This window comes from Actinoplanes xinjiangensis, assembly GCF_003148685.1.
Taxonomy (GTDB): Bacteria; Actinomycetota; Actinomycetes; order Mycobacteriales; family Micromonosporaceae; genus Actinoplanes; species Actinoplanes xinjiangensis.
Genome location: NZ_QGGR01000012.1, coordinates 114,460 through 226,998 on the forward strand (window position 1 = coordinate 114,460; position 112,539 = coordinate 226,998).

Here is a 112,539-nt window from a genome sequence, read left to right on the forward strand (position 1 = left end):
GCGATGATCGAGGGCGCCGGTCACTACCCGCACGCCCAGACGCCGGACGAGGTCGTCGCGCTGTCGCTGCCCTTCCTCACCAGGACGCTGACACGTGCCTAGAGCCGGACTCGACCGGACCGCGGTCACCGTCGCGGCCGCCGACCTGGCCGACGAGGTCGGTTTCACCGGGCTCAGCATGGGCCTGCTCGCGGAACGGCTCGGCGTCAAGACGCCCTCGCTCTACAAGCACGTCACCAGCCAGGCCGACCTCGCCCACCGGATCGCGGTCCTGGCGATGAACGAGTTCGCGGATGCCATCCGCGACGCCATCCAGGGACGGGCCGGCCGCGAGGCGCTCGTCGCCGGTGCCCATGCGATGCGTGCCTGGGTGCTGAGACACCCCGGCCGGTATGCGGCGGCCAACCTCGCCGGCGTGACCGGGCCCGACGACCCGTTCATCCCGGCCGTCCAGCGGGTACTGGACTCCTGGGCGGCGATGCTGCACGGGTACGGCCTGGACCCGGGCCAGGAGATCCACGCTCTGCGGATGTTGCGCAGCATCCTGCACGGCTTCGCGACCCTCGAGGCCGTGGGCAGCTTCCAGATCGCCGCCGACGTCGACGACAGCTTCTCCTGGATGATCGACTTCATCGACCACGGACTCAGATCGCACCGGTCCGACCCGCTGAGCGCCCGCTGACGGCCCGGTCGCGGGGGATCGCGGCGCGGAAGATCCGGGTGGCGGGGTACGCCGGCAGCGGTGTTGCGGATTGCCGGGAGAGGACTAGATTGCGGCTAAGGTGATCGATCGACCTGGATGGCTGTCATGTTCGAACAGTTCACCATCGTTACCGACCCCGTCGGCGGATCCGTGGCGCTGTCCGCGATCTTCGCTTCGTTGTCACTGCTCACGCTGTTCCTGTTGCTCGGCGTCCTGCGGATGCGGGCCTGGCTGGCCGGCCTGATCTCGCTGGGTGTGGCGCTCGTCGTGGCGGTGGCCGTCTACTCGATGCCGATCGGGCAGGCGCTGCTGTCGGCGAGCGAAGGGGCGGCGTTCGGCTTCTTCCCCATCCTGTGGATCGTCGTCAATGCGATCTGGGTCTACAACCTGACCGTCGTCAGTGGGCACTTCGACGTGCTGCGGCGCTCGATGGAACGGGTCAGCCCGGACATGCGGATCCAGGCGATCATCGTGGCGTTCTGTTTCGGGGCGCTGCTGGAGGCGCTGGCCGGCTTCGGAACCCCGGTCGCGGTGACCGTGGTGATGCTGATGGCGCTCGGGTTCCGGCCGTTGCAGGCCGCGGCGGTGGCACTGATCGCCAACACCGCGCCGGTCGCCTACGGGGCCCTGGCCACACCGATCGTCACGCTGGGGACGGTCACCTCCGGTGCGGTCGCCGACCCGCGGCTCACCACCGAGACACTGGGCGCGATGGTCGGCCGGCAGACTCCGATTCTGGCGGTGGTCGTACCCCTGGTGCTCGTGGCCGTGGTGGACGGCCGCCGTGGTGTCCGGCAGACCTGGCCGGTCGCTCTCGTCGCGGGTCTGACCTTCGGTGCCGGGCAGTTCGTCGCGTCGAACTACGTCTCGGTGCCGCTCACCGACATCGTCGCCGCTCTGGTCTCGGCGGCCGCCGTGGTCCTGCTGCTGCGCGTCTGGCGCCCCGCCGAGTCGCCCGACCTGCACACGCCGGCCACCGAGGACGGGCCGACGACCGGCCCACCGGCCGCGGGCGGCGAGCGTGTGACCGCCGGTGACGCAGACCCGAGGACGGACGGTGGGGCCCGGGTGATGTCGGGGGTGCCGCGGCGCGATCCGCCCGGAGAGGTGCTGCGCGCCTACGCGCCGTACCTGATCATCATCGCGATCTTCTCGGTGGCGAACCTGGCGCCGGTCAAGAAGGCGCTGGCCGGGGAGCCGTGGACGGTGGTGTTCGCCTGGCCGGGACTGGACGTGCTGGGCACGAACGGCAAGCCGCTGTCGTCGGTGAACTTCACGTTCGGGTGGCTGCCGGCGGCGGGCACGCTGATGATCCTGGCGGGGATCCTGACGGCGGTGGTGCTGCGGATCCGGCCGGATCCGGCGGTCCGCGCGTACGGGCGCACCTATGTGGAGTTGCGCCACGCGATCGTGACGGTGATGGCCGTGCTGGCGCTGGCGTACGTCCTGAATCAGTCGGGTCAGACGGCGACGTTGGGTGCGTTCTTCGCGGCGGCCGGTGGCCTGTTCGTGTTCCTGTCGTCGATCCTCGGGTGGATCGGGGTGGCGGTGACCGGCTCGGACACGTCGTCGAACGCGCTGTTCGGGGCGTTGCAGGTGCAGACGGCGGTGAACACCGGCCTGGATCCGGTGCTGCTGGCGGCGGCCAATTCGTCCGGTGGTGTGCTGGGCAAGATGATCAGCCCGCAGAACCTGGCGATCGCCGCGTCGGCGGTCGGCATGGCGGGCCGTGAGGGCGACATCTTCCGGCGGGTGGTGGGCTGGAGTCTGGTGCTGCTGCTGTTCATGTGCGTGCTCGTCACGTTGCAGGCGACGCCGGTGCTCGACTGGATGGTGCCGCGGTAGCGGCGTAGCGCCCGGGGCTGATGCCGAGGATCCGTTTGAAGTGCCGGTGGAGATGCGGCTGGTCGTGGAATCCGCTGCCGGTGGCGACGGCGCCGAGGGGCCGGCCGGTGAGGATGAGGCGGCGGGCGACGTCGACGCGGCGCGAGATCAGGTACTGGTGCGGGGCCATGCCGAATTCACGGCGGAACGAGCGGACCAGATGCGCCGGGTCGAAGTGCAGGGTGGCGGCCGCGGTGGACAGCGGCATCCCGTCGACGATGTGTGCTTCCAGCAGGTCGCGGAGGGCGTGGGCGGTGGCCCGGCCGGGCGGCCGGGCGCCGGGAGGTTCCCCGAGATGGGTGCGGAGCCGGGCCAGGGCGAGGGCGAGCAGGTCCTCGGCGGCAGGAACATCCTCGGGGGTACGCACCAGCCGGTGTACCCGGGAGATGGCCTGGTGCAGAGCCCGGTCGGTGATGGCGGGGGTGTCGACGCTGGCCCCGATCAGGTGCGCCGGCAGCTGGTCCCGGTCCAGGTAGAGGACGCGTTTGCGGAAGCCGCCGGGCCGGGCGGACGTGCCGTTGTGGGGGACGTGCGGGGGCAGCACGGTGATCAGGTCGCCGTAGGCCCCGCGTTCGTGGCGGTCGAGGTCGTAGCGGACGGCGCCGTCGTCGACGAGGAGCACGGCCCAGGTGTCGTGGGCGTGCATGGGGTAGGCGTGGTCGTCGAAGTGGGCGTGCAGCACTTCGGTCACGCCGTGCAGTGGTGGCCGCCAGGCTTCGAGCCGGTGCACGTCAAAATCGTACAAGACCTGGTGGCCGGCCTGTGGCGACGATGTGACCCATGAGGTTCAACACCAAGATCGCGGTGATTCTGCGGGACGACCTGCTGACGTGGCAGCGGCTGAACGTGACGGCTTTTCTCGTGTCCGGACTGGGTTCGGTGGCTCCGGAGGTGGTCGGGGAGCCGTACCGGGACGCCGGTGACGTGGAGTACCTGCCGATGTTCCGGCAGCCGGTGATGGTGTTCGAGGCCGGGAAGGAGGTGCTGTCCGCGGCGCACGGGCGGGCGCTGGGCCGGGCGCAGGTGGCGGTGTTCACGTCGGATCTGTTCACCACCGGGCACGATGCGGCGAACCGGGAGGCGGTGCGGGCGGTGGCGACGGCCGACCTGGACCTGGCCGGGATCGCGGTGCACGGTCCGCGCAACGTCGTCGACAAGATCGTCAAGGGTGCGTCGATGCACCCATGAGGTAGGTCGTGGTCTCCGCCTCCGGTCGCCGTGGTGTGGCCGGGGGCGGTTCGTCGTCGACCGGGTATCCGCAGCGGACGACGAGGTAGGGGTGGCAGGGTTCGCCGACGAGGGTGGCGAGCAGACCGCGTGGCCAGGGTGCCTCGACGGGTTCGCTCATCGGCGAGCAGGCGATGCCGCGCAGCGTGGCGGTGAGCAGTACGGCGGAGAGGGCCTCGCCGGCCCGGAACCAGTCGGCCGGGGTGTCGCCGGGGCCGTGCAGGATCAGATACCGGGCGCCGATGTCACCGTCGCCGGTGGCCGGGCCGTGCAGAGCACGCATCGGTACGGGACGCAGTCCGCCGCCGGACGGGGTGCCGGTGGCCCAGCGCGCGACCTCGGCGGTGTGGCCCGGCCGGTGCGCGGCGTCCGAGGCGGCGCGGGCGGTGGTGGCCGCGAGCAGGGGGATCTCGTCGCGGCGTACCGGATGGGTGTGCATCCCGTGAGCGGCGGCGGCCCGGCGCAGCTCGGCGATGATCTCGTCGCCGGGGGGCTGGGCGCGGAAGGGCCGCCGGTCGGTGTGCCGGTGCGTGATGGCGGCGGCGAGGCCGGTGTCGCACTGGTCGGCGGGGCTGCCGAGCACGAGCCGGGCCAGCGGGTCGTGGCCGCGCTCGACGAGGACGTCCCAGCCGAGGGCGTGGATCGCGACGGTCGCGTGGTGCAGCGCGGCGCCGCAGCTGAGCAGAACGAGGTGCTGCCGGGGGTCGACGTGCGGCAGCAGGCGGGTGGGGTCGGGGCGCAGCTCGGCGGTGTGCCGGCCGATCCGCCAGTGCCAGGGCTGGGTGTTGAGGATCGAGGGGGCGTGCCGGGCGAGGCGGGCCGCGTGTGCGAGAACTGCCGTCCGGGTGGTCATGGTCCCAGCCTGGACCGCGGTGCGGGGGGTCGGCAGGGCCGGAGGTCCTCTACCTGGTGTTTCGATGTCGTGGCGGTCCGTGAAGGTCGACCCTGGCGGAGTTAGTCGCTGTGACCAACAAATACGATGGCCCCCGTTCGGTTACGGAACGTGGAACCTGAACGCCTCTTCAGACGGTTTGGCGACCTCCTCGGTCACGGGGAGTGTTACGCAGCCGTTACGAACGGCCGCGTGAAACTCTCTCGCAAGAGTCGTATGTTGTCCGCAGCAACAAATCGAAACTTTGGCGGCCCGGTAGCGGGCCCGATAGAAAGGAGACGCTGAGGTGTCCAAGAACTTCCGGGTCCTCGCGTCCGTCGCCCTGGCCGCATCCCTGGCCGCGACCTCCGCCTGCAGCAGCACCCGTGACGAGCCCTCCTCGTCGACCGGCGGGTCCGCCTCGAACCTGATCGGCATCGCGATGCCGACCCGGAGCCTCGAGCGCTGGAACAATGACGGTGCCCACCTGGACGACCTGCTGAAGAAGGCCGGTTACACGACCTCGCTGCAGTACGCGGACAACAAGGTCGACCAGCAGATCACCCAGCTCGAGAACATGATCAACCAGAACCCGAAGGTTCTGGTCGTCGCCTCGATCGACGGTACCGCGCTCGGCCCGGTGCTGGAGAAGGCCGCCAAGGCGAACGTCAAGGTCATCGCCTACGACCGCCTGATCAACGGCAGCCCGAACGTGGACTACTACGCCACCTTCGACAACTACCTGGTCGGCAAGCTCCAGGGTCAGTTCATCGAGGAGAAGCTGGGCCTCAAGGACGGCAAGGGCCCGTTCAACCTCGAGCCCTTCGCCGGCTCGTCGGACGACAACAACGCCAAGTTCTTCTTCAACGGCGCGTGGGACGTCCTCAAGCCGTACGTCGAGAGCGGCAAGCTGGTCATCCCCTCGGGCAAGAAGATCGCCGGCGAGGAGGACTGGAAGACCGTCTCCATCACCGGCTGGAAGTCCGAGACCGCGCAGGCCGAGATGGACAACCGGATCAACTCGTTCTACACCGGTGGCAAGAAGGTCAACGTCGTCCTGTCCCCGAACGACTCGCTGGCCCTGGGCATCGCGCAGTCGCTGGAGTCCAAGGGCTACAAGCCGGGCGCTGACTGGCCGCTGATCACCGGTCAGGACGCCGACCTGGCGAACACCAAGAACATCCTGGCCGACAAGCAGTCGATGACGGTCTGGAAGGACACCCGTACCCTGGGTGACCAGGTTGCCAAGATGGTCGACGCCATCGTCAAGGGCGGCACCGTCGAGACCAACGACACCAAGACCTACAACAACGGTGTCAAGGTCGTCCCGGCGTACCTGCTCCCGCCGGTCGTCGTCGTCAAGGAAGACGTCAAGACCAAGCTCGTCGACTCGGGCTTCTACACCGCCGACAAGCTCGGCCTGTAAGTAGCACTCCGGCCGGGCCCACCTTCTGCGGGCCCGGCCGGGTCCCGGTCTCGTCTCACCTAGAGCAAGCGAGTTGTTCGATGGCCAACGACACGACCCCGATCCTGGAGATGCGGGGGATCACCAAGACCTTCCCGGGCGTCAAGGCGCTCTCGGACGTCACGCTGAGCGTGGCCCGCGGGGAGGTCCACGCCATTTGTGGCGAGAACGGCGCGGGCAAGTCGACCCTGATGAAGGTGCTCAGCGGTGTCTACCCGCACGGCACCTACGAGGGCGACATCGTCTTCGAGGGCGAGACGTGCCGGTTCCGCACCACCCGCGACTCCGAGGAGCGCGGCATCGTCATCATCCACCAGGAGCTGGCGCTCAGCCCGTACCTGTCCATCGCGGAGAACATCTTCCTGGGCAACGAGCGGGCCAAGGGTGGCGTCATCAACTGGGCGCAGACCAACCGGCAGGCCGCCGACCTGCTGAAGCGGATCGGCCTGGACGAGCAGCCGGACACCAAGGTCATGGACATCGGTGTCGGCAAGCAGCAGCTCGTCGAGATCGCCAAGGCACTGTCCAAGCGGGTCAAGCTGCTCATCCTCGACGAGCCGACCGCGGCCCTGAACGACGAGGACAGCGCTCACCTTCTGGAGCTGCTGCGCAGCCTCAAGGCCGAGGGCATCACCTCCATCATCATCTCGCACAAGCTCAACGAGATCGCCGCGATCGCCGACAGCACGACGATCATCCGCGACGGCCAGAGCATCGAGACCCTTGCGATGCACGGCGCCGAGCCGGTGTCCGAGGACCGCATCATCCGTTCGATGGTCGGCCGGGATCTGGAACACCGCTACCCCGACCACGTGTCGACGGTGGGCGAGGAGATCCTGCGGATCGAGAACTGGACCGTGCACCACCCGAACGACCCGAACCGGATCGTGGTCGACGACGCGTCGCTGAACGTGCGCGCCGGTGAGATCGTCGGTATCGCCGGCCTGATGGGCGCCGGGCGTACCGAGCTGGCGATGAGCGTGTTCGGGCACAGCTACGGCTCCGGGATCACCGGCAAGCTGTTCCTGCACGGCAAGCCGGTCTCGATCAAGAACGTGTCGGCGGCCATCGAGCACGGCATCGCGTACGCGACCGAGGACCGCAAGCACTACGGCCTCAACCTCATCGAGGACATCAAGCGCAACACCACCGCCGCGCGGCTGACGAAGATCGCCCGTGCCGGTGTCGTGAACTCCGCCAAGGAGATCACCATCGCCGACCGGTTCCGCAAGGACATGCGCACCAAGACGCCCAGCGTGGACGTGCAGGTGGGCAAGCTGTCCGGCGGCAACCAGCAGAAGGTCGTGCTGAGCCGGTGGCTGTTCGCCGAGCCCGAGGTGCTGATCCTCGACGAGCCGACGCGTGGCATCGACGTCGGCGCCAAGTACGAGATCTACGAGATCATCAACAAGCTTGCCGACTCCGGCAAGGCCGTCATCGTGATCTCTTCCGAGCTGCCGGAGCTGCTCGGCATCTGTGACCGGATCTACGCGATGAGCCAGGGGCGCATCACCGGTCAGCTACCCCGTGCGGAGGCCTCTCAGGAGGGCCTCATGCGTTACATGACAATGGAGAAGAGCGGAGCAACACGGTGAGCGCGTCCACCACCCTTCCGGCGCCGGCGTCCTCGCCCGGTTCCGGGAAGAAGACGACCGAGGGCGGCTCGCTCGCCGCCTACCTCGGCGGCAACCTGAAGCAGTACGCCATGATCGCGGCGCTCGTCGTGATCACACTGTGGTTCCAGTTCGACACCGACGGCCTGATGCTGCTGCCGAACAACGTGGTGTCGCTGATCCAGCAGAACGCGTACGTGTTCATCCTGACCATCGGCATGGTCATGATCATCGTGGCGGGTCACATCGACCTGTCGGTCGGTTCCGTCGTGGCCTTCGTCGGCGGCATCTGCGGCCTGATGATCATGCAGTGGGACATCTCCTGGCCGCTCGCGGTGGTCCTGTCGGTCATCCTCGGCGGCGTCGTCGGCGCCTGGCAGGGTTTCTGGGTCGCCTACGTCGGCATCCCGGCGTTCATCGTCACCCTGGGTGGCATGCTGCTCTTCCGTGGTCTGGCGATCAACTACGTCGGCACCACCGTCGGTGGCCTGCCCAGCGACTTCAACGCCCTGGCCAACGGTGCGCTGCCGAACTCGCTCGGCTTCATCGGCAACCTCGACACGGTGACCGTCGTGATCGGCGCGCTAGCCGCGCTCGGCCTGCTGGTCAGCCAGTTCCGCACCCGTCGTGAGCTGATCCGCAACGACCTGCGTACCGAGCCGTTCGCGGCGTTCGTCGGCAAGCTCGTCGTCGGTGTCGCGGCCATCGGTTACCTGACCTGGCTGCTGGCCAACAGCGCCGGCGGCATGCCGATCGTGCTGATCATCGTGGGTGTTCTGGTCCTGCTCTACTCGTTCATCATGAACAACACGATCTTCGGCCGGCACATCTACGCGATGGGTGGCAACCTGCCCGCCGCGATGCTGTCCGGTGTGAAGACCAAGCGGGTCAACTTCCTGCTGTTCGTCAACATGGGCCTGCTCGCCGGTGTCGCCGCGGTCATCACCACCGCCCGCGCCGGTTCGGCGGTCGCCGCCGCCGGCCAGAACTACGAGCTCGACGCCATCGCCGCCGCCTTCATCGGTGGCACCGCGGTCAACGGCGGCGTCGGCAAGATCACCGGCGCCATCATCGGCGCGCTGATCATGGGCGTGCTCAACATGGGCCTCTCGATCACCAACGTCCGCCCCGAGTGGCAGATGGTCATCAAGGGTCTCGTCCTGATCGCCGCCGTCGCGTTCGACATCCTGAACAAGCGTCGCGGCAAGTAAGACCTTCCGGGGGGAAGGAGTCGGCGCCGTCCGGGGGAGCATCCCCGGGCGGCGCTGACGTCTGTCCGGGGATCATCGCGGCGTTCGGCGAACCCGTCATACCGGGCGGGTAGCGTGAACACGTGCCGCCGCGACGGGCGGCCGGAGCCGATGAGGAGAAACGATGACGATCATTCCCGACGACCTTCGCGACCTGCTGGAAAGGCCGCTCTTCGCGGACCTCGCGACGATCCGGGAAGACGGCACGCCGCAGGTCAATCCGATGTGGTATGCGTGGGACGGCGAGTTCCTGAAGTTCACCCACACGAACTTCCGCAAGAAGTTCAAGAACATCAGCGCCAACCCGGCGGTCGCCATCTCGATCATCGATCAGGACAACCCGTACCGGTATGTCGAGATCCGCGGGGTCGTCGACCACATCGACCCCGACCCGACCGGCGACTTCTACGTCGAGCTGGCCAAGCGCTACGACGCGCCGTTCGGTACCGCCGCCCCCAAGGACGCCGCCGACCGGGTCATCATCTACGTGCGGCCGACGTTCGCGGGCGGTCACTGACCACCGGATCCAGCCCGGCGGCCGCGGTGCGGCCTGCCGTTTCGCCGGCGTCGCGGGGACCCCACGGCAGGCGGTGGTTGCGGTCGGGGACGGCTCCGGGCGTACGAGACAACGGTGTTGATCTTATGATGACGCGATGTCATCGCCCGGAATCGTGCTGGACCAGGGATTACTGACCGCCGCCGTCGAGGCGGCCGGCTTCATGCCGGCCGACGAGGGACGTGCGCTCGCCGAGGCCGCGCTCGCCGCACCGGCCGGGCCGATCCTGGAGGTCGGTAGCTACCTGGGTAAATCGACGCTCTACCTGGCCGCCGCGGCCCGCGCCCGCGGCGGCAAGGTGGTGACCGTCGACCACCACCGCGGGTCCGAGGAACACCAGGTGGGCTGGGAGTACCACGATCCGGGCCTGGTCGACCCGCACGTCGGCCGGATCGACACGCTGCCGGGGTTCCGTCGGGCGATCGCCACGGCCGGCGCCGAGGACGTGGTCGTGGCCGTCGTGGCCCGCGCCGAGGACTTCGCGGCCCTGTGGTCGGCGCCGCTGGCGCTGCTGTTCCTCGACGGCAGCCACACCGACGAGTCCGCGCAGCGTGACCTGGCGAGCTGGGCGCCGCACCTGGCGGCCGGCGGGGTCCTCGCCATCCACGACGTGTTCCCCGACCCGGCCGACGGCGGGCAGGCGCCCTACCGCATCTACCGTAGAGCCCTCGACACCGGCGACTACACCGAACTCACCGGCCGCGGTTCACTGCGACTGCTGCGCCGGGACCGCTGACCGCGGCGTCCTCGCCCGGCGACCCGGAGGTGCCGTGCGCGGCGGCCGGGTGCACGGTGCCGGGCGGGCCGGTTCCGGCGTTCCGGAAGATCGCCGACCGGGGGTGGGCCGCGTGCAGGGCGTCGACGGCCAGCACCACCGCCGCCGCCGTCCACGTCGTCCGCTCCACCGGCCAGCGGACCTCGTCGGTGAGCACCAGCCCGGTCCAGTACGAGCCGTCCGGCTCCCGCAGATGCTGCATCGCCGCGACCAGTTCGGCCGCGGCGTCGCGGTCCCCGAGCGTGTCCAGCGCCAGGGCCAGCTCGCACGTCTCCGCACCGGTCACCCACGGCCGGTCGGAGACGCAGCGGGCGCCCCGGCCCGGCACCACGAACTCGTCCCAGCGTTCCCGTAACCGCCGCTGTGCGGGTTCGCCGCGCAGCGCACCGCCGAGCACCGGGTAGTACCAGTCCATCGAGAACCGGCCCTTGTCGGCGAACGCCACCGGATGCCGGCGGATCGCGTGCGCCAGCAGATCGGCGGCCAGATCCCAGTCGGGCTGCGGCTCACCCACCCGGTCGGCGATCGCGACACCACAGCGCAGTGCCTGATGGATGCTCGACGACCCGGTCAGCAGCGCCACCTCGTCACCGGCCGCCCACCAGATCTCCCCGCCCGGCGCCTGACAGCCGGTCACGAAATCCAGCGCGGTCCGCACCGCCGGCCACATCCGGGCCAGGAAGTCGTCGTCACCGGTGCACAGGAAGTGATGCCAGCAGCCGACCGCCAGGTAGGCGGCGTGGTTGGTCTCCGCCGTCGGGTCGGCGACCACCCCGCCCTCCTCGTACCGCGACGCCCAGCTGCCGTCCGGGCGCTGGGTGCGGCGCAGCCAGTCGTAGGCGGCCTCCGCCCGCCCCGTCTCACCGCCGACGTCCAGCGCCATCGCCGCCTCGACGTGATCCCACGGATCCAGTTGCCCGCCGGCGTACCAGGGGATCGCCCCGGACTCCTCCTGCTCGGCGGCGATGCCGGCGACCGTGGCACGGATGTCGTCGGCGCTCAGCACGCCCGGTAGGTCAGGCACCGACACCCACGGTCACCTCCTCCTTTTCCAGATAGATCGCCACACTCTTACCGATCAGCGGGTTGAGGGCCTGCTCGAGCACCCGGGTCAGCGCCGGCTTCTCGGTGATGTCCCAGACCAGCATCCTGTGATAGGCCTTGGTCAGGCCGGCGTCACCGATCGCGCACTTCAGCCACCAGTACGGGCTGTGCAGCGCGTGGGCGAAGCCGTTGCCGGTGACCGTCAGCCCCGCGTCGCGCAGCCGGCCGGACAGCTCGTCCTCCTTGTAGATGCGCACGTGCCCGCCCTCGTTGGCGTGGTACTCGTCCGACAGCGCCCAGCACACCCGCTCCGGCAGCCAGCGCGGCACCGTCACCGCCGCCCGCCCGCCCGGCTTCAGCACCCGGGTCAGCTCCCGGATCGCCGTCACGTCGTCCGGAATGTGCTCCAGCACCTCCGACGCGATGATCCGGTCGAAACTCGCGTCCGGGAACGGCAGAGCCAGCAGGTCACCTTGGATCGTCGTGGCGCTCGCCGTCGCCGGGACCTCCCCGGCCAGCTCCATCGCCGCACACCAGGACGCGGTCGTGGCCAGATCCTTGACGCTCAGGTCCAGGGCGACGACGTCCGCGCCCCGCCGCAACGCCTCGAAGGTGTGCCGGCCCTCGCCGCAACCGAGATCGAGGACCCGCATCCCCGGCCGTACGTCCAGCCGTTCGTAGTCGACGGTCAACAATGTGTCCCTACCTGCCCTTTCATCGTGGTTGTGGGGTCTTGTCTCGCACTTGTGCCCGGCCCGGTCGGGTCCGCTGTCCGCGGCCCGCCCGGCCGGTGTCGTGGTGGTCGTCGCCTGACCGCCCGGCCTACCGGGCGCCGGCCCCCGTCGTCCCGGTCCCCACCGGCCGGGCCGCGGGCTCGCGGGACCCGCGGCCGTCCCGGTGCGCGGCGATGGCGTCGGCATACCACTCGGCGGTGCGGATCGCGGTCCGCCGCCACGTGAAGTGCTCGACCGCCCGTTCGCGGCCGCGGGCACCGAGACGCCGGCGCAGCGCCTCATCGTCGAGCAGCCGGCCGATCGCCGCCGACAGCGCACCCGGATCGCCGGGCGGCACGTGCAGCGAGGCCAGCCCGTCCGGGCCGGTCACCTCCGGCAGTGCGCCCGCCGTCGTCACGACCAGCGGGATCCCGCACGCCATCGCCTCCACCGCCGGCAGGGAGAAGCCCTCGTACCGGGACGGCACCGCCGCCACCGTCGCCGACCGGAACAGATCAGCCAGTTCATCGTCGGAGATCCCGGACACGAACCGCACCGCATCGTCGAGGCCCAGCCGGGTGATCGCCCGGGCCGCCGGGCCGTCCGGCCGTGCCGAACCCACCACGACCAGCTCGACGTCGTGGTCGGCGCGCAGCTTCGCCACCGCCTCGATCAGCTCCGGCAGTCCCTTGAGCGGCACGTCGGCGCTGGCCACCGAGACCACCCGCGCCCGTCCCGTCGCGTCGCCGGCCGGGCTCGCCGTGCCGGGGGCGGGGCAGAACGTGTCGACGTCCACGCCGACCCCGATGACCCGCAGCCGTTCGGCGGGCACCCGGAACGCCTCGACGATCTCGTCCCGAGCGGCCTGCGACACCGTCGTCAGCCACGGCAGCCGCCGGGCCACCCGGCCCTGCATGCGCGTGAACGCATACCACCGGCGCAACGACAGCCGCCGCTTCCAGTCCGGTGCCGCCGCCAGCTCCAGGTCCCGGTCCACGGTGATCGGATGGTGGATCGTCGCCACCAGGGGGGTGCCGGTCCGGCTCAGAGGCAACATCCCATACCCGAGGCCCTGGTTGTCGTGCACCACGTCGAACTCGGCCAGCCGCTCCCGCAGATGCCGCCACGCCCGCAACGAGAACGTCAACGGCTCCGGAAACGCCCCCGTGCACATCGCCAGCCATTCGAGGACATCGATCCCACTCTGGAATTCGGACCTCTTCGGCGTACGGAACGGGTCGGGCTCGCGATAGAGGTCCAGGCTCGGCAGAACCGTCAGGCCCACCCCGTCGTCCAGCTCCGGAAGCGGCGGCCCCGAGAACACCTCGACCTGATGCCCGAGCCGGACCAGTTCCCGCGACAGATGCCGGACATAGATTCCCTGCCCCCCACTGTGCGGTTTGCTCCGATACGACAGGAGGGCGATGCGAAGAGGCGCGGAGATCACCAGATGACCCTAAGAGGCAGGAACCAGATGATCACTAGTGTTTCGGCCTGAGGATTCGATCACTTTACGAAAATCAGAAACATTTTGCCCCGGTACGCCCGTCGCGTTCCGCACCGTGCCCGCCCTCGCACCGTCAGTGATCGCCGGCCGGCCGTACCCCTGCCGGCTCACGACCGCCGCCGGGCACCGCTGTCCAACGCTGTCCAACCCCGGCCGGCATCACGGGAGACCGTCGATCCCGTCGCGTTAACGTCCGCCCGCTGGAAGGACAGGCGAGGGGGGAATGGCCGTGCAAGGTAACAGGATCCGCCGGGTCGCCGCCGTGCTCACCGGATCAGCGGTGCTGCTGGCGCTGGGGGCGGTGCCGGGACAGGCGTACACCGGGGAACACAACGACGTCGAGAGCCGGAAGCGGCAGGCCACGGCGACCGGCCCGGGGACGGCCCGGCCGGCACCGTCCGGCACCGCACCGGGCGCCGGCGACACGGTCCGGCTCGTCGTCGGTTTCGACGAGGCAACGAGCGTGTCCGCGGCGGCACGCAGCCTCGGCGCGGCCGGGGTACGTGCCGCCGACAGCGCACCGCTGGCGAAGCTGGGCGCGCACACGGTGAGCGTGGCCCGGTCACGCAGCGCGGAGGTGACGGCCGCGCTGCGTTCGGCGCCGGGCGTCGCCTACGTGGAGGTGGACACCGGGGTGCGGGCCGACGCGGTCGTCCCGAACGACCCGAAGTGGTCGGACCAGGGCGAGTTGCGGCAGATCACGGTGCCGGACGCGTGGAGCCTCACCACCGGTGCGGCAGTGACCGTCGCGGTGATCGACGGCGGCGTCGACGCGTTCGGCGATCTGAGCGGGGCCGTCCTCGACGGCCGCGACTTCGTCGGCAACGACCCGATCGCCAACGACGAGAACGGCCACGACACTGCGGTGGCCTCGCTCATCGCGGCCCGGGGCGACAACGGGGCGGGCATCGCCGGCACCCGCTGGGCCTGCAGGATCCTGCCGGTCAAGGTCCTCGGTCCGGAGGGTGACGGCAGCATCGCCACCACCGCGGCGGGCATCGTGTACGCCGCCGACCGCGGGGCGAAGATCATCAACGCTTCGCTCGGCACCTCACAGAACCTCATGGTGCTCCGCGACGCGGTGGCGTACGCCCAGAGCAGGGGCTCCCTGGTGGTCGCGTCCGCGGGCAACGACGCGGTCCGCACGTCGCACTACCCGGCGGCCTACCCGGGCGTCATCGCGGTCGGTGGCACCGACGAGACGAGCGACGTCTTCCTGACGTACGACCCGGGGACCTTCGAGATCTACGGATCGAACTACGGGCCGGAGTGGGTGGACGTCGCCGCGCCGTGGTGCACCGTCGCTGCCGACTGGGAGAGCAGGGGCTACGCGGACTTCTGCGGCACGTCGGCGTCGGCCCCGCTGGTGGCCGGGACGATCGCGCTGATGAAGTCCCGGCACCCCCGCGCCACCAACACGGCGCTGGTGCAGAGCCTGACGCGGACCGCCCGGGCCACCCCGACGACGGGCTTCACCCGGTTCGGGGAGATCCGCGCGGGACAGGCGGTGTCCGGCGTGGACACGACCGCGCCGCGGATCACCGGCGCCACTCCGCGACAGTCGGCCCGGTTCCGGGGCGCCGTCACCGTCGGCGCTACCGGCGTCTCCGACACCGGCAGCGGTGTTTCCCACGTCGCTCTGTACGCCGACGGCCGGTGCGTCGGCCGGGACACCACCGCCCCGTACGCGGTGCGGTTCGACGGCGGCCGGCTCAACCGTACGGTCGCCCTGCAGTGGCGGGTGTACGACCGGGCCGGCAACCAGTCCCGTTACGACCGCAAGGTGATCGCCGACAACCGCGGCCCGTCGGTGACCATCGGCACGGCCCCGCGCAACGGGGCGAAGGTGCGCGGCACGGTCACCGTCAAGGTCGGCGCCAACGATCCGGCCGGAGTCGCCCGGGTCGAGATCCTGATCAACGGCAAGGTCGTGGCGAGGGATACGAAGGCCCCGTGGACCTTCAAGATCAAAGTCGGGGGGTGCGGCAAGAAGATGACGGTACGGGTCCGCGCGGTGGACCGGCTCGGCAACGTCACCACCGGCGGCGCACGCACCTGGAAGCGCTGACCGCAAGCTCCACGAAGGAGCGGGCCGGGGCCCGACGGTAACGTCACGGCTCCGGTTTGGTCTCCCGGCCCGGTCTCCCGGTTTGGTCTCCCGGCCCGGCCTCCCCCGGAAGCCCAGCAACGGCTGTACCGCACGATGTTCAGCGGCCGGCCCCGGTGGGGCGGCCGTCGGGCAGGCGCGCGGCTTGCTTCAGCGAAACAGCCAGCGCTGGTTGGTGCCGCCGGTGCAGGCGGCCACGATCACCGCATTGCCCGGGCGAGCGCCCCAGAAGGGGTCGGTGAGGCATCGGCTGTTCGCCGCATTCGTCAGGGTGCCGTCGCTGAGCAGCCGCCATTGTCCGGTGGTGCGCCCGTCGCACCCGGTCAGCTCGACGGTGCCGTCGCCCACCAGGTAGGCGCACATGCCGAGCACTTCGAGCGTACGGTCGGCGTTCAGTTTCCAGCGCTGGGGGCTGGTGCCGTTGCAGTCGTCGATGTGGACGTCACCGCCTTCGGATGCTTCACCGCCACGCAGATCCAGGCACAGGCCGTTGCCGGTGACGAGAAGCCCGCTACCGGTCGCTATCGGACTCGGTACCAGATCGATCGGGGCCGCCGGCGCCACCGGGGTGGTGCTGCCGGATCCGCCGGTCGGCGACCCGGCTGACGGATTCGCCGAACTCGCCGGCGGCGCGGACGTCGTCGCCGACCGGGTAGGCCGTGTCGACTCGGTCGCCTCGCCGACGATGCCCGGCCCGCTGCCGTTGCTGTCGCCGTCGGCCACGCTCGGAGACTGACTCGGCGTGACACCCGCCGATGTGGCCGGCCCGACTACGGCCGGCAGTGACTGCCCCGGCGAGGACGTCCAGCTCTCTGACGAGGCATCGGGTCGCACCAGCAGGTACCCGGCAACCGTGGCCACCGCGACCGCCCCGGCGCCGATCAGCAGCATGCGCCGCCGCCGATGTGTCTCCGGCCTGCCGTGTCCCGGCGCGCCGCGTCCCGGCTCGCCGGCCGGAACCTCGGGAACCGTCGGCAGCAACTGGGTCGGCGTCTCTCCGGCCCGCTGCTCCACCGGCCAGGTCGACGCGGACGAAGGTGGTTCCTGCCGGGCACCGTCCGGTAGAACGAACGGACGCACCAGCAACGGATCACGTTCGTCGCCCACTTCGCGTTGCCACCCCCGGGTCTCGGCACCGGTGCCCCAACTTACCGTCATTCAGCGACCGGTGTGGGTCCTGTCCGGTCGATGGTGGTCGTTCTCCGCCCTCCCAGGACCGACTCCGCCCCCTCTACCCAGCCCGCGATTCCCGTCGATGGTCAACCCGCCATCGGAGCATCGCGCCCATCCCAGCCTCACCCCCTGCGGCGGTGGAGAAAGCGCCCAGCCGCACCCACCGCGGCGGCAGGGCCAGCGCGCCGCCCCACTCACTGCCGCGGTGCGGAGAGCGCCCAGCCGCACCCACCGCGGCGGCGAGACGAGCGCCCAGCCGCACCCACCCCGGCGGCGAGACGAGCGCGCAGGCGCACTCACTGCGGGGATGGGGGAGTGCCCAGCCGCGCTGACTGCGGGGGTGAGGAAGGGGCCAGGCGCTCCCACCGCGGCGCCGGGCGAGCGCCCAGCCGCACCCACCCCGGCGGCGGAGCGAGCGCCCAAGCGCCCGAGCAGCCCGACTCCGCGCTGCGGAAGGTAGCGCAGGGGGTGTGCAGATCTGTCGGTCGTGAAAGACGAGAGCGTGACTCCCGATGGCCGTTCGAACGGAGCGCAGTTCCCGGCGGCCCGGAAAGGCGGGAGCGCGGACCGTGCCGGTCGTGCAGGCGCAGTGTTGCTGCGGTGGCCTTGCAGGCGGCAAGGCGGGTCTTGGCGGCGGTGCACCGGAGATGCGGCTGTGACGGCCGTGCAGGCGGGAACGCGGGTGGGCTTCGGCAAGCCGTCCCAAGCCGAGTGCGGCCCCGCGGCCGTGCGGAACAGAACGTGTCTGCTTCGCACGGCCGGGGAAGCGGCCGGCTGTCAGGACTTCCAGAAGGCGCGTTTCGGCGTGGCCTTGCCGGCGGCGAACTCCTCCAGCACCCGGATTGCGGCCGCCCACCTCTCCTCGAGTGGGGCGTCGCCTCGAAGCAGCGCGACCAGCTCACGAACCGGGTCGAGTGCGGTGTCGGTGAACGGCTCCAGCAGGACGGCGAGGCGGCTGACCAGGTCGTCGAGCAGGTCTCGGCGGTCGAGTGACGGCTGACCGGCGGCCTCGTGCAGCCGGGAGACCTCGACTGCGGCCAGCTCTCGCAGTTCGTCGATCGACAGCCCGTCCGCCGGGACGGAACGGCGTGCCTTCCCCTGGGCGGGGGAACCGGCCGCACGGGAGCGTCCCAGCATGCCGGAGAATCCGCGGGTCACCGGGCCGGCGGGAACCGCCCCGTCGGCAGCGCGGCCCGGCTGGGCGGGAGGCTGTGGCCCACCACCACCACCGTGGACTGGCGGAGATGACATGTCGGCACGATCGGCTTCGCCGAACGACGGGGGTGACCACCCGGCGCTTTCCGGTGCCGCAGAGTCCTCGGCGACCGCGTCGGGGGCGGCCCCACGCTTGGCATGGGGCGGGGCGAAGCCGGGCCGGCTCGGCGCCGGCGTGCCCGGGACCGGCGCGCCCGGCGGGGGCATCGGCGGCATGGCGACCGGCCTGGCTGCACCGACCGCACCGGGGAACGGCGACGACGCGGCCAGGAAGTAGGGCGCCGGCGCCGCGGGAGCGGGCGTCTCCCATCCGGATGGCATCTCGACCGGTTGGGTGACCTTGCGGGTCTGACCGCCCTCGTTGACGACGCGGGCGTCGACCGCCACGAAGGCGGTGAACCGGCAGAGCACACCGAAGCGCAGCGACGTGCCGATGATCTCGGTCTCCAGCGAGTCGTCGCCGGCCGCGTACGCATCTTCCAGATCACGCAGGCGGGCTCGCGCCCACAGGGAGGTGACCGCGGGCTCGGAGCGCCGCCGCAGCGCGACAGTGGTCCGGAACTCCTGGTCGTCGCGGGTGCGCCCGGTGACGGTGAGCGTGCCGTCGGGGGTACCGGTGTACCGGCCGGTGATCACGAGTGGCACCCCCGGGTAGAGGCCCGGCAGGCGGGCGGGGCTGCGCGTGCCGTCGAGCGGCGTGAACCCGTCACCGGTGACGGCGAGACCGGTCACCACCGGCGCCCCGATCCGCCGGTGGATCTGCTCCATCGCCTCGTCGAGGCGGTCCTCGCTCTCCACCAGCTCGGCGCGGCCGGCGCCGATCGCGGCGAGACGGCCGAGGAATCCGGCGTTGACCGCCCGGTCGATACCGACGGTGTGCACGCGGATCGCGCCGATCAGGGGCGTCACCTGCTTGACGATCTGGTCCTCGTTGCCGACCTGACCGTCGGTGACCAGGACCAGCACGCGGTCGCGGCCGGGGCTGTCGGCCAGCAGCGCGAGACCCGCGGTGAGAGGGCTGAGCATGTCGGTGCCGCCGCGTGCGTCGGCACGGGCCAGGTGCTCGACGGCCCGGTAACGATGCCGGTCGGTGGCCTCGACCAGGCCGGAGTCGAGGCCGGACGGCCGGTCGACCTCGTGGTCGAAGGTCAGCACGGCGAAGCGGTCGTCGGCGGTCAGGGTGTCGATGACGCGTGCCGCGGCCCGGCGGGCGGCCACCATTTTCCAGCCGCCCATGCTGCCGGAGCGGTCCAGCAGGAGGACCACGTCTTTCGGGCGCGGGGTGGCGGCGGGCGCCGGCGGCAGCACCACGAGCTGGTAGGTGCCCTGCTCCCCGTCCTCGTCGGGCACCGCCACGGCCGACTCGGCGCCCGGCGCATACGTCAGGCGGAGCACGAAGTCGCGGTCGGCCCGCTCGCCGGGTGCGATACGCAGTGTCCCGTCCTGCTCGGTGACGGTGTGCAGGCTGGACCGGACCTCGCCGAGCTCGAGCCCGGCCGGGTCGATGTCGACCCCGATCGACAGTCGTAGCGGGTTGGGGAAGCCCGGCAGCAGGACCGGGGGGGAGATGCGCGAGGCGTCCGGCACGGCGTCGGTGTCCTGCTGCTGACCGTCACCTGCGGACGGGCCGGACAGCGGGACGCCGGGCACGTAACGCGGTGCCACCACCAGCGGGAAACGGAAGGTGGCGGCGCCGTCCTCATACGCCAGGGGGCCGACCAGCCGCAGGGCAACGGTGACCCGCTCGCCGGGCAGGATGTTGCCGACCCGCATGGTGAAGACGTCCGGGCGTTCCTCCTCGGCGATCGAGGCCCGCTGACCGGCGGCGACGGCCTGGTCGTAGCGCTCCCGGGCGGCACCGCGCTCGTGCAGCTCGGCGGTGACCACCCGGTCGGCGGCGGACATCGTCATGCCGGTGACCGCGGCCCGGTCGGGCAGCGGGAAGACGTAGGTGGCCTCCAGCGCGGTGTCGTGGGTGTTGACGAACTCGGTGGTGAGCTCGGTGCGGACCAGGAGGCCGCTGATGGAGGCGCGCACGTCGAGACGGTCCAGCGGCAGGTTGCCGCGGTCGGTGAGCAGCGTGCCGAAGCCCGCGCCGGACACCTGGCGGTGACGCTCCAGCTCTGCCGATCCCATCGGGTTCACGGAAATGATCATGCGGTTCTCCCATCGGTGAGCCCGCGGGACGCGAGCAGGTCGAGCAGAGGACGGGCTGCCGCGGCGATGTCGTCGCGGTCGAGGTAGGTGGTGTGGCGGGGCAGCAGCAGGATCACGCCACCGCCGAGGGGGACACCGGTGATCAGCGGCAGCGTCGGCTGCGGCGGTGGGCCGATCGCCTCGAGGGCGGCGGCCAGCTCACGGCGGGCTCTACCACTGCGCGGCTCGGGTTCGCCGGCGTCTGCCGGGGAGACCTCAGCCGAAGCGGCAAGGTCGGCGGTGGGGGAGTCGAAGGCGTCGATGTCGAAGGAGAGTGCGTCCGGGGCGGCGGGGGTGGCCTTCCAGAACGGGGGCCGGGGCCGCTGCGGAGCCGGGGACGGCTCACCGGTGCCGAGCACCGGACCGGGCACCCGCGCGACCGCGGCGAGCGTCTCCTCGGAGGCCCCGGCCAGCTCCTCCTGGATCTCGGCCAGCGTGCGCCCGGCTGCCTGCCGCCGCTTGATCGCGACGAGTTGCAGGAGATGACGCGGCCCGTAGAGAACCGTGCGCCCACGCGTGCCGAGTGGCCGGTCGACCAGGCCGATCGTCGTATACCACCGGATCGACCTGCGGTCGGGAACCTCCCGGACGCGGCCGTTGGGGGCGCCCGGGTACTCCGCGGCGAGTGCCGCGCTCACCCGCTCGACCAACTGCTCCATCGTCCACATGCCCCGACAATGACACTGTCATCGTGACACTGTCAATGGCAGAATGGAATCTGCCCGCCACGCGGGGTGCGGTGGCGGGCAGATCGGCGGGACGCGGGTCTATGCGGCGGGTTCGTAAGGCTTGCCGTCGACCATCAGGGTGTAGGGGGCGTATTGGGTGACCGTGCCGGTGGGTTCGTCGTAGGTGACGATCGCGACCACCTTCGAATAGTGGCGCAGCTTGGCGTGGCGGGCGAGCGGCATCACCTTGGCCTTGCCTTCGGCCAGCCCGACCAGGGTCACCTGCCAGTGGTGCACCGGGGTCGGGTGGATCTCGGTCGGCGACTTCCACCCCTCGACGCTGTTGTCGCCGACGGCGGTGGCGCCCACCTTGACGTCCTTGACGTGCCACCCGCCGACGCTCACGGCGCTGTCGCTGACGTAGCGGAAACCCACGAGCAGGGACTTCCCGGCGTGCGGCTGGAGGTCGTAGGAGAGGGTGACGTCCGCGGCCTTGCCGGTGATCGCCTGGCCCAGCGGCCCCTCGACCGTGCGGTCGCCCTTGATCGCCCGGTATGTCTTGCCGCCGTCGTCCGACACCGTCACGTATCCGTAGTCGAAGTTCTCCTCCAGGCCGTAGGACGTGGTGAAACGCAGGACCGGATCGGTGTCCGGCACGTCCACCCGCCGGACCGCGGTGGCGTCGGTGTCCGGGGTGTTGCCGGAGAAGAGCATGCCGGCGTCGGTCGTCCAGGCCAGCGGCACCGGCGGCAGCGACGGCGCGCCCTCGAAACCGACCGTGTGCCAGTCGCGCGGCAGCCGGACGTAATCGGCGCCGTTGGGCGGCGCGCCCGCCCGGCCGTACGCCGAAGGGTTGTCCAGGTTCACCGTGGAGCGCAGGCTCCGGGCGGTCACCCGCTGCCGGGGCATGCCCTTGACGACACCGCCCGGCTCACCGGCGACCTTGTCGACGAGCGTCATCACCTGGAAGTCGTGCAGGATGTCGTACAGGTCCTCGCCCTCCGGCAGGGCCGCCGCGACCGCCTCGAGCCCGTGGTTTTCCTTGTCCAGGTGCAGCCGGGTGAGCAGCTCCCCGCCGAACCGGTCGTGGAGGTAGAGCATGAGCTGATAGGTGATGCCGTAATCGGCGAGGACCTCGTCCGGCTCACCCTCCGACCACAGGTTCAGTGAGTTGGCCGGTCCTCCGCAGTCGCGCGGGTTCGGGTTGTAGGCGGCCTTGACGATGCCGAATCCCTGGTAGCAGATGAGGTGGTTGTCGAAGCCACGGTGCGTCACGCCGAGGGCCGTCTCGGAGTAACCGGTGAGCCGCTGGGCGTAATCCGCCATACCCTCGCTGATCCACACCTCCTCATCCGGGTCGGTGTAGTACGTGAGCAGGTGCTGCCACTCGTGGGCGAAGGTCGACTCGTACATCCGGGGGCGGGCCGGTCGGCTGACGCACGGATCGTCGGACGGTTCGTGCTGCGGGTCGGTCCCGGTGCGATGCGCCCAGTCGTAGGCGTCGATCGTGATCACGTTCCGGTCGAAGAGTTCGTTGAACTGCTCGGAGAAGAAGCCGGAGATGTAGGTCTGCCGCTTCGGGAAGTCGAAGTAGTTCTCGTCGCGGATGTTGTCGACCAGTGTGACGGTGCGGTTGCCGGCCCCGGTGAAGTCGCCCGCCAGACCGGGGCTGGTGCCGCTGCGGTCCGGCGGGGTGCTGAAGGCCTTGGTCTCGCGCGGGAAGATGACCTCGTCGAACTCGTGGATCAGCGAGGTGACCTGCGCGTCGGTGACCTCGGTGGCGTTCTTGCGGCAGTCGTCCTCGGGGAAGGCCAGGTCATTGGCCACCCACACCTCGATGTGCTCACCTACGCCGCGCAGTGTGTAGTCCTTGCGGTACACATCGCCGTCGATCGAGTCGAGCCCGGCCCAACTGCGGACGGTTCCCACGTCGGGGGTCTGCACCGCGCGACGGCCGCTGGGCCGGGGCTCGTAACTGGGAACCGGGAGCGGCTCACCCTCGAAGGTGAGCCGGTCCAGGTCCGGTTCGAGGGTCTCACCCTCGAACGGTGGCGCCGGGGCGGTCGGCGCCGGGTGCGGGACGGTCGGTGGCGCGGCCGATGCCGGACCCGCAGATAATGGGATGCAAGCGGTGATTGCCGCGAAGGTGGCAAATAGGGTACGCGTCACGTCTCGGGACGCTACCGCCGATCGTCGGATCGTGACGCCAACACCGGCCGTTGTGGATCAGGAAACCTCCCGGCGGAGCACCCGCACCGCCCCCAGGACCAGTGGAAGGACCACCCAGACCCCGGCCGAGACCGCGAGCCGCGCCCACTCGCCGGAGGTCATGTCCGGCTCGGTCATCGCCTGCGAGGTCACGTTGAGGTCCAGCCACTGCGACGCATCGGCCAGCGCACGGATGCTGCCGCCCAGGATCGACCACACCATCGGCAGGGCGAAGAAGATGACGATCGCCAGCGGCGTGTTCAGCAGCAGGGCGCCGAACGCGTTGCCCATCAGGACGAACAGCACCTGCAGGAGCAGGCTCTGCCAGATCAGCGACGGGTCCAGGCTCCACGATCCGTCACCGCCCACCGCCGGCGCTATCAGGTTGGCCCCGGCGGCCAGGACCGCGGTGGCGGCCGTCGCGGCGACCGCGATCAGGGCACCCGCCGCGACCTTGGCCAGCAGCACCCGGGACCGCGCCGGCACCAGGGTGAAGGTGGACAGGGCGGTCCGTTGCGACCACTCGCTGGTCACCGACAGGATGCCGAGCACCGGCAGCAGGACCGCCGACGGCACCAGGCCGAACGTGTACAGCGCGGCGAACGTGATCTCGCTGTCGTCGGCCCAGCCCAGCAGGATCGCCGACGTCGCGAGCGTGGCCAGGCCGATCACGATCAGCAGCCACATCCCGGCCCGGGTGTCGGCGAGTTTACGCAGCTCGACCAGGGTCAGCCGGGCCATCGGCACCGGTGCGGCGGCGGCCGCCGGCACGGTTGCCGGTGTCACGTCGGTGGTCACGCTCATCGGTGTGCTCCTTCGGGTCCGGTACTCGCGGTCAGGCGCAGGAACATCTCCTCGAGACCCCCGGAACCGGCCGGGCGCAGCTCGAGCAGCACCACCCCGGCCGTGGCGGCGGCCTGGCCGATGGTCTCCGGATCCGTGGGCACCAGGACACTGCCGTCGGCCGACCGGGTGCCGGTCAGCCCCATCCGCTGCAACAGGGCGTCCAGCGCCGCGGGATCGGTGGTGCGCACCATCGTCCCGGCGGCGCCGAGCAGGGCCTCCTTGTCGCCCTGGGTGAGGATCCGGCCGTTGCCGATCACCACCAGCCGGTCGGCGACCACCTCCACCTCGCGCAACAGATGCGAGGACAGGAGGACCGTGCCGCCCCGGTCGGCGAAACCGCGCAGCAACCCGCGCATCCAATGGATGCCCTCCGGATCGAGGCCGTTGGCCGGTTCGTCCAGCACCAGCACCGCCGGGTCGCCGATCATCGCGTACGCCAACCCGAGCCGCTGCCGCATGCCGAGCGAATAGGCCCGCACCCGCCGTTTCGCCGCCGTGCCGTCCAGCCCCACCCGTGCCAGCCGCTCCGGCACCCGTGCCGTGTCCAGCCCCATCGTGATCGCCGCCAGTGCCAGCACCTCCCGCCCGGTACGGCCGGCGTGCTGGGCCGACGCGTCGAGCAGCACACCGATGTGCCGTCCAGGGTTGCCGAGCCGCCGATACGGCACGCCGGCCACCGTGGCCCGGCCGGCCGTGGGCGGGGTCAGACCACAGATCATCCGCAGCGTGGTGGACTTGCCGGCGCCGTTCGGCCCGAGGAAGCCGGTCACGGTGCCCGGCTCACAGGTGAACGACACGTCGTCGACGGCACGCTGTGGCCCGTACGTCTTGGTCAAATTCTCCACCGCAATCATGCGAACCAGCCTGCGCGGAGGGCGGCACCCGCCGCGTCGGCCGAGAGTCGATGCCGCAAAACCTTGGTATATGCGAAGCATCGACTTTGGTCGGTACCGGGCGGCGATCGCCCGCCCGTAGAGTCGACGGCGTGGGAGTGTCGTCGCCGGAATACCGCTGGCTGTGGCCGTCGGCGCTGGCCGCGGACCCGGCCGGGCCGCTGGCCGCGCGCCGGTCCACCCGTGACTGGGCGGTCGACAGCCTCTGCTTCCTGATCGGTCTCGGCTGCACCGTCTGGATCACCGCCGAGATGCTCGACCCCGGTTCCGCGACGATCAAGGACTGGGGGGCGACGCCGACCTGGCTCACCGTGACCGACGCGGTGGCCGGCACGATCGCCGCCATCGGCCTCTGGTGGCGGCGCCGCTTCCTGACCGTTCTGGCCGTCTACCTCCTGCTGCTCACGACGTTCTCGATAGCCAGCGGTTTCACCCTGCTGATCGTCGTGTTCACCGTCGGCGTGCACCGGCGGTTCGCGGTGCTCGCCGGCTACGTGGGGCTGGTCGTGACGGCCAACGCCGTCTTCGCCGCGGCCCGGCCGGAGGGTGGCTTCGGTTACTGGGAGGCTTTCGGCTGGGGCGTGGCGTCGACCGTGTTCGCGGCCCTGTGGGGCATGCTCGTCCGCGGCCGGCGGCAGCTGATCGTCACCTGGCGCGACCGGGCCGAGCGTGCCGAGTCCGAGCAGCGTCTGCGCGTCGCCCAGGCCCGCGTCCTCGAGCGGACCAGGATCGCCCGGGAGATGCACGACGTCCTCGCCCACCGGATCTCGCTGCTCAGCCTGCACGCGGGCGCGCTCGAGTTCCGGCCGGACGCACGGCCGGAGGAGATCGCCGGAGCGGCCGCCGTGGTGCGTTCCAGTGCCCGCCAGGCCCTTCAGGACCTGCGGGTGGTCATCGGGGTGCTGCGCACCGGCCAGCCGGAGGACGAGCCGAACCCCGAGCGACCACAACCCACCCTCAACGCGCTGCCCGCCCTGGCCGACGAGTCCCGGGCCGCCGGCAGCCGGGTCCGGCTGGAGATCGCGCCCACCACGGATTCCGTCCCCGCGGCGACCGGCCGTGCCGCGTACCGGATCGTCCAGGAGGGCCTCACCAACGCCCGCAAGCACGCGCCCGGAGCCGCCGTGCGCGTCGCCGTCGGCGGCGCGGCAGGCGAGGGTCTGACCATCGAGGTGCGCAACCCGATGCCGATCACGGTTCCGGCTCTGCCCATCCCCGGTACCGGGATGGGCCTGATCGGTCTCGCCGAACGCGCCCTGCTCGCCGGCGGGCACCTCGACCACGGCCGCGTCGACGACGATTTCGTGCTCACCGCCTGGCTGCCATGGCCGGCCTGACAGCCACCGGGCGGGTGCGCGGCGGCGACGAGAAGGAAGAACGGGGTGGCGGCGGAGATGGGCGGACCGGGATGAGTGTGGTGCGGGTGCTGATCGTGGACGACGATCCGCTGGTGCGGGCCGGGCTGTCGATGATCCTCTCCGGCGACGATGTGGTGAACGTGGTCGGCCAGGCCGCCGACGGGGCCGAGGTGCCCGACGCGATCGCCCGGCATCAGCCCGACGTCGTGTTGATGGACATCCGCATGCCCGGTGTCGACGGCCTGGCCGCCACCGAGGCGCTGCGCCGCCGGCCCGGCGCTCCCGAGGTGCTGGTGCTCACCACGTTCGACGCCGACGAGTTCGTGCTGCGTGCGCTCCGTGCCGGTGCCGCCGGGTTCCTGCTCAAGGACACACCGCCCGGCCAGATCCGTGACGCGGTGGTGCGTGTGGCCCAGGGCGAGGCCGCCCTGTCGCCGAGCGTGACCCGGCAGCTGATCGCGCATGTCGCCGCCGCGACGCCGGCCGCGCCCGGCCCCGATCCGGGCCGCGGCCGTGCCGAGACCCTGCTGGCCAGGCTCAGCACCCGGGAACGTGAGGTGGCGCTCGCCGTCGCGCAGGGCCGTTCCAACGCCGAGATCTCCACCGAGCTGCACATGTCGGTGGCGACGGTGAAAGCCCACGTCTCCCGAGTGCTCACCAAGCTGGACCTGAACAACCGGGTGCAGGTGGCGCTCCTGGTCCACGACGCGGGCCTGGCTTGAGAGGGGCGTCCCGGAAGCGATCCTCGATACGGCCCGGCGGGGAGATCAGTCCAGGGTCTGGGTGATCTCCGCGCGGCCGGCGGTGAGGACGAGCCGGCCCCGGGCTCCGTTGACCAGGGGAAGGTAGGGCGCGACATGACCGCATTCGACATCGGCGACGATCGGCACACCCAGCCCGCCGAGCGCGTCGAGGACCGCCTCGGTCTGCGTCAGGTTGCCGGTCGACGGAGCGGCGGTACGCCCGACGATCACCGCACGGGCGTCGTCGAAGAAGCCGTTGAGCCGCATCCCGTGCAGGTTCCGGCAGATCGTCGCCGCATCGTCGCCGGCCGCCTCGACGTAGACGAGCAGCCCGTCCGGGGCGAAACCCGACGTGTCGGCATAGCGGGTGCCGGCCAGATTGCACAGCGTCTCGATGCACCCGCCGATGAGCCGCCCCTCGACGTCCACGTCACCGGGCCCGTCCAGCCTGGTCCAGCGGCCCTCCGCGTCCAGGTCGAACTCGTCGACCCCGGGGTTCGTCCGGTAATCCACCCAGCCCTTGTCCCGGAAACGGCCGGGCGACGTCTGGGTGAAGGTGTCCCCGGGTGCCATCGCCACGATGTCCAGCCAGGACGACAGACCGGCCGGCGGACGGTACGGAGTGTCCATCAGATTGTTGCCGTGCACCGTGGCCACCCCGGTGAGCAGCGTCAACGGCGTGATGATCGTGGCCATGTCGGAGTAACCGACGAGCCATGTCGGCTCGGCCGCACCGATGGCGTCCCAGTCGAGCAGCGGCAGCAGATCGATCGCGGTCTCCCCGCCCCACGGCGGCACCACCGCTCTGATCGCCGGGTCGGTCAGCATCCGGGTGAGTTCTGCGGCGCGCTGGGGGGCCGGGGCGCTCACATGCCGGGTGCCGTCCATGCATTCCCCGACGACGACCTCGTACCCACGGCTCCGCACCGTCTCGACGGCGACCTGCAGCCGCTGCCGCATGCTCTCGTCGACCCCGCTGGACGGCGAGGTGACGCCGACCAGGTCGCCCGGACGCAACGGTGATGGATACCTGATGGTCATTTCAGTGATCATGGCACAGTCGGGCCGGCGCTCATTCGAAGAGGGAGTGCTTGCGGCCGCCCTCGGCACGGGCGCGGGCACGACGGCGCAACTGGATCACCACGGCGTCCACGGCGGCGGCCACCGACCACGCCGCGAGCAGCCAGCCGGGGACCGTCCAGCCGGCGTTGAACAGCAGCGCCGCCAGGATCGCGCACACGACCATGCCGAACAGGGCGAGGACCAGCCGCAGGTTGAGTGGGCTGTAGGGCTCCTCGACGGTGCCGCGACGGCCACGGGGTTGCGCTCCGATCGGCATCCCGGCAACCTACCCCACCTGGCGGCGCCGAAACGACGGCCGCGGAGATCCCATTCACCCGAACCATTCATGATCGACATTTTTCTATATCGTTTGTCCGTCGTGAGGGCCATGATGGAGGCCGGTCATCGATGCAGAGTCGATTCGACACGGGAGGCGCCATGTCCCAACCGGAAAGGAAGCTCGGCACCTGGCCGATCTTCGTGATCGCGGTCTCCGCGATGACTCCGCTCACCGTAGTCGCCGGCGCCCTGCCGCTCGGCTACGGCGAGGTGAAAGAAAAGGGCATTCCGGTGGCGTACATGCTGGTCGCCGCCGTTCTCGGAGTGTTCGCGGTGGGACTGGCCGCGATGGCGAGGCACGTTCCCAACAGCGGCGCCTTCTACTCGTACGCGTCGATCGGCATCTCCCGCCCGGTCGGTGTGGGTACCGCGTTCGTGGCGCTGGTCGCCTACAACGCGATGCAGATCGGTCTCTACGGCGCTTTCGGGGTGGCCGCCCACAACGCATTGTCGATCTTCGGCATAGACGTCTCGTGGATCATCTGCGCATTGATCGGCTGGGCGGTGATCGCGTTTCTCGGCCGTCTCGACCTCGATCTCAACGCCCGCATTCTGACCGTACTGGTCTGCGCCGAGCTCCTCGTCGTTCTGATCTTCGACGCCGTGATGCTCGGCAATCCCTACGGCGGAACGATCACTTTCGACACCCTCAACCCCGGCCTGATCGCCACGGCGGGCGGCGTGTCGCTGCTGGTCGCCGCGATCGCCGGCATGGTCGGTTTCGAGGCACCCCTGGTCTATGCGGCCGAGGCCCGCGATCCGCGCCGCACGATCGCTCGTGCCATCGGCTTCACACTGTTGGTGGCCGCGTTCCTCTACGGCGGCACCGCATGGGCGATGTCGGTCGTCGCCGGCCCCGACAACATCGTCGCCATCGCCGGCCAGCACCTCGACGACCTGTTCTTCTTCCTGCCCGAGCCGTACCTCCCGGCCGTTCTCGTCGACCTCGGCCGCATCTTCTTCGCGACCAGCCTGTTCGCCGCGATGCTCGCCTTCCACCACACCGTCGCCCGCTACGCGCTGACGGTGGCCCGCGAGGGCGTCCTGCCCGCCGGTCTGGCCCGCACCCGCGGCGGCGTGCCGGTCGCCGCGTCGACCGCGCAGTCCGTGCTGGCGCTGGCCGTCCTGATCATCTTCGCGATCGCCACATGGAACCCGACGACCGACCTCTTCTTCTTCGGCACCGTCTCCGGCGGCCTCGGCGTCCTGGTCCTGATGACCATCGCCGCCGTCGCGGTGGTCCGCTTCTTCCGCCGCGACGGGCACGGCGAGACCCGCTGGCGCCGCGCGATCGCCCCGTGGATCGCGGTGGTCTTCCTCTCGCTGGTTCTGCTGCTCACGATCGCCTTCTTCAGCGTCCTGCTGGACACCGACAACATCGCCAAGATCTGGTTGCCGATCCTGTCGTTCCTGGCAGCCCTGGTCGCCGGCATCATCTGGGGCCGCAAACTCCGCCGCGAACGCCCCGACATCTACGCCGTGATCGGCACCGGCCACCCACCCCTCGCCCCCGGCGAATCCCCGCCCCCGGTGATCACCGACGCTTCCACGGCCACCGACGCTTCCACGGCCGCCGACACCTCCACGACCGCCGACGATCCCACTACCACCACGAAGGCCGCCGCGCCGTCCGTGCCGACAGCCGATGGCATCGCCGATCAGCCAAATACCAGGGCGAATCCCGCCCCGGCCGCCGTGAAGGAGACCACCGGGGGCCGCACGTCCATGAGGCCCGAGGGGAACGCGGACACCTCGACGACGGCCGCGACCGACAGCGACGGCAACGCCGCCGACGTGGGCCCGGCAGGCACTGCCGATGCGGCCCTCACCGATCCCGTGCGGCCCGCCGCCGACCGGGACGACGCGACCACCGCGAGCGAGACGACCAGCGGCAGCCAGGACCCAGCCGAAACTTCCAACCCCGACGGGGGTACGCCCGAAGCGCCCCGCCCCGCGCCCACTCCCCGCAAACGCACCTCCGCCAGGACGGGTACCCGCCGTCCGGCCGCCACCACGGCCACGCGCGCCGACCAGACCTCGGACACGACCCCGTCGGGGAACCCCGTCACCGAGAGCGGATCCACCTCTGATCCCACCCCGGGCCCGGGCCGGCCCACCACCGAGAGCCCGGCTGCAACCCCTCGGCCCGCCCGGCGCCCGGCCCCACGCCCACGCCGCCCGCAGGCCTCCGACACCGCGGCCCCCGCCGAACCGGACACCCCCGAGTAGCGCCACCGCCTGGCCCCACCGGCACCGCTGCCCTGCGACATGGACGGCGGTGCCGGTCGGGCCGCGGCGTCCGGTGAGGTTTGCGATGGCGGCCGCGACTTCTGGTTGGGCAGCGTTGACGGCCGCGACATGGCATCTGGTGAAACGGTGGCGGCGCCCGGTCGCGCTCGCTGGTGGTTGGCGTTGCCGTCGGGCCACGGCATTCGGTGGAGGGTGGCGGCGACCGGCCGTGCTCTCTGTCGACGGTCTGGTGGGACGGTGGCCGTGGCCGGTCGCGCTGCCTGGGAGTTGGCGTTGTCGGTCGGACCGGGGCCTTCGGTCGGAGAGTGACGGCGACCGGGTGCGACCGCTGGTGGGTGGTGGTTGTGCCCGGCCGACGGCTTGTAGCTGACGACGGCCGCGGGCGCTCGATGCGCCCGCGGCCGGTCGAGACGCGGAGCGGGTTCATTCGGGTGACTGCGGATAGCGGCGCTACGGGTCGGAAGAGTGAACCGGGCGGAGCCGGGTGGCGGCGCCGCCGAGTTCGCCCGGAGCGGTGGGAAACGGGATCACTGCAGCATCCCGGCCCGGAACGCCTGGGCGACCGCATGGGCCCTGTCGTTGGCGTCCAGTTTGCGGAACACCTTCTTCAAGTGGCTGTGGATCGTTGCCGGGCTGAGGTAGAGGACGGCGCCGATCTGCTTGTTGGTCTTGCCGTGTGACACCAGGGTCAGCACCTGAACCTCACGGTCGGTGAGTTCGCTCGTTTGACGGGATCGGCGCGGTGCGGTCCGCAATGCATCATTCATGAAGATCGTTTTCCCGGTGCCCACGCGAGCGCGCAACCGATCATTGGTAACGGTTGTGGTTGGCACATTCGCCCCGACTGCACGGCATCACTGAGATCGCATCAGGGGTGAACCGACCGTGACGGCCAGTACGCCACTCACATAGATGATCACTGAACGTAGAAGCCCACGGATGCGTTCCCGTCGACGATGACCGACCGTAATGATCATATTCGTACTACGCGGCCGGGGGAGCGGCTCCGAAGCGGTGGTGGTACCAGATGCGCGCCGCAGGCCGGCCGCCCTACGCGAGAGGGAGCCTTGGCGGTGAAGGTGCTGCGTGCGGGGCGAGGGTCGCGCCACTTGACGCCGACGCGCTCCGGCGCCGTGAGCCTGGTGAGCCTCCTGAGGCAGATGAGGCAGATCCGGCTGCGTGCCGTATGTCTACGCCGCCTTGACCGACAAGGATCGGGCCGGGGACTGACGACCACGCTCGGGCAGTTCACCGTGCTCCCGAGCCGGTTCGCACAGGACTGCCGGGCACGCCGGTGCCGGGCGGCGTCGTTAGCCCATGTCTATCGGCCGCCCGCTCTCGGCCGGGATGGTGGACCTGCCGCGGGTCGCCGACGGCGGGACCGGTGACGGTGGTCAGCGCCCACGTTCGCTGAACGTGGGCTTTCGATACGTCCTGGCACGGATGGGCGCACACGACCGGCCGATCGTGTGCGCCCAATCGGGGTATGGCGGTGACAGCAGCCCGCATAAGCGTTGCGTGCGCTCTCGGCATCGCTCGCAGACCACCGGTCCCCGGGCGATGCAGCCTAGACCGGAGCCACCGGGCCAGCCCCTGGGTAGGTGGCAGCCGCATCTGTGCAGCTCATCACCAATCTCACAGCATGAATCGCGAACCTGACTACGAGAGCTCTCCAGAGCCCGTGGCCGAGGTGGAAGAACAACGACGGCGAGCGGGCCGGGGCGGCGAGACAAGGCTGTGATGCGGGGCCCGGTGAGCGGGGCACGGCTGTGATGCGGGGCCCGGCGAGCTGGGCGGCCGGCGGGGCAGCGAGCGGGGCGACGCGCGAGGCAGGCGGGGCGACGCGCGAGGCAGGCGGGGCGACGCGGCGGGGGAGCAGGGAGACACGGTGAGGCAAAGCGAGCGGGGCGGCGAGGCGAGGCCGGGCGACCGAAGCGGAGCGACCGAAGCGGAGCGACCGAAGCGGAGTCACCGAAGCGCGGCGATCGAGGCGGGGCCGGGCGTGCGAAGCCGGGCGAACGAGAGGGGCGGCCCGCGGCGGCAGCGCTTCGCGGCGTACCGCACGAGAGGGAGGTAAGAATGCGGGGGCCGCCTGCGGCGACCCCCGCATGGTGGTCAGTTCTCGGCGTGCTGCTGGTCGCTGGATTTGGCCCGGAGGCTGCCGGCGTGGGCCTTCAGCGACGGGTCGCGCCGGGATTTGATCAGGCTCGCGACCGTCGTGATGATCAGGATGCCGATGATGACGGCCAGGGACACCGGTGTCGACACCTCGGGGACGGCGTCGTTGATGTCCTTGTGGGCCCAGTGCAGCACCAGCTTGACGCCGATGAAGGCGAGGATCAGCGACAGGCCCGTGGAGAGGTACACGAGGCGGTCGAGTAGGCCCTTGACCAGGAAGAACAGGGCTCGCAGGCCGAGCAGGGCGAAGGCGTTGGCGACGAAGACGATGTACGCCGATTCGGTCACGCCGAAGACCGCGGGGATCGAGTCGAGGGCGAAGAGCAGGTCGGTGCCGCCGATGGCGAGGAGTACCAGGAACAGCGGCGTGAACATGCGCTTGCCGTCGATCCGGGTGACCATCTTGCCCTCGACGTAGTCCTCGGTCACCGGGAGGAACCGGCGGCCGGCTTTGACCAGGGCGTTCTCGCCGACGTCGGGATCCTCGTCGCGGTGCCGGAAGAGCTGGACGGCGGTGTAGAGCAGGATCAGGCCGAAGATCAGGAACATGAACGAGAACGCGGTGAGCAGGGCCGCGCCCAGCGCGATGAAGATGACCCGCAGCACCAGCGCGATGATGATGCCGAACGTGAGCACTTCCTGCTGGTAGCGCTCGGGCACGGCGAACGTGGTCATGATGATGACGAAGACGAAGAGGTTGTCGACCGACAGGCTCTTCTCGACGATGTACCCGGCGAAGTACTCGGTACCGGGACCCCAGCCGTAGACACTCCCGAAGACGATGCCGAAGACGATGGCGACGGCGATGTAGAAGATCGACCAACCGGCGGCCTCGCGGAAGCCGACGACGTGTGGACGTAGCACCCCGAGAGTCAAATCGAGGGCGAGCAGGGCGACGATGACACCGATGGTGACGATCCACCCGAGCGCGGAGACCTCAAGCATGCTTCACAGGATCTCCAAAGATTCTGCAAACATCCTGAGAAGCGGCCTTATCCGACGAGAAATGAGCGTTTCGCGAGGCCCATCCAGAAGCCGTCGATCGGCTGTGAGGGTGCCTGCGCCGGGTCCTGGGATGCACCGAGAGTGAGGAACATCGGCGCGAAATGCTCGATGGTGGGGTGCGCGTACGGCATGCCGGGCGCACGGTCGCGGAAGTCGGCCAGCTCGTCGACGGCACCACGGGCCAGCGCCTCGGCGGCCCAGGCGTCGAATTCGCGGGACCAGCCGGGCGCGGTCGCGTCGGGACGCCAGTCACGCAGGAACGGCAGACCGTGGGTGGTGAACCCGGAGCCGATGATCAGGATGCCCTCGTCGCGCAGCGGGGCCAACCGGCGGCCGAGGTCGAGCAGGTCGTCGGGTTCGAGGGTGGGCAGTGACATCTGGAGGACGGGGATGTCGGCGTCGGGGTACATGACGGTCAGCGGCACATACGCACCGTGATCAAGTCCGCGGTCGGTCTGGGCGACGGTCCGGTGGTCCGGCATGAGGGCGCGCACCGAGGCGGCCAGGGCGGGCGCGCCGGGCGCACGATACTGCACCTCGTAGTAGCGCTGGGCGAAGCCGCCGAAGTCGTAGACCAGCGGGACGCTCCCGGTGGCGCCGAGCATCAGCGGGGCGGACTCCCAGTGTGCCGAGGCGACGAGGATCGCTTTCGGTCGGGGGAGGTCGGCGGCGAGGGTCTGCAACTGCGCCACCCAGGTCGGGTCGTCGACGAGCGGCGGGGCACCGTGGCTGAGGAAGAGGGCGGGCATGCGCATCGGGACCTCCGTTGAAGCTTCAACTATTTTCGACGCCAGGCTACGCCGATTTAGTTGCGGACGCAAATAAACCCGGTATTGACGCGGAGGTGGCCACGTAATTACATCGAAACCAGGCCCGGACCCAGCGTCGCCGGTCCATTACCGCTGGGTGACCAAGGCGAAGGGACCGCGCATGACCCCTCGAGGCGGCGATGCGCTCCGTCAGCGTTGCCGGAGCGATCGCCGCCTCGCGGCAGAGACCGCACCATGACGCGGGTGAATCCGCTGGTCCCGCGGGGCAGCTCCGCGGAGCGGCCGTTCGACGTCAACGTGAGCCCGGAGAACGCCGGCTGGGACTACAGCGGCCTGCGCGTGGTGAATCTGCCGGTCGGCGGGCGGGTCCGGTTCGCCACCGGCTGCGACGAGATGCTGGTCCTGCCGCTGTCCGGCGGCTGTGACGTGGCCTGCGACGACGAGCGTCTCACCCTGACCGGCCGCCGGTCGGTCTTCTCCCGGGTCACCGACTTCGCCTACCTGCCCCGCCGGACACAGGTCACCCTGCGCGCCCCGAACGGGGGACGTTTCGCCCTGCCGGCCGCCCGCACGGACCGGACCCTGCCGTTCCGGTACGGGCCGGCCGAGGACGTCCCGGTTGAGCTGCGCGGTGCCGGGCAGGCCAGCCGTCAGGTGAACAACTTCTGCACCCCGGAGTCGTTCGAGACCGGCCGGCTGATCGCGTCCGAGGTGCTCACCCCGGGCGGGAACTGGTCGTCGTACCCGCCGCACAAGCACGACGAGCAGGGCGACGGCGAGAGCTGCCTGGAGGAGATCTACTACTTCGAGGTGGCCGCCTCCCCGGCGGGTGGGCACGGGTGCGGATACCAGCGGGTGTACGGCCATCCGGACCGCCCGATCGACGTGTGCGCCGAGGTGCGCAGCGGCGACGTCGTGCTGATCCCCTACGGCTGGCACGGACCGTCGATGGCCACCCCCGGCTACGACCTGTACCACCTCAACGTGATGGCCGGCCCCGGCGAACGGCGCCGGCTGGTTCGTGACGACCCGGCCCACGGCTGGGTGCGCGGGCGATGGGCCGCCGAGCGGGTCGACTCCCGGTTGCCACTCACCTCAGTCCGCGAAAAGAGGCGTTAGATGCGGGGGAAGAGGCGATCGTGAAGCAGCGGCTCACCGTCGGCCAGGCCGTGGTGCGTTTCCTGGCGAACCAGTGGACCGAGCGGGACGGTGTCGAGCAGCGGGCGGTGGCCGGGTTCCTCGGCATCCTCGGGCACGGCAACGTGGCCGGAATCGGTCAGGCACTGCTCCAGGCCCAGCGCACCGGCGCGCCCGACATGCCCTTCCGGCTGGCCCGGAACGAGCAGGCCATGGTGCACACGGCCGTCGGCTACACCCGGATGCGCAACCGTCTGTCGACGATGGCGTGCACCGCCTCGATCGGTCCCGGCTCGACCAACATGCTCACCGGCGCGGCCCTCGCGACGGTCAACCGGCTGCCGGTGCTGCTGCTGCCGTCGGACGTCTTCGCCTCCCGCGCGAGCAGCCCGGTCCTGCAGGAACTGGAGGACCCACGGAGCGGCGACGTCTCGGTCAACGACGCCTTCCGGCCGCTGTCCCGTTTCTTCGACCGGATCTGGCGCCCCGAGCAGCTGCCCCACGCGCTGCTCAGCGCGATGCGGGTGCTCACGGACCCGGTGGAGACCGGGGCGGTCACCCTCTGCCTACCCCAGGATCTTCAGACGGAGGCGTACGAGTACCCGGACGAGTTGTTCGCGAAGCGGGTGTGGCACGTGCCCCGGCAGGTACCGGACCCGCTGGCCGTGGAACGGGCGGCCGCCGTGATCCGTGGCGCCCAGCGGCCGCTGATCATCGCCGGCGGGGGAGTGATCTACTCCGAGGCGTCGGCCGCCCTCGACCGGTTCGCCCGCGAGACCGGCATCCCGGTGGCCGACACCCAGGCCGGCAAGGGCGCCCTGAACTGGGATCACCCGAACGCGGTCGGCGGGATCGGGGCGACCGGCACCCCGGTCGCGAACCGGCTGGCCCGCACCGCCGACGTGGTGATCGGTGTCGGCACCCGCTACAGCGACTTCACCACGGCGTCGCGGACCGCGTTCCAGCGGCCGGACGTACGGTTCGTCAACCTCAACGTGACCGGCTTCGACGCCGGGAAACTGTCCGCGCTGCCGCTGGTCGGTGACGCCCGCGCCGGGCTGAACGCGCTGCTGCCCGCCCTGCACGGCCGCCGCTTCACCGGCGACGTCCGCGACGAGATGGCGGCCTGGCGGGCGACGGTCGAGCACGCGTACCGCGGCCGGGGAACGCCGGGTGACCTGCCCACCCAGGCCGAGGTGATCGGCGTGGTGAACGAGGCGTGCGGCGCCCGCGACGTGGTCGTGCAGGCGGCCGGGAGCCTGCCCGGCGACCTCCAGCGGCTGTGGCGGGCCCGCGACCCGAAGCAGTACCACGTCGAGTACGGCTACTCGTGCATGGGCTTCGAGATCGCCGGCGCCCTCGGGATCAAGCTCGCCGAACCCGGCCGTGAGGTGTTCGCGCTGGTCGGGGACGGCTCCTACCTGATGATGGCGCAGGAGATCGTCACCGCGGTCGCCGAGGGTGTCAAACTCATCGTGATCATCGTGGAGAACCACGGGTACGCGTCCATCGGCGGGCTCTCCGAGCAGGTCGGGTCACAGCGGTTCGGCACCGAGTACCGGTACCGCAACCAGCGCAGCGGCGACTACGACGGGCCGCGCCTGCCGGTCGACCTGGCCGCCAACGCGGAGAGCCTGGGCGCCTCGGTGATCCGCTGCCGGGGCATCGCCGACCTGGTCGAGGGCATCAAGGCGGCCCGCGAGGCGGACCGGCTGACCGTGCTGCATATCGAGACCGACCCGGCTCCGTCGGCGCCGGAGTCGGAGTCCTGGTGGGAGGTGCCGGTCGCCGAGGTGGCCACGCTGCACAGCACCCGTGACGCCCGCGCCGAGTACCTGGCCGGTAAACGCGACCAGCGCCATCATCTGCGGCCCGGGGGAGTCTGACACCACCGGGAGCGCGCCGACGCCTCTTGCGACGATGGGTGAGGCGCCGGGCGTACCGGAGAAGGGTTTGAGCTGTTGCCCCTGCTCTGACTAGGTGGGCAGGACCAGGACCTGGCCCGGGAAGATCCGGTCGGGGTCGGTGATGACGTCGCGGTTGAGGGTGAGGATGTCGCGCCACCGGTTCTCGTCGCCGAGTTGCCGGTGGGCGATCTTCGACAGCGAGTCACCGGCCTTGACCGTGTAGAGCCTCGGGATCGGGCCGGTCGGCCGGGCCGGCGGCAGGAACAGGATCTGACCGGGGAAGATCCGGCTCGGGTTCGGGACGGTGGCCCGGTTCAGCACGAAGATCTCCGGCCAGCGGGCCTCGTCGCCCAGCTGCTCCCGGGCGATTCCGGCGAGGCTGTCGCCGCGCTGCACGGTGTAGGTGCGCGGCTTCTGCCCGCCCGGCAGCACCCCGGCCAGGCGCAGCAGGTCGGCCAGTTCGAAGACGCCCGGCTTCTCCGACGGCAGGGTCGGCTTCCAGCCCGGCTGCTTGAGGATCGAGTCCTCGCTGCGGCGGACCAGGCCGACCAGCACCTCGGCGACGATCGTGCTGCCGACCGGGCCCAGGTGGGCGCCGTCGTGCAGGGCCTTCGCCTCGGCCAGCACGTAATACCAGAGCGGGGTCCGGGTCAGGAACTCGCTCTCGTCCAGGGCGGCACGCTGGGCGTCGCTGCCCGCCGCCCGCCGGATCTGGTCCTTGCTGAGCACCCGCACCCCGAGCAGGTCGGCGACCGCCTGGCCGGTGGGCAGCCGCAGCCGGTAGCCGCGCAGCAGGTTGCGCACCGCCAGCCGGCCGGCGTCGGCGGGCGCCTCCGGCTCACCGGTCGTCTTCTTCAGCCGGAACAGCGCACCGCCGTTCAGCGAGGCCAGCCGAGTGTCGATCTTGCGGGCCTTCATCACGCCGTCACCGGAACCGACGAGGTTCTCCCACTCGATGATCCAGTTCTCCGGGAGGTTGTCGGCCGGCTCCAGGCCGATGTCCTCACCCAGCTGGCCGCTCAGGGCGGTGAACACGAACAGCAGGTCCAGGCTGCCCGGAGGTCGGGTATTCGTCCGGAAATTCGAGTTGAAGTCGTAGAGACTCCGGACCATCGAATGCCCGAAACGGTACGCGGCGACAGCGAACTCGATGGGCATGAAGAACGGTTCGGCGTGCGGATTGAACCATTTGTTCCCGTGTACGACGACGTCGTCGACGATCTTCTTGTCGGCGATCCTCTTGAGGAAATCCTGCACCACGACGTGCTGATAATGCTGGCGCAGAACCCGGCGGGCGTCCCGGAACGACAGGCCCTGATCGATCAGTTTGTTGTGCGCTTTCAGAAATGCCACGTGCAGCTGCGAGATGATCGTGTTCTCGTCGTTGCGCGGGTCACCGATCAGGGCCGCCCGGTCGAACCTCGGATCGGCGTTGCGCGGCTCGCGGGGCAGGTCGTTGTCGTCGCTCTTGCCCTTCGGGCGGGCCAGTGGCGGCGGGTTCGGGTTCGGCGGGTCCTGGAGCGTGATCTCGTGGACCCGGCCGATCAGCATCCGGTCGGCGTCGTCCGGATCGCGGGGCGCCGGCGGCCCGTAGAGGCTGTCCAGGTCCAGCCGGGCGGTCCGCTGGTTGCGCAGCACCCGGCGGATCACCTCCGGCGGCAGCGGTGTCATCGCCGGGTCCAGCAGCACCGCCATGCCACCGGAGCCGAGGCCCGCCGCCCGGTCGTCGACCTCGAGGGTGATGTCGTGGTCGATGAACTGGCCCAGATAGGTGTAGGCGGCCGGGATCGGGCTGTCGTCCGGCCGGTCGTCGTCGGTCATCGCCTGGCCGAGCCGCTTCAGTTTGGCCGGTGTGTCCGGTAACCGTGGCAGCAGGTTCGCCTCGTCCTCCTGCAGGCTCGGGAAGAGCAGGTCGAAGGGATGGGTGGCCACCGGTGGGGCGAGCGCGAACGCCAGTGGTGAACGGGCGGCGAACTCGGCGAGTTCCCGTTTCGCCCTGTCGATGTCTTCGTCGGAGATCGATCGGCCGTGTCCGAGACGAGGCATGGTGATTACCTACGCTTTCGTTAGCCTGATTTCGGCGCATTCTGCGCATGCGATCCGCGAAATGGCCGCGCGTCGGAGTCTCTCAGCGGCCACCCTAGGCAGTGGGCGCACACAGCGGAGACAAGTGTTTGACACAGGGCGGCGCTGTTGTTGGCAGATGGTGCCAACAAAACAGCCGACAGGCGATCCCCCGGGCGGGGGTCAGTGCGTGCGTAATCCGTCGAATGCCAGGTCGGAAACAGTGTCGGCAATGGATTCCGGTGCGCCGCGATCCGGCCGGTACCACTCGATCAGTGAGTTCACCATGCCGAAGATCAGGCGGGCCGCGGTCGCGGCGTCCACATCGGCGCGCACGCCACCCTCGGCCTGCGCCTGCTTGACCAGGTCGGTGACGATCCGGTCGAAGGCCCGTCGGCGGGACACGGCATGCTGCTCGGCCACCGTGTTGCCGTGCACCCGCAGCAGCAGGGTGACGAACTCCAGGCGCTCGGCCAGGACCAGGACACTGCTGCGGATCAGGCGCCGCAATCGTACGGTCGCCGGGTCGGTGCTGGTGAGCGCCTCCGCCGCGGCCTCCTCCAGCGCGCCGAGCGCCCGGTCCACGGCCATCGTCAGCATCTGCTCCTTGCTGCTGACGTGGTGGTACAGCGTCGACTTGGTGATCCCGAGCGACTCGGCGATGTCGAACATGCTCGTCGCGTCGTACCCGTGGGTGTTGAACAACCGGACGGCGGCGGTCAGCACCGCGTTCTGATCATGGCCCGGACGGCCCCGGCGACGGCTGTTCTCCATCGGCAGAATCTAGCCCTTGATTTACCGACCGATCGGGCGGTTAATGGAGGGCATGACGAGTCCCGCTGAGCTCTACCAGACCCATCGCGAGTTGCTGGATCGCGCGATCTCGGCGGCCGCGGCACGTGACTACTGGTCGGCGTTCCCCGAGTCGCCGAGCAAGAAGGTCTACGGCGAGGAGGCCGCACCGGCCGGTGACCGGGCCTTCACCGCCCTGCTGGGCAAGCCGTTCCCGGTCGACGTGCCCGGCGCCGTCGGCGCGGTCGCCACCGAGCGCTCGCCCTACGGCATCGAGCTGGGCGTCAGCTATCCCAAGGCCGACCCGCTCGCCCTCGTCGCGGCCGCCCGCGCCGCCACGCCCGGCTGGCGCGACGCCGGGCCCACCGGCCGCGCCGGGATCGCCGCGGAGATCCTGACCCGCCTGCACGCCCGCGTCTTCGAGCTGGCCCACGCCGTGCAGCACACCACCGGCCAGGCCTTCGTGATGGCCTTCCAGGCGGGCGGCACCCACGCCCTCGACCGCGGCCTGGAGGCCGTCGCCTGCGCGCTGTCCGGCACCACCCGCCTGCCGGCCCGGACGTCCTGGACCAAGGGCGACCTCGCGATGGAGAAGACCGCGACCGTCGTCGGCCGGGGTGTCGGCCTGGTCATCGGCTGCACGACCTTCCCCACGTGGAACGGCTTCCCCGGCCTGTTCGCCAGCCTCGTCACCGGCAACCCGGTCATCGTCAAACCGCACCCGGGCGCGGTGCTGCCGCTCGCCATCACCGTGCAGGTCTGCCGGGAGGTCCTGGCCGAGGCGGGGCTCAACCCCGACGTGGTGACCCTGGCCGCCGAGGAGCCCGGCGACGGGATCGCGGCCACCCTGGCCACCCACCCCGACGTGCGGATCGTCGACTTCACCGGGTCCAGCGAGTTCGGCGACTGGCTGGAGGCCAACGCCCGCCAGGCCGTCGTCTACACCGAGAAGTCGGGCCTCAACACGGTCGTCGTCGACTCCACCGGCGACTATCGGGGACTGCTGCGCAACCTGGCCTTCTCGCTCTCGCTGTACAGCGGCCAGATGTGCACCACCCCGCAGAACATCCTGGTCCCGCGCGACGGCATCGAGACCGACGCCGGCCACCGTGACGTCGCCGAGTTCGGGGCCGACCTGTCCGCGGCGCTGGACAAGCTGCTCGGTGACCCGCGCCGGGCCGCGGGGACGCTCGGCGCGATCGTCAACGACGGCGTGCTCGGGCGGCTGGACGAGGCCGCCTCGGGGTCCGGCGTCCTGCACCCGTCGACCGCCGTCAGCGACGAGCAGTTCCCCGGGGCGACCATCCGGACCCCGGTGGTGGTGCGCCTCGACGCCGCCGACGAGAAGACCTACACGCAGGAGTGCTTCGGCCCGGTGTCGTATCTGATCACCACCGACTCCACCGCCCACAGCCTCGCCGTCTTCGTCGAGACCGTGCGGGCGCACGGCGCTCTCAGCGCGCTGGTGCACTCGACCGACCCGGCCGTTCTGGAGGCCGCGCGGTCGGCCGCGCTGGACGCCGGTGTGCACCTGTCGGAAAACCTGACGGGCGGGGTGTTCGTCAACCAGACGGCCGCGTTCAGCGACCTGCACGGCACCGGCGCCAACCCGGCGGCGACCGCGTCCCTGACCGACGACTGGTTCGTGGCCGGGCGCTTCTTCACCCTCCAGTCCCGTCGTCACGTGGCGTCCTCATGACCGTCACCTTCGACGAGGCGATCGCGCGTGACCAGCGGATCGAGCCGGCCGACGAGATGCCGGAGGGCTACCGCAAGACGATGATCCGGCAGATCGCGCAGCACGCGCACTCCGAGATCATCGGCATGCAGCCGGAGGGGGACTGGATCACCCGGGCGCCCACGCTGCACCGCAAGGCGATCCTGCTCGCCAAGGTGCAGGACGAGGCGGGCCACGGGCTGTACCTCTACTCGGCGGCCGAGACCCTCGGCGCCGACCGGGGCGACCTGACCCGCCGGCTCATCGAGGGCCGGCAGAAGTACTCGTCGATCTTCAACTATCCGACCCTGTCGTTCGCCGACGTCGGCGTGATCGGCTGGCTCGTCGACGGCGCCGCCATCTGCAACCAGGTCCCACTCTGCCGCAGCTCCTACGGGCCGTATGCGCGGGCGATGATCCGGATCTGCAAGGAGGAGTCGTTCCATCAGCGCCAGGGCTACGAGCTGCTGATGACCATGATGCGGGGGACACCCGAGCAGCGCGCCATGGTGCAGGACGCCGTCGACCGCTGGTGGTGGCCGTCGCTGATGATGTTCGGGCCGCCGGACGCCGAGTCACCCAACACGGCACAGTCGATGGCCTGGAAGATCAAGCGCCACACCAACGACGAGCTGCGGCAACGGTTCGTCGACATGTCGGTGCCGCAGGCCGCCGCCCTGGGCGTCACCCTGCCCGACCCGGAGCTGCGGTGGAACGAGGCACGCGGCCACCACGACTTCGGGCAGCCCGACTGGGCCGAGCTGAAACGGGTGATCACCGGCGGCGGGCCGATGAACGAGGAGCGCATCCGGCGCCGGCGCGAGGCCGACTCCGACGGCGCGTGGGTGCGCGAGGCGGCCGCGGCGCACGCGGCGAAAGGGATGTCATGACCAGTCACGAGTGGCCGCTGTTCGAGGTGTTCGTGCGGGCCAAGCGCGGGCTCAACCACGTGCACGTCGGATCGCTGCGGGCGGCCGACCACGAGATGGCGCTGCACCACGCGCGTGACCTCTACACCCGGCGCAACGAGGGCGTGAGCATCTGGGTGGTCCGGTCCGACGCGGTCGTGGCCAGTGACCCCGCCGCCAAGGAGTCGTTCTTCGAGCCCAGCGGCGACAAGGTGTACAGGCATCCCACGCACTACACGATCCCCGACTCCGTCCCGCACATCTGAGGCCCGGACATGGCATTCGACGACGCGTACGACGCGCTCACCGATCATGAGGACGACGCCCGCTGGGCCTACGGCACCGGGTTCAGCGACCCGCTCGCCGGCGTGCCCGGCGACCTGCCCGACGGGGTGGACCGGGCCGACCTCGCCGCGTACTGCCTGATGCTCGGGGACGACGCCCTGATCCTGTCCCACCGCCTTCAGCAGTGGGTCACCCGGGCACCCGAACTGGAGGACGAGCTGGCGCTCGCCAACATCGGCCTCGACCTGCTCGGGCAGGCACGGCTGCTGCTCACCCGGGCCGGCGCCGCCGAGGGCCGGGGCCGTGACGAGGACGAGCTGGCCATGCACCGGCCGCCCGCCGAGTTCCGCAACGTGCGGCTCGCCGAGCGGGCCGACGACGACTTCGCGCACCTGGTGGCCCGGCTCTGCGCGTTCTCGGTGTGGCGGCTGGAGCTGCTGCAACGCCTCACCGGGTCGGCCGATCCGATGCTCGCGGCGATCGCCGCCAAGGGCGTCAAGGAGGTCACCTACCACCGCGACTACGCGGCCCAGTGGGTGGTCCGCCTCGGCGACGGCACCGAACTCTCCCACCGGCGGATGGCCGCGGCCGTCGACGCACTCACCCCGCTGCTCGGCGAGTTGTTCCAGCCGCATCCGGTCGAGACGCGCCTGGCCGCGGCGGGGATCGCGGTCGACCCGGCCGGGCTGCGGGCGGCATTCGACGACGTCTGGGCGTATGTCCTGGCCACAGCGACCCTCACGGCGCCGGGCGTCGCCCCCGCCGTTTCACCGGCCGCCGTTCTGCCGGCCTCCAGTTCGCCGGCCGGGGCGCCTTCTGCCGCCTCGGGTGGGCGGGACGGGGCGCATACGCCGGGGCTGGTGGAGATCCTGGACGAGATGCAGGCTCTGGCCCGGTCGGTTCCCGGAGGTGCCTGGTGACGGCGACGGCGGCAGACGTGGTCGCGTCGGTCGTCGACCCGGAACTACCCATGCTCACGCTCGCCGAGCTGGGGATCGTCCGCGAGGTGCGGCAGGACGACGAGGGCGTGCTGGTGACCATCACGCCGACCTACTCCGGCTGCCCGGCCATGGAGACGATCCGCGCCGACATCCGCGTGGCGTTGCGCCGGGCCGGGTTCGGGCAGGCCGAAGTGCGTACCGTGCTGGCGCCGGCCTGGACCACGGACTGGATCAGCGAGACCGGCAGGCGCAAGCTCGCCGAAGCCGGCATCGCCCCGCCCGGAGCGGCACCTGCCCGCCCGGCCGGGCCGATCCCGCTCACCCTAGGCGTGCGGACCGCGGTCGCCTGCCCCCGATGTGGGCAGCCGTCGACCGAGGTGCTCGCGGCGTTCGGTGCCACCGCCTGCCGCGAGCTGCGCCGATGCCCCGCGTGCCGGGAACCTTTCGAACACGTGCGGGAGATCTGAGATGCCCTTCCATCCGCTGCGGGTCGCCGCGGTCGACCGGCTGTGCGCGGACGCGGTGGCCGTCACGTTCGACGTGCCCCCCGAGTTGGCGCCGGTGTTCCGGTTCGGGCCGGGGCAGTCGCTGACCGTCCACCGTGACGGCGAGCGGCGCACCTACTCGATCTGCGCTCCGGCCGGGGCCGCACCACGGATCGGTGTGCGCGAGGTGCCGGGCGGCCGGATCTCCCGGTGGATCGTGCACGACCTCCGGCCCGGTGACCTGGTCGACGTGGCGCCGCCGTCCGGCACGTTCACACCGGACCTGACCGCCGGTGGCCGGCACGTGCTGATCGCCGCCGGATCGGGCATCACCCCGGTCCTGTCGATCGCCGCCTCCCTCCTGGAGGCCTCCTCTCACGGGCCGGGGGTTCACCCAGCCCCGCTGGGGGGTTCCTCTTCCCGGCCAGGGATCTCCTCCGGTTCGTTGGAGGCCTCGTCTTCCCGGTCGGGGGCTTCCGCCGCCCCGATGGAGGTTTCCTCCTCGCCGCCGGCGGTCTTCTCCCCATCCTCCTCATCGCCGGGGGTTTCGTCGTCGCGGCGGGGCGGGTGGCTCGGCCGGGCCGCGCCGCACCCACGAGCCTCGTCGTCCTCGTCGTCGGCGGGTGCTGAGGTCACGCTCTTCTACGGCAACCGGCGGGCGGACACGGTCATGTTCGCGGAGGAACTGGCCGACCTCAAGGACCGGTATCCGGACCGGCTCGAACTCGTGCATGTGCTGTCCCGGGAGGCACGGGAATCCGAGCTGTTCAGCGGCCGGCTCGACGGCGAGCGGCTGCGGGAACTGGTGCCGTTGCTGGTGGACGTGCCGGCGGTCGACCACTGGTGGCTGTGCGGACCGTTCGGGATGGTCACCGACGCCACCACGGTTCTCGGTGAACTCGGGGTGCCGGCCGGCCGGGTGCATCGCGAGCTGTTCTGGGTGGACGAGGCGCCACCGCCGCCGGTCCGGCCGGAGAGCCTGGCGGACGGGCCGACCAGCGAGGTCACCGTGGTGCTGGACGGGCGTAAGACGACCGTACCGGTGCCGGACGGGGTCACCCTGCTCGACGGAGCGCAGAAGTCGCGGCCGGACCTGCCGTTCGCCTGCAAGGGCGGGGTCTGCGGCACGTGCCGGGCCCGTGTCACCGACGGCGAGGTGACGATGCGCCGCAACTTCGCCCTGGAGGATGCCGAGGTCGCGGCCGGGTTCGTGCTGACCTGTCAGTCGCTCGCCGCCACACCCAAGGTGGTGATCGACTTCGACCAGTGAGGCTCCGGAAATCGCGTATGGGCCAGGATCGGCGCGGGGCACAATCGCCGGATGCGGATCAGGAATGCACGATTCGGCGACCTGCCGGCGCTGCGGGAGATCGAGCATGCCGCGGGGGCGCTCTTCCGCGAGATCGGCATGCCGGAGATCGCCGAAGACGAGCCGCTCCCGATCGAGATCCTGTCCGGGTATGTGACCGCGGGCCGCGCCTGGGTCGCGGTCGATCCGGAGCCCTCCCCGGCCGGGCCGACCGCTGCCCCGCCCCGGGTCGAGCCGTCTGCTGCTGAGCCCCTGGTCGGGTCGACCGCCGCCCTGCCCTGGGTCGAGTCAACCGCTGCTGTGCCCCGCGTCGGGCTGACCGCCTCCTTGCCTCCTGTCGGGCCGACTGTTGCCCCGCCCCGGGTTGAGCCGACCGCTGCTGTGACCCGGGTCGGGTCGACCGCCGCCTTGCCTCCTGTCGGGTCGGGTACTGCTCTGCCCGGTGTCGGTGCCGATGAGTGGGGTGGTTCGTCGTCCGCCGGGGCGCCGGTCGGCTACCTCATCGCGGATCTGCTCGATGGGAACGTCCATGTCGAGCAGGTGTCGGTGCACCCGCGGTTCTCGCGGCGGGGTGTCGGCCGGCTGCTGATCGACCGGGTGGCGGCCTATGCGGCGGAGATCGGCGCTCCGGCGCTCACCCTCACCACGTTCGCCGATGTGGTGTGGAATGCGCCCTACTACCGGCGTTGCGGGTTCGCGGTGATGGACGATGCGGCGATCATGCCGGAGCTCCGGGCGGTGCGGGATCACGAGGCGGCGGCGGGCCTCGACCGCTGGCCGCGGGTCTGCATGCGACGGACCCTCAAGGCGAACTCTTCCGAATGAAATGTCGGAAAGTGACGGCGATTTGCGGATTTGTTAGGGCGGACAGTCGCCAGGATGGTGCCCAAACCCGCAGCCGGCACCGGGAGAAGCGATGAAGAAGTCCCTGACCTTTCGCGTCATCAGCGGCGTCATCGTCGCTTCGACCCTGCTCCTGCTGCCCGCCACCGCGACAGCGGCGGTCGACGAGCTGATCCACCCGACGACGGCCGTCCCCGCCGGCGGCGCCTCGTCCATCGCCGGGACAGGCGACGGGAAGCGAGTCGACGGCAAGCGAGTCGACGGGACCGCTCGCCAGGCCGCGGCGGCCGGCACCGGCAGGACGAAGCCGGTGGCCGCCGCGAATCTGCCGTTCCGGCTCTCCGTTCCGGGCGCCGTCGCCTCCGGCGCCTACGGGTCGGCCCAGGGCAGGCCCGGCACCCCGCAAGTGACCGTTTCCCTCAAGGTCACCGGCCGGGCACCGTGCGGTGTGCTTCAGCTGACCCGCAACGGCCCCGCCGACGGCATCGAGTGGTACACCGTCGGGGCTCTGTGTCACTCGGGAACGGCGACCTTCCGTACCCAGGTCAATCGTCTGTGGGGTAGCCGGGCCCTGCCGTCGGTCCGGCTGTGCAACGGCGACAGTCTCGGCCTGGCCGAGGGCGTCGACTGCGACGACTTCGTCCCGCGCCGCGGCGCCTGACGCGCCGGCGAATCCGCCGCCCGACTGTCCGACCTGGACGGCAGACGGTTTCGGTATGTGGCCCCTGGTCGGTATATCTCCTGATCAAGCCACGTACCGACTACCATCTATCCGGGAGGGTCGCCGTGAGCCGTTTCGAGATCCCGGTGGACGACAGGGTGCTGACGGCCGAGGTGACTGGCGCTCCTGACGGCACCCCCGTCTTTCTCCTGCATGGCACGCCCGGCTCCTGCGCGGGGCCGAAACCGCGCAGCAGTGTCCTCTACCGCCAGGGGGTACGGCTGATCTGCCACGATCGTCCCGGCTACGGGGGCTCGACGCGGATGCCGGGCCGTCGGGTCGCCGACGCGGCGCAGGACGTGCGGGCGGTGGCCGATCAGCTCGGCGTCGACCGGTTCTGTGTGGTGGGCCGTTCCGGTGGTGGCCCGCACGCGCTCGCCTGCGCGGCGCTGCTGCCGGACCGGGTGATGCGTGCCGCCGTGCTGGTCGGTCTGGCTCCGGCCGATGCGGTGGGCCTGGACTGGTATGCCGGCATGTCGGCCGACAACGCCCGCAACCATGCCAAGGCCGAGGTCGGCGACGCGGAACTGATGCGCGACATGATCGCGCTGGCGGTCCGGACCGCCGCCGACCCGGAGAGTCTCCTCGAGGAGTTGCGCACCCAGGCGGCCGAGCCGGATCTGCTGTTCATGCAGAGCGTGATGTACCGGCGGTTGCTCACCGCGAGTTATGCCGAGGCGCTGCGCGTGGGGCCGTACGGATGGATCGACGACATTCTCGCCTTCCGCGGCGACTGGGGTTTCCCGGTCGATCAGATCGTGCCGCCGGTGCGGCTGTGGCACGGCGCGGACGACACGTTCTCCCCGGTGAGTCACAGCCGCTGGCTGGCCGACCGGATTCCCCGCGCCGAGGTGCACGTGCAGTACGGTGCCGCCCACTTCGCCGCGGTCGAGGTGCTGCCGAAGATCCTGACCTGGCTCACCGCGTGAGAGCCGGCTGTTCACCGCCGGCCTGATCTTCCAGTTCGCGGCACAGTTCGGTCAGCCGGTCGATGGTGCGCACGTGTTCCACGGCCACGTCGCGCAGCCGGTCGGCCTTCGCGACGCTGCGGGGGTAGAGGGCCGGCTGCTGGCCGAACAGGTTCTGGCCGATGGTCATGATCTGGTGCTGGGCGGCCAGTGCCGACTCCAGATCGAGCCACAGCCGGGCGAACCGGGTGGTCTCCTCGGTCAGGTCACCGTCGCGGTCGCGTTCCAGGAGCAGTGTCTGCAGGTGACTGCCGAGGATCCGCAACGGCGTCATGATCCGTTCGTACATCAGCCACTGCCGGCCGTCCATCTGGGTGTGCAGGGTGTGTGCCGCCGCGTTGGCGGCGATCGGGTCGACCAGCTGCCCGTCGTCGATCTTGGCAGCCCGGACGAACTCGTTGGTGCTGGCCTCGACGTCGCGGGTCACTCCCTCGATCTGTTCCCGGGTGATCCGGGCGGCGGTCACCAGCTGCCGGCGGGTGCTGACGAACCGGGAGTGCAGCCGCTCCCGTTCCAGTGCCTTGACCTGGTACTCGGCGAGCTGGCCGATGATGACGAGCGCGATCGGCAGGGTGAGCATGCCGCTGAGGACCTCGGCGGCGATGTTCGGGATGAACTGGTAGCCGTCCCACCAGCCGCGGAGGTCGGCCACGATCAGCAGTGCGCCGACCGGGAACCCGATCGCCCACATCCAGATCGCCAGGCGGCGGAGCACGCGCGGCGCCGCCCGCCACGCCTCGATGACCAGCGACGGGATGGTCGCCTTCCGCTCCGCCATCGCGTTCTCCCTAGAACTGGTGCGGGTCGATGATCCGGTAGAGATAGTGGCGGCGATCGAGGCCGGTCACGATGGGATGGTTCTCGCCGACCCGGTTCACCATCCGTTCCCGGATGGTGACGAGCCGGTCCTCGGCGGTCCGCTCACCGGCGGAGAGGTCCATCAGGGCGAGGTTGCTGTCGAACCGCAGGGTGTTGGGGTGCTCCGGCCCGAAGACCTCGGAGACGACCTCGGCGATGCCGATCAGCCGGGCCCGCGCCGCGTCGAGGTCCGATCCGGCCCCACCGGCCGGATCGGTTTCGCAGATCCCGAGGTTCATCTGGGCGGAGAGGGTGTACGGGTGCCGCGGCCCCAGCACGGTCGTGAGGCTGCTGACGGTCGGCTGGAGCCACTCCCGGGCCGTCTTGAACCGCCCGGCCGCCCGCTCGGCGATGGCCAGGTCGTTGGCGCACACCAGGGTGTACGGATGCTGCGGCCCGAGCCGGTTCGCGTAGAACTGGCGGATCTCGGTCATCTCGTCGATCGCGCGGTCCGCGGAACCGGCGTTGAGCAGGCTCAGCGCGAGACTGAGCCGGCAGGTGACCGTCTCGGGGTAGTCGGGGCCGAACAGGTTGTCCAGCTTGGAGTAGGTGGTCTGGTGCAGTGGCACGGATTCGTCGATCCGCCCGAGGCTGCGCAGCGAGACGGCGTAGTTGGCCTGCGTGGTGAGGGTGATACGCGAGTCCGGCCCACGGGTCTCGAGCAGGTCGTCGACGGTCTGTTCGAGCAGGGCGGCCGAGCGGGCGAACTCGCCGGCGTCGCGCCAGTCACGGGCCAGGCAGCCGGCCGAGGCGAGGGTCAGGAAGTGGGTCTCGCCGAGCACCTCGCGGCGGCGCAGCAGGGTCTCCTCGTCGTGCAGGGTGGCCAGCCGGAAGTCGCCCATCAGCCGGTACGACACCGCGACGTTGTTCCGGGCGGCGAGGGTACGCGCGTTCTCCTCGCCGTAGTACTCCTGCCAGGTGGTGTAGGTGTCGAGGTCGAGTTCCAGCGCCTCGGGATAGCGGCCCAGCCCGCGCAGGTCCGCCGCGAGTCCACCACGGGTCATCAGCACGTGCGGGTGGTTGGCGGGCAGCAGGTCCTGCTGGGCGGCGAGCACCTCGTTGTCCACCTCGTACGACAGCTGGAACTCACCCACCTCACGCAGCAGGTTGGCGAGGTTGAACCGCAGGAACAGCAGCTGCCGCCGGAGGATGTCGGCGGCCTCCGGATCGGTGGTCGCGGCCAGCTGCTCGGCCCAGATCTGGCTGGTCCGCTCGGCCCGTGGCCGCCCGGCAGCCGAGTCGCCCTGGAGGTAGTAGAGCCGCATCCGGTCGACGACCAGTTGCCGGACCTCCTCCTCGGTGCTGTGCACGGCCTCCGACGCGTCCAGGTGTGGCCAGAGCATCCGGAACCGGGGCCAGTTGCGCTGCTCGTCGACGTCGCCCTCGGGTCGCGCCTCGGCGAGCACCTGGTGGACCTGCCGCCGGGCCTCGTTGAGTTCCTCCTCGGTCATCCGATCCCGGACCACGTTTTGCACGACGCGATGGATCATGATCTGCCCGCGCCGGTCGGTCTCGCCGGCCGCCGAGGGACGCTGGTCGAGGCGGAGCAGCGCCAGCCGGTTGAGCTGCTGCACGAGCGAGCCCCGGGCCATCCGTTCGGACAGCGCCGGGTTGTACGACCTGAGGTACCGGGCCATCTGGTCGCTGTAGACCAGGGCGAGCGGGATCTCCGGCGCCATCACGCTGCACAGTTGGAACAACCGGTAGGCGGCCTGGTCACGGTCGCGCAGCCGGTTGAGCGACAGGTCCCAGGTACGCGCGACGGACTGGTCGGCGGTGGCGGTGAGCGCCGCGCTCGGGCCCTCCTCCTGGATCAGCGCCAGGTATTCCGACACCGGGGTGAGGGTCTCGGCGAGCCAGGCGGCCGCGGCGGCGATCACGATCGGCAGGTCGGCCAGTTGCTCGGCGACCAGGTCGGCGTCCTGGCGGCTGAGTGACTGGACCCGTTGGAGCAGGTGCTCGATGCTCTCCTCACGGGTGAACACGTCGATCTGCAACGGCTGCGTCTGCTCGCCCCAGGACATGTTGCGGGAGGTGATCAGCACGTGACCGGGGCCGTGCGGCAGGTAGCCGTACACCGTCTCGGGTTCGTCGGCGTTGTCGAAGATCAGCAGCCAGCGTCGTTTGTCCCGGCCGAGTTCCTGCACGACCGCGCGGGCGTAGTCGGCACCGGACTGTTCGGACTGGAGGCCGAGCATCTCGCCGAGGTCGTGCAGTGAGCTGCTCAGGCTCTCGTCGTTGTCGGCGCGCAGCCACGCCACCACGTCGTAGGCGGTGCGGTAGCGGTAGGCGTACTCCAGCGCCAGTTGCGTCTTGCCGACCCCGCCCATGCCCTGCAACGCGACGGCCTGGGTGCCGAAGAGCACCACGGCGGTGCCCGCCCGGAGCTGCTCGCGCAACTCCCGCAGTACCGGCTCCCTGCCGGTGAACCGGGCGTTGCGGGCCGGCAGGTTCGCCACCAGCTGCGGCTCCTCGCCGGGGAACCGTGGCGCGCCGGCGAGGATCGCGTCGGTGTCGGTGACCGGGCGGCCGACCAGTTCCAGGACACGCTCGGCCGCGGCGGTCGCCGACAGGCCGGCGATGAAGGCCGAGTTCGCCGGGGCGATGCGCCGCCACGGTTTGATGTCGGCGGTGGTGTAGACGGCGCGCAGGTCGGCGTCGTCGATCGAGGCGGAACCCTCACCCCGGGAGATCACCCGCAGCCGTTGTGCCCCGTTGCCCGACGGCTTCTCCGAACCGGGGACGTGCACGACCCGGAAGCCACTGGCCACCAGCACGTGCTCGATCCACTCGGTCCAGATCTGGTCGGCGCTCGTGTCGGTCAGCAGCATCACGTCGGCTTCGGCGAACGGCTTGCGCTCGAACCGGGCGTTGATCTGCGATCGCACCCCGCGGGGGATCGGCGGCAACCCGGTGATCTCGTGGTCGGTGATGTGCCCGACCAGATTCTCGTACGCGTTGAGCAGCGTCCCGGTCGCACCGGACACGTCGGCGAACGTCGCCAGCGTCTCCTCGTACGCGTAGTACGCCTGGTACGGCACCTGGACGCCGAGCCAGTACGCCATCCGGTTCTCCTCGTCCATCCCGGCGGGCAGGCCGTCGAAGTGGCGCATGGCGACCATCCGGCCGATGTCGGCCTTGCGCTTCTCGGCCGGGTCGACGCGCATCGGTACCGGGAGCACCCGGATGCTGCGGCGGCTCAGCAGTTGCCGGGCCATCTGGGCGCCCCCGTCCATGCCCTGCTCGCTGAAGGTGAAGCAGTCGACGAGTACGTCCGGCAGATGGCTGGTGCAGATGCCGGCGATGTCGCTGTGGCCGGTCCGGCTGTCGATCAGCGCGTAGTCGTAGTGGTCGCGCATGTCCTCCCGCATGGCGTCGAAGAAGAGGCCACCGTGCTGGTTCTGGTAGAAGTCGTCCCAGTTCATCTCGCCCAGTGCGCCCGCGTACTGATGGTTCTGCTGGCCCGCGGCGAGGAAGTCGAGCGTGCCGCCGCCGGGGAACTCCCAGTCCAGCGAGAAGGAATGGCGCTGCACGCAGGCGTACCGCTCGATCCATCCGGGTGTGCGCTCGCTGCGGGTGGTCGACCATTCGTATTCGCGGATCATGTCGATGACGCCGTGGGTGCCGGCGAGCATGCCGGGGTCGATGAAGGGGGCGAAGAACCGGTGCAGGCCGGGGGACTCCAGGTCCCAGTCGATCGCCAGCACCCGCTTGCCGTTGGACGCGAGGATCCAGGCGGCGTTGGCGAGCGCCATCGTACGGCCGGTGCCGCCCTTGTACGAGTAGAACGTGACGACCTGGCCGTCCCGACCACCGGTCATGGCTGGTCCTCCTTCAACTCGGGTGTCCTCGCAGGAAGTTGCGCCGGGCCCGCTGGATCGCCTCGTCGACGGCCCGGTTGAACTCGGCCGCGGTGCGGGCGACCTGACCCGTGCCGCCGGACAGCTGGACCGCCTCGTTGGCCGCGTCCCGCAGCCGGCTGTCCCGGCCGGTCACGATCACCGTGGCGGTCCAGCGGGGGAGTCGTTGCAGCAGTTGCTTGACGACCGGCCGGGTGGTGCCGTCGGTCAGGGTCACCGGGTCCAGCAGCAGAATGCCGGCGGAGTCCCGGGACTCCTCACCGGACGGCAGGCCGATGATCGCCTCCACCACCTCGGGCAGCAGCGCGAGCCGGCGGGCGGCCTGCACCGCCCGCTCCACCACGGCGAGGCGGTCCGGTTCGTACGGCGTCCACTCCAGTCCGGCGCCCGGCGGCCGGACCACCGAGATGAAGAAGCGCGCCTCGGGCGACGGCGCGCTGATCAGCAGGTCGTCCAGCATGATCCAGTCGGGCAGGTGCCCGGGGTGTTCGGCGGCCCGCACGATCCGGTCGGCCAGCAGCCCGACGATCTGGCGCAGCTCGTTGGCGTAGGCGTTGTGCCGGCAGATCGTCGCCATCCCGCAGGCGGCGTACTCCCGGACGGCGTTGCCGAGCGAGATGGCCTGGGCGATGCCGCACACCTCGCGCGGCGGAATGTAGATGTCCCACATCACCGGATGGACGAACGGCGGGTCGACCACCTCGGACCGGCGATCGAGGTACGGCCGGAAGTCCTCCGGTGGGTCGTGCAGCAGCTCGCGGGTGTAGAGCGGCACCACCACCCGGACGTCCGGAGGGTCCGCGTCGAGTCCCGCGCGCGCCTCCCGCTCGGTGGCGTAGTGCAGTGATCCGGCGCGCAGGCCCGGCAACGGGGTGGCGCGGGTGCGGACCTCCTCGTCGAGACGGCGATAGAACCGTTCGACCCATTCGTTGGGAAACGACGAACGCGCGTGAATGAGCGAGAAGTAGAGATCGGGACGGCTCACGATCGGAAGATCCTCTCAGCGGGCACGTCCACTCCGTTCCGTTACGGCACTGCTACGCGGTGAGGCCAAGCGTAATGCGCCTGTACCACTGTGTCACCGTCGCTTTCCGGTGGCTTACCGGCTGATATTCCGACCGAAATCGTCAGGCCGGAACAAAGGAAATGAACTCACGATTCCGGGCCAGCCATCCGGTCGCGTGATCCACCGTGGCGGTCATCGGCAGCACGTGTGCCGGCGCCGATCCGACCAGGCCAAGCCGTGCCCAGGGCTGTTCCGTGAGATCATTTCCGGCGGCCCGGAAATCGGTGTCGTCCAGCATCGGTGCCTCGAATCGAAGCTGCCGGCGCTGACCGTTCTCGATCACAAAACAGGCGAAGGTCATGAGGGGCGGGGGCGGGTGGAGGCGGTACTCCGCGAGATGCAGCGCGGTGCATGTGTCCATTTCGACACCGATCATCAAAACTGTCGCGCCGAGCCGGTAAAGCGTGCCGAGCGGCGATCGCTCACCGAGATGGCAATCCAGATCATGCACGCGGGTGATCTCGTCCGAGGCCGGGCCGACAGCCGCGAACGACGTCTGCGGATGGTTGCTGCGCCGCGCCGCGGGATGACGGCGAACCGTCTCGGCGAACACCCCCACGCCCTGCGACGGTGTGGTGGCCCGGTCGAAGCCCGGCATCGCGGCCTCGTAACGGGCCCGTTCGGCGTCCGTCATCCCCGCCGTCGCCTGTCGGTACGCCCGGCTGGTCAGCGAGTTCCCGGCGGTCTGCGCGGGCACCACCACCGTGCCGCCGGGCCCGAGCGCCTGCCGGAGCGCCCACAGCAGCGTGCGTGGCCCGCCCGGGACGGTGCCGATCCGGCGCATCCCGCAGTGCACGAGCACGACGCCGCCACGCGGGAGGCGCAGAGCCCGTACCTCGGCCGCCAGGGTGATCGGGTCCGTCACGTCTCCCATGACAGCACGGCGGCCTCGACCTGGTCGACGAAGCTCGTGCCGAGCGGTGTCAGCCCACCCGTCGCCCGCAGGCCGGTGATCGCGTCGAGGGTCCACTGCCGGTACTTCGTGTACTGCCGCCCGGCGGTGGCGTCGGCGTCGCGGCCGGCCCGGACCCGGTAGACGTCCGCCACGGCCGCGTGCGCGTAGACACCCTGGAGCACACCCTCGACCGGCCTCGGGTCGGGCCGCCAGGCGACTTGCACCGAGGCGTCGGAGTCCAGGTCGAACAGGTCGCACAGGTCGAGCAGGGCCCCGAGTTTGCCGTGCTGGAACTCGTGCACGAGCAGCACCGCCAGATCGGCCGGGCCGGGGAGCGCGGCCGCCACCGAACCGAACGCGTGCCGGGCGGTCGACGCCCGCTGCGCCCCGTCCTCGTCGGCGCGCAACGGCACCACGGTGCGCAGCGCGCCGCGCAGGGCCGGGACGTAACCGGGCGTCTCGGCGCGGATCAGCCGCCAGGCCTCGGTCAGGGCCGACCGCCAGGCCTGCTCCTCCCCGTCTGGGAGCCGATCGGCGACCGGCCAGCGGTGCCGGGCGCGCAGCGGATCGCCGTCCTCGATGAGCACGGCCCAGCCGTCCGGGAGCGTGACCTGCCGGGCGGGCTGCCAGGCGTGGGTCGGCACCGGCCGGGCCGGATCGGCGACGATCGGCTCGCCGGCACCCGCGGTGACGACCAGTTCCGAGCCGTCGAACGTGACCCGGACCGGTCCCGACGTGCCGGGCGGCAGGTAGGCCGTGCCGACATGGGGCAGATGCACCACGCCGTCGACCGCTTCGACGCCGACCTCGACCGCGATCCCGGCTCGCACGGCCGACGCCGCGGCCAGTGCGCCCAGCCGGCAGACGCCGCCGCCCCGCAGCCGGTCCACCGCCCACGGTCGCACGTAGGGGTGGCCGAGCACGTCGCGCACGGCCTCCGGTGACTTCGCCTCGACCGTACCGAGGATGTCCCAGGCGTCCGACGGGCCCTGCTGGTCGACGATCGCGAACAGCAGCGCACGGGTGATCGCCAGCTCCTGCTCGGCCAGCCACCCGATCGTGGTCTCGTCGCCGAAACCGGAGGCGATCTGCTCGATCAACGTCGAGGGCATGGCGCCGCTGTCGTCCGGCTTGCTGTCGGCGTGCATGTGCGACTCCTCGTTCGTACGGTCCACCAGGACACGCAGATCGGCGCAGTAGACCGACGGGTTGTCGAAGCCGGAGCCCGGACGATAGCGGTGCGCGTACAGGCCGCCGCCGCACTGGGAGACCACCGGGCAGCTGCGGCACACCGGGCTGAGACCGTCGATCCCGGTCTGCCGGCCGGCGACGGGACCGAGCGCGGCCACCTCGTCCACCCGGTGCCGGAACACGTTCAGGCCGGTGCGCGGTGCGCCGTCGAACGCGGTCTTGATCGTGTCGGCCTGCTCGTAGTGGCCGTCGGTCTCGATGACCACCAGGTCGACGGCGTCCGCGCCGAGCTGCTCGCTGCCACTCGGGCCGCCCCGGCCGGTCGATTCGAGCGCCTCGAACATCCTGATCCGGATCGGCCGGTCGTCGGCCAGCCAGCGCCGGTGGATCGCGGACAACCAGGTCGCGTACGGCGTGGGATCGGCACCGGGACGGACCGGCGGATGCTCCCAGGTGGCGTGCGGCAGCAGGAAGTCGACCCGGGGCGGCTGCTCGGCCAGCAGCGCCTCGTAGACCCGGACCGGATCGTTGGCCAGGTCGATGGTGCACAGGATGCCGGCGTACAACTCCCGGAAGTCCGGTGTGCGCAGCAGCGCCAGGGCCGCCTGCGCCTGGTGGAAACTGCCGGCCCCGGACGCGTACCGGCGGTGCCGGTCATTCGCCTCGCGGTAGCCGTCGAGCGAGACCCCGACGCGGACGCCGAACTCCTTGAGCACCTCGCACATGGCGGTGTCGAGCCGGAGGCCGTTGGTCTGCATGACCAGATCGAGCCGGGCGACCGGCCCGATCGTCGACCGCAGGCGGGCCAGTGCGTCCCGCATCGGCTCCGCCCCGAGCAGTAGCGGCTCGCCGCCGTGCAGGACCACCCGCACCCGGGACAGGCCGCGTGCCGCCGCGTGCTCCGCGACACGCTGTGCCGAGGCCTGGACGACGTGCGGGAGCATCGACCGCGGCTTGTCCCGCCAACTCTGGTCGACGGATTGATAGACGTAACAGTGGTCGCACGCGAGATCGCACCGGCCGTGCATCTTCAGGATGTACTGACCGATGGGTGGGCCCGAGTCGCGCGCGGGGGGCATCAGGGCGCGGAGTTGAACGCCGCGACATCCAGCCGGCGCACGAGCGTCTCGCTGTCGACGATGCGGCGCACGACGCGGGCCGCCTGCTCGGCCCGGATCCCCTGCAGCGGCGCCGTCGTGATGGCGGCCAGCGGCTCGACGAGGGAATCCATGGTAGCCGGAACGGGTTTCACGATGTCTCCAGATGTCGCGGACTGACAGGCCCACGCCTGCCCGAAAGGCGTAACGACGTAAGAAAGTGTTCGAGGAACGGCGCTAGGCGACGGTCACCTGCTCGGGTGACAACCGCCGGTAGAGCGTTTTCTGGACATTCGGCGTTCGGCACAGAGCCCCTGCGGTGTCTCCGCCGGAGGTACGCCTTCGCCGGAAATCGCATGACCCGTCCGCGTTGTGCGCTGGACCACAGTCTACCCACCTTGTGTTTCGCCATGATGCCGAGGGCGCAGAGAAGAGAATGGGGATCGGCAGGACCTATGGACGACGGTACGAAGGAGTGTCCAGCCCGGTTCAAACCAGCGGCCGGATGACGCCCTCCGAGGCGATCCGGCCGCCCTGCCCGATCAGGATCGGATGCCGACCCGCTCGACCTCGCTGATGACGTCCCACAGGATCTCCGGGGCGGTGGTGGTGCCCTGCACGGTCGAGACCGTCTTGCGGAAGCCGTTGCGGTAGCTGACGGTCAGCGTGTAGGCGAAACGGTCGCAGCACGGGTTGTCCGGCTGGTACGAGCTCCGCAGCCGCAGGAACTCACGGGTGCCGACCATGCGCAGCGACGACCGGCCGTCCGGTGTCGAGCGCTTGACCACGAACGTCTCCTGGAGCCCGGCGAACCCACCGGAGCGGTCCAGCGTGATCGACGTGGCCAGGATCGGTGCGGCGGCTGCCGGGGCGGCCGGCGCGAGCGTGGCGACGGCGCACGCGGCGACCAGAGTGGCGAAGCCCTTGCGGATGATGGTGCGGCGCTTCATGGCGTCCTCCGGTTGTCCGGCGCCGACTGTCGGCGCCCGCACTGCTGACAACCTCCGACAAATCGCCCGAGAAACGGACAATCATCCCGAGGAGGGGTTCACGCCGCCTGGATCAGGTTGATCTCGCGAGCCTCCGCCGCATACCGGGCCAGCAGGTGGACCGTGCGCGGGCCCGCCTCCCCGTCGACCGGCAACCCGGCCCGCGTCTGGAAGTAGCGGACCGCCTCGGTGAGCTCCGCCTCGTCCGGCCCGACCCGTACCCCGAGATCGGTGAACAGTGCCCGCAGCACCTCCGGTTCCGCCGGCGGAACCGACTCCGACCAGCCGATCAGGCCGCCGACGGCATTGCCGACCAGACTGAGCATTCCTCGTGCTGACATGGTGACCTCCCGTGTGGTGGGCGATCCCAGCATCGCGGCAGGACCTGTGCCGGACATCTGCCCACCGTCTCCGAAACCTGTGCGCCTCTGCGACTTTCGGCCGATCTCTCGCGGCCGTCATCGCGGTTAACGCGGGGTTTCGCGGCAGGGCACTGTGGCGGGCATCAATCCTTCTTCTGGCGTCGCCTTTCCGGACATTCCGGAAATCTGAACGGCCAGAAGCGCACGCCTGGTCCGGGACGTCCCTCCCCGGGAGTCATCCGGGCCACCAGGCCGGATCCCCGGCCCGGCGTCGGCTGTCAGCTCTCGCAGAGTGTGGATCGGGCCAGGGCCACCAACTCGCGGGCGTCGGCATCCGCAAGGCCGTACTCGGCCAGTTCCGCCGCGACCGCCCGTCGTGGCTGCCCGGCCGCGAGCGAGGCACACGCCTGCCCGCCCATCCGGGTGATCTCCTCGTTCCGCAGATCCACCGTCGCGCCGGCCAGCCGCCCGCGCACCGCGGCCAGGAACCGCTCACCCGGCACCGATACGCCGGCCACCCCGGACGGCTCCGGCGAAGCCGTCGCCGACAGCGGAACCGGGTCGTCGTCCGGCGTCGGCTCCACCAGCGGCGCGGCCAGCGCATCACTCACGGCGGGCACGGCCCCCGACGGTTCCGGATCCTTCCATTGCGGTACGGGTGGCGAGCTCGCACATCCCGCCATCACCGCGACGGCCACCCCGGCGACGAGCCCGAGCCGCCTCACCGGGTCTCCCGCAGGTGGGCCGGCCGTCCACGCCGTAGCGCCACCGCCGGTTCGCTGATCGTCGGCCCGAACGGTCGCCGCTCCACCGTCGGCTGCGGTCGCCCGATCCGCCCGACCGGCTGCTGACCGGCCGCCGGAACGCCGTCCACGCTCGGCGGTGCCGCCTTCCCGTCGCCGGCCGGTGCCGCGTTCCGGACGTCGGCCGTTGCCGTGTTCCGGACGTCGGCCGTTGCCGTGTTCCCGTCGCCGCGCGGCGGGTCGTCGGTGCTCGGAGCTGCCGCTATGGCGTCCTGGACCGGTGTCGTGAGGCTGTCGTCGCGGCGGTGCGCCGCCTGCGGTATCGGCGCCGCGGGGATGACGGCGACGACGGCGGACCGTGCCGGTTCGGGGACGAGGATGGATGCCGGATTTCCCGGGAATGGCTGGGGGAGAAACACCCGGCCGACCCTAGACGCCGAGCCGGGGGTTCGGCGCCGCCGCGCCGCAGCCACCCGGACGGGCGACCGGCGGGCACAGCCAAGTCACAGACGGCTCACCGCTGCGCAACACCTTCGCGGCGCAGTCTCGATCGCATGACGGACCTGATGACGCGCCCCTCCCGGAACGACGACCGGGCTCCCGACGGCCACGGGCGGCACCGGGTGACCTACGACCTGCCGCCGACACACATTCCGCCGCTGCTGGTCCAGGCCCCGCGCGACCCACGGTGGAGGCGACGGGTCGCGGGCGGCGCCGCCGTCCTGGTCCTGATCGCCGGCGGTGGTGCCACCGGAGCCCTCCTCACCGAGGAGTACCTGGCCTCCCGCCCGGCCCAGGCCGCCGCGCTCGCCGGGACGACGATCACCGAGACCTCCGACCTGGCGCCGATCGTGGCGAAGGTCCAGCCCGGCATCGTGACCGTCCTGGTCGACGGTTCCCGCTCGTCCTCGCTGGGCTCCGGCGTGATCCTCACCGGCGACGGCCTGATCCTCACCAACAACCACGTCGTCGAGGCGGACGGAACGGTCAGCGTCCGCCTGTCCGGCGGGCAGACCGCGCCGGCCCGGGTGGTCGCCACCGACGCCACCCACGACCTGGCCCTGGTGCAGGCCACCGGCCTGACCGGGCTGACCCCGGTGACCTTCGCCCCCGACGACAGCGTCGCCGTCGGGGACACCGTCCTCGCGTTCGGTGCACCGCTGGGCCTGGAAGGCACCGTGACCTCCGGCATCGTCTCCGCCCTGAACCGCGGCGTGGACACCGGGGACGAAAAGCTGACCGGCCTGCTCCAGACCGACGCCCCCATCAATCAGGGCAACTCCGGCGGTGCCCTGGTGGACACCTCCGGCCGGGTGGTGGGCATCAACGTCGCGATAGCCACGGCCGACGACAGCGGCGGCAGCGTGGGCCTGGGCTTCGCCATCCCCGCCGGCACGGCCACCACCGTCGTGGAGCAGCTCCGGGCCCGGCTCTGACCGGGACCCGCACCGCCCGCGACAGATCACTTTCCGTGATCAGAGGGTGGCGCGGAACTCCGGCCAGTGGCCCCAGAAACGCTCGACCTCTTCGATGACGGACTGCAGTCCGGCGGCCACCTCGCGCGGCACCGGGGTGCCGTCGTCGAAGGTCGGCGTGGACGGCAGATAGTAGAGGCCACCGCGTACACCAGGCTCGACGCCGAGTGTCAGCACGTGTCCGTCCATCTCGAACTGCGTCGCGAACCGGCGGCTGCGCACGATCGCGCCGGTGTGGTGCCGCGCTTCCCGAGGCTGCAGCTCCTGGACCGTCATGATGTCCTCCTCACGAACCAGGACGTGGCCCTGGTGACAGTGAGTACGCATGGGGCCGATGAGGCGTTCAGTCCCCGGCGTCCCATTTTTCTTCGGTACGGGAATCTGGCCGGTGGGGGCCGCATCCACCCGTGAGCGGCCTTGGGCCGTGCGGGAACGCGGGCGCCGCCCGGGGGAGTGACGGGACTTCGACGATCATGGTCGGGGCGGGCCGGCTCGTACCGCTAAAGGGCCAAATGGGCGTTGGCCGCCCGCGCCGCCGCGGCATGGCCGGGCAGCTCGACCACCTCGATGCCGGCGGCGATGAGCAGCGCGACGCCCTCGCAGGTGACGAAGAGGTCCGGCTCGCGCCAGGCGATCACCACCCGGGGGATGCCGGCGGCGATGATCAGGCCGGTGCAGGTGGCGTGCGGGCGGCTGGCGCGTTTGGAGCAGGGTTCGAGCGTGCTGTACATGGTGGCGGTGCGCAGCCGGGGGCCGCTGTCGGCGCGCAGCAGGGCGGACTCCTCGGCGTGGACCTGCGGGTCGATGTCGCGGGACCAGCCGCTGGCCAGCTCGATGCCGTCGCCGTCGACGATGACCGCGCCGACCGAGAACGCCGACGTGGACGCCGGGCAGCGGTGGGCCAGCTCGATCGCGCGGCGCATCCACCGATGGTCGTCCATACTGCTCCCCGTCGTGCGACCCTGGGTCCGAATCAGCACACTACTCCCGGCCGTGGTTGTGCCCGCCTCCCAGAATGGACGTCGTGACCGATCTTGACGAGCTGACCCGCCAGGCTGTCCAGAAGCTGGAACCGAACCGCCGCGGGGTCGTCGTCGCCGCGCTGACCGGCGGGCACACCGAGGTCCGGGCGTCCGGCGGGCTGACCGTCGACTCGCGTCTGGAGATCGGTTCGGTGACCAAGGTGTTCACCAGCCTTATCCTGGCCCGGCTGGCCGAGGCCGGCGAGGTGCGGCTGGACCAGCCGTTGGCCGACTTCCTGCCGGCGCCGGCTGGTATCACGCTGCGGCATCTGGCCACGCACACGTCGGGGCTGCCGCGGCTGCCGAAGGGGATGCTGCTGAAGGCGCTGCTGCGGCCGAACACGCCGGATCCGTACGCACACTGCACCGCCGACTACCTGATCGAGAACCTGTCGAGGATCCGCCCGGCCACCCCGGGTACCCGGTTCCGGTACTCGAACCTGGGCGCCGGCCTGCTCGGACTGGCACTGTCCCGGCACACCGGCCTCTCCTACGGCGACCTGGTGGCCCGCGAGATCACCACGCCGCTCGGGCTGACCAGTACCGGCGCCGGTGGCCCGGTGGCGCCGGAGTACGACGCGAAGCGCCGCCCGACCGCGCCGTGGAACCTGGCGGATCTCGTCGGCGCGGGCGGGCTGCGTTCCACGGCGGCCGACCTGATCACGTTCGTCCGTGCGCACGTCGAGGAGTCGCCGGTGACGGCGGCGGTCGGGCTGTCGCTGGACGTCGAGCACCGGGTCAACCCGTTCCTGACCGTGCGCCTGGGCTGGATGGCGCAGCGGATGCACCCGAAACTCGGCGGGCACCTCCAGATCTACCACAACGGGCAGACCGGCGGGGCGTTCGCGTTCGTGGGGTTCGACCCGGAGAAGCGGGTCGGTGTGGTGGTGCTCAGCGACACCGCACGGATGGTCGACGGCCCGGCCATGGAACTGCTGCGCGGCCTGCAGTCAGGGGTGTGACAGCCGCCGCATCGACCGCAGGTAGCGCTGGGTGGCGACCTCCTGGGCCAGAGTGGTCAGCGGCCCGCCGATCCGGGCCAGGGTGCTCGCCGGCCGGGAGAACGCGGTGATCCGGAACCGGATCCGCCCCGCCCCGGTCAGGTGCAGGACGAACGCCTCCTCCCCGCGTTCCGGGTGCCCGTCGAGCGTGCCGTAGGCGAACCCCTGCCGATCGGCCTGGTCGATCCGGTAGACGACCCGGCACGGTGCGGTCAGGCGCAGCGGCCCGGCACCGACCCGGAGCACCACCGGCAGACCGGGCACGGCCGGGGCTCGGGTGCCGACGGTCAGCCCGGCACCCCGGTGCATGCCGAAGGTCAGCAGCGCCTCGGCGGCCCGCTCGAAGGCGTCCCGGCCGGCACCGACCTCGACGTCGCGCAGCACGTGCCGATATCCGGCGGGCAGTGGGGCGTCCCGGGTCGCGCCGACCTCGGGATACGTGAACGGGCCGTCCAGCAGCACGAACTCACCCTAGACAACACTCGCCATCGATCAACGTCTTATAGAAGAATGCAATTCGCGAGTGGAGCGCTGAACCGCAGAGAGATCGACATGGTTATGACAGTCGGTGGGGCTTAGCTGATCTATTGGCAAGGGGTACGGGGATGGCCGCTCACGAACCGCTCGGCAGGGAGTACCTGCTGCACGAGGAGATCGGCCGCGGCGCCATGGCGGTGGTGCGGCGCGCGACCAGCCGGCACGGTGGTCCGCCGCTCGCGGCGAAGCTGCTGCGCCCCGAACTCGCCGGTGACCGCCGGGTGCGGGAGCTGTTCCTCCGTGAGGACGCGGCGCTGCGGGCGCTGAGCCATCCGGGCATCGTGGGCCTGCGCGACCTGATCGTCGAGGGCGGCACCCTGGCCCTGGTGATGGAGTACGTGGACGGTCCCAACCTGCGCCGCTACCTGTCGATGCGGGGCGGCCGGCTCACCCCGCCGGAGGTCGTCGTGGTGGCCGCACAGACCGCCGCGGCCCTCGCGTTCGCCCACGCGCGTGGCGTCGTCCATCTCGACCTCAAACCGGAGAACCTGCTGGTGGTGCGCGGGTCCACGCCGCCGGAGGTCCGGATCACCGACTTCGGGGTGGCGGTGCTGCTGGGCGGCGGGCACCACTCGGTGGCCGGCGGCACCCCCGGCTACACGGCCCCGGAGATCTTCCAGGGCGGCCCGCCGACCCCGGCCGCGGACGTGTGGTCGCTGGGCGTGCTGCTGCTGGAACTGACCACGGGCCGGCCCGACGGCGACCCGTCGGCGCTGCCCGGCCCGCTCGGCCCGGTGGCCCGTGACTGTCTGGCGGCCGATCCGCGGCGCCGTCCGCCGGCCGCCCGGGTGGCCGCCTACCTACGGCAGTTCGCGGCGGGCGTGCAGGGCCTCCCGCCGGTCGCGCCGGTGTCCGGGCACCCGATGAGCGACGGCGAACCGGTCACGCTGGCGCTGGGCTTCCCGCCGCCGCAGCTCCCGCAGCCCACCTTTCCGCCGCCGGCCCCGCCGCAGCCGCCGCGTGCCGCCTTCGTGGGGTCGAACGCGGCGTTCGCCGGGCCACGGGACGGGTCCGGGCACCGGGACACGATCGGCAGCTGGGCCGGGCAGATGCCGGAGACCGGCCGCTACCAGGCTCCGCCGGCGCCTCCCCGGCGGGCCCGGTGGCGCCGCGGCCCGCTGGTCACGCTGGCCGCGGCCCTCGTGGTCGCCGCCGTGGTGACCGGGCTCAACCTGACCGCCACGGCCGGCGCCCGCACCGCCGACCTGGCCACCCAGGTCAGCGTCCCGCCCGCGGTCACTCCGGTCGAGAAGGGTGCGGAGTCCCTGCCGCCGACCGACGGCGTCGCCCTGCCACCGCTGAACACACCGTCCGCCGAACGGCTGCGGGTCACCATGGCCGGCACGGTCGACGGCGCCGGCACGCTGGCCATCTCGATCCGGGACGGGCAGGCGATCGCGTACATCTGCGACGGCGACCGTCTCGAGGCCTGGCTCAAGGGCACCGCGAAGAACGGGCTGCTGAACCTGTCCGGCAAGAACGACACGAAGATCACCGGCCTGTTCGACGCCCGCCGCGCGGCCGGGGAGGTCACCGTCGAGGGCCGGGCACACCGCTTCGAGATCGGTGTGGTCCGCAAGCCGTCCGGGCTCTACCGGCTGAGCAGTCAGGTGCGCGGCGCCCAGATCGACGGCTCGTGGATCGTGCTGCCGGACGGCCGGCAGGTGGGCGTACTCCTGCGTGGGGGGACGCCGGGACCGGCTCCGGTGCTGGACCTCGCCGGGCGCGGCACGACCGTCGACGGCGAGGCCGTCACCGGGGCGACCACCATCGACGCCGACACGGGGGAGGGGTTCACCAGGTGACGCCCCGGGTGTGGCTGCCCGTGGTCGCCGGTGTCGGGGTCGCGGTCGGGCTCGGCGTCTACGGGCGCCTGCACCAGCCGGTCGGCACCTCCGACGTCGACACCCTGCTCCGCATCCAGACGCTGAAGGTGTGGCTGGCCACCGGCGTGGCGTCTTTCCTGGTGGTGCAGCTGCTGTCGGCGCTGGCGATCTACGGTGTGCTGCCGGGCGGAGCGTGGGTGGGGGCGGTGCACTGCTGGTCCGGCCGGATCGCGTTGCTGCTGTCGATGCCGGTGGCGGTGCACTGCCTCTACACCTTCGGGCTGCGGTCGGACACGCCGCGGGTGCTGGCGCATTCACTGCTCGGCTGCCTGCTCTACGGCGTGTTCGTGACGAAGATGCTGCTGCTCAGCAGGCCCGGCGACGGGCGCGGATGGGGGCTGCCGGTGGCCGGCGGGCTGGTGCTGACCGCGGTGGCCGGGCTGTGGCTGACCTCGGCGCTGTGGTTCTTCACCACGATCGGTGTGACCTGGTGAACCGGCCGGCTCACCAGGTGGCCAGCACGCGGGCCTGACCGCCGGAGCCCTCCTCGTACGGGATCAGCCCCACGAAGATCGTCGCACCGGTACGGGGCAGCCGGTCCAGTCCGGCCAGGTTCTCCAGCCCGTACCGGTCCGCCCCGGTCAGCGCCAGGTGCGTGTCGAAGGTGGCCGAGATCCCCGGGTCGATGCTGAGTGTGTCGACGCCGAGACCGCGGATCCGGCGGCGCCGCAGGAGCCACTCGCAGGCGTCCGTGCCGAACCCGGGGAAGTGCAGCGTCCCGGCCGGGTCGGTGCCCCGGTAGGCGTTCGCGTCGCCGATCCGTGAGCCCCAGCCGGAGTACATCAGGACCGCCGCCCCGTCCGGGATCCGCCCGTGCCGGCGTTCGAACTCCCGCAGGTCGTCCACGGTCACCTCGGTGTCCGGGTCGTGGGCGGCCCGCCGGGCGATGTCGACGACCACGGCCGGCAGGATCAGCTCGTCCGGCCGGAGTTCGGTGGCGGTACGCCCGCCCGCGGTGAAGTGGGCGGGCGCGTCGACGTGGGTGCCGATGTGCTCGATGATCCGCCACTCCTGCATGTAGTAGCCGTCGTCCTCGACCGTCGTGACGGTGCGGCGGACCGCCTCCTCGCCGGGGCTGAACGCCGGGAACCTCTCCGACAGCGGGTAGGTCAGGTCACGGATCCCGCGTCCACCACGGGCGGCGGCGGGCTCGGCGGCCATGGCGGTGGCGGCGAGCCCGGCGACTCCGGCGAGCGCGGCCCGGCGGGTGACTTTCGGTTGGGTGCACATGCACTCATCGTGCCGGTGGTGTGCCGGGCGCCCAAGAGGAATCTCTCTGTGTCGACCTTGTGACCAACGGTCGCCACGATGTCCAGTGTGAATACGACACGGGGGATCACGATGGCCTGGCTCGGCCATCCGGTGACGATGGTCGCGCTGGCGGTACTCGTGATCAACGACCATGTGCTGAAGCTGACCCACCCCGGCTGGGCGACCGGCAAACTCAGCGACGCGGCCGGCATGCTGCTCGCGCCGCCACTGCTCGCGGCCCTGGCGGGCCTCATCGCTCCCCGGCTGCCGGTGCGCCGGGTCGCGGTCACCTCGATGGTCGCGGTCGGCGCCGGGTTCACGGTCGTCAAACTCTGGGCGTACGGTGCCGAGCTCGCCTCCGCCGCCTGGAGCGTGCTCACCCCGTCCCTGATCCGGGCGGACCCCACCGATCTGCTCGTCCTGCCGCTGCTGGCCGGCTCGTGGTGGACGTGGCGGCGCAGCCACGCGAGCCGGGCCGGCCGGGTGACCCGGGCGGTGCGCCTGGCCGTGCTGCTGCCACTGGCCCTGGCCGGCGTGGCCGCGACCAGCCCGCTGCCGCACACCAGAGCCGAATCCGTGGTCGTGGCCGGTGACGCCGTCTACGTCCATGCGACTGCCGTGCGCCCTCGCCGTGCCGAGTGGTCGGTCAGCCGGGACGGTGGCGTGACCTGGTCCGGCGCTGCGGAACCGGCGTCACCGCGGCAGCCGGTGTGCTCGCGGGACCGGGTCTGCTACCGGGTGGTGCCGGACGAGCTCGGCGTGCAGAGCAGCACCGACGGCGGTCCGTGGACCGACAGTTGGCGCATCGGCGACGACGATCGGCAGGCGCTGTACCGGGACTACGCCGACATCGAGACCATCCTGGCGCTGAGCTCGGGGGCACTGGCCGTCCAGGACGTGCCCGGCGGTCACGTCGTGGTGGTCGCCAACGGCCGGGACGGGTTCGCCGTCCGCGACCCGGCCGGCCGGTGGACACGCATCGGATTCCCGGCCTTCCCGGACGATGTGGCGCCGCTGCCGTTGTCCACCTCGCCCGGTGCGCTGGGCCGTCCACTCAGGATCACCGTGATCGCCCTGCTCGCCGGGTTCCTGATGACCGTCGCCGGGGTGGTGTCGCTGCGTCGCTCGGGTGGCAGCCGGCAGTGGTGGTGGCTGGCCGCCGCCTTCCCGGCGGCCGCGGTCGTCCTGATTCCGGTGGCGGTGCGAGCCTGGCGGGATCCGGCCTCGATCGTTGCGGCGCCGGGCTTCCTCAGTCCGTTCCTGGCCGTCGTGGTGGCGCTGGCCGGGGCCGTCATCGCGCTGTCCTTCGCCGCGGGCCGCGCCGCCACCGCGCGTGCCTGGCTGCGGCCCGCTGCCGTCGCCGCCCTGGTCACCGCCGCGGCGTCGGCCGTGGCCTGGCGGCTCATGTCCTGAGCGGCGCAGCCGGAGCCGAGGTTTGGCTCATGTCGTGACCGGGCGCAGGAGCAGCCAGGCGTCGGCCGGGAAGAGGCGCTGGGAGATCGCCCACGTGACCCGCGGATAGTAGGGCCGGGCCCGGGTGACGTCGAGGATCCGCGGCTGGTCGACCGGGTGGTCGGCGCCCTTCCAGCGCAGCGTGCAGCCGTCGGCGGCGAGCACGTTGCGGACCCAGTTGGTCTGCGCGCCCCACGGCAGGTTGATGAGGAAACCGTCCGGGGTGATCAGGACGGCGACGGGCACGGTCAGCTCCCGGCCGGACTTGCGGCCGCGGTGGTGCACGCGTGCCCACAGCGGGAACCAGCGCCGGCCGGCCAGTCGTGCCACGGCGGGCGCGGTGGCACGGGCGAATCGCCAGGAGGTGTTCGCGGGAGCGGTCATGCCCCGATTCTTCGCCGGTCACCGGCTGTTCCGCGTCCCGGCGATCCGTCACCCCGGATGACGGAAATCCAGCATGAGGCGGACGGCGTCGCTGCGGCCACGGGCACCGATTTTGCGGTAGACGGCGGACAGGTGCCGTTCGACGGTGTGCACGGCGATCCCCAGTCGCCGGGCGATCTCGGCGTTCGAGTCGCCGGCGGCGAGCAGCCGCAGCACATCGGTCTCCCGTGGGGTCAGCCGGCCCGTCGCCGGCCGCCCGGCCGCGGTCAGGGCACCCGTGGTCACGAAGTCGGTGACCAGCCGTACGTCGGTGTCCCGGTCCTCGAGGAACAGGGTGGGGGTGCTGCCGGACAGCTCCACGAAACGGCCGTCCGGCAGCGTTTCGGCCAGCCGCCGCGACGTCTCGGCCGGGATCCGCTGCTCGCCCTGCCGGTGCAGGACCAGCGCCGGCGCCCGGACCGCGGCCAGCTCCGCGGTGACGTCGATGTGCCGGGCCGCCTCGAACCAGGCCTTCGCGATCGGTGCGCTGGTGGCGGTCCGGAACGCCTCCGCGGTCCACCGGCCGGTGGGTGCCGCGTCCCAGCCGAGCCACGCGGTCGCGGCCGCGTCGGCGAACAGTCCCCAGTCCTGATCGATCAGTGACAGCAGCGCCTGTGTCTGGGCGGGGAGCATCGCCTCCCGCAGCCGGGGCGTGCCACCGAACAGCACGAGCCGCTCGACCCGGCCGGGGTTGCGGGCGGCGAACGCGAGCGCCGTCGGCACCGAGTGGTAATAGCCGAGCAGCGACACCCGTGGCAGGCCGGTGTCGTCGAGGACGGCGTGCAGGTCCCGCAGGTGCGCGTCCAGCCCGAGGTCACCGAGGTCGATCCGGCGGTCGGAGGCGCCGGTCCCGCGGCCGTCGTAGAGGATCATCGTCAGGTTCCGGGCAAGGTCCTGGTAGGCGGCGTGCATGGCCGGGATCCGCCACTGCGCCACGATGTTGCTCAGCGAGGGCATCCACACCAGCGGCGGCCCCTGCCCGAACATCTGGTAGCCGATCGTCACATCGTCCCGGGCACGCGCGAAACGGACCTCCACGTCCGTCATTATCGCCGGGGACGGCAGCAGCCCGGCGCCGCCTCGCGGCCCGGACCGTTGCGGGCGCCGCCGGGTGGCCCGGGTGCTTCTACTGGCCGTACCCCCAAAGGTGTTGAATTCGGGATCTCGCCGTGCTGAGGATTCCTCGTGTGACCCCCGCCGCAGCCGAACTTGTTTGAATCTGAAATAGTTGCGCAGTCAAACGCGTTGTGCGGGGCAGTCCGGGAAATCAGATTCCCGGCCGATCAGTCCAGGAGCCGGTCATGCAGTTCGGAATCTTCAGCGTCAGCGACATCACGACGGACCCGACCACCGGCCGGACCCCGACCGAGGCCCAGCGCATCAAGGACATCGTCACGATCGCCAAGCACGCGGAGGAGGTCGGCCTCGACGTCTTCGCGCTCGGTGAGCACCACAACGAGCCGTTCTTCTCCTCGTCGCCGACCACCACGCTGGCCTACATCGCCGCGCAGACCTCGACGCTGCAACTGTCCACCGCGACCACGCTGATCACCACCAACGACCCGGTGAAGATCGCCGAGGACTTCGCGATGCTCCAGCACCTCGCCGACGGCCGCGTCGACCTGACCCTCGGCCGCGGCAACACCGGCCCGGTCTACCCGTGGTTCGGCAAGGACATCCGGGCCGGCATCCCGCTCGCCCTGGAGAACTACGCGCTGCTGCACAAGCTGTGGCGCCAGCACACCGTCGACTGGCAGGGCAAGTTCCGCACCCCGCTGCAGGGCTTCACCTCCACGCCGCGGCCGCTCGACGAGATCCCGCCGTTCGTCTGGCACGGCTCCATCCGTTCCGTTGAAATCGCAGAACAAGCCGCCTACTACGGTGACGGGTTCTTCGCCAACCACATCTTCTGGCCGGCGTCGCACACCCAGCGGATGGTGGGGCTCTACCGGCAGCGGTTCGAGCACTACGGCCACGGTTCCGCCGACCAGGCCATCGTCGGTCTCGGTGGGCAGGTGTTCCTGCGTAAGAACAGCCAGGACGCGGTGAAGGAGTTCCGGCCGTACTTCGACAACGCCCCCGTCTACGGCCACGGCCCGTCGCTGGAGGACTTCACCCGCGAGACGCCGCTGACCGTCGGCAGCCCGCAGCAGGTCATCGACAAGACCCTCGGCTTCCGCGAGTACGTCGGCGACTACCAGCGCCAGCTGTTCCTGATGGACCACGCCGGCCTGCCGGTCAAGACCGTCCTGGAGCAGCTCGACCTGCTCGGCTCCGAGGTCGTCCCGGTGCTGCGCAAGGAGTTCGCCCGCCTGAAGCCCGCGCACGTGCCGGACGCCCCCACCCACGCGTCCCTGCTCGCCGCCGGGAACACCGCGGCCGTCAAGGAGGAAGTGAAGGCATGAAGCAGCGCAAGCTCGTCGTCATCAGCGCGGGCCTGAGCCAGCCGTCGTCGACCCGCCTGCTCGCCGACCAACTGTCGGCGGCGGCGGCCGGCGCCGCCACCCGGCTCGGCGTCACCCTCGACGTCCAGTTCATCGAACTGCGCGACCTGGCCCACGAGATCACCGACAACATGCTCACCGGCTTCCCCGGCACGTCACTCAAGCAGGCCCAGGAGGCGGTCACCGCCGCCGACGCCCTGATCACCGTGACCCCGGTGTTCTCCGCCAGCTACAGCGGACTCTTCAAGTCGTTCTTCGACGTGCTCGACAAGGACGCGCTGGTCGACAAGCCGGTCCTGCTCGCCGCCACCGCCGGCACCGCCCGCCACTCGCTGGTGCTGGAGCACGCGCTGCGGCCGCTCTTCTCCTACCTGCGGGCGGCGATCATCCCCACCTCGGTCTTCGCCGCCAGCGACGACTGGGGCGCCAACTCGGTCGAGGGCCCCCTGCGCGCCCGCATCGACCGTGCCGCCGCCGAACTCGCCCGCGTGGTCGAACGCCGCGAACCCGCCGTGGTCACCGACCCGTTCGCCCTCACCGCCGACTTCGAGGACATGCTGAAGAACCTGTAGGCCGTCGCTGTCCGGTGGCACCGGGAAGACCGGGCCACCGGAGAGCCGCCGCCCCGTGGTGGCCTCCCACGTCTTCCTGACTGCTCAGTTGAGGATCGCGCCGGTGACGGCGACCTGCTCCTTGAGGACCCCGCCGATCAACCGCTGCGTCTGGTTGATCTCCTCGACCGCGTGGTGGATCTGCGCCAGCGAGGAGGTGACCGCGTCCACCCGCGACTGAATGGCGCTGACCTTGGCGCTGACCTCGTCGGTGGCCCGCTCGGTCTCGGTGGACAGCTCCTTCACCTCGCCCGCGACGACGGCGAACCCCTTGCCGGACTCACCGGCCCGCGCCGCCTCGATGGTCGCGTTCAGGGCGAGCAGCTTGGTCTGCGCCGCGATCGTCTGAATGGCCCGTACCACGTTGTTGATCTCCGAGCTGGCCTGGCCGAGCGCCGCCACCTGCTCGTTGGCCTCGGCCGCCAGGTTCTCGCTGTTCTCCGCGACCGCCGACGCCGAGCTGACGTTGCGTTCCACCTCGGCGATCGAGTCGAGCAGTTCCCGGCCCGCCTGGTGCAGCTGCTCGGTCGAGGCGAACCGCTCCAGGGCCTGCCCGACCAGGAACGCCGTGTTGCGCAGGGCACTCTCCCGGCCCGGGTACATGATCAGGGTCCGGGTGGCGAAGAAGTCCATCGTGCCGACGATCCGGCCGCCCACCCGGATCGGCAGGCACACCCCGGACTTCACCCCGGCGGCCTGCGCCGCCGGCCGCCGGACACAGTCGGTCAGCTCCCCGAGGTCCTCGACGAACACGAGATCCCCGCGATCCCAGGCACGACCGGACAGGCCGACGCCCCGGGCGAACGACGCGGTCATCGTCACCTGCCGGAACTCCGCACCGGCGTCACCGGACTCCAGGGCGAAACGCAGCACGTTCGCACTCTCGTCGAGCGCCCAGAACGAGCCGTACTGCCAGTCGAAGTCCTTGCGGATCGTCTCCAGAGCCGACCGCAGCGCCTCGTCCCGGCTGCTCGCCTGCGTCATCTGGCGGATCACCGTGGAGACCGCCTCCACGTCCTGCGCGGTCTTCTCCTGCTGAACGATCTCGTGCAGGCGGACCAGCGTGCCCGAGGCCAGGACCCCGATCGCCCGCAGCGCCGACAGCCGGCCCTCCGACGGCTCCAGTTCCGCGGTGGTGAAGAAGTCCATGGTGCCGATCACCCGGCCGGCCTCGATGATCGGGAAGCAGATGCCGCTGCGTACGCCCGCACGCATCGCCTCGGGGGCGCGCACGCAGTCCGGGACGTCCGCGAGGTTCCGGACGAATACCAGGTCACGGGTACGCCACGCGCGACCGGAGAGGCCCACCCCCTCGGCGAACGAGGCGCGGAGGGTCACGTTCCGGAACTCCTCGTTGACCGTCCCGCTGTCCTGCGCGAACCGGAGCACACCCGCCGCGGCGTCCATCTGCCAGTAGGAGCCGTACGCCCATCCGAACCGCTCCCGGACCAGCCGCAGAATGGTGCCGATGGCCTCGTCCGGCGAGGTGACCTTCTCCATCGCCTGCACGATGGCGGTGACCGCCTCCACCTCCGCGGCCGCCTCGGCGAGTTCCGACTGGAGCCTGGTGATCGTCTGGGCGTTGCGCGGTCCGAACATCGGCGGTGTCCTCCAGGTGGGAGCGGCCCGGCGCCACTCAGTCCTCACCTTCGGGCCGCCGCGTTCCGACATGAGCCCGGCGCGGCGCGGTCGAAAAGGTCAGGGCAACGGACCTGCAACGCAGACCGAAATGCGGTCGTCCCCGCACCGGCGACGGCCGGAGTCAGGCCGGCGGGCCGGCGATGATCAGGGCGGAGACCGCGAGCCAGCCGATGTGCCAGGCCTGGTCGAGTTCGAACAGGCCGGTGCCGGGCCCGCTGGTCGAGGGCCCGGAGGGCCGCACCACGCCGACGTGGTCGAGGTAGCCGCCGCGGCCCAGCAGCCGGCCCAGGCGGATCAGCGGGGTGCGCAGGTCGGCGATGAAGTGGGTGACGGCGTTGAGGACGATCCCCGCCACGAGCCAGCCCGGCTCCAGCGGCAGGCGCAGCCACCAGCCGGCGGCGAGCAGGAAGATCGTGGTGGTCGCGGTCCACGACATGACGTGTTTCGCGCAGTGCCACAGTGCCACCGAACGCACGCAGCCCTCGTTGTCCAGGCCCTTGCCGTACGCCTGACCGCTGGTCTGCACCCAGTGGTCACCGACGTAGTGCCCGGCGAGCATCACCGCGAATGCCACCGCCGTGGTGACCGCCCTGACCAGATCTTCGTGCTCCATGCCGCGATCCGCCTCCGCCGAGAGTGCCGTCTCATTGACCACTCCAGCACTACGACGCGGCTGGAACCCGCAAACGTGTCCGCGCACACTGCGTCACGTCCGTCACCCCCCGCAAACCTTAAGACCTTCAAGACCCCTTTTCGGTACGGCCACGAGGAGGAACCGTGAGCCACCGGCGCGACGCGGGCCGGACACCGGGCCGAAGCGCGACCGCCGGGCCGGATGCGAATGTCCCGCCTACTTCCCCGGCTGGTCCTCACCGCTGTCTCGAGCGCCGTGAGACAGCGGTGAGGACCAGCCGGGGGTGAGATCCCAGCCGCGGACCCGGTGGATGCGGGCGGTCTTCGGGTAGGCGGTGACCGGTGACCGGCCGCCGGTCTCGAAGATGTCGATCATCAGGATCAGCGGGTAGTCCGGGGCCTGGGGGAACCGGCCGACGACCCGGCCCTCGCAGCCGATCACGGTGCCGCCGGCGCCCCAGATCGCGGTCCACGTGTGCGGGCGCGACGCGTCGACCGGAACGGGCACCTCGCCCATGTCGGTGCGCAGCCGGTCGTCGTGGTGTGCCTTGATCCCGATCCGGGCGGTCGTGGTGGCGGGACCGACCGCCTCGGCGTCGATCTCGAAGACGCAGATCTCCCCACTGTCACGGGGGTCGAGGTGTTCGCTGCCGACCAGCCAGACGGCCAGCATGCTGCCGGGATCGACGGCGGCGCGCACGGTCACGTCGACCCGGCCGGCCGACGGTGCCCAGAGCAGGCGGGTCCCGGCCGGGGTGCGGACGGTCAGCCCGTCCGGCCGGTGCCGGTGGGTGCCGCGGTGCCCGCCCACCGCCCCGGAGAAGTCGCCGGTCTGCACGTTCGACACCCGCAACGGGGCGTCCTCGGGCCGCCAGTCCGGCTGATCGTCGTCGATCCGCAGCCGTAGCCCGTCACCGTCGAGGTCGTATCGTGCCCGGGACCGCTCGGGGGTGCTCCAGTGCGGCAGGTAGTGATCGATCCACAGGTCGGCCCGCAGCGCCGGCCCGGTGAAGTCGTCGGCGAGGTCGGGCGCGCGGGACGGCGGCTCGGGCAGCGCTTCGAAGGTCACACCCCATCACATCACACCCCGTTTCTGATGACTTCCGGTAACCGTCGTCCGGATCGCTATGACGGTGCGTGACTCCCAAAATGCGGACGACTGCGTCACATCGGGGTGGGGGTCACGCCGATGGGCGGTAAGGGGCAGGTAGCCTCCCGGTCATGCGAGCAATGACCACCGTGGCCGTCGTCACCAGCACCCTTCTGGCGATCTCCGGCTGCGCTACCAGCGGGCCCTCCGGCGCTCCGGCTGCCCCCGCCGCCCCGGCGGTGACCGCCAGCGGCCTGGACGAGGCCACCGCGGCGGTGTGCGGCATCGCCAACCAGGCCACTCTCGGTGAGGGCGGCTACGACTTCGACGTCGCCACCGCCACCCAGATCGTGACTCTAGGTCAGGACTCGAAGAGCACGGTGATCACCGCGGCGGCCAACGTGCTCTCCGTCCCGACCCGGCAGGCGCAGGCCGCCGCCGGTCAGCCGGAGGAGGCGAGTCACCTCGCCGAGCTGCGCACCGCGATGCTGAAGTTCCAGACCATCTGCCAGGACGTGGACGCGCTGGTCGTCAGCATCCAGGAGAGCGAGTACGCGGTCGACGACGACGCGGTCAAGTCGACCCGCTGAGCGCTGTGGCGAGAACCCCCGGCCCGGAAACGGCCCGGGGGTTCCGTGCGTCCGGGGCACACCGTCCACAGCGGTCCCGCCGCCGCGCCGGCCGTGTCTTACCTGACGGGGGCCCCGAGGTGCTGATACGGTTCCGGGCGCTCACTCGGGAGGAGTCGTTTGTTCGATGAGGATGATCGGCTGTCCGGCCCATGTGAGCGGAACCGGTGTGGCGGTAGGTTCACCGTCCACACGTCACCTGGCCTTGGGGGAGTGCCTTGCAGGTGAACGACCCGGCTCGCGACGCATTACAGCAGGTGGAGAGCGCCGCACACCTGTATGCGGCGGGCGAGGACGAGATAGCGGAGTTTCGGGAGATCCTGGCGCGCCAGCACCCGAACGACCGCGGTACCTACGCGTGCGCCGCCCTGGACCGGGTGATCACCGACATCGCCTTCGATCACCGCACCGAATGCGACGGCGGGCCGGACTGCCGGACCTGTGCGGGCCTGCGCGACGCCCTGGCGATCGCGGTGGCCAGCGTCCGTTCGATGATCGCCGACGAGATGACCTGGCGTAACCGGCGCAACCGGCGCTGGTTCTGGAACCGCTGACCCGGGCCCGGCCGGCACATCACGGGGGGCTGACCGTCACTCCAGGCGGAAATCGGCGAAGTCGAAGCCCGGCGCCACCACACAGCTGACCAGGACGGGTGCGGTACCGGCGGGTTCCGCGGCCTGCCAGACGCCGGGCGGGATCAGCACCTGCGGCTCCTGGCCGGCGGCGATGTCCGGGCCGAGCAGCACCTCGTCCCCGTCGGCGGGCCGGTCGCCGCTGCCACCGCGCCGCAGCAGCAGTGGGCCGCCCGAATGCCAGAACCACAGCTCGGCCGAGCGCACCACGTGCCAGGCGGACCGCTCGCCCGGATGCAGCAGGAAGTAGATGGCGGTGGCGGCGTGCCGGGGCCCGTCGTAGCCGTCCGGTTCGAACGTGACGGGCGAGCGCCACGTCTCCCGGTACCAGCCACCCTCGGGGTGCGGTTCCAGGCCGAGGCGCTCGACAAGATCAGAAGCCATGGACCGGATCCTATGCCGGATCCCGCCGGCGCAGGCCGGTACGGTGCACCCCGTCGGATCAGCGTTCGGCCGCTGCGTCGTTGGCCTGGTCGGCGGCGAGCAACGCGGCACCGAACCGTTCCGCGACGTGCTCGAGCCAGCCCGGCTCCTCGTAGGCGAGGTCCGCACCCCGCGCCTCCCGGAGTCCCCGTAGGAGATCCCGAAGGCGGCTCTCCGGTGTGCGCCTGGCGGGCTTGATACGCCGGTCCGAGGTCGTCCATCGGCGTACGGCGGTGTCGATGCAGCCCGACGGGTCGCACGGCTGCCAGTGCTCCGCGACCCGGACTTCGCGGAGGATCGCGGCCAACGCCGCCGCCTGCTCCTCCCGGGACTGCCGCACGCTCATCGCACGATGATGCCGTGGACGGCCTCCCGGGCGCACCCGACTTCAGGCGTCGCCGCCCGGCGCCGGTCGTCCCGATCGAGGGGCCCGCCTCCGTGCGGCTCCACCAGACCGTCGGTTCGTTCAGAGGGCGTAGGGGACGCGGAACAGCCCGTTCGGGTCGGTGGCGGCCTGGAGCCGGCGCAGTCGTTCCAGATGGGCGCCGTGATAACGCGCCGGATCGGTGGGCCCGGGTTCCAGATAGTTCACATACCGCCCCGACGACCACGGCGCCACCGCGCGATGCCCGGACTCGATCCACCCGTACCCGTCCGCCACCGACGCCGGATCGGCGTTCGGCAGGTCCACCAGCCATTGCAGCATGCTGCTGGCACCGTGCCACGGGAAGGCGTTGTCCCCGGCCGGCACCCGAGCCGGCGCCCCGGTCATCCGCTTTAATTTCGCCAGACCCGGCCGGCGACTCGCGGCCCGCGCCTGCACCACCGTGAGCAGCGCGTTCACCCCGTCCGGCGGTACCGTGCCGCGGAAGATCTCGCTACCGATCACATGCGTGCCCCGCGCGGCGCCGGCCGCCCGATCCCGCAAGAGCTGCACGTGCGGTGCACTCTCGACCTTCGCCGTGGCCGGCTCCCGGCCGATCGCCCGGGTCAGCGCGGCCACCTCGGCGGCCCCGTCGCCGTCGAGGACGTAACCCCCGATCCGCACCGACAGCGCACCCACCGTATCGGAGGTGAACTGGCACGCCGACCAGCTGTTGTCCGGCGCCACCGTGTTCCGTGCCTGCCAGCCGGCGGCGCGCGGCGGCGTCCGCCCACGGATAGGTGAGCACGTACGCCGTCGTGGTCCCGGCCGGATGGGTGCGCATCCGCCACGACGTGACCACCCCGAACCGGCCGCCTCCGCCGCCGCGCAGCCCCCAGAACAGCTCCGGCTCCCGCTCGGCGTCCACGGTCCGGTAGCGGCCGTCCGCGGTCACCACGTCCGCGGCCACGACGTTGTCACACGTCAAGCCGTAGGCGGAAGCCGCCGACCCGATCCCGCCGCCGCAGGTCAGGCCGCTGATGCCGACGCTGCCACAGGTGCCGGCCGGCACCGAGACACCACTCGCGGCGAGACCACCGTAGACGTCGATCAGGGTGGCACCCCCGCCGATCGTCGCCGTCCGGGTCGCCGCGTCGAAACCGACACTTTTCATCGGCCGCACGTCGAGAACGATGCCGGTGCCGGTGGTGGACGCCCCGACATACGAGTGGCCGCCGCCGCGGGGCACGATCGGCAGCCCCGTCCGCACCGCGAACCGCACCGCCTCGACGACATCCGCCGGCCCCGCACACCGCACGATCGCCGGCGGCCGGATCCCGTCGAACCGCGGCGAGAACAGCTGTCGCGTCGGGTCGTAGGAGGCGGTGCCGGGCAGGACGAGCCCGCCTTCGAGCCCCGCGGCGAGCGCCTGCCAGTCCGCCGCCGTCGGGGGTGCGGTCGGCGTCGGACGCGGTGTGATCCCCTGCGGACTCGCCGAAGGCTCGGGCCGGGGCGAGACCAGCCCGGCAAGACCGGCGCTGAACAGGGCACGACGGGACAACGGCATACAAAGATCCTGGCATAGGGCTTTATATCCGTTATGCGATTCGCCGAGGTATCGCCGCCGCGGTCACAGCAACTCGGGCGCGACCCCGGCCGGTGTTGCCGGTCAGCCGGCGCGGGGACCGGCCCGTGTTGCGGGTCAGGCGGCGCCGGTACCCGGCTGTGGCTGATCGGAGGCGGCCGCGGCTACCCAATAGAGCTGCTTGTGCCCGCGCGCCTCCATCTCGGCTGCCAGCTCCTCGGCCTCCGCCCGTACCGCCCGCTTCGTCACCACGAAACGATTGCCGTTGTCGTCCTGCCGCCACACCACCCAAGCCGCGTCCGTCACCACCCCATCCTGCCGTGTCGCAGGCGATCTGCTCTTGCACGATGGCGTTGCCCGACGTCTCCGACGTCTCCGACGGGTCAGCGGACGGCGGGCTGGACGGTGAGCGTCCCGGTGTCGGCGTCGAGATGCGCGGGAACGCCCAACGGGACTGTGAACCGGGTCGGCCCGTGCCCGATCGGTAGTCCGGCGAGGACCGGGATGCCCAGCTCGTTCAAGTGCTCGGCCAGGACCCGGCCGGCGTCGGGGCACGCGGTGAACGAGCCCACGGCGACGCCCGCCAAGCCGTCGAACCAGCCCGATCGTTTCAACTGGACGATCATGCGGTCGACCCGGTACGCGGCCTCGTTCACCTCCTCGATCAACAGGATCGCCCCGGTGAGATCGGGCTGGTGGCGGGTTCCCGCGGTCGCGGCGAGCAGAGTCAGATTCCCGCCGAGCAGCGTCCCGTCGGCCCGCCCGGGATGCCGGACGAGCGAGGTGTCGGCATCGGCGGGAACGGCGTGCGGGACGGCCGGCCGGGCGATCGCCGTGGTCGCGCCGGCGTGGGCGCCGGGTGCGGCGTCAGCGGGGACGGTCGCGGGGGTGAAGGGTGCAGCGTCAGCGGGGACGGCCAGGTGGGTGGTCGCCACGGGTGGGCCTGCGGAGAGGGCGGGCGGGGTGGTGGTCACCGCCGCCGGAGCGGGAGCCGGTGGGGTGGCGAGGATGGTCAGGGGTGTGGTCGTGGTCAAGGCCTGGCGGGCGGCGGCCGTGCTCACCGGATCGTTGATGAGGGCGCTGCCGCTCGGTCCGTGGACGGTGGCGAGGCCGGCTTCGTACCAGAGGGCCAGGTGCAGCGCGGTGATGTCGGAGAAGCCGATCACCAGTTTGGGATCGGCGCGGACGGCGTCGTAGTCGAGGCGGTCGACGATGCGCTGAGTGCCGTAGCCGCCACGTATGCACAGGATTCCGCGTACCTCCGGGTCGCGGAAGGACGCCTCAAGGTCGGCGAGGCGCTCGTCGTCCGTACCGGAAAGGAAAAATCGCCTGCCGAGAGCGTGCCGGCTCCGGTGAGTGCGCAGCCCCCAGGATTCGAGGATCGTCGCGGCGTCGGCGGCCTGGGCCTCGGTGACCGGGCCGGCCGGGGCCACCAGGGCCACCAGGTCGCCGGGTTCGAGGCGCGGCGGTCTGATCATCACCGCAGCGTAGGCGTCGGCGTCCGCGACGCCGGTGCATGGTCGGCCACGGTCAGCCGAGCCGGTCAGGGGGACCGGTCAGCGGGGCCGGAGACCGATCAGTGTGCCGTCAGCGTCGGTCGGCGGCGGCGTAGGAGACGGCTGCGGTGACGGCGGACACCGCGATCACCGACGGCCATGGGCCGATGCGCCGGGCCAGCGGGTGGGAGAGGGCGAAGGCGCCGAGGTAGGTGGCGACCAGGGCGCCGGTGGTGACCGGACCGGTGCGGCGGGCCCACTCCCGGCCGGCGAGGATGCCGCCGGCGGCGAGGACGGCACCGCCGAGGGGCCGGATGCCGGTGCGGCGGGCGATCTGCCAGCCGCCGATCAGGGAACCGGCGGTGATGGCCGCGGTCGGTACGCGCATGACCCCGACCGTACACCGCGGATCGGTGACCTGGCGGCGAGGTGTCCCGGGCCCGCCGGCGCGCCACCGCGCCGGGCGGCGCGCGACTATCGTGGCGCCGTGACCCCAGCGACCGACACCCTGACCCGGCGAGCGACGCCGTGACCCCGGCCGGCGACACCCTGACCGGGGGAGCAATGCCGTGACCGGGGCGACGGACCACACGAGGGATACCGTGACCAGGCGGGTGATGGTCGTCGACGACCATCCGATGTGGCGGGAGGGGGTGGCCCGTGACCTGACGGAGGCCGGCTACCTGGTGACCGCGGCGGTCGGTGAGGGTGTGCAGGCGCTGCGGGTGGCCCCGGCCGCGGCTCCCGACGTCGTCGTCCTCGATCTGCAACTGCCCGACCTGTCCGGTGTCGACGTGATCCGTGGGCTGCTGGCGACGGTTCCGGGCGTACGCATCCTGATGCTCTCGGCCAGCGGCGAGCAGCAGGACGTGCTGGACGCGGTGAAGGCCGGCGCCAACGGCTATCTGATCAAGTCGGCGGGGCGGGCCGAGTTCCTCGACGCGGTCCGGCGTACCGCCGAGGGTGACGCCGTGTTCACCGCCGGGCTGGCCGGGCTGGTGCTGGGGGAGTACCGGCGGCTGGCTGTCGGCCCGGCCGCCGACGACCGGCCGCAGCTGACCGATCGCGAGACCGAGGTGCTGCGGTTGGTCGCGAAGGGACTCACGTACCGGCAGGTGGCCGACCGGCTGGTGGTCTCGCACCGCACCGTGCAGAACCATGTGCAGAACACGCTGGGCAAACTCCAGTTGCACAACCGGGTCGAGCTGGTCCGCTACGCGCTGGAGAACGGAATACTCAGCACGGATTGAGTACGCGTACTCATGTTCCGGCGCGGGAAATCCACGATCTTCGGTACATGTCTGAAGAACGCCGCAGGGATCCGCTCTACCGCACCGTCACCCGGGTCACCGCCTATCTGCTGTCGCCGGTCGCCGGCCTGGTCACGCCCGGACGGGCCCGGGTCACCGCCTGCCGGTGGGCGCTGTCGCTCCGGTTCCCGGCGGAGAACCTGGACGGGTTGCAGCCGGAGGCGCGGGCGGCGTTCGAGGCGGCGCGAACCCGGGCACTGTGGCGCGACGGTGAGCTGATCGGCCTGACCTCCGGGTTCCGGACGGCGGCCCGGCAGGCCACGCTCTACGCCGAGGAGGTGCGGCGCAGCGGGTCGGTCGCGGCGGCACGGCGGTGGGTGCTGCCTCCGGGCGAGTCGCGGCACGTGGCCGGGACGGCCATGGACGTACGGCCCACCGAGGGCGCCCGCTGGCTGGAACGGCACGGTGGCCGTTTCGGGCTCTACCGGATGTACGACAACGAGTGGTGGCACTTCGAGTTCTGCCCGGACGGCCCGCCGGTACGGTTGCCGCATCCGGGGGCGCGGAGCATGCCCGAGCAGGTGCCGCGCCGTTAGCCCAGCTTGAGCACCACGAACTCGTCCGGTCCCTCCTGGATCACCTCGAGTTCGACGAACCCGCAGCGTTTCAGCGCCCGGATCGACGCCACGTTGTGGACGGCGGCCTCGGCATACAGCGGCCGCGTCTCCTCCTGCCCGGCACCGAGGAACGCCGACAGCGCCCGGCTGCCCAGGCCACGCCCCCAGAACTCGCGGCCCAGCCAGAACCCGACCAGCCGCCGCCCGTCCTGCCACCAGGCCACGATGTTGCCGGCGACCACACCGTCGACGACGATCGCCCGCGCCCGCCCGGTCTGGTCGCCGAGCACCCGCCGCTCCCAGTGCTCGACGAAGGCCTGCCGCTCACGGCCCGGGAAGCGGGCCCGGCGCTGCGCCTCGGGGTCGCTCTGCTGCGCGAAGAAGACCTCGATGTCACCGGCCTCGACCGGGCGGAGCCGCACCGACCCACTGTCGTCCACCCATCGACTCTACGCGCCGCCCGGGGCAGGATCACGATCGTGTTCCGTCGAAGCATTCTGCTGTTCAGCGCCATCGCCGTGGTCACCACGGCCATCCTCACGTGGGCGGTCGCCGAGGTGGTCCACGACATCGGGCTGGACCGCTGCGTCAGCGGCCGCCGGGTGGTCAGTTGCGGCGGCGCCGACGAGCGCGGGGTGTCGATGCTGATCAGCTCACTGCTCGCGGTCCCGGCGCTGTTCACCCTGGTCGGCGCCTACCTGTACCTCGCCTCCCGCCTGGTCCGCGCGGCCCGCCCGAAAAACCGCGAGGCCTTGCGCAAGGCGGTCCGCGTGCGCTTCACCCTGGTGTTCCTCACCGCCGCGGTCATCTCCGTGCCCGCGACCCTTCTGCTCCTTTAGCGGTACGGCCACCCGCGCGACTGATCGAGCGATCCCCGCCACCCCGTCCCGTCCTTCCCGGAAGGCTCCGCCACCTCCGTCCGTCCTTGCCGGAAGACTCCGCCATCTCATTCCGTCCTTCCCGGAAACCACTTGCCAACCAGGAAAGTGGTGGAGTACTTTCCTGGTAGGAAAGTTGATGCCGAGGGGGAAATCATGGAGATGCCACCGATCGACGCGGAACTGGCCCTGGCCGAGGTGCGGGCCCGCCGCGAGCAGGTCGTCGACACCAACCTGGTGCCGACCTGGTTCTGGCCGTCCGTGGGCGGGTTGATGCTGCTGTTCGTCGGCGCGATGGAGTCCGACGTCGCCTGGTTGATGGCGGTGGGCACGATCGTCTACACGCTGGGGCTCGGCGCCGTGATCCTCGCCGTCGTCCGCAAGGCCCGGGTGCAGGTCCGGTTCGAGCTGCTCGGAGCTCGGGGCATCGGCGCGATCCTCGGATTCGCCCTCGGTCTGACCGCGCTCGGTGTCAGCCTGGGATTCATGCTGGAGGCGCTGTCGGTTCCGTTCCCGGCGTTCCTGGCCGCGGTCCCGGTCGCCGTCGGCCTGACGCTCGGCGGCCCGGCACTGATGTCCTACCTGCGCAAACTGATGCTGTCGCGGCCGCTGGCGGGTTCCCGGTGACGCCCCGATTCGACGAGCTGATCCACGCACCGACCCGGCTCTCCCTGGTGAGCCTGCTGGCCGCGACCGACTGGGCCGACTTCCGCTTCCTCCGCGACAGCCTCGGCATGTCCGACTCGGCCCTGTCCAAGCAGCTCACCACGCTGGAAGAGGTCGGCTACGTGGAGATCCGCAAGTCGTTCATCGGCAAGCGCCCCCGCACGTCGGTGAAGTTGAGTCCCGAGGGCCACGAGGCATTCGCCGGCCACGTGGCCGCCCTCCAGGAGATCGTCGCCCGCGCCGGCCTGGCGGTCCTACCCGACCAGGTCCACTGACCTCCCCCGCCCGCGTCAGCCAAGCAGCCGCGTCAGCCAAGCGGCGGTGTCAGCCGAGTAGCCGCATCAGCCGAGCGGCGGTGTCAGCCGAGTAGCCGCATCAGCCGAGCGGCGGTGTCAGCCGAGCGGCAGGTCGACGCGGCGTCCGAGGCCCCACTCCGGGGCCTCGTCGTCGGTGACCATCGCGTACGCCCCGTCCGGCACATCGTCGAGTGACACCGCCCGGGACGCGGTGGTCAGCAACTCCGGCTCAGCGGCCCCGGCGATGGAGAAGACATACACGTCCCCGAACTCCTCCCCGTCATCGGCGACCTCGACCGTCCCGTCCTCCTCGGCTTCGGTGAGAAACTCCTCGATCCGGTCGATCCACGGATGGAAGTGCTCGCCCCGATCGAGCCCCGCCACCGGTACCAGCGGAACATGGATCTCGACGACGACTTGAGCCATGCCCCCATGCTCAGCCACCCCGCCCCCGCCCGCACCCGCTTCCCCGGCCAGCCCCCGGCTGGTCCCCACCGTCGTCTCAGCCGCGCTGAGACGACGGTGAGAGCCAGCCCGGTAACCCGGCTGGTTCCCACCGCTGTCTCGGGCGTCGTGAGACGTCGGTGGGAGCCAGCCGGGTAGACCCGGCTGGTTGTCCCCGCTGTCTCGGGCGTGGTGAGACAGCGGTGGGGGCCAGCCGGGGTGGGCGGGTCAGTCGGTGACGGCGGGTAGGGACTGTGCGGCCTTGAGGGCGGCCGCGGCGGCCTGGTACGGGTTGTAGGTGTAGCTGCGCGACAGCGTGCCCGTGACGGTGAAGTACGCGGCGGCGAGCCTGGCCGGGTCGGTGGCGATCTCCCCGCGCCCCGGCACGTCGTTGCCGTCGTCCCATCCCCAGGGGGCGTTGGCCGAGTTGGTGCCGCAGGAGAAGGTGCCGCTGCCGCAGCCGCCGGAGGTGTCCCCGGCGAAGGTGCCGAGCGAGGCGAACAGCCCGGTGTTCGTGCGCTGCGCCCACAGCCCGCCGTCGGCGAAGATGTCGATCAGCCGGTAGCGGACGTCCCGGTCGTTGGCGTTGCTCGGTGACTCGGACACGTTCAGCGACGGGTAGTAGACGACCCCGTCGCCGTCGATGTCGTACTGCGGCCAGGCCTTGAGCCCGTGCCCGCCGCGCTCCTGAGCGGTCACCGGGTGCTGGAACGCGTCGTGCGGCGACGACTGGAGTTGCAGGGTCCCGTCGATGCTCTCGCCCCCACCGGTCCATCCGCCGGCCGGCGGCCGGTACGAGTAGAAGTCGCTGTGCGCCACCGTGACCGCGCCCTTGAGACTGCCGTACTCGGAGCCGTCCTTCTCGACGATCTCCAGCACGCCTTCGCCGTCGTTCTCGTGCTCGGTCTCGAAGAACGGGTGGTCGATCCAGTCCCGCGGGTGGAAGAACAGATAGGTCACGTAGTAGTGGGTGCTGGTCTCCACCACCGAGTAGTAGACGGCGGCGTCAGTGTTCGTCCCCGCGTTGTCCCAGTTGTCCCGGCCGTTCAGGTTCCCGTCGAAGTCGTATCGGGTGATGTAGTCGCTCTTGCCGGCCAGTGCGTGCCCGCCGGTGGTGTCGACGTCCTGGTAGTGGATGGGTGCCCAGCGCAGGGCGATGTCGGCCCGGCTCGGCGCGGCCTGTGCGGGGGTGGCCAGGGCGGTCGCCATCAGGGCGCCGGCGGCCAGTGGGCGCAGGATGAGCACACGTCCTCCTTGTATCGGTGGACGTGAATATAAAAGGTTCTTCACTTTTTCCGGTAGCGGTCAGGCGAAGGGCGGAAGAACTACTCTGGGCCGGTGACCGACCCCCGGCTGAGCGAGCTGGTGCTGATGCGCCGCGTCCGTGACCGGATCGACCGCGACTACGCGCAGCCGCTCGACGTCGAGGCGCTGGCCCGCTACGTGCACCTGTCCGCCGGGCACCTGAGCCGACAGTTCAAGGCGGCGTTCGGCGAGTCGCCGTACAGCTATCTGATGACCCGCCGGATCGAGCGGGCGATGACCCTGCTGCGCCGGGGCGATCTGAGCGTCACCGAGGTCTGCTTCGCGGTCGGCTGCTCGTCGCTGGGTACGTTCACCACCCGTTTCACCGAGCTGGTCGGGATCTCGCCCGGGGCGTACCGGAAGATGTCCGAAGGTTCGGTGGCGGGGTTGCCGGGGTGTGTGGTGAAACAGGTGACCCGACCGGTCAGGAATCGAGAAGTCGCAGGCGGGGACTCGTCCCTAGCATCGTCGTCATGAGTCTCGTCATCCACTCCGCGTTCCTGCCCGCCGACGATCACGACAAGTCCCTGGCGTTCTACCGCGACGGTCTCGGCTTCGAGGTGCGCAACGACGTCGGGTACGGCGACATGCGCTGGATCACCGTCGGCCCGCCCGGTCAGCCGCAGACCTCGATCGTGCTGCAACCGCCGGCCGCCGACCCGGGCATCACCGACGCCGAGCGCCGTACCATCGCCGAACTGATGGCCAAGGGCAGCTACGCCGGGATCGTGCTGGGCGCCACCGACCTGGCGGCGACCTTCGACAGGTTGCAGGCCACCGGCGCCGAGGTGGTGCAGGAACCGGCCGATCAGCCGTACGGGGTACGCGACTGCGCCTTCCGCGACCCGGCCGGGAACATGGTCCGTATCAACCAGCTGACCTGACCCACACGGCCCGCCCTCCGACGGTAGTGTCCTCGGATCACCTCCAGGACAGCTGAGCATCCGTAACGAAACGGGAGTGAGATGAGCGCGCACCGCTCGATCCGTGTGCACGGCGCCCGGGTCAACAACCTCAAGGACGTCAGCGTCGAGATCCCGAAACACCAGCTCACGGTCTTCACCGGGGTGTCGGGTTCGGGGAAGAGCTCGCTGGTGTTCGGCACGATCGCGGCCGAGTCGCAGCGGCTGATCAACGAGACGTACAGCGCGTTCGTGCAGGGGTTCATGCCGACGTTGGCCCGGCCGGACGTGGACGTGCTGGAGGGCCTGACCACGGCGATCATCGTCGACCAGGAGCGGATGGGGTCCGACCCGCGGTCCACGGTCGGCACCGCCACCGACGCGAACGCGATGCTGCGGATCCTGTTCAGCCGGCTCGGTGACCCGCACATCGGCTCGCCGCAGGCGTTCTCGTTCAACGTCGCGTCGATCTCCGGCGCCGGCGCGGTGACCGTCGAGAAGCACGGTACCCAGGTCAAGGAGCGGCGTAGCTTCAGCATCACCGGCGGCATGTGCCCGCGGTGCGAGGGCCGCGGCAACGTCAACGACTTCGACCTGACCCAGCTGTACGACGACACGAAGTCGATCAACGAGGGCGCCATCTCGATCCCCGGCTACAGCATGGAAGGGTGGATGGGCCGGATCTTCCGGGGCTGCGGCTTCTTCGACGTGGACAAGCCGATCGGCAAGTTCACCAAGCGCGAGCTGCACGATCTGCTCTACAAGGAGCCGACCAAGATCAAGGTGGACGGGATCAACCTGACCTACACCGGTCTGATCCCGGGCATCCAGAAGTCGTTCCTGTCCAAGGACGTCGACGCGATGCAGCCGCACATCCGGGCCTTCGTCGAGCGGGTGATCACCTTCACCATCTGCCCGGAGTGCGACGGCACCCGGCTGGCCGAGCACGCCCGCACCTCGAAGATCAGGGGGGTCAGCATCGCCGACGCGTGCGCGATGCAGATCAGTGACCTGGCCGCCTGGGTGCGCGACCTGGACGAGCCGTCGGTCGCCCCGCTGCTGGAGAAGCTGCGGCACACTCTCGACTCGTTCGTCGAGATCGGCCTCGGCTACCTGTCGCTGGAGCGGCCGGCCGGCACGCTGTCCGGCGGTGAGGCACAGCGCACCAAGATGATCCGGCACCTCGGGTCGGCGCTCACCGACGTCACGTACGTCTTCGACGAGCCGACCATCGGCCTGCACCCGCACGACATCCAGCGGATGAACGAGCTGCTCCTGCGCCTGCGCGACAAGGGCAACACGGTCCTCGTGGTGGAGCACAAACCCGAGGCCATCGCGATCGCCGACCGGGTGGTCGACCTCGGCCCGGGAGCCGGCACCGCCGGCGGAGAGATCTGCTTCGAGGGTACGGTCGAGGGCCTCCGCTCCAGCGGCACCATCACCGGCCGTCACCTCGACGACCGTTCGAAGCTCAAGGACGTCGTCCGCACCGCGTCCGGCGCCCTGGAGATCCGCGGCGCGGCCACCCACAACCTGCGCGACGTGGACGTCGACATCCCGCTGGGCGTGCTGGTCGTGGTGACCGGGGTGGCCGGCTCCGGCAAGAGCTCGCTGATCCACGGTTCGGTGGCCGGGCGTGACGGGGTGGTGGCGATCGACCAGACGGCCATCCGGGGTTCCCGGCGCAGCAACCCGGCCACGTACACCGGCCTGCTGGAACCGATCCGCAAGGCCTTCGCCAAGGTCAACGGGGTGAAGGCGGCGCTGTTCAGCGCCAACTCCGAGGGTGCCTGCCCGACCTGCAAGGGCGCCGGGGTGATCTACACCGACCTGGGCATGATGGCCGGGGTGGCCAGCCCGTGCGAGGAGTGCGAGGGCAAGCGGTTCGAGGCCTCGGTGCTCGACTACAAGCTCGGCGGCAAGGACATCAGCGAGGTCCTGGCCATGCCGGTGACCGAGGCCGAGCGGTTCTTCGCCGAGGGTGAGGGCCGCATCCCGGCCGCGCACGCCATCCTGAGGCGCCTGGCCGACGTGGGTCTGGGCTACCTGACCCTGGGCCAGCCGCTGACCACGCTGTCCGGCGGTGAGCGGCAGCGGATCAAGCTGGCCACGCACATGGGCGATAAGGGTGGCGTCTACGTCCTGGACGAGCCGACCACCGGCCTGCACCTGGCCGACGTCGAGCAGCTGCTGGGCCTGCTGGACCGCCTGGTCGACGCCGGCAAGTCGGTGATCGTCATCGAGCACCACCAGGCCGTCATGGCGCACGCCGACTGGATCATCGACCTGGGGCCCGGCGCCGGTCACGACGGTGGGAAGGTGGTCTTCGAGGGTCCGCCGGCCGGCCTGGTGAGGTCCCGGGCCACACTCACCGGCGAGCACCTGGCGGACTACGTCGGCGCCTGAAATGGATTAACCTGCCCCGATGGGGCAGGAGAGGTTCGCTCAGCAGACGGCCCGGATCAGCCGGGAGATCCGCGACAGCGGCCTGCGTGTCTTCGCGCTGGCCGCTGCCGTGGAGCCGGTCGATGCCCTGTTCGGCAATCTGGTGGAGACCGACGGCGAGCTCACCGGGGTCCAGGTGGAGTATTCCCGGCCGGACGGCCCGTGGGTCCAGGTCGAGTCGGCGCGCGGCCTTCTGGCCCCGTTGCGGATGCTCGTGGAGCAGCGGGTGCGGCGGGACGGCGGCCGGTACGCCGACCTCGCCTGGATCGAGCAGGAGACGACGCTGCTCGTCGACGGCCGGCCGGAGCCGGCCGAGACGGTCCGCGCCGGTGACCGGTGGCAGGCCTGGCGGTGCGACACCGACGGGGTCCGGATCACCGTGGTCAGCCGGGACTGGGTGATGGATCCGGTGGCCGTGGTGACCCAGACCGACCCGGCTCCGATGCTCGACCGGCTGGCCACCGTGCCCGCGGCGGAACAGCGCCCGCACCGTGCCGAGCCGATACCACCGAGCGAACCGCATCGAGTCCTGATCGAGACCATTCTGTGTCGTGATATTGAGCACGCGAAATGGGTCGCCGAGGGTGGCCCGATGCCGGGTTCGCCGGTTTACGCGGGCGAATTGTGGCAGGCCGCCGTTCTGCGGCAGCGGGATCTCAGCGACGACCGGGACACCGAGCGGGCCGACCGGGCGATCGGTGCCATGGTGCATCTGGTGTCCAGCCTCCAGCACGAGTTCGACTGGTTCCGGGACGACGCTGAGCTGCGCAGACGGGCGACATCCGAGATCCTCCTGAAGGTCACCGGCCTGGCGCCGGAGGTGCCGAGCGCCACCGCCCAGGAGGCCTGGTATCACCGTGCGGAAGGCCGGGACTGGCGGGCCGCCTGGAGCGACTGGGCCACCGGACGGCCCTGACCGGGGAATTGACACGCATCTTGTTGGCGGGTGCTCGTACACTGCCATTCGCGGCACCGGGGGAGTGCCGTTCTACCTCTCGAATGGAGATCTCTGCGCATGAAGCGCTTTGTGGCCGGCGCGGTCGCCGGCGTCGCCGCTCTGACCCTCACGGTCGGGTGTGCGAACCAGATTCAGCAGCTGGAGCCGAAGCTCGAGCTGAAGAAGGCCGCGGAGGACCTCGGCGCCGCGGAGAAGGTCGGCTTCACCGTCAAGGCGGGTGGCAGCGTCGACGATCTGATCGCCGTCGCGAAGAAGGAGTCCACCGGTGAGGAGGGCTTCACCGATGAGGACGCCGACATCCTCCGCAAGCTCTACAACTCGTCGTTCACCGTCGCCTGGGACAAGGCGGGTGAGGGCGTCAAGGACGACAAGGCGCTGATCAACGCGACGGTCGACGGTGTCACCGGCGCCGAGATCCGGGTCGTCGACCAGGTCGCCTACGTCAAGGTGCCGGTCAAGGACCTGGCGACGAAGTTCGGCGCGACGGCCGCCGAGGTCGACGAGCTCGCCGCCGAGGCGAGCGCGGAGGTCCCCGGCGTGGACAAGCTGTTCAACGGCGGCTGGGTGTCGATCGCCGCGTCCGACCTGGAGGAGTTCACCAAGCAGGCCGGCGTGCCGGCCAGCCCGGCCAGCCAGGCGGAGAACGACAAGGTCGCCGCCGAGCTGAAGACCAGCGCGGAGAACCTGCTCCAGGGCGCGGACGTGGTGCGGGACTCCACCGACGAGACCCACCTGACGGTCACCACGTCCACCACGAAGGCGTTCGCCGAGGTCAAGCGCTTCGTCGAGGCGCTCGAGAAGATCGCGACCAAGGACCAGGCCTCGATCCTGAGCGAGGCGATCGGCGGCGAGCTCGACACCCCGCCGGCCGACAAGCCGATCGTTCTGGACCTGTGGATCGACAACGGCAAGTTCCAGGCCTTCGAGGTGAACTTCCTCCAGTTCGTCGAGGGCGCCACCGGCCGTGCCTCGGTCCGCGTGGAGATCTCCACCGGCACCGAGATCACCGCCCCGACCGACGCCACCAAGCTCGACCTGGGCCCGATCTTCGAGGCGTTCGGCGCCGGCCTGGGTGAGGGCCTCGGCGGCGCGGGGCTGGGCTCCGGCAGCGCCGGCGGCAGTGACGCGAAGGTGTGGGCGGAACTGGTCGGCCAGCAGGCCGTGCTGTCCGCGCTCACCGAAGGCGGCAAGCCCGCCAAGTACCTGAAGCAGGCCGCGGAGGAGACCGCGTTCGGCAACATCAAGATCAAGGTCGTGCGCAGCGGCGTGGCCCAGGTCAACTCCGGCGGCAGCGTCGCCTGCGTGACCGTTCCGGCGACCACCAGCGGCAAGCCGAAGGTCGTCGCGGCCGCCTGCTGACGTTGTTCACCCCGCAGAGCCCGGTCCGCCGTCACAGCGGGCCGGGCTCCGGCTTTTCCGGGGTCAGTCTGCCGTCGCCCGGCGCAGCAGCTCCGGGTCGTGCGCGTTGATGATGGTCAGGTCATCGGCGGCGGAGGCCCACAGTTCGGCGAGGCGGGCGTGGTTGGCACGGACCAGGTCCCGGTCGTGGGCGATCATCCGTTCCGAGGCGACGAGCAGCCGGGGGACCGGTGTGGTCCCGTCGATCTGCCCGCGGTGGTAGAAGGCGTCGCCGGCGTGCAGGATCCAGCGGTCCCCGGCGTCGACCGCGACCGCCGCGTGGCCGCGGGTGTGCCCGGGCAGGGCGATCAGCACGACACCGGGCCGGACCTCGGTGGCCGCGGCGAAACCGCGCCACACGTCACCCGATGCAGGATGGTGTTCGACCAGGTGGGGGCCGTGTTCGCGCTGGGCGGCCGGGTACCGGTAGCGCTCGTTGCGGGTGCGTGGGCGCTGCGCGGCGTCCGACTCGGCGGCGGTCAGGTGCACCCGGGCGTGCGGGAAGTCGGCGAGGCCGCCCGAGTGGTCGGCGTCGAAATGGGTGAGCACGATGTCCCGTACCTCCGCGGGATCGTGACCGAGACGCTCCACCTGCCGTGACGCGGTCTCGGAAGGGTCGAGGACCGGCCTGATGAGGTGGCGCGCGCCGCCGATCCGGCGTGCCGGGTCGGCGGCGTCGCGCAGACCGAAGCCGGAGTCGACGAGCAGCAGGCCGTCTCCGGTCTCCACGAGCAGGACGTGACAGACCAGTCCGCCGGGGGTCAGCGCGGGCCGCATGGTCCCGCAGTTGAGGTGATGGACCCGCATCGCCGGCCTCCGGTCCGTCATTCATCCGTCGAATTCCCCGAAACACGTGTTTCGGTGCGGAAATCCTAAACGCTGAAATGCCCGAGTGATGTCACGGTGCGTGGTGGACGATTCTTCCGGGCTGAAGATCGGTTTCCCTCGCCCGCGTGGGCGCTGTCGACGGATTCCTGCTCGCGGTGGCGATCGGTGGTTCCGAATGGCTATCGGCGCCGGTGGTGGTGCGGGCCGGATGGCTGCTGGCGCCGGGGTTGTGCAGGGCGTCGGTCACCGAAGGTGAGCACCGTGCACTAAGTGCATTGAACGTCACTGATAGCCATACCGGTTCTTCAACGCGTAAGGTTCTTCCGGCTCAGTTGATCAACTCTGGGCACGACCCTGGCGAAGGAGGCCGAACAGGACCAACTACTCTTCTGGCTTCGTCCACATAGGACAAACTCTCCTGCTGACTCCTTCCCCCCTCAAGGAGATAGATAATCATGGCTACAGTAGCCGCGGCGATGGCCCGCCGTACGGTCACAGCGGGCGCAGCCTGGGCACTGGGCGCCACCACGTCCGCCCCGATGGTCGTTCTCGTCGGCGGTATCGTCGCCACCTATGCCGGTTCCGAGGTGACCGCGCTCCCGCTCCTCTTCATCCTGGTCGGTGGCGTGGTCACGCTGCTGCTCGTCGGATATGCCGCCATGGTCCGGGCGGTGCCGCACTCGGCGCCCTACTACGCCATCACCGCCCGCGGGCTCGGCGCGACGAGCGGTGTCGCGGCCGGCTTCGTCGCCCTGCTCGCCTACAACGCTCTCCAGATCAGTCTCTACGGACTGTTCGGCTCGATCATGTCCGGGATCACCGGCGTCGGTGCGTGGTGGCTGTTCGCGGCTGCGGCGATCGGTGTCGTGTCGGTCCTCGGCACCCGGCGCATCGTGCTGTCCACCCAGATCGTGATGGGCGTGCTCCTGCTCTCGTTGCTGGTCGTGGGCCTGTTCATCGTCTTCGGGTTCGTCGACGCGCAGAACGGCATCCCGACCGCCGCCTTCGACCCCGCCGGCCTCAGCGTCCCCGGTCTCGGTCTCGCGGTCGCCCTCACCCTGGCCGCCTACACCGGCCCCGAGGGCATGGCCGCCTTCATCGAGGAGGAGGACAGCGGCGAGGGCAAGCGGGGGCGGGCGATCAGCCGCGGCATGATGATCTGCGCGCTCAGCCTGATCGGCATCTACACCGCGGCGGCCTGGGCCATGCAGGCCGCGACCGGCACCGGCGAGGTGGCCGCCGCCGCCGACGCCGACGCCAACCTGCCGTTGACGCTGCTGTCCGACCGCGTGCACCCGGTGTTCGGCATCCTCGGTGCGGTCATCCTGGTCCTGGCGATCCTCACCTCCCTGATCAGCTTCCACAACATCATCAACCGGTACGCGTTCGCGATGAGCCGTGAGCAGGTCCTGCACCAGTTCCTCTACCGCACCGGAGCAGGCACCGCCGCCGACGCCCCGGTCGGTGCGAGCCGGGCCCAGAACGCGCTCGCCGCCGTCGTGGTGCTGGTGTGGGCGATCTCCGGCGCCGATCCGCAGACCACCCTGTTCGGCTGGGCCAGCACCGTCGGCGCGATGGGGCTGCTCGCCCTGCTGATCGTCTCGGCGGCGGCCGCGCTGCGCTACTTCGCCCGGAACACCGACTCCGGCGAGAGCGGCTGGGCCACCACGGTCGCGCCGCTGTTCGGTCTGGCCTTCGGCATCGCCATCCTGGTCACCATGCTCCTTCAGCTCGACGCCCTGGTCGGCGCCGAGCCCGGCTCACTGGCTCCGTACGCTCTGCCCGCCCTGCTCGTCGTCGCCGCGATCGCCGGCGTGTGGCGGGCGCTCGTCCTGCGCCGGTCCCGGCCACAGGTCTACGAGGGCATCAGTCACGGCGTGCCCAGCGTGTACGCGGTTCCCGACCGCATCGACCTCTGAGCCCCGCGAAGGGAAACCGACCCCATGTCGTACAACGTCCCCGGCCGACATGCTCAACCCTCCTGGGACGACGGCTCCCCGACCCCACCCTGGGGGCCGCCCGTCTCACCGCAGCAACCTCAGCAGTATCCGCCGCAGCAGTACCCGCCACAGCAGTATCCGCCTCAGCAGTACCCGGAGCAGCGGCCGTCCTGGCACCAGCATGCCGCGCCGCCGCCGCCGACCCCGCAGTGGCAGCCGCAGGGCGGGCCCACCCCGGAGGACCGGCGCTGGGCCTATCTGCGGCACAGCGCCGGCACCAGCCTGCGCGGGATCAACGCCATCCACGTCACCCGGGCGCTGGAGCGGCTGCACTCCCGGGACCAGCCGCTGGCCCCGCACGGCGTGACCCTGTTCTTCATCACCGAGGCGCCCGCGCAGCACCTGGGCTACCAGGTCCTCAGTGCCTCCCGATGGGGTTACGCCGGCCCCGAGTACGACAACCTGATCGCGTTCCTGACCGGCCTGAACGCCACCGCGCAGAGCTTCATCACCCAGCACGAGAAGGCCGATCGGGTGTGGGATCCCCGGGATCCCGACTATCTGATGGTCAACGTCGGCGACATCCAGCGCCCGTCGACGCCGACCCGCTACGTCGGGATCGGCGTGGAGACCCTCAACACCGACAGCCGGCAGTGGTACGACGTGGTCCCGGTCCTGCTCAGCTCGGGCATCAGCAGCCTCCAGGCGATGAGTTACGTCCCCGGTGAGGGGGCGGCACAGCTCGTCGACGGCTCGGAGATCAGGGTGGTCCGCGACGACAACCGCCGCGGCCGGGGCAATGATCTGATCTGCAACAACCCGCTCGACGCGACCCAGGTCTACTCCACCACCCAGAACGTGCCGGAGAGGTTGGGCGGGCAGCTGCGCCAGGCCTGGCCGGCGTTCCAGGAGCTGGCGAAGACCCTGGCCGATCATCTGAACCCACACGGCCAGGTCTGGTGAATCCGGTGGACACGCCTGCGATATGGCCGGGGGACTGGTCGGAAGCTCTGAGGCTGGACCGGCCCCCCGGTTTCGCCGACGTCGACGCCGTCATGACCATGCTGGTCGCCCGTGCCGAGCAGGCCCAGCGCCGGTCCATCGGGTTCCCGGCGGCCACCGACATCGACTGGAGCCGCACCCAGGGGTTGTTCACCCGGCTCTTCAACAATGTCGGTGACCCCGGCACGGCCCCCGGCGGGGCCGCGCACACCAACGCGCTGGAGGTCGAGGTCGTCCGGTGGTTCGCCGACGTCGTCGGGCTGCCACAGAACGACCGCTGGGGGTACGTCACCTCCGGCGGCACCGAGAGCAACATCGCCGCGCTCCGGGTGGCCCGTGACCGCTACCCGGACGCGGTGTTCTACCTGACGCACGCCAGTCACTACTCGATCCGCAAGACCGCCGGCCTGCTCGGCATCCACCCGCACGACGTCGCCATGGTCCGCGACAGCTGGTACGGCGAGATGGACTACGGCCACTTCGAGCAACTGGTGGCCCGGCACCGGGGCCGTCCCGCGATCGTGGTCGCCACCGCGGGCACCACGCTCTGGGAGGCCGTCGACCAGCCGGACCGGATCGAGACCATCCTCGACGCGTACGGCGTGACCCGCCGGCACGTACACGTCGACGCCGCCCTGTCCGGCATCCCGCTCGCTCTGGACGGGATGCTCGGACTGGGCGCCGGCAGCCCGATCGACAGCATCGCCATCTCCGGGCACAAGTTCCTGGGCACGCCGATCCCGTGCGGTGTGGTGGTGATGCGCGACAGCGTCCGGGTCGAACGGGGCGAACACATCAGCTACACCGCCACCCTGGACAGCACGGTCCTCGGTTCGCGGTGCGGGCAGGCCGCCGCCCTGCTGTGGACGGCGATCGCCGTCTACGGCCGCAACGGCCACCAGGCGCGGGCGCTGCGGGCCCGGCGGATCGCCGCCTACGCGGTGGAGCGGATCAGTTCGCTCGGCTGGCCGGTCTACCGCCACCCGGACGCGTTCACCGTGGTGTTGCAGACCCCGCCGGCGTCACTCACCGCCGAGTTCGGCTGGGTGCTGTCGGTCGACGGCGACTTCTGCCACATCATCTGCATGCCGGGCGTGACGAAGGAGGTCGTCGACGAGTTCGTCGCCGATCTGGGCCGGGTCGTCGCGCGCTGGGCGGTGATGGCCGAGTGCCGCAGCCGGCCGGTCTGGCGGGCCGTCGACGCGGGAGAGGACCGGATACTGTCCGCCTGATCACTGCCCGGGAGGGCGCCCGGATGACAGCATTCACCCTGTGGCGCACCGGCTGATTCTGATCAACGGGCTTCCCGGGTCCGGCAAGAGCACTCTTGCCGGGCGGCTCGCGCCCGCGCTGCGGGTGCCCCTGATCGGCAAGGACGCCATCAAGGAGGCGATGGCCGATGCGGTGCCCGGGGTTCCGCCCGGTGCCCTCGGGCCGCTCGCCGCGAAGGTGATGTGGGAGCTGGCGGCCGTGACACCCGGCGTCGTCATCCTGGAGAGCTGGTGGTTCCGTCCGCGGGATCGGGGCTTCGTCGCCGAGGGCGTGGCGCGTTCCGGTGCCCGCAGCACGGTGGAGGTCTGGTGCTCGGTGCCGCCCGAGGTGGCCGCCGAACGCTACCGGGCCCGCGGCCGGCACGCCGTTCACGCCGACGGCCGGCGCCTGGCCGAGGACTGGCCGCGCTGGGCCGCCGAGGCCGAGCCACTCGGCATCGGCCCCACCGTCGTGGTCGAGACCGATCGTCCGGTCATCGCCACGCACCTGATCCAGGCCATCACCGAAGCCATCGGTGGGGTGTAGCAGTTGGTATGGCGTACGACCGCGCGCGGTTTGTGCGGGCCGACGAGAATGGCATGGGTCAGCGGGCTCACGGAGAGGGCGGACGTGTACGAACTGGTCAAGAGGGTCGTCCGATTGCGGGTGGAAGGGGCCGAACACGTGCCGGCCACGGGGCCGGTACTGCTGGCCTCCAACCACCTCTCCATCACGGACTCGACGTTCCTGCCGATGGCGGTGGCACGGCACGTCACCTTCATGGCGAAAGCCGAATACTTCACCGGGAGCGGGCCGTTCGGGCGGTTCGTGTCGTGGTTCATGTCGCGTGACGGGCAGGTCGCGGTGGACCGGGACGACAAGCGGGCGGCGGTCGCCTCGCTGGACACCTGTCTCGACGTCCTGCACCGGGGCAACGCCTTCGCGATCTACCCGGAGGGCACCCGCTCGCCGGACGGGCGGCTCTACCGCGGCCGTACCGGGGTGGCCTGGCTGGCCCTGAAGTCGGGGGCGCCGGTGGTTCCGGTGGCGATGTTCGGCACCGACCGGGTGCTGCCGCCCGGTTCGGTGATCCCGCGGCCGGCCCGGGTCCGGGTCGTGTTCGGTAAGCCGGTGCAGCTCGCGGCGATCGCGACCGACCCGGAGAACGCACGGGAGCGGCGCGCGGCGACCGAGGCGATCATGGCGTCGATCGGCAAGCTCTCCGGCCAGGAGTACGTGCCGAAATACGCCAGAGCCTGACCGCGCACCATCACGCACAGGGCGTCCCGGCTGCTGGATCATCGCGGCGGGACGCCCTGTCGCGTGTGGCTCCTCTGCCCATCCTGCTGTAGTTGCCATAAGTTTGCAATAGAAGCGTCGGACTGATCACGCCTTGTTGCCACTCATGTGCAACTGCATAAGTATGGCGTCATGCTTCGTCTTCTGGGGACCGTCGCCGTCATCCTGCTGGCGCTGACCGCCTGCTCGGTACCGGCCGGCACCGGCTCCACATCGGCCGGCCGCACCTTCGTCGTCGCCACCTCCGGCGAACCGGACACGCTCAACCCGATCCTCGGCTACGGCAGCGACGGCGCCTCGCTGATCTTCGACGGGCTGGTCGCCCGGGACGCGGGCAACACCCTGGTCCCGGCCCTCGCCGCCGAGCTCCCGGCGGTCTCCGCGGACGGGCGTACCGTCACCGCGAAGCTGCGCACCGGTGCCACCTTCCACGACGGCCGCCCGCTCACCGCCGCCGACGTGGTCTTCACCTACACCGCGGTGCTCGACCCGGCCGTCGACTCGACCCTCCGCTCCGACCTGGACATGCTCACCGCCGTCACCGCCCCCGACCCGTCCACCGTGGTCTTCACCCTGAAATACGCCTACGCCCCGTTCCTGCAACGGCTCACCCTGGGCATCGTCCCGGCCGCGGCCCTGCGCGACCAGGACGTCAACCGGGCCGCCTTCAACCGCGCGCCGATCGGCACCGGGCCGTACCGGGTCACCTCCTGGACCCCCGGCGACCGGCTCGTCCTCGCCGCCAACGAGTCCTGGTGGGGTGGGCGGCCGGCCAACAGCGGCGTGATCGTCGCGTTCGTCGCCGACGACAACGGCCGCGCCCAACGGGCCCGGGCCGGCGAGTTCGACGCCGTCGAGCTGGCACCCAGGCTGGCCACCGCGTTCCCCGGCTTCTCCGTGCACAAGGTCCCCACCGCCGACTATCGCGGTGTCATGCTGCCGATGAACCACCCGGTCACCGGGGACGCCGCCATCCGCAGGGCACTCGACGCGGCCGTCGACCGGCAGGCCATGGTCACCGGCGTGCTCGGCGGAGCCGGCGATCCGGCGTACGGCCCGGTCCCGCCCACCTCGCCGTTCCACGTCACCACCGAACCCGCCCCGGTCGACCTCGACGCGGCCGGGTGGATCGCGGGCACCGACGGCATCCGGGTCCGCAACGGGCAGCGCGCCGCGTTCGCCCTGATGTACCCGGCGACCGACAGCCTGCGCAAGGAACTGGCGCTCGCCGTGACCGCCGACGCCCGCAAGGCCGGCATCGAGATCAGGCCGGAGGGCCTCACCTGGGAGGCGATCGAACCCCGGATGGGCGACGACGCGCTCATCATGGGCTGGGGCACCCCGTACGACCCGGATTTCCTCTCCTACAAGCTGTTCGGATCGCGCTTCGCCGGGCAGGGCTTCTTCAACCCCGGCGGCTACCGGTCGGCGGTCGTCGACCGGGCGCTCCAGGCAGGCCGGGACGACGCCGATCCGGAGAAGCGCAAGGCCGCCTACGCCACCTTCCAGCGGCAGCTCGCCACCGACGCGCCGTGGGTGTTCCTCACCTACCTCCAGCACACCTACGTGGTGCGCGACGACGTCGCCGGGGTCACCCCGCGCGTGGAGGCGCACGAGCACGACGTCGCCAACAGCCTCTGGTGGAACATCCACACCTGGACCCGCCGATGATCCGGGTGGTCCGCCGGCGCCTCGCCGTCGCCGTGCCGGTCCTGTTCGCCACCAGCATCGGCATGTTCCTGCTCGGCGCGGCCTCCCCGATCGACCCGGCCATGCAGTACGCCGGCGCGGCCGCGTTCAGCATGAGCGAGGAGAACCTCCAGCAGATCCGCGACAACTGGGGCGTCGACGACCCGCTGCCCGTGCAGTACCTGCGGTGGCTCGGCAACCTGGTGCAGGGCGACCTGGGCTGGTCCACGTCCCGGCATCAGGCGGTCACCGAGGTGATCGCCGACCGGGCCGGATGGACACTGCTGCTGATCGGGATCACCCTCGCCGTGGTCCTGACCGGCAGCCTGCTGGCCGGCACCCTCGCCGCCCACCGGCGCGGCGGGCTCTTCGACCGTGGGGTACGGGCGGCCGCGTACGCCGTCGAGTCGATGCCGGTGTTCTGGCTGGCGCTCGGCGCGATCGCCGTGTTCGCGCTGGCGCTCGGCTGGTTCCCGGCCGGTGGCCTGACCGGCGTCCGCGCCACCTCGACGTCGTTCCCCGACGTCGCCCACCACCTGGTGCTGCCGGTGACCGTGCTGGCGATCTCCCAGGCCCCGTGGTTCGTGCTGTTCGTCCGCGACGCGGTCGCCGAGAGCCTGCGCGAGGACCACGTGCTCGCCGCCCGCGCCCGCGGCCTGGCCGGGCGGACCGTCCTGTTCGGGCACGCGCTGCGGACCGCGCTGCTGCCGTTCCTCACCCTGGTCGGCACCCACCTGCCCGAACTCGTCGGCGGCTCGGTGCTCGTCGAGACGGTGTTCTCCCTGCCCGGCCTCGGGGCGGTCAGCGTGCAGGCGGCACTCGGCGGCGACTTCCCGCTGCTGGCCGCGATCACCCTGGTCACCACGGCGGTGGTGCTGACCGCCAACCTGCTCACCGACCTGGCCTACACGGCCGCCGACCCCCGGGTGCGCATCGATGGCTGAGACTGCGGTGACGACGACGACACCGGGCCGGGCCGGCCTGTTCCGGCGGCCCCGGTTCCGGGCCGGTACCCCGGTCGCCGCCCTGGTCCTCGGCGTCGCCGTCGGCGCGGCGCTTCTCGTACCGATGATCGCCCCACTGGACCAGAGTGCCGTCGCGCTCGGCCGGGCCGCCCTGCCGCCGTCCCTCCCGCATCCCGGCGGCACCGACGACCTGGGCCGCGACGTGCTGCACCGCAGCATCTACGGACTACGCGTGTCACTGCTGGTGGGCGTGGTCGCGGCCCTCGCCGCCACCGTGATCGGCGGTGTCGTCGGCAGCCTGGCCGGCCTGCTCGGCGGCTGGGTCGACCGGGTTCTGATGCGTGTCGTCGACACCATCTCCGCGCTGCCGCACCTGCTCCTGGGCATCTTCATCGTGGCGATGCTGCGGCCGGGCCTGGGCGCGGTGATCCTGTCGATCGGCCTGACCCACTGGCTGTCCACCGCCCGAATCGTCCGGTCGGAGCTGCTGTCGCTGCGCACCCGCCCCTTCATCGACGCCGCGATCGCCGGGGGAGCGGGCCGGACCCGCGTCCTCACCCGGCACCTGCTCCCGCACGTCCTGCCGAAGATCGCCCTGGCCACCACCCTGATGATCCCGCACGCGGTCTGGCACGAGACGTCACTGAGCTTCCTCGGTCTCGGCCTGCCGCCGCACCTGGCCTCCCTCGGCAACATGATCAATGACGGTCAGCGCTCGCTGCTGACCGGAGCCTGGTGGGCGAGCATCGTCCCCGGCGCCGTCATCGTCGTCGTCACCCTCGCCATCGCGGCCCTCGCCGCCCGCGGGCGCGACCATCTCGACCCCCGGGTCCGTGCGGAGCTCAACCTGTGAACCCCCTCCTGACCGTCTCCGGTCTCACCGTCCGCTTCCAGCTCCGCGATGCGGTGGTCGCCGCGGTGACCGGCCTCGATCTGACGGTACGCCCGGGCGAGCTGCTGGCCGTCGTCGGCGAATCCGGCTGCGGCAAGTCCGTGCTGGCCCACGCCCTGCTGGGGCTGCTCCCCGCCAACGCCGCGGTATCCGGCAAGGCCCTGCTGACCCGTGCCGTGGGCCCACCGGGGCCGGTCGATCTGCTCGCCTGCGGGGAGAAGACCCTCGCCCGCGAGATCCGGGGGCGGCGGATCGGGCTCATCCCGCAGAGCCCGGCCACGGCGCTCACCGTCGTCCGGCGCGGGCGGCGGCTGCTCGCCGAGACGCTCCGGGCGCACCGCCGCGACCCGGGGCTGGCCGACCAGGTGGCGCGGGAGGCCGGGCTCGACCCGGCGGACCTGGAGCGATACCCGTTCGAGCTGTCCGGCGGCATGGCCCAGCGGCTGGCCACGGCACTCGCGCTGGCCGGTGAGCCGCCGCTGCTGATCGCCGACGAACCGACCGGCGGACTCGACCGGCCGCTCGTCGACCACACCCTCGACCTGCTGCGGCGCCGGTGCGACGACGGCGCCGCCGTCCTGCTGATCACCCATGACCTGGCCGCGGCGGAACGCGTCGCCGACACCGTCGCCGTCATGTACGCCGGGCGGATCGTCGAGCACCGGCCGGCGCGGGAACTGTTCTCGGCGCCGGCTCACCCGTACAGCCGCGGGTTGCTCGACGCCCTGCCGGACCGGGAGTTCCGGGCCGTCGCCGGCCATCCGCCGATGCTGACCGCGCTGCCGCGGGGATGCGCGTTCGCGGCACGCTGCGACCGCGTCAGCGGCGCGTGCGCGATCCAGCCGGCCGGGCCGGTCGCCTGCCACCACCCGCTCACCACCGCGGAGGCACCCGCATGAGCCTCGTCGCCGACGGCGTCAGCGCCGGATACCACGGCCGCCGGGTCCTCACCGATGCATCCCTGACGATCGGGGCAGGCGAGACGGTCGGCCTTCGCGGTCCCTCCGGCAGCGGCAAATCCACTCTGGTACGGGTTCTCGCGCTCCTGCACGCCCCCGACGCCGGGCACGTCACCCTGGACGGCGAACGGATCGCCGGCGTGCGCCACCGGGTGCCCGCGTCCGTGCGTACCCGGATCGGTGTCCTGTTCCAGAGCCCGCGCGCCGCGAGCGACCCGCGCCTGACGCTCGCCGACCTGATCGCCGAACCGTTGCGCGCGGTCCGGCATCCGCGGGAGCGGATCGCCGGACGTGTCGCCGAGCTCGCCGACCGGGCCGGACTGACCGCCGACCTGCTGGTCCGCCGCCCGCACGCGGTCAGCGACGGTCAGCTGCAACGCGCCTGCCTGGCCCGCGCTCTGGTGCACCGTCCCCGCTACCTGCTGTGCGACGAGGCCACCACCATGCTCGACGCCTCCACACAGGCCCTGGTCGCGGCGGTGATCACCGCTGAGCAGCAGGCCACCGGCATGGGCGTCCTCGTCGTCTCGCACGACCCGGCCCTGCTGTCCCGCTGGGCCGACCGGGTCACTGAAGTTCGGTGAACGTCTTCCCGGCCCGCAGGTCGCCGATCATGGTGAGGATGCCGGGTGGGCCGCCGTGCTCGTCCAGCCAGTGGCTGACCACGCACGCCGCCAGCAGGTATTTGTGGTCCGACCCGACGGCGCCGAAGGTCGCCCAGTCCGCGCCGGTGATCGCCGTCGCCTCCGCGTAGGGGACCCGGCAGCGGTCACCGCCGGCCGGGTTGAGGTAGCGGGCGTCCTCGGAGATCAGCACGGCGAGACCCTCGTCGAACCAGTCCGGCACCGACTCGGACGCCGAACCGAGCCGCTTGTGCAGCTCGATGTGCGCCAGCTCGTGCGTCGCGATCGTCTCGTTCGCCCCGTCGGGGGACAGCCGCAGCGCCCACCGGCCGAACGCCTGCCCCTTCTCGCCGCCCCCGCCGATGCTCCGGTAACACTCCGGCGTGGCGCAGATCAGCACCCGGGCGTCGGAGGTCCGCCCGCCGTAGAAGTCACTGATCCGCTGCTCCGCCGCGGTCACGATCCGGTGATAGGCCTCGTCGTCGCGCTCGGCGTAGACGCCGTCACCCAGGCTCGACAGGCCGTAGCATTGCGGGCAGGCGATCGCCGCGATCGACGGGGCGGCCACCGCGGTCGCGCCGATCGCGAGGCCGAGCAGGCCGGCCACCACCCCGGTGATGATCCAGCGACGCTTGGGCATGCGGCCGAGAATAGCCCCCCTCGCCTTCGGGGGCGGACCTGTCGGGTGATTCGCCGAACGCGACCCGGGTGGCCCATCGACAGGTGAACCGCGAGCCTCCACTATGGCCTGAAGATCGGCTAGGGGAGAAGATGACGACATACGATGTGATCGTGGTGGGGGCGCGTGTCGCGGGGTCCCCGCTGGCCGCGCTGCTGGCCGGCCGCGGATACCGGACTCTGCTGGTGGACCGCGACACGTTCCCCAGTGACACGGTGTCGACCCACGTGCTGCACCCGCCGGGTGTCGCCGCGCTCCGCCGGTGGGGTGTCCTCGATCAGGTCGTCGCGACCGGTGTTCCGCCGATCGGCCGCTACACCACGGACTTCGGTCCGGTCACCGTCGCCGGTGCTCCCGGGACACCGGACAACCCCTACGCGTACGCGCCCCGCCGCATCCTCCTCGACAAGATCCTCCTGGACGCGGCCGCGGCCGCCGGCGCCGAGATCCGCGAGGGGTACACGGTCGAGGAGCTGCTCTTCGACGACGACGGCCGGGTCACCGGCATCCGCGGCCTCGACGGGACGGTCGCGCACGCCCGCATCGTCGTCGGCGCCGACGGACGTAACTCGGTGGTCGCGAAGGCGGTGAACGCGCCCGCCTACGAGGACCGGCCGCCGCTCACCGTGGGCTACTACGCGTACTTCAGCAACCTGCCGACCGACGGGACGTTCGAGGCGTACAGTCGCCCCGGGCGCGGCTGGGCGGTGTGCCCCACCAACGACGACCTGACGATGGTCATCGGCGGCTGGCCGCACGCCGAGCTGGCCGAGCACCGCAACGACATCGACGGCACGTTCGCCGCCATGTTCGCGTCGGCCCCGGTCTGGGCGGACCGCTTCCGTGACGCCAAGCAGGAGACCCGCTGGGTGGGCGCGTCGGTGCACAACTACTTCCGGGTGCCGCACGGTCCCGGCTGGGCGCTGGTCGGCGACGCCGGTTACTCCCGCGACTACATCACCGCGCAGGGCATCACCGACGCGTTCCTCGACGCCGAGCTCCTCGCCGACGCCATCGCCGACGACGACCTGCCCGGCTACCAGGCCCGGCGTGACGCCCGGGCGATGCCGTTCTACCAGATGACCCTGGGCATCGCGTCGCTCCAGCCGCCGGACGAGCAGATGGTCCAGCTGGTCACCGCGATCGCCGGCGACCCGGCGAAGATGGACGCCTTCATCCGCCTCAACTCCGGCGTGACGTCCCCGGCCGAGTTCTTCGCCCCGGAGAACCTGGGCCGCCTCTTCGCCTGACCCCCGGCCTCGTCGATCCTGTGGATCCGCGTCACGCCGTCGTCGCGTGGATCCGCAGGACCGGCACCGGAGGGGGTGGGCGGTGTGGGACGGCGAGCCGGCCCGCTCCCGGCCCGCTCCCGGCCCGCTCCCGGCTCGGTCAGGCCGGGGAGAGCTGGGCGGCCACGATCCGCCAGCCGGCGCCCTCGTCGTAGGCCCATGTGCGCGCATATCGGAGCCGGGCCGCGAACGGCTCGCCGTTGAACGTGCCGGCCACCGCGCAGAGGGCGAACGTCGCACCGGTCGACCCGGCGACGAGCACCTCGAGGTCCTCCTCGACCAGGGTGTCGATCTTCGAGCTGCCGGACCGGTACGCGTCCAGGTCGTCCTCCTTGCGGAATCGGGTCCCGTCCGGCCCGATCGCGATCAGGCGGTCGTCGAGCAGTGCGTCCAGCACGCCCACGTCGCCGTCGCGCTGTGCCTGTTGCAGGCGGTGCTCGGCGTCGAGCAACCCGGCCTCGGTAGCGCTCACCGTAGCCTCCGTTCAGGTCGTTTCCGCTGGTCCGATGAGGGCACCCTACCGCCCGGAACGCGCTGAAGACGATCAAGCCGGCTGCCCGTCGGGAAGACCCGGCTGCCCGTCCGGAAGACCCGGCTGCCCGCCCGGAAGATCCACAGTCGATGATCGCGGCGCCGGCCGGGGAACCGTCGCCGGCCACCAGTTGGCCCGGCCGGCCAGGCGCATCAGGGCCGGCACCAGGATCGCGCGGATGACGGTCGCGTCGACCAGGATGGCCACCGCGGTGCCCACGCCGACCATCTGCAGATACATGACGTCGCCGGTGGCGTAGAGGGCGAACGACACGGCGAGGATCGTGGCGGCCGCGGTCACCAGGGGCGCACCGCGCTGGAGGCCCTCGAGGACGGCGCGGGTGTTGTCGCCGGTGGCGTCGTAGCGCTCCTTGATGCGGGAGAGCAGAAACACCTCGTAGTCCATGGACAGGCCGTACGCGACGCAGAACATCAGGATCGGGAACGCCGGGTCGAGGGTGCCGATCGGGGTGAAGCCGAGAACGCCGGCGAGGAACCCGTCCTGGAAGACCGTCACCAGGACGCCGAACATGACGGCCAGGCTCAGCAGGTTGAGGATCGTCGCCTTGACCGGGATGAGCAGGCTGCCGGACATCGCGAACAGCACCGCGAACGAGATGGCCAGCAGCACGGCCGCGACCAGCGGGATCCGGTCGGTGAGCATGGCCCGGAAGTCGGTGAGCTCGGCCGGATAGCCACCCACCTGAACGGTGCCGCCGGGCGGGGGCGGGACCGCCCGGACCGCGGCGACCAGGGCGGGGGTCCCGGTGCCGGAGAGCACCTCCCGGGTGGGCACGGCCTCGAGGCGGGAGCCGGTGATGCCGGTGGGCCCGGGGCCGGTGCGGATGCCGGCGGTGAACACCCCGGCGGCCGAGTTCACCCGGGCGATCCCGGGCACCCGGGAGACCTCGGCGGCGTAACCCCCGACGTCGGCCGAGGTGCTGACGATGTGCAGAGCGTCCTGCGGCTCGGTGGGCAGGACGTCGCGCATCACGTCATACGTCTGCCGGGTCGACGCGGTCGGCGGCAGCACCCGGTCGTCGGGCAGGCCCAGGCGCAGGCCGAGCGCCGGCGCGGCGAGGACGCCGACGATCAGCAGGCCGAGTGCGGTGAACAGGACGGGACGCCGCATGACGTGCCCGCCGAGACGGCCCCAGATCCCGTCGTCGGCCGGTGGTGGCGGCCGGCGGCGCAGCGCGCGGGGACCGAGGACGGCCAGAGCGGCCGGCAGGATCGTGAGCGCCCCGAGGACGGCCAGGACCACGACGAGGATGCCGGCGTAGGCGAACGACCGGAGGAAGGCGAACGGGAACAGCAGCAGCGCCGACAGTGACGCGGCGACGGTCAGCCCGCTGAAGACCACCGTGCGGCCCGCGGTGCGTACCGTCGTGGTGATCGCGGCCGGAACGGGTGCACCCGCGGTGAGCTCCTCGCGGAAGCGCGCGATGACGAAGAGGCTGTAGTCGATGCCCAGGCCGATGCCCATGACCAGGGTGATGTTGGCGGCGAACGTCGCGACCTCGGTGAAGCCGGCCAGCACCCGCAGACCGGCGAGGGTGCCGATCACCGCGAACAGGCCGACGCCCAGGGTGAGCAGGGCGAGCCGGAGCCGCCGGTAGAGGACGACCAGCAGCACGATCATGACCGGGACGATCAACAGCTCGGCGCGCAGGAAGTCGCGGGTGGCCTGCTGGCTGACCTGGCTCGAGACCGCCTCGGCACCGCCCACGTCGATGCGGAGCAGGCCGGTGTCGCGGGTGTACGCCGGGAGGATCCGCTCCCGGATGTGCAGGCGGGCACTGGTGGCGTCGCCGGTGACGTGCGCCAGGATCAGCGCGTGCCGGCCGTCGGCGTCGCGCATCGTCGGGTCACCGCCGCGCGACCAGTAGGACCAGACGTCGAGCACGGCGTCCTCACCCCGCAGCTCGGCCGCGACCGATTGCGCGGCGGCGGCCACGGCCGAGTCGTCGATCACGCCGCTGACCAGCAGCACGAGGTTGGCGTTGCCGGTGCCGTGGTCGCGCTCCAGCAGCTGCTGCACCCGGACGGACTCACTGCCGGGGGCCTCCCACCGGCTGAGCACGAGCACGTTCATCGCGCCGGCCGCGACAGCGGCGAGTGCGAGTGTCAGCAGGGCGGTGACCAGCAGGATCAGGCGTCGGTGGCGGAAGAGCACAGGACTCACCCCTGGTAAGCTCCCGGTGAATACGAGCGATTGCTCGTGAAGCGACAATACGAGCGACCGCTCGTATTAGTCAAGGCGGGCTCGGGCGAGGACGGTGCTCATTGGTCAAACGGCAGGCACGCGGCCGGCAGCGCATCGCCGAGATCCTGGACGCGGCTCTCGCCCTGTTCGCCGAGACCGGATACGACCGGACCTCGACGAACGCGATCGCCGCGCGGGCCGGCATCTCACCCGGCTCGCTGTACCAGTACTTCCCGAACAAGGAGGCGATCGCCGACGCGCTGTCCGAGCGGCTGCTCGGGGAGCTGCGGGAGGCGCATGCGGCCGCCTTCGACGACTCCGCGGTGGCCGGGCTGCCGCTGCCCGACCTGGTCTCCCGGGTGGTCGATCCGCTGGTCTTCTTCCACGTGGCCAATCCGGGTGCCAAGGTGCTCATCGGGGAGAAGGGGCAGCCGCTGCACACGGGCGTCACCGACCGGGTGGGTGCGCTGTTGCGGGCCCGTTCGCCGCACCTGCCCGACGACGACGTGCGGCGCACCTCGACGGTCGCGGTGCAGATCGTCGCCGCGCTGATGGGCGGCATCGTGGCTGCTCCCGAGCCGGAGCGGGCCGCCCTGGTCCAGGAGCTGAAAAGGGCGCTCACCGGATACCTCGCACCACCCGGCGGCCTCTAAGCTGTCGCGGTGCTTCAGGCCGGTGCGCGACTCGGGAACCGTTATCTCCTCCAGCAGCGCCTCGGCGCCGGCGGGATGGGCGAGGTGTGGCTGGCCGTCGACGAGGTGCTGCGGCGTACCGTCGCGGTCAAGGTCATGCTGCCCTCGGTCGCCGACGACCCGGATTTCGCGAAACGGTTCGAGTCGGAGGCCACGTCGATGGCCCGGATCAACCACCCGGCCGTCGCCTCGATCCACGACTTCGGCCGTGACCAGGGAACTCACTACCTGGTCATGGAGTTCGTCGACGGCGAGTCGCTGGCTCAGCGACTCGCCAGGGACGGGCGGATCGCCCCCGAGGAGACGATGCGCCTGATCGAGCAGGTGGCCATCGGCCTCCAGGCCGTGCACGACGAGGGCCTGGTGCACCGCGACATCAAACCGGCGAACCTGCTGGTCCGGCGCAACGGCACGGTGGTCATCACCGACTTCGGCATCGCCCGGCACGAGGCGGCCGGCCGCCTGACGGTCTCCGGCGCCATTCTGGGTACGCCCACCTACCTCTCACCCGAACAGGTGCGGGGCGAGCCCGCCGGCGCCCTCAGCGACGTGTATTCGCTCGGCCTCGTCGCCTACGAGTGTCTGGCGGGGGAGAAGCCGTTCGTCGGCGACAGTCCGTATGCGGTGGCGTTGCAGCGCCTCCAGGGCGGCCCGCGGACGATCAAGGTCACGCTGCCGGTGCCGGTGCAGGCGACCGTCGAGCGGGCTCTGGCGATCGAGCCGAGGGACCGCTGGCCGTCGGCGGCCGCGTTCGGCGCCGCCGCCCGTGACTCGGTGGCGGCCGCCGTGCCCACGCCCGTCCCGGCACCCGCTCCGCGTACCGCGCCGTCCTCGCCGAACCGTGTGCCCGTGCTGCTCGCCGCCCTGTCCGTGGTGCTGCTCACCGTCGTCGGTGTCCTGGCCTGGGGCCTGCTGTCCGGCGACGGCAAGGGTGCGGCCACGACGCAGGGGCCCGCGGCGTCGGCCGGGGCGGCCGAGCCCGCCCAGGAGTGGGAGCCGCAGGGCTTCGTGGCCTGCGGGGACACCTACTGCCCGGTGGAGCCGATGTGCTGGGGCGGGCTGACCGCCAACAGCGGGGCCGCGGTGGCGCCGCGCCCGGTGGACTGCGCCGAGCCGCACTTCTGGGAGACGTTCCGGGCGGTGGCGATGCCGGCCGGCGGGGTGCGCATCGACGACGCGGACCCGCTGATCGAGCGGCCCGGTATCGCGGAGGCCTGTTCCGCGCAGGCGATGACCTCACGCAGCAGCGAACCGGCCAAGACCCGGAGGTGGCAGCGCGACGTCTGGCCGATCCCGGTCGGTGCCGACACCATGCTGCACTGCGTCGCGAGCGCGCCGGGCGGCGAGTCGACCGGAGGCTACTTCCGCCGGCCGTGACGCGCCGGCCGGGCTTCTCGGCGGCTACCATCACCCGACCGGGGGAGTTGCGTCACTCGCTGAAGTCGATACGTTGACGATCCTCATTCCACTCCGGAGGGTTGAGATGGTCGATCCGGATCCGCAGTCGCAGCCGCTCTTGAGCACGCCCGCCTACCGGGCACCCGAGACGATGAGCGCGACCACCAGACACCTGTCCGCAGCGCCCTACCTGGACATCGACTTCGCCAACCGGGTGATACGCGAGGTCCTGGAGTCCGAGCGCAAGGCGGTCCCACCGTCCTACGGGTTCGACCTCGACCCGGTGGTCCGGCACAGCCTACGGGCGCGGCGTCTCCTCCTCCTGCGGTACGGCCTGGTCACGCTCGTGCTGATCGTCGGCTTCTGCCTGAGCCCGGTCGCGACGATCAGCTGGCTCCTGCTCTGCGGCGTGATCGTCGGATTCCGGTCCCGGGTGCTCGGCGGGCTGCCCCCGCAGGTGCGGATGGGGATCGTGGCGGCGGTCGCGCTCTCCGGGTTCTGCCTCGCCGGCTACTGGGTCGTGCAGAGCATGTCCGGTGACCTCGGCGACCTCCTCTTCAGCGGGAGCTCCCAGTCCAGCTACTACCGCAGCGACCTCGGCGGTACCGATATCGGGTTCACGTTCATCGACCTCCTCTACCCGGTGGTACTGACCGGCGCCATGTGCGCGGTGCTGTTCCTGTCCCGCCGGCACGCGCTCGGTGTCATCACCACCGAACTGGCGCCGGGCGCTCCCGCCGGCGCGCCGCGCACCACCAACGCCCGGGTCGAGCGCCGGCTCGCCATCGTCGCCGGCATGCAGCGCGGCAACCTGTCGGTGCACGACCGGGAGCCGTTCCTCGGCGCCGGCCGGATCTGGCACGGCTGGGACTTCGCCATCCCGCTCAACCCGGTCGAGGGCGATCGGCGGATCCGCCTCGACGGGGCCACCCTCAACCGCCGGGTCGCCGACGCCATCATCGGACTGCGCTCGCCGGAGCTCCATGAGGGCGAGAAGGTGCCGAACGTGTTCGTCGTGCCATACGTGGTGGCCAACGGCTGGCGGCGCACCGACGACCCGCTCATCGACCCCAACACGCGAGCGCCGTACACCCTGGCCTCGCCGGAGACGCTGGCCGCCATCGAGGGCAGCCCGCAGGGTGGCATGCGCTACTACCTGCGCGCCGTCGTCCCGGCGCACGGCAAGGACATCCGGACGCCCGGGGGACGGCCGGTGCTGCCCGCACAGGACAGTGGTGTCGCCGTCACGGCGTTCGTCCACCTCGCCGTCGAGGGCGGCATGCTCTACGCCGAGTTCGTCGCCACGGTGATGCCCGAGATCCGCCGCTTCTACCAGCTCGGTGACATCCTCCGGCCGGAACGTGTGCCGACGTACGCCGCGGCGATGACCCTGCGGAGCTTCTTCCGGGACAACCTGTTCGCCCCGCTCTGGTTCGTCCAGATCGGCTGGGACGCCGCCCGCCTGTCCGGCCGGATGGCCCGCTCCGCCAAGGACGCCGACGAACTGCGCTTCCACGACTACGGCGCCGACCTCAGCGTTCGGGAGGAGGGCGCGGAGTACCCGGTCTACAAGTTTCTCAACGAGCTCGACGCGGCCAAGTACATTTCTCTGTTGGACAAGGCAGTCGTCGAGGAGGTCCTGGACTTCCTCGACGAGCACGGTGTGGACACCGGCGAGTTCCGGATGAAGGCGGCGAACGTGTCGTTCGACTTCAGCACGAAGACGTTCAACGGTGGCCAGCAGATCTTCGGTAACAACAACCGCGTCAACCAGACGAACTTCCCGAAAGCTCCCAGAAGCGGAGGCACCGGTGGCTGAGCAACGCTTCGAGAACTTCACGTTCCACGGTGGCCAGCAGGTCTTCGGCGACCGCAACACGGTCAGCCAGACCAACAACTTCTACTACGGTGACCAGCGCGACGAGATCCTCGGCCACCTGGAGACGATCCGGTCGGCCGCTCCCGAGCCGGCCGTGGTCGAGCCGGAGATCGTGATCATCGAGCAGGCGCTGGAGCACCCGACCGCGGAGGCCCGCAGCCGGGTGGAGCACGCGCTCGGCCAATTGCGGCACAAGCTGGGGACCGTGCAGTCGGCCACCGAGGCGGTCGCGGCGATCGGTGCGATCGCCGCGGTCGTCGCCCAGTACTGGCCGTTCTGACTCCGGCCGTTTCGATCCCGGCCGTTTCGATCCCGGCCGTTCAGATTTGCTCGGCGGAGCGGGTCCGGAGGCCGTTGGCCTGGGCGACCGGGTTCCAGCGGCTCAGGAAGGCCCGCTTCGCCGTACCGGCGCTGTTCGACGCGGCCCGGCCCCGGGAGTAACCCGCGTCGTCAGCCGCCGCGCAGCCGCCGGACAGGGTCGGCTCGGCCCACGCCAGGAAGCCCTGATCCGCCTCCCACGCATACTGCAGCGCCGTGACCAGCCCGGACCGTAGTCCCTCGCCGCCGGACAGTGCGCTCAGGTCGGCGTTGCGCACCGTCTCCATCTGTGACTGCCGCTCCTCACCGACCGCACGGATGTCGGCGACCGCCCCGGCCAGGTCGTCGCAGCCACCGACCTGCTCGATCGCCTGGTTGAGCTTGCGCCGGCTGGCCACGCTGTCGGACAGCACCGCGTCGATCGCGGCCGCCTGGGTTCGGGGGTCACCCGCCGGCGTGCTGGTGGTCGTGGGCGCCGTCGTCGGCGGTGTGGTGGGTTCCGGTTCCGGATCCGGCTCGGTCGCCGTGGTCGGGACGGGCTGGGCGCCGGTCGGCTCCGGAGTCGCGTCGTCGGAGATTGATCTGAAG

General features: G+C 71.1%; 110 protein-coding genes and 1 pseudogene (2 of these 111 cut by a window edge). 58 read left to right on the forward strand and 53 right to left on the reverse strand.

Translation table 11 applies throughout. The features are described 5' to 3' along the window. The 3 genes from BC793_RS25920 to BC793_RS25930 all read left to right on the forward strand — a co-directional run. Positions 1-102: the final stretch of an alpha/beta fold hydrolase gene (locus BC793_RS25920; RefSeq protein ID WP_109596649.1), read on the forward strand. Its footprint begins 735 nt before the window's first position; 102 of the gene's 837 nt are visible here — the last part of the coding sequence; its start codon lies beyond the left edge, outside the window; the stop codon is at positions 100-102. Then, on the forward strand, positions 95-682 hold the full coding sequence (locus tag BC793_RS25925) for a TetR/AcrR family transcriptional regulator (protein ID WP_109596650.1): 588 nt from the start codon (positions 95-97) through the stop codon (positions 680-682). The genes BC793_RS25920 and BC793_RS25925 overlap by 8 nt, the downstream gene beginning before the upstream one ends. Positions 683-799: 117 nt before the next feature. Then, entirely contained in the window at positions 800-2,548 is a 1,749-nt protein-coding gene (locus BC793_RS25930) for an L-lactate permease (RefSeq protein ID WP_109596652.1), read from the forward strand. Here BC793_RS25930 and BC793_RS25935 read toward each other — a convergent pair. Next, entirely contained in the window at positions 2,502-3,317 is an 816-nt protein-coding gene (locus BC793_RS25935; protein WP_239169912.1) for an AraC family transcriptional regulator, read from the reverse strand. The genes BC793_RS25930 and BC793_RS25935 overlap by 47 nt on opposite strands. 50 nt (positions 3,318-3,367) lie before the next feature. On the opposite strand from BC793_RS25935, the gene BC793_RS25940 reads away from it, so the two are divergent. After that, positions 3,368-3,775 carry a DUF2000 domain-containing protein gene (locus tag BC793_RS25940; protein WP_109596656.1) on the forward strand — a complete coding sequence of 136 codons (408 nt, stop codon included), beginning with the start codon at positions 3,368-3,370 and terminating at the stop codon, positions 3,773-3,775. Here the strand turns inward: BC793_RS25940 and BC793_RS25945 are convergent. After that, positions 3,750-4,667 carry an Acg family FMN-binding oxidoreductase gene (locus tag BC793_RS25945; protein ID WP_109596658.1) on the reverse strand — a complete coding sequence of 306 codons (918 nt, stop codon included), beginning with the start codon at positions 4,665-4,667 and terminating at the stop codon, positions 3,750-3,752. The genes BC793_RS25940 and BC793_RS25945 overlap by 26 nt on opposite strands. A gap of 325 nt (positions 4,668-4,992) precedes the next feature. Between BC793_RS25945 and chvE the strand changes: the two genes are divergently transcribed. From chvE to BC793_RS25970, 5 genes are all read left to right on the forward strand, one after another. Further along, positions 4,993-6,111: a multiple monosaccharide ABC transporter substrate-binding protein gene (gene chvE, locus BC793_RS25950; RefSeq protein ID WP_109596660.1), complete on the forward strand. Its 1,119-nt coding sequence runs from the start codon at positions 4,993-4,995 to the stop codon at positions 6,109-6,111. An 80-nt stretch (positions 6,112-6,191) separates the two neighbouring features. Continuing rightward, positions 6,192-7,745 (forward strand): multiple monosaccharide ABC transporter ATP-binding protein, encoded by a 1,554-nt coding sequence (gene mmsA, locus BC793_RS25955; protein ID WP_109596662.1) that lies wholly within the window; start codon positions 6,192-6,194, stop codon positions 7,743-7,745. After that, on the forward strand, positions 7,742-8,974 hold the full coding sequence (mmsB, locus tag BC793_RS25960) for a multiple monosaccharide ABC transporter permease (RefSeq protein ID WP_203896130.1): 1,233 nt from the start codon (positions 7,742-7,744) through the stop codon (positions 8,972-8,974). The genes mmsA and mmsB overlap by 4 nt, the downstream gene beginning before the upstream one ends. Positions 8,975-9,137: 163 nt before the next feature. Continuing rightward, entirely contained in the window at positions 9,138-9,530 is a 393-nt protein-coding gene (locus tag BC793_RS25965) for a PPOX class F420-dependent oxidoreductase (protein ID WP_109596664.1), read from the forward strand. 136 nt (positions 9,531-9,666) lie between these two features. Then, positions 9,667-10,305 (forward strand): class I SAM-dependent methyltransferase, encoded by a 639-nt coding sequence (locus BC793_RS25970; protein WP_109596666.1) that lies wholly within the window; start codon positions 9,667-9,669, stop codon positions 10,303-10,305. Here the strand turns inward: BC793_RS25970 and BC793_RS25975 are convergent. The 3 genes from BC793_RS25975 to BC793_RS25985 all read right to left on the reverse strand — a co-directional run bounded on the left by BC793_RS25975 (position 10,262) and on the right by BC793_RS25985 (position 13,548). After that, positions 10,262-11,368 (reverse strand): prenyltransferase/squalene oxidase repeat-containing protein, encoded by a 1,107-nt coding sequence (locus tag BC793_RS25975; protein WP_249037393.1) that lies wholly within the window; start codon positions 11,366-11,368, stop codon positions 10,262-10,264. The two genes, BC793_RS25970 and BC793_RS25975, sit on opposite strands and share 44 nt — an antisense overlap. Next, positions 11,361-12,080, reverse strand: a complete 720-nt coding sequence (locus BC793_RS25980) for a class I SAM-dependent methyltransferase (RefSeq protein WP_211340648.1) — start codon at positions 12,078-12,080, stop codon at positions 11,361-11,363. The genes BC793_RS25975 and BC793_RS25980 overlap by 8 nt, the downstream gene beginning before the upstream one ends. 130 nt (positions 12,081-12,210) lie before the next feature. Further along, complete coding sequence (locus BC793_RS25985; RefSeq protein ID WP_109596672.1) at positions 12,211-13,548, reverse strand: glycosyltransferase family 4 protein; 1,338 nt, start codon at positions 13,546-13,548, stop codon at positions 12,211-12,213. A 289-nt stretch (positions 13,549-13,837) separates the two neighbouring features. On the opposite strand from BC793_RS25985, the gene BC793_RS25990 reads away from it, so the two are divergent. Continuing rightward, on the forward strand, positions 13,838-15,676 hold the full coding sequence (locus tag BC793_RS25990) for a S8 family serine peptidase (RefSeq protein ID WP_158319366.1): 1,839 nt from the start codon (positions 13,838-13,840) through the stop codon (positions 15,674-15,676). Between the two features lie 189 nt (positions 15,677-15,865). On the opposite strand, the gene BC793_RS25995 is transcribed toward BC793_RS25990, so the two are convergent. The 6 genes from BC793_RS25995 to BC793_RS26020 all read right to left on the reverse strand — a co-directional run bounded on the left by BC793_RS25995 (position 15,866) and on the right by BC793_RS26020 (position 24,875). Continuing rightward, positions 15,866-16,822 carry an RICIN domain-containing protein gene (locus BC793_RS25995; protein ID WP_158319367.1) on the reverse strand — a complete coding sequence of 319 codons (957 nt, stop codon included), beginning with the start codon at positions 16,820-16,822 and terminating at the stop codon, positions 15,866-15,868. A gap of 843 nt (positions 16,823-17,665) precedes the next feature. Further along, positions 17,666-20,260 carry a VIT domain-containing protein gene (locus BC793_RS26000; RefSeq protein WP_109596678.1) on the reverse strand — a complete coding sequence of 865 codons (2,595 nt, stop codon included), beginning with the start codon at positions 20,258-20,260 and terminating at the stop codon, positions 17,666-17,668. After that, positions 20,257-20,967 carry a MerR family transcriptional regulator gene (locus BC793_RS26005; RefSeq protein ID WP_109596680.1) on the reverse strand — a complete coding sequence of 237 codons (711 nt, stop codon included), beginning with the start codon at positions 20,965-20,967 and terminating at the stop codon, positions 20,257-20,259. The genes BC793_RS26000 and BC793_RS26005 overlap by 4 nt, the downstream gene beginning before the upstream one ends. Before the next feature lie 99 nt (positions 20,968-21,066). Then, positions 21,067-23,136, reverse strand: a complete 2,070-nt coding sequence (locus tag BC793_RS26010; protein ID WP_109596682.1) for a M6 family metallopeptidase — start codon at positions 23,134-23,136, stop codon at positions 21,067-21,069. 57 nt (positions 23,137-23,193) lie between these two features. After that, positions 23,194-23,979 (reverse strand): ABC transporter permease, encoded by a 786-nt coding sequence (locus tag BC793_RS26015; protein WP_109596684.1) that lies wholly within the window; start codon positions 23,977-23,979, stop codon positions 23,194-23,196. Then, on the reverse strand, positions 23,976-24,875 hold the full coding sequence (locus BC793_RS26020; RefSeq protein ID WP_109596686.1) for an ABC transporter ATP-binding protein: 900 nt from the start codon (positions 24,873-24,875) through the stop codon (positions 23,976-23,978). Before BC793_RS26020 ends, BC793_RS26015 begins: the two co-directional genes overlap by 4 nt. A gap of 131 nt (positions 24,876-25,006) precedes the next feature. Here BC793_RS26020 and BC793_RS26025 point away from each other — a divergent pair, with 131 nt between their 5' ends. Beyond that, positions 25,007-26,251: a sensor histidine kinase gene (locus BC793_RS26025; RefSeq protein WP_239169911.1), complete on the forward strand. Its 1,245-nt coding sequence runs from the start codon at positions 25,007-25,009 to the stop codon at positions 26,249-26,251. A gap of 71 nt (positions 26,252-26,322) precedes the next feature. After that, a complete protein-coding gene (locus BC793_RS26030) occupies positions 26,323-26,994 on the forward strand; it encodes a response regulator transcription factor (RefSeq protein ID WP_109596951.1) in 672 nt (223 codons plus the stop codon). A 45-nt stretch (positions 26,995-27,039) separates the two neighbouring features. Here BC793_RS26030 and BC793_RS26035 read toward each other — a convergent pair whose 3' ends face one another. Beyond that, positions 27,040-28,056 (reverse strand): S66 family peptidase, encoded by a 1,017-nt coding sequence (locus BC793_RS26035; RefSeq protein ID WP_109596690.1) that lies wholly within the window; start codon positions 28,054-28,056, stop codon positions 27,040-27,042. 31 nt (positions 28,057-28,087) lie between these two features. Further along, positions 28,088-28,354, reverse strand: coding sequence for a hypothetical protein (locus tag BC793_RS26040; protein WP_109596692.1), 267 nt, complete (start codon positions 28,352-28,354; stop codon positions 28,088-28,090). A gap of 161 nt (positions 28,355-28,515) precedes the next feature. Between BC793_RS26040 and BC793_RS26045 the strand changes: the two genes are divergently transcribed. Then, positions 28,516-30,645 (forward strand): APC family permease, encoded by a 2,130-nt coding sequence (locus BC793_RS26045; RefSeq protein WP_239169910.1) that lies wholly within the window; start codon positions 28,516-28,518, stop codon positions 30,643-30,645. Positions 30,646-31,193: 548 nt separating this feature from the next. Here BC793_RS26045 and BC793_RS26050 read toward each other — a convergent pair. The 3 genes from BC793_RS26050 to BC793_RS26060 all read right to left on the reverse strand — a co-directional run bounded on the left by BC793_RS26050 (position 31,194) and on the right by BC793_RS26060 (position 34,604). Then, entirely contained in the window at positions 31,194-31,433 is a 240-nt protein-coding gene (locus tag BC793_RS26050; RefSeq protein ID WP_109596953.1) for a response regulator transcription factor, read from the reverse strand. A gap of 1,348 nt (positions 31,434-32,781) precedes the next feature. Beyond that, on the reverse strand, positions 32,782-33,789 hold the full coding sequence (locus tag BC793_RS26055; RefSeq protein ID WP_109596694.1) for a TerC family protein: 1,008 nt from the start codon (positions 33,787-33,789) through the stop codon (positions 32,782-32,784). 47 nt (positions 33,790-33,836) lie between these two features. Then, on the reverse strand, positions 33,837-34,604 hold the full coding sequence (locus tag BC793_RS26060; protein WP_203896129.1) for a dioxygenase family protein: 768 nt from the start codon (positions 34,602-34,604) through the stop codon (positions 33,837-33,839). Between the two features lie 249 nt (positions 34,605-34,853). Between BC793_RS26060 and iolB the strand changes: the two genes are divergently transcribed. After that, positions 34,854-35,738, forward strand: coding sequence for a 5-deoxy-glucuronate isomerase (iolB, locus tag BC793_RS26065; protein WP_109596696.1), 885 nt, complete (start codon positions 34,854-34,856; stop codon positions 35,736-35,738). 20 nt (positions 35,739-35,758) lie between these two features. Beyond that, entirely contained in the window at positions 35,759-37,642 is a 1,884-nt protein-coding gene (gene iolD, locus BC793_RS26070) for a 3D-(3,5/4)-trihydroxycyclohexane-1,2-dione acylhydrolase (decyclizing) (RefSeq protein ID WP_203896128.1), read from the forward strand. A gap of 90 nt (positions 37,643-37,732) precedes the next feature. Here iolD and BC793_RS26075 read toward each other — a convergent pair whose 3' ends face one another. Together BC793_RS26075 and BC793_RS26080 are read right to left on the reverse strand one after the other, a co-directional pair. Beyond that, on the reverse strand, positions 37,733-39,709 hold the full coding sequence (locus BC793_RS26075; protein WP_109596699.1) for a LysM peptidoglycan-binding domain-containing protein: 1,977 nt from the start codon (positions 39,707-39,709) through the stop codon (positions 37,733-37,735). 201 nt (positions 39,710-39,910) lie between these two features. Beyond that, positions 39,911-40,501, reverse strand: a complete 591-nt coding sequence (locus BC793_RS26080) for a TetR/AcrR family transcriptional regulator (protein ID WP_109596701.1) — start codon at positions 40,499-40,501, stop codon at positions 39,911-39,913. Positions 40,502-40,553: 52 nt separating this feature from the next. On the opposite strand from BC793_RS26080, the gene paaN reads away from it, so the two are divergent. The 9 genes from paaN to BC793_RS26130 all read left to right on the forward strand — a co-directional run bounded on the left by paaN (position 40,554) and on the right by BC793_RS26130 (position 48,657). Beyond that, on the forward strand, positions 40,554-42,218 hold the full coding sequence (gene paaN, locus BC793_RS26085) for a phenylacetic acid degradation protein PaaN (RefSeq protein WP_109596957.1): 1,665 nt from the start codon (positions 40,554-40,556) through the stop codon (positions 42,216-42,218). After that, the gene (paaA, locus tag BC793_RS26090; protein ID WP_109596703.1) at positions 42,215-43,126 is read left to right on the forward strand and encodes a 1,2-phenylacetyl-CoA epoxidase subunit PaaA; all 912 of its coding nucleotides are present in this window, start codon (positions 42,215-42,217) and stop codon (positions 43,124-43,126) included. The genes paaN and paaA overlap by 4 nt, the downstream gene beginning before the upstream one ends. After that, positions 43,123-43,410: a 1,2-phenylacetyl-CoA epoxidase subunit PaaB gene (gene paaB / locus BC793_RS26095; protein WP_109596705.1), complete on the forward strand. Its 288-nt coding sequence runs from the start codon at positions 43,123-43,125 to the stop codon at positions 43,408-43,410. Before paaA ends, paaB begins: the two co-directional genes overlap by 4 nt. Positions 43,411-43,419: 9 nt before the next feature. After that, the gene (gene paaC, locus BC793_RS26100) at positions 43,420-44,349 is read left to right on the forward strand and encodes a 1,2-phenylacetyl-CoA epoxidase subunit PaaC (RefSeq protein WP_109596707.1); all 930 of its coding nucleotides are present in this window, start codon (positions 43,420-43,422) and stop codon (positions 44,347-44,349) included. After that, positions 44,343-44,837 carry a 1,2-phenylacetyl-CoA epoxidase subunit PaaD gene (gene paaD / locus BC793_RS26105; RefSeq protein ID WP_109596959.1) on the forward strand — a complete coding sequence of 165 codons (495 nt, stop codon included), beginning with the start codon at positions 44,343-44,345 and terminating at the stop codon, positions 44,835-44,837. The genes paaC and paaD overlap by 7 nt, the downstream gene beginning before the upstream one ends. Position 44,838: 1 nt before the next feature. Further along, a complete protein-coding gene (locus tag BC793_RS51595; RefSeq protein ID WP_239169909.1) occupies positions 44,839-46,125 on the forward strand; it encodes a 2Fe-2S iron-sulfur cluster-binding protein in 1,287 nt (428 codons plus the stop codon). 51 nt (positions 46,126-46,176) lie between these two features. Continuing rightward, on the forward strand, positions 46,177-46,989 hold the full coding sequence (locus tag BC793_RS26120) for a GNAT family N-acetyltransferase (protein WP_239169908.1): 813 nt from the start codon (positions 46,177-46,179) through the stop codon (positions 46,987-46,989). Positions 46,990-47,080: 91 nt separating this feature from the next. Further along, complete coding sequence (locus BC793_RS26125; protein WP_109596709.1) at positions 47,081-47,668, forward strand: hypothetical protein; 588 nt, start codon at positions 47,081-47,083, stop codon at positions 47,666-47,668. Between the two features lie 125 nt (positions 47,669-47,793). Further along, positions 47,794-48,657 carry an alpha/beta fold hydrolase gene (locus BC793_RS26130; RefSeq protein WP_109596711.1) on the forward strand — a complete coding sequence of 288 codons (864 nt, stop codon included), beginning with the start codon at positions 47,794-47,796 and terminating at the stop codon, positions 48,655-48,657. Here the strand turns inward: BC793_RS26130 and BC793_RS26135 are convergent. The 10 genes from BC793_RS26135 to BC793_RS26175 form a co-directional block, all read right to left on the reverse strand. Next, entirely contained in the window at positions 48,647-49,474 is an 828-nt protein-coding gene (locus BC793_RS26135; protein WP_109596713.1) for a hypothetical protein, read from the reverse strand. The genes BC793_RS26130 and BC793_RS26135 overlap by 11 nt on opposite strands. 10 nt (positions 49,475-49,484) lie before the next feature. Continuing rightward, complete coding sequence (gene fxsT, locus BC793_RS26140) at positions 49,485-53,375, reverse strand: FxSxx-COOH system tetratricopeptide repeat protein (RefSeq protein ID WP_109596715.1); 3,891 nt, start codon at positions 53,373-53,375, stop codon at positions 49,485-49,487. Positions 53,376-53,388: 13 nt separating this feature from the next. After that, complete coding sequence (locus BC793_RS26145) at positions 53,389-54,399, reverse strand: hypothetical protein (protein WP_109596717.1); 1,011 nt, start codon at positions 54,397-54,399, stop codon at positions 53,389-53,391. Between the two features lie 142 nt (positions 54,400-54,541). Continuing rightward, entirely contained in the window at positions 54,542-55,354 is an 813-nt protein-coding gene (locus tag BC793_RS26150; protein WP_109596719.1) for an AAC(3) family N-acetyltransferase, read from the reverse strand. Then, on the reverse strand, positions 55,342-57,645 hold the full coding sequence (locus BC793_RS26155; protein WP_203896127.1) for an FxsB family cyclophane-forming radical SAM/SPASM peptide maturase: 2,304 nt from the start codon (positions 57,643-57,645) through the stop codon (positions 55,342-55,344). The genes BC793_RS26150 and BC793_RS26155 overlap by 13 nt, the downstream gene beginning before the upstream one ends. Continuing rightward, complete coding sequence (gene fxsA, locus BC793_RS50310; RefSeq protein ID WP_170167273.1) at positions 57,645-57,818, reverse strand: FxSxx-COOH cyclophane-containing RiPP peptide; 174 nt, start codon at positions 57,816-57,818, stop codon at positions 57,645-57,647. The genes BC793_RS26155 and fxsA overlap by 1 nt, the downstream gene beginning before the upstream one ends. Positions 57,819-58,205: 387 nt before the next feature. Continuing rightward, entirely contained in the window at positions 58,206-58,613 is a 408-nt protein-coding gene (locus tag BC793_RS26160) for a hypothetical protein (RefSeq protein ID WP_109596721.1), read from the reverse strand. 98 nt (positions 58,614-58,711) lie between these two features. Then, entirely contained in the window at positions 58,712-58,993 is a 282-nt protein-coding gene (locus tag BC793_RS26165) for a peptidoglycan-binding domain-containing protein (protein ID WP_109596967.1), read from the reverse strand. A gap of 299 nt (positions 58,994-59,292) precedes the next feature. Next, the gene (locus tag BC793_RS26170) at positions 59,293-59,625 is read right to left on the reverse strand and encodes a DUF732 domain-containing protein (protein WP_146246448.1); all 333 of its coding nucleotides are present in this window, start codon (positions 59,623-59,625) and stop codon (positions 59,293-59,295) included. Positions 59,626-59,735: 110 nt separating this feature from the next. After that, positions 59,736-60,176 (reverse strand): hypothetical protein, encoded by a 441-nt coding sequence (locus BC793_RS26175; RefSeq protein WP_109596725.1) that lies wholly within the window; start codon positions 60,174-60,176, stop codon positions 59,736-59,738. A 135-nt stretch (positions 60,177-60,311) separates the two neighbouring features. On the opposite strand from BC793_RS26175, the gene BC793_RS26180 reads away from it, so the two are divergent. Continuing rightward, positions 60,312-61,193, forward strand: a complete 882-nt coding sequence (locus BC793_RS26180) for a S1C family serine protease (RefSeq protein WP_109596727.1) — start codon at positions 60,312-60,314, stop codon at positions 61,191-61,193. A 39-nt stretch (positions 61,194-61,232) separates the two neighbouring features. Here the strand turns inward: BC793_RS26180 and BC793_RS26185 are convergent, their stop codons facing one another. Together BC793_RS26185 and BC793_RS26190 are read right to left on the reverse strand one after the other, a co-directional pair. After that, a complete protein-coding gene (locus BC793_RS26185) occupies positions 61,233-61,508 on the reverse strand; it encodes a hypothetical protein (RefSeq protein ID WP_158319368.1) in 276 nt (91 codons plus the stop codon). Positions 61,509-61,732: 224 nt separating this feature from the next. Beyond that, on the reverse strand, positions 61,733-62,173 hold the full coding sequence (locus BC793_RS26190; RefSeq protein ID WP_109596731.1) for a deaminase: 441 nt from the start codon (positions 62,171-62,173) through the stop codon (positions 61,733-61,735). An 83-nt stretch (positions 62,174-62,256) separates the two neighbouring features. Between BC793_RS26190 and BC793_RS26195 the strand changes: the two genes are divergently transcribed. Beyond that, positions 62,257-63,216, forward strand: coding sequence for a serine hydrolase domain-containing protein (locus BC793_RS26195; RefSeq protein ID WP_158319369.1), 960 nt, complete (start codon positions 62,257-62,259; stop codon positions 63,214-63,216). Here the strand turns inward: BC793_RS26195 and BC793_RS26200 are convergent. After that, positions 63,205-63,717: a DUF1990 domain-containing protein gene (locus BC793_RS26200; RefSeq protein ID WP_109596735.1), complete on the reverse strand. Its 513-nt coding sequence runs from the start codon at positions 63,715-63,717 to the stop codon at positions 63,205-63,207. The two genes, BC793_RS26195 and BC793_RS26200, sit on opposite strands and share 12 nt — an antisense overlap. Before the next feature lie 143 nt (positions 63,718-63,860). Here BC793_RS26200 and BC793_RS26205 point away from each other — a divergent pair, with 143 nt between their 5' ends. Both BC793_RS26205 and BC793_RS26210 read left to right on the forward strand, forming a co-directional pair. Next, the gene (locus BC793_RS26205) at positions 63,861-65,597 is read left to right on the forward strand and encodes a serine/threonine-protein kinase (protein ID WP_109596737.1); all 1,737 of its coding nucleotides are present in this window, start codon (positions 63,861-63,863) and stop codon (positions 65,595-65,597) included. Then, entirely contained in the window at positions 65,594-66,112 is a 519-nt protein-coding gene (locus BC793_RS26210) for a DUF6529 family protein (protein ID WP_109596739.1), read from the forward strand. The genes BC793_RS26205 and BC793_RS26210 overlap by 4 nt, the downstream gene beginning before the upstream one ends. 10 nt (positions 66,113-66,122) lie before the next feature. Here BC793_RS26210 and BC793_RS26215 read toward each other — a convergent pair whose 3' ends face one another. Next, entirely contained in the window at positions 66,123-66,908 is a 786-nt protein-coding gene (locus tag BC793_RS26215) for a cyclase family protein (protein ID WP_109596741.1), read from the reverse strand. A gap of 87 nt (positions 66,909-66,995) precedes the next feature. Between BC793_RS26215 and BC793_RS26220 the strand changes: the two genes are divergently transcribed. Continuing rightward, positions 66,996-68,342, forward strand: a complete 1,347-nt coding sequence (locus tag BC793_RS26220; RefSeq protein WP_146246449.1) for a hypothetical protein — start codon at positions 66,996-66,998, stop codon at positions 68,340-68,342. A 27-nt stretch (positions 68,343-68,369) separates the two neighbouring features. Here BC793_RS26220 and BC793_RS26225 read toward each other — a convergent pair whose 3' ends face one another. After that, positions 68,370-68,765, reverse strand: coding sequence for a PNPOx family protein (locus BC793_RS26225; RefSeq protein WP_109596745.1), 396 nt, complete (start codon positions 68,763-68,765; stop codon positions 68,370-68,372). 48 nt (positions 68,766-68,813) lie between these two features. Further along, positions 68,814-69,851 (reverse strand): alpha/beta fold hydrolase, encoded by a 1,038-nt coding sequence (locus tag BC793_RS26230; protein ID WP_109596747.1) that lies wholly within the window; start codon positions 69,849-69,851, stop codon positions 68,814-68,816. A 254-nt stretch (positions 69,852-70,105) separates the two neighbouring features. Here BC793_RS26230 and BC793_RS26235 point away from each other — a divergent pair, with 254 nt between their 5' ends. Together BC793_RS26235 and BC793_RS26240 are read left to right on the forward strand one after the other, a co-directional pair. Then, on the forward strand, positions 70,106-71,209 hold the full coding sequence (locus BC793_RS26235) for an LLM class flavin-dependent oxidoreductase (RefSeq protein WP_109596749.1): 1,104 nt from the start codon (positions 70,106-70,108) through the stop codon (positions 71,207-71,209). After that, complete coding sequence (locus BC793_RS26240; protein WP_109596751.1) at positions 71,206-71,820, forward strand: FMN reductase; 615 nt, start codon at positions 71,206-71,208, stop codon at positions 71,818-71,820. The genes BC793_RS26235 and BC793_RS26240 overlap by 4 nt, the downstream gene beginning before the upstream one ends. A gap of 84 nt (positions 71,821-71,904) precedes the next feature. Here BC793_RS26240 and BC793_RS52860 read toward each other — a convergent pair whose 3' ends face one another. The 4 genes and pseudogenes from BC793_RS52860 to BC793_RS26255 all read right to left on the reverse strand — a co-directional run bounded on the left by BC793_RS52860 (position 71,905) and on the right by BC793_RS26255 (position 75,202). After that, on the reverse strand, positions 71,905-72,336 hold the full coding sequence (locus BC793_RS52860; protein ID WP_373871208.1) for a methyl-accepting chemotaxis protein: 432 nt from the start codon (positions 72,334-72,336) through the stop codon (positions 71,905-71,907). Positions 72,337-72,411: 75 nt separating this feature from the next. Further along, a pseudogene (locus BC793_RS52400) lies at positions 72,412-73,530 on the reverse strand (GAF domain-containing protein); the annotation flags it as partial. Positions 73,531-73,621: 91 nt separating this feature from the next. Next, entirely contained in the window at positions 73,622-74,113 is a 492-nt protein-coding gene (locus BC793_RS26250) for a DUF3307 domain-containing protein (RefSeq protein ID WP_146246450.1), read from the reverse strand. Positions 74,114-74,350: 237 nt separating this feature from the next. Beyond that, a complete protein-coding gene (locus BC793_RS26255) occupies positions 74,351-75,202 on the reverse strand; it encodes a hypothetical protein (protein WP_203896125.1) in 852 nt (283 codons plus the stop codon). A gap of 152 nt (positions 75,203-75,354) precedes the next feature. Here BC793_RS26255 and BC793_RS26260 point away from each other — a divergent pair, with 152 nt between their 5' ends. Further along, positions 75,355-75,813, forward strand: a complete 459-nt coding sequence (locus BC793_RS26260; RefSeq protein WP_146246451.1) for a hypothetical protein — start codon at positions 75,355-75,357, stop codon at positions 75,811-75,813. Between the two features lie 263 nt (positions 75,814-76,076). Beyond that, entirely contained in the window at positions 76,077-76,406 is a 330-nt protein-coding gene (locus tag BC793_RS26265; protein WP_146246452.1) for a hypothetical protein, read from the forward strand. 36 nt (positions 76,407-76,442) lie between these two features. On the opposite strand, the gene BC793_RS26270 is transcribed toward BC793_RS26265, so the two are convergent. From BC793_RS26270 to BC793_RS26300, 7 genes are all read right to left on the reverse strand, one after another. Beyond that, entirely contained in the window at positions 76,443-76,868 is a 426-nt protein-coding gene (locus tag BC793_RS26270; protein ID WP_109596761.1) for a cupin domain-containing protein, read from the reverse strand. Between the two features lie 58 nt (positions 76,869-76,926). Continuing rightward, positions 76,927-77,253: a hypothetical protein gene (locus BC793_RS26275; RefSeq protein WP_109596763.1), complete on the reverse strand. Its 327-nt coding sequence runs from the start codon at positions 77,251-77,253 to the stop codon at positions 76,927-76,929. Positions 77,254-77,373: 120 nt separating this feature from the next. After that, entirely contained in the window at positions 77,374-77,796 is a 423-nt protein-coding gene (locus tag BC793_RS49745) for a BBE domain-containing protein (protein ID WP_158319370.1), read from the reverse strand. Beyond that, positions 77,786-78,838: an FAD-binding oxidoreductase gene (locus tag BC793_RS26285; RefSeq protein WP_109596767.1), complete on the reverse strand. Its 1,053-nt coding sequence runs from the start codon at positions 78,836-78,838 to the stop codon at positions 77,786-77,788. Before BC793_RS26285 ends, BC793_RS49745 begins: the two co-directional genes overlap by 11 nt. A gap of 135 nt (positions 78,839-78,973) precedes the next feature. Beyond that, a complete protein-coding gene (locus tag BC793_RS26290) occupies positions 78,974-79,162 on the reverse strand; it encodes a hypothetical protein (RefSeq protein WP_109596971.1) in 189 nt (62 codons plus the stop codon). Between the two features lie 77 nt (positions 79,163-79,239). Beyond that, on the reverse strand, positions 79,240-80,334 hold the full coding sequence (locus tag BC793_RS26295) for a S66 peptidase family protein (RefSeq protein ID WP_109596769.1): 1,095 nt from the start codon (positions 80,332-80,334) through the stop codon (positions 79,240-79,242). A gap of 109 nt (positions 80,335-80,443) precedes the next feature. Next, positions 80,444-80,740: a hypothetical protein gene (locus BC793_RS26300; protein WP_109596771.1), complete on the reverse strand. Its 297-nt coding sequence runs from the start codon at positions 80,738-80,740 to the stop codon at positions 80,444-80,446. A gap of 229 nt (positions 80,741-80,969) precedes the next feature. Here BC793_RS26300 and BC793_RS26305 point away from each other — a divergent pair, with 229 nt between their 5' ends. Together BC793_RS26305 and BC793_RS26310 are read left to right on the forward strand one after the other, a co-directional pair. Further along, entirely contained in the window at positions 80,970-81,602 is a 633-nt protein-coding gene (locus BC793_RS26305; protein WP_203896143.1) for a response regulator, read from the forward strand. Between the two features lie 47 nt (positions 81,603-81,649). Continuing rightward, a complete protein-coding gene (locus tag BC793_RS26310) occupies positions 81,650-82,198 on the forward strand; it encodes a D-alanyl-D-alanine carboxypeptidase family protein (RefSeq protein ID WP_109596775.1) in 549 nt (182 codons plus the stop codon). Here the strand turns inward: BC793_RS26310 and BC793_RS26315 are convergent. After that, positions 82,195-82,659, reverse strand: a complete 465-nt coding sequence (locus BC793_RS26315; RefSeq protein ID WP_239169905.1) for a GNAT family N-acetyltransferase — start codon at positions 82,657-82,659, stop codon at positions 82,195-82,197. The two genes, BC793_RS26310 and BC793_RS26315, sit on opposite strands and share 4 nt — an antisense overlap. Before the next feature lie 39 nt (positions 82,660-82,698). Between BC793_RS26315 and BC793_RS26320 the strand changes: the two genes are divergently transcribed. The 3 genes from BC793_RS26320 to BC793_RS26330 all read left to right on the forward strand — a co-directional run bounded on the left by BC793_RS26320 (position 82,699) and on the right by BC793_RS26330 (position 84,038). Beyond that, a complete protein-coding gene (locus tag BC793_RS26320) occupies positions 82,699-83,058 on the forward strand; it encodes a hypothetical protein (RefSeq protein ID WP_109596777.1) in 360 nt (119 codons plus the stop codon). 195 nt (positions 83,059-83,253) lie between these two features. After that, positions 83,254-83,724 carry a hypothetical protein gene (locus tag BC793_RS26325; RefSeq protein WP_239169904.1) on the forward strand — a complete coding sequence of 157 codons (471 nt, stop codon included), beginning with the start codon at positions 83,254-83,256 and terminating at the stop codon, positions 83,722-83,724. After that, the gene (locus BC793_RS26330; protein WP_109596779.1) at positions 83,721-84,038 is read left to right on the forward strand and encodes a winged helix-turn-helix domain-containing protein; all 318 of its coding nucleotides are present in this window, start codon (positions 83,721-83,723) and stop codon (positions 84,036-84,038) included. The genes BC793_RS26325 and BC793_RS26330 overlap by 4 nt, the downstream gene beginning before the upstream one ends. A gap of 117 nt (positions 84,039-84,155) precedes the next feature. Here BC793_RS26330 and BC793_RS26335 read toward each other — a convergent pair whose 3' ends face one another. Together BC793_RS26335 and BC793_RS26340 are read right to left on the reverse strand one after the other, a co-directional pair. Next, on the reverse strand, positions 84,156-84,485 hold the full coding sequence (locus tag BC793_RS26335; RefSeq protein ID WP_109596780.1) for a hypothetical protein: 330 nt from the start codon (positions 84,483-84,485) through the stop codon (positions 84,156-84,158). Between the two features lie 246 nt (positions 84,486-84,731). After that, positions 84,732-85,748 carry a hypothetical protein gene (locus BC793_RS26340; RefSeq protein WP_239169903.1) on the reverse strand — a complete coding sequence of 339 codons (1,017 nt, stop codon included), beginning with the start codon at positions 85,746-85,748 and terminating at the stop codon, positions 84,732-84,734. Positions 85,749-85,874: 126 nt separating this feature from the next. Between BC793_RS26340 and BC793_RS26345 the strand changes: the two genes are divergently transcribed. The 5 genes from BC793_RS26345 to BC793_RS26365 all read left to right on the forward strand — a co-directional run bounded on the left by BC793_RS26345 (position 85,875) and on the right by BC793_RS26365 (position 91,472). Further along, positions 85,875-86,285, forward strand: a complete 411-nt coding sequence (locus BC793_RS26345; protein ID WP_109596979.1) for a helix-turn-helix transcriptional regulator — start codon at positions 85,875-85,877, stop codon at positions 86,283-86,285. Then, complete coding sequence (locus tag BC793_RS26350) at positions 86,282-86,692, forward strand: VOC family protein (protein ID WP_109596782.1); 411 nt, start codon at positions 86,282-86,284, stop codon at positions 86,690-86,692. Before BC793_RS26345 ends, BC793_RS26350 begins: the two co-directional genes overlap by 4 nt. Before the next feature lie 81 nt (positions 86,693-86,773). Beyond that, entirely contained in the window at positions 86,774-89,116 is a 2,343-nt protein-coding gene (locus BC793_RS26355; RefSeq protein ID WP_109596784.1) for an ATP-binding cassette domain-containing protein, read from the forward strand. A gap of 19 nt (positions 89,117-89,135) precedes the next feature. Beyond that, positions 89,136-90,071, forward strand: coding sequence for a hypothetical protein (locus BC793_RS26360; RefSeq protein ID WP_109596786.1), 936 nt, complete (start codon positions 89,136-89,138; stop codon positions 90,069-90,071). A gap of 99 nt (positions 90,072-90,170) precedes the next feature. Then, the gene (locus BC793_RS26365) at positions 90,171-91,472 is read left to right on the forward strand and encodes a hypothetical protein (RefSeq protein ID WP_146246453.1); all 1,302 of its coding nucleotides are present in this window, start codon (positions 90,171-90,173) and stop codon (positions 91,470-91,472) included. A gap of 63 nt (positions 91,473-91,535) precedes the next feature. Here the strand turns inward: BC793_RS26365 and BC793_RS26370 are convergent, their stop codons facing one another. Next, positions 91,536-92,318, reverse strand: coding sequence for an MBL fold metallo-hydrolase (locus BC793_RS26370; RefSeq protein ID WP_109596981.1), 783 nt, complete (start codon positions 92,316-92,318; stop codon positions 91,536-91,538). Positions 92,319-92,794: 476 nt separating this feature from the next. Between BC793_RS26370 and BC793_RS26375 the strand changes: the two genes are divergently transcribed. From BC793_RS26375 to BC793_RS26420, 10 genes are all read left to right on the forward strand, one after another. Beyond that, the gene (locus BC793_RS26375; protein WP_146246454.1) at positions 92,795-94,258 is read left to right on the forward strand and encodes an APC family permease; all 1,464 of its coding nucleotides are present in this window, start codon (positions 92,795-92,797) and stop codon (positions 94,256-94,258) included. 24 nt (positions 94,259-94,282) lie between these two features. After that, positions 94,283-95,242 carry a hypothetical protein gene (locus BC793_RS26380; protein WP_109596792.1) on the forward strand — a complete coding sequence of 320 codons (960 nt, stop codon included), beginning with the start codon at positions 94,283-94,285 and terminating at the stop codon, positions 95,240-95,242. A gap of 5 nt (positions 95,243-95,247) precedes the next feature. Beyond that, the gene (locus BC793_RS26385) at positions 95,248-96,513 is read left to right on the forward strand and encodes a pyridoxal-dependent decarboxylase (protein WP_146246455.1); all 1,266 of its coding nucleotides are present in this window, start codon (positions 95,248-95,250) and stop codon (positions 96,511-96,513) included. Between the two features lie 40 nt (positions 96,514-96,553). Then, on the forward strand, positions 96,554-97,078 hold the full coding sequence (locus tag BC793_RS26390; protein ID WP_158319371.1) for a P-loop nucleotide/nucleoside kinase family protein: 525 nt from the start codon (positions 96,554-96,556) through the stop codon (positions 97,076-97,078). A gap of 84 nt (positions 97,079-97,162) precedes the next feature. Then, a complete protein-coding gene (locus BC793_RS26395) occupies positions 97,163-97,792 on the forward strand; it encodes a lysophospholipid acyltransferase family protein (protein ID WP_239169902.1) in 630 nt (209 codons plus the stop codon). Between the two features lie 171 nt (positions 97,793-97,963). Continuing rightward, complete coding sequence (locus BC793_RS26400) at positions 97,964-99,502, forward strand: ABC transporter substrate-binding protein (RefSeq protein WP_109596800.1); 1,539 nt, start codon at positions 97,964-97,966, stop codon at positions 99,500-99,502. Beyond that, entirely contained in the window at positions 99,472-100,464 is a 993-nt protein-coding gene (locus BC793_RS26405; RefSeq protein WP_239169901.1) for an ABC transporter permease, read from the forward strand. Before BC793_RS26400 ends, BC793_RS26405 begins: the two co-directional genes overlap by 31 nt. Next, positions 100,457-101,338: an ABC transporter permease gene (locus BC793_RS26410; RefSeq protein WP_109596802.1), complete on the forward strand. Its 882-nt coding sequence runs from the start codon at positions 100,457-100,459 to the stop codon at positions 101,336-101,338. Before BC793_RS26405 ends, BC793_RS26410 begins: the two co-directional genes overlap by 8 nt. Further along, on the forward strand, positions 101,335-102,276 hold the full coding sequence (locus tag BC793_RS26415; protein ID WP_109596804.1) for an ABC transporter ATP-binding protein: 942 nt from the start codon (positions 101,335-101,337) through the stop codon (positions 102,274-102,276). The genes BC793_RS26410 and BC793_RS26415 overlap by 4 nt, the downstream gene beginning before the upstream one ends. Next, positions 102,273-102,920, forward strand: a complete 648-nt coding sequence (locus BC793_RS26420) for an ABC transporter ATP-binding protein (protein WP_109596805.1) — start codon at positions 102,273-102,275, stop codon at positions 102,918-102,920. The genes BC793_RS26415 and BC793_RS26420 overlap by 4 nt, the downstream gene beginning before the upstream one ends. On the opposite strand, the gene BC793_RS26425 is transcribed toward BC793_RS26420, so the two are convergent. Then, on the reverse strand, positions 102,904-103,599 hold the full coding sequence (locus BC793_RS26425) for a hypothetical protein (RefSeq protein WP_109596807.1): 696 nt from the start codon (positions 103,597-103,599) through the stop codon (positions 102,904-102,906). The genes BC793_RS26420 and BC793_RS26425 overlap by 17 nt on opposite strands. 131 nt (positions 103,600-103,730) lie before the next feature. Here BC793_RS26425 and BC793_RS26430 point away from each other — a divergent pair, with 131 nt between their 5' ends. Next, positions 103,731-104,888 carry an FAD-dependent oxidoreductase gene (locus BC793_RS26430; protein WP_109596809.1) on the forward strand — a complete coding sequence of 386 codons (1,158 nt, stop codon included), beginning with the start codon at positions 103,731-103,733 and terminating at the stop codon, positions 104,886-104,888. A 139-nt stretch (positions 104,889-105,027) separates the two neighbouring features. On the opposite strand, the gene BC793_RS26435 is transcribed toward BC793_RS26430, so the two are convergent. Beyond that, positions 105,028-105,399, reverse strand: a complete 372-nt coding sequence (locus tag BC793_RS26435) for a nuclear transport factor 2 family protein (RefSeq protein WP_239169900.1) — start codon at positions 105,397-105,399, stop codon at positions 105,028-105,030. A 72-nt stretch (positions 105,400-105,471) separates the two neighbouring features. Then, positions 105,472-107,643 (reverse strand): MMPL family transporter, encoded by a 2,172-nt coding sequence (locus BC793_RS26440; RefSeq protein ID WP_203896124.1) that lies wholly within the window; start codon positions 107,641-107,643, stop codon positions 105,472-105,474. Positions 107,644-107,744: 101 nt separating this feature from the next. On the opposite strand from BC793_RS26440, the gene BC793_RS26445 reads away from it, so the two are divergent. From BC793_RS26445 to BC793_RS26460, 4 genes are all read left to right on the forward strand, one after another. Then, on the forward strand, positions 107,745-108,317 hold the full coding sequence (locus BC793_RS26445; protein WP_203896123.1) for a TetR/AcrR family transcriptional regulator: 573 nt from the start codon (positions 107,745-107,747) through the stop codon (positions 108,315-108,317). Positions 108,318-108,326: 9 nt separating this feature from the next. Beyond that, complete coding sequence (locus tag BC793_RS26450; RefSeq protein WP_146246456.1) at positions 108,327-109,733, forward strand: serine/threonine-protein kinase; 1,407 nt, start codon at positions 108,327-108,329, stop codon at positions 109,731-109,733. 106 nt (positions 109,734-109,839) lie between these two features. Continuing rightward, positions 109,840-111,573 carry a hypothetical protein gene (locus BC793_RS26455; protein WP_109596813.1) on the forward strand — a complete coding sequence of 578 codons (1,734 nt, stop codon included), beginning with the start codon at positions 109,840-109,842 and terminating at the stop codon, positions 111,571-111,573. Then, positions 111,566-111,913, forward strand: coding sequence for a hypothetical protein (locus BC793_RS26460; RefSeq protein WP_109596815.1), 348 nt, complete (start codon positions 111,566-111,568; stop codon positions 111,911-111,913). The genes BC793_RS26455 and BC793_RS26460 overlap by 8 nt, the downstream gene beginning before the upstream one ends. A 40-nt stretch (positions 111,914-111,953) precedes the next feature. Here the strand turns inward: BC793_RS26460 and BC793_RS26465 are convergent, their stop codons facing one another. Continuing rightward, a protein-coding gene (locus tag BC793_RS26465; RefSeq protein ID WP_146246457.1) for a hypothetical protein crosses the window boundary here: on the reverse strand, positions 111,954-112,539 show its 3' portion. It continues 200 nt past the right edge of the window; the window shows 586 of its 786 coding nt (coding positions 201-786); its start codon lies off the right edge, out of view — the gene reads right to left on this strand; its stop codon occupies positions 111,954-111,956.

Coding starts and splice junctions, on each gene's coding strand:
- BC793_RS25930 (WP_109596652.1), top strand. CDS start 800: ATGGCTGTCATGTTCGAACAGTTCACCATCGTTACCGACCCCGTCGGC.
- BC793_RS25940 (WP_109596656.1), top strand. CDS start 3,368: ATGAGGTTCAACACCAAGATCGCGGTGATTCTGCGGGACGACCTGCTG.
- BC793_RS25945 (WP_109596658.1), bottom strand. CDS start 4,667: ATGACCACCCGGACGGCAGTTCTCGCACACGCGGCCCGCCTCGCCCGG.
- mmsA (WP_109596662.1), top strand. CDS start 6,192: ATGGCCAACGACACGACCCCGATCCTGGAGATGCGGGGGATCACCAAG.
- BC793_RS25965 (WP_109596664.1), top strand. CDS start 9,138: ATGACGATCATTCCCGACGACCTTCGCGACCTGCTGGAAAGGCCGCTC.
- BC793_RS25970 (WP_109596666.1), top strand. CDS start 9,667: ATGTCATCGCCCGGAATCGTGCTGGACCAGGGATTACTGACCGCCGCC.
- BC793_RS26000 (WP_109596678.1), bottom strand. CDS start 20,260: ATGATCATTTCCGTGAACCCGATGGGATCGGCAGAGCTGGAGCGTCAC.
- BC793_RS26005 (WP_109596680.1), bottom strand. CDS start 20,967: ATGTGGACGATGGAGCAGTTGGTCGAGCGGGTGAGCGCGGCACTCGCC.
- BC793_RS26015 (WP_109596684.1), bottom strand. CDS start 23,979: ATGAGCGTGACCACCGACGTGACACCGGCAACCGTGCCGGCGGCCGCC.
- BC793_RS26020 (WP_109596686.1), bottom strand. CDS start 24,875: ATGATTGCGGTGGAGAATTTGACCAAGACGTACGGGCCACAGCGTGCC.
- BC793_RS26030 (WP_109596951.1), top strand. CDS start 26,323: ATGAGTGTGGTGCGGGTGCTGATCGTGGACGACGATCCGCTGGTGCGG.
- BC793_RS26035 (WP_109596690.1), bottom strand. CDS start 28,056: ATGACCATCAGGTATCCATCACCGTTGCGTCCGGGCGACCTGGTCGGC.
- BC793_RS26040 (WP_109596692.1), bottom strand. CDS start 28,354: ATGCCGATCGGAGCGCAACCCCGTGGCCGTCGCGGCACCGTCGAGGAG.
- BC793_RS26045 (WP_239169910.1), top strand. CDS start 28,516: ATGTCCCAACCGGAAAGGAAGCTCGGCACCTGGCCGATCTTCGTGATC.
- BC793_RS26050 (WP_109596953.1), bottom strand. CDS start 31,433: ATGAATGATGCATTGCGGACCGCACCGCGCCGATCCCGTCAAACGAGC.
- BC793_RS26055 (WP_109596694.1), bottom strand. CDS start 33,789: ATGCTTGAGGTCTCCGCGCTCGGGTGGATCGTCACCATCGGTGTCATC.
- BC793_RS26060 (WP_203896129.1), bottom strand. CDS start 34,604: ATGCGCATGCCCGCCCTCTTCCTCAGCCACGGTGCCCCGCCGCTCGTC.
- iolB (WP_109596696.1), top strand. CDS start 34,854: ATGACGCGGGTGAATCCGCTGGTCCCGCGGGGCAGCTCCGCGGAGCGG.
- BC793_RS26075 (WP_109596699.1), bottom strand. CDS start 39,709: ATGCCTCGTCTCGGACACGGCCGATCGATCTCCGACGAAGACATCGAC.
- BC793_RS26080 (WP_109596701.1), bottom strand. CDS start 40,501: ATGGAGAACAGCCGTCGCCGGGGCCGTCCGGGCCATGATCAGAACGCG.
- paaN (WP_109596957.1), top strand. CDS start 40,554: ATGACGAGTCCCGCTGAGCTCTACCAGACCCATCGCGAGTTGCTGGAT.
- paaA (WP_109596703.1), top strand. CDS start 42,215: ATGACCGTCACCTTCGACGAGGCGATCGCGCGTGACCAGCGGATCGAG.
- paaB (WP_109596705.1), top strand. CDS start 43,123: ATGACCAGTCACGAGTGGCCGCTGTTCGAGGTGTTCGTGCGGGCCAAG.
- paaC (WP_109596707.1), top strand. CDS start 43,420: ATGGCATTCGACGACGCGTACGACGCGCTCACCGATCATGAGGACGAC.
- BC793_RS51595 (WP_239169909.1), top strand. CDS start 44,839: ATGCCCTTCCATCCGCTGCGGGTCGCCGCGGTCGACCGGCTGTGCGCG.
- BC793_RS26120 (WP_239169908.1), top strand. CDS start 46,177: ATGCGGATCAGGAATGCACGATTCGGCGACCTGCCGGCGCTGCGGGAG.
- BC793_RS26125 (WP_109596709.1), top strand. CDS start 47,081: ATGAAGAAGTCCCTGACCTTTCGCGTCATCAGCGGCGTCATCGTCGCT.
- BC793_RS26135 (WP_109596713.1), bottom strand. CDS start 49,474: ATGGCGGAGCGGAAGGCGACCATCCCGTCGCTGGTCATCGAGGCGTGG.
- fxsT (WP_109596715.1), bottom strand. CDS start 53,375: ATGACCGGTGGTCGGGACGGCCAGGTCGTCACGTTCTACTCGTACAAG.
- BC793_RS26150 (WP_109596719.1), bottom strand. CDS start 55,354: ATGGGAGACGTGACGGACCCGATCACCCTGGCGGCCGAGGTACGGGCT.
- BC793_RS26155 (WP_203896127.1), bottom strand. CDS start 57,645: ATGCCCCCCGCGCGCGACTCGGGCCCACCCATCGGTCAGTACATCCTG.
- BC793_RS26160 (WP_109596721.1), bottom strand. CDS start 58,613: ATGAAGCGCCGCACCATCATCCGCAAGGGCTTCGCCACTCTGGTCGCC.
- BC793_RS26165 (WP_109596967.1), bottom strand. CDS start 58,993: ATGTCAGCACGAGGAATGCTCAGTCTGGTCGGCAATGCCGTCGGCGGC.
- BC793_RS26180 (WP_109596727.1), top strand. CDS start 60,312: ATGACGGACCTGATGACGCGCCCCTCCCGGAACGACGACCGGGCTCCC.
- BC793_RS26185 (WP_158319368.1), bottom strand. CDS start 61,508: ATGACGGTCCAGGAGCTGCAGCCTCGGGAAGCGCGGCACCACACCGGC.
- BC793_RS26190 (WP_109596731.1), bottom strand. CDS start 62,173: ATGGACGACCATCGGTGGATGCGCCGCGCGATCGAGCTGGCCCACCGC.
- BC793_RS26205 (WP_109596737.1), top strand. CDS start 63,861: ATGGCCGCTCACGAACCGCTCGGCAGGGAGTACCTGCTGCACGAGGAG.
- BC793_RS26215 (WP_109596741.1), bottom strand. CDS start 66,908: ATGTGCACCCAACCGAAAGTCACCCGCCGGGCCGCGCTCGCCGGAGTC.
- BC793_RS26225 (WP_109596745.1), bottom strand. CDS start 68,765: ATGACCGCTCCCGCGAACACCTCCTGGCGATTCGCCCGTGCCACCGCG.
- BC793_RS26230 (WP_109596747.1), bottom strand. CDS start 69,851: ATGACGGACGTGGAGGTCCGTTTCGCGCGTGCCCGGGACGATGTGACG.
- BC793_RS26235 (WP_109596749.1), top strand. CDS start 70,106: ATGCAGTTCGGAATCTTCAGCGTCAGCGACATCACGACGGACCCGACC.
- BC793_RS26240 (WP_109596751.1), top strand. CDS start 71,206: ATGAAGCAGCGCAAGCTCGTCGTCATCAGCGCGGGCCTGAGCCAGCCG.
- BC793_RS26250 (WP_146246450.1), bottom strand. CDS start 74,113: ATGGAGCACGAAGATCTGGTCAGGGCGGTCACCACGGCGGTGGCATTC.
- BC793_RS26260 (WP_146246451.1), top strand. CDS start 75,355: ATGCGAGCAATGACCACCGTGGCCGTCGTCACCAGCACCCTTCTGGCG.
- BC793_RS26270 (WP_109596761.1), bottom strand. CDS start 76,868: ATGGCTTCTGATCTTGTCGAGCGCCTCGGCCTGGAACCGCACCCCGAG.
- BC793_RS26275 (WP_109596763.1), bottom strand. CDS start 77,253: ATGAGCGTGCGGCAGTCCCGGGAGGAGCAGGCGGCGGCGTTGGCCGCG.
- BC793_RS26285 (WP_109596767.1), bottom strand. CDS start 78,838: ATGCCGTTGTCCCGTCGTGCCCTGTTCAGCGCCGGTCTTGCCGGGCTG.
- BC793_RS26295 (WP_109596769.1), bottom strand. CDS start 80,334: ATGATCAGACCGCCGCGCCTCGAACCCGGCGACCTGGTGGCCCTGGTG.
- BC793_RS26300 (WP_109596771.1), bottom strand. CDS start 80,740: ATGCGCGTACCGACCGCGGCCATCACCGCCGGTTCCCTGATCGGCGGC.
- BC793_RS26305 (WP_203896143.1), top strand. CDS start 80,970: ATGGTCGTCGACGACCATCCGATGTGGCGGGAGGGGGTGGCCCGTGAC.
- BC793_RS26310 (WP_109596775.1), top strand. CDS start 81,650: ATGTCTGAAGAACGCCGCAGGGATCCGCTCTACCGCACCGTCACCCGG.
- BC793_RS26325 (WP_239169904.1), top strand. CDS start 83,254: ATGGAGATGCCACCGATCGACGCGGAACTGGCCCTGGCCGAGGTGCGG.
- BC793_RS26335 (WP_109596780.1), bottom strand. CDS start 84,485: ATGGCTCAAGTCGTCGTCGAGATCCATGTTCCGCTGGTACCGGTGGCG.
- BC793_RS26345 (WP_109596979.1), top strand. CDS start 85,875: ATGCGCCGCGTCCGTGACCGGATCGACCGCGACTACGCGCAGCCGCTC.
- BC793_RS26350 (WP_109596782.1), top strand. CDS start 86,282: ATGAGTCTCGTCATCCACTCCGCGTTCCTGCCCGCCGACGATCACGAC.
- BC793_RS26355 (WP_109596784.1), top strand. CDS start 86,774: ATGAGCGCGCACCGCTCGATCCGTGTGCACGGCGCCCGGGTCAACAAC.
- BC793_RS26360 (WP_109596786.1), top strand. CDS start 89,136: ATGGGGCAGGAGAGGTTCGCTCAGCAGACGGCCCGGATCAGCCGGGAG.
- BC793_RS26365 (WP_146246453.1), top strand. CDS start 90,171: ATGAAGCGCTTTGTGGCCGGCGCGGTCGCCGGCGTCGCCGCTCTGACC.
- BC793_RS26370 (WP_109596981.1), bottom strand. CDS start 92,318: ATGCGGGTCCATCACCTCAACTGCGGGACCATGCGGCCCGCGCTGACC.
- BC793_RS26375 (WP_146246454.1), top strand. CDS start 92,795: ATGGCTACAGTAGCCGCGGCGATGGCCCGCCGTACGGTCACAGCGGGC.
- BC793_RS26380 (WP_109596792.1), top strand. CDS start 94,283: ATGTCGTACAACGTCCCCGGCCGACATGCTCAACCCTCCTGGGACGAC.
- BC793_RS26400 (WP_109596800.1), top strand. CDS start 97,964: ATGCTTCGTCTTCTGGGGACCGTCGCCGTCATCCTGCTGGCGCTGACC.
- BC793_RS26410 (WP_109596802.1), top strand. CDS start 100,457: ATGGCTGAGACTGCGGTGACGACGACGACACCGGGCCGGGCCGGCCTG.
- BC793_RS26420 (WP_109596805.1), top strand. CDS start 102,273: ATGAGCCTCGTCGCCGACGGCGTCAGCGCCGGATACCACGGCCGCCGG.
- BC793_RS26425 (WP_109596807.1), bottom strand. CDS start 103,599: ATGCCCAAGCGTCGCTGGATCATCACCGGGGTGGTGGCCGGCCTGCTC.
- BC793_RS26430 (WP_109596809.1), top strand. CDS start 103,731: ATGACGACATACGATGTGATCGTGGTGGGGGCGCGTGTCGCGGGGTCC.
- BC793_RS26455 (WP_109596813.1), top strand. CDS start 109,840: ATGGTCGATCCGGATCCGCAGTCGCAGCCGCTCTTGAGCACGCCCGCC.